107 protein-coding genes and 2 tRNA genes (2 of these 109 only partly in view) are annotated in these 112,987 nt (G+C 66.2%); 60 read left to right on the top strand and 49 right to left on the bottom strand.

Features of this window, described 5'->3' with window-relative positions:
• The 6 genes from EYR15_RS01335 to EYR15_RS16905 form a co-directional block, all read left to right on the top strand.
• Nucleotides 1-739: the 3' portion of a DNA topoisomerase IB gene (locus EYR15_RS01335; protein WP_131001085.1), read on the top strand. The gene continues 308 nt to the left of window position 1, outside the view; 739 of the gene's 1,047 nt are visible here — the last part of the coding sequence; its start codon lies beyond the left edge, outside the window; it ends in the stop codon at nt 737-739.
• 84 nt (nt 740-823) lie between these two features.
• A complete protein-coding gene (locus EYR15_RS01330; RefSeq protein WP_131001084.1) occupies nt 824-2,059 on the top strand; it encodes a lytic murein transglycosylase in 1,236 nt (411 codons plus the stop codon).
• 76 nt (nt 2,060-2,135) lie between these two features.
• Nucleotides 2,136-3,146, top strand: coding sequence for an ELM1/GtrOC1 family putative glycosyltransferase (locus EYR15_RS01325; RefSeq protein ID WP_131001083.1), 1,011 nt, complete (start codon nt 2,136-2,138; stop codon nt 3,144-3,146).
• Nucleotides 3,143-4,117 (top strand): thioredoxin-disulfide reductase, encoded by a 975-nt coding sequence (gene trxB, locus EYR15_RS01320; RefSeq protein WP_131001082.1) that lies wholly within the window; start codon nt 3,143-3,145, stop codon nt 4,115-4,117. The genes EYR15_RS01325 and trxB overlap by 4 nt, the downstream gene beginning before the upstream one ends.
• Nucleotides 4,118-4,166: 49 nt before the next feature.
• Complete coding sequence (locus EYR15_RS01315; RefSeq protein WP_131001081.1) at nt 4,167-5,042, top strand: LysR family transcriptional regulator; 876 nt, start codon at nt 4,167-4,169, stop codon at nt 5,040-5,042.
• Between the two features lie 121 nt (nt 5,043-5,163).
• On the top strand, nt 5,164-5,328 hold the full coding sequence (locus EYR15_RS16905) for a hypothetical protein (RefSeq protein ID WP_165455389.1): 165 nt from the start codon (nt 5,164-5,166) through the stop codon (nt 5,326-5,328).
• Nucleotides 5,329-5,413: 85 nt separating this feature from the next.
• Here EYR15_RS16905 and greA read toward each other — a convergent pair whose 3' ends face one another.
• Nucleotides 5,414-5,887, bottom strand: a complete 474-nt coding sequence (gene greA, locus EYR15_RS01310; RefSeq protein ID WP_131001080.1) for a transcription elongation factor GreA — start codon at nt 5,885-5,887, stop codon at nt 5,414-5,416.
• 116 nt (nt 5,888-6,003) lie between these two features.
• Nucleotides 6,004-9,327 (bottom strand): carbamoyl-phosphate synthase large subunit, encoded by a 3,324-nt coding sequence (carB, locus tag EYR15_RS01305; protein WP_131001079.1) that lies wholly within the window; start codon nt 9,325-9,327, stop codon nt 6,004-6,006.
• Between the two features lie 166 nt (nt 9,328-9,493).
• Between carB and EYR15_RS01300 the strand changes: the two genes are divergently transcribed.
• Nucleotides 9,494-10,279: an SDR family NAD(P)-dependent oxidoreductase gene (locus EYR15_RS01300; RefSeq protein ID WP_131001078.1), complete on the top strand. Its 786-nt coding sequence runs from the start codon at nt 9,494-9,496 to the stop codon at nt 10,277-10,279.
• Nucleotides 10,280-10,365: 86 nt separating this feature from the next.
• Here EYR15_RS01300 and EYR15_RS01295 read toward each other — a convergent pair whose 3' ends face one another.
• Nucleotides 10,366-10,569, bottom strand: coding sequence for a cold-shock protein (locus EYR15_RS01295; protein ID WP_131001077.1), 204 nt, complete (start codon nt 10,567-10,569; stop codon nt 10,366-10,368).
• A 307-nt stretch (nt 10,570-10,876) separates the two neighbouring features.
• Here EYR15_RS01295 and EYR15_RS01290 point away from each other — a divergent pair, with 307 nt between their 5' ends.
• On the top strand, nt 10,877-11,383 hold the full coding sequence (locus EYR15_RS01290) for a cupin (RefSeq protein WP_131001076.1): 507 nt from the start codon (nt 10,877-10,879) through the stop codon (nt 11,381-11,383).
• Nucleotides 11,384-11,394: 11 nt separating this feature from the next.
• Here EYR15_RS01290 and EYR15_RS01285 read toward each other — a convergent pair whose 3' ends face one another.
• From EYR15_RS01285 to carA, 3 genes are read right to left on the bottom strand one after another with little or no spacing between them, the layout of a single operon-like run.
• Nucleotides 11,395-11,940, bottom strand: a complete 546-nt coding sequence (locus EYR15_RS01285; RefSeq protein WP_280986905.1) for a GNAT family N-acetyltransferase — start codon at nt 11,938-11,940, stop codon at nt 11,395-11,397.
• Nucleotides 11,937-12,785, bottom strand: a complete 849-nt coding sequence (locus EYR15_RS01280) for a DUF3658 domain-containing protein (RefSeq protein ID WP_131001075.1) — start codon at nt 12,783-12,785, stop codon at nt 11,937-11,939. The genes EYR15_RS01285 and EYR15_RS01280 overlap by 4 nt, the downstream gene beginning before the upstream one ends.
• A 38-nt stretch (nt 12,786-12,823) precedes the next feature.
• Complete coding sequence (gene carA / locus EYR15_RS01275; RefSeq protein WP_131001074.1) at nt 12,824-14,026, bottom strand: glutamine-hydrolyzing carbamoyl-phosphate synthase small subunit; 1,203 nt, start codon at nt 14,024-14,026, stop codon at nt 12,824-12,826.
• Nucleotides 14,027-14,168: 142 nt separating this feature from the next.
• Here carA and EYR15_RS01270 point away from each other — a divergent pair, with 142 nt between their 5' ends.
• Nucleotides 14,169-14,621 (top strand): GatB/YqeY domain-containing protein, encoded by a 453-nt coding sequence (locus tag EYR15_RS01270; RefSeq protein WP_131001073.1) that lies wholly within the window; start codon nt 14,169-14,171, stop codon nt 14,619-14,621.
• An 8-nt stretch (nt 14,622-14,629) separates the two neighbouring features.
• Here EYR15_RS01270 and EYR15_RS01265 read toward each other — a convergent pair whose 3' ends face one another.
• Both EYR15_RS01265 and EYR15_RS01260 read right to left on the bottom strand, forming a co-directional pair.
• Complete coding sequence (locus tag EYR15_RS01265) at nt 14,630-14,932, bottom strand: hypothetical protein (protein ID WP_131001072.1); 303 nt, start codon at nt 14,930-14,932, stop codon at nt 14,630-14,632.
• The gene (locus EYR15_RS01260; RefSeq protein ID WP_131001071.1) at nt 14,932-17,226 is read right to left on the bottom strand and encodes an FdhF/YdeP family oxidoreductase; all 2,295 of its coding nucleotides are present in this window, start codon (nt 17,224-17,226) and stop codon (nt 14,932-14,934) included. Before EYR15_RS01260 ends, EYR15_RS01265 begins: the two co-directional genes overlap by 1 nt.
• A 411-nt stretch (nt 17,227-17,637) precedes the next feature.
• Between EYR15_RS01260 and EYR15_RS01255 the strand changes: the two genes are divergently transcribed.
• Nucleotides 17,638-18,384 (top strand): YebC/PmpR family DNA-binding transcriptional regulator, encoded by a 747-nt coding sequence (locus EYR15_RS01255; RefSeq protein ID WP_131001070.1) that lies wholly within the window; start codon nt 17,638-17,640, stop codon nt 18,382-18,384.
• Nucleotides 18,385-18,525: 141 nt separating this feature from the next.
• Here EYR15_RS01255 and EYR15_RS01250 read toward each other — a convergent pair whose 3' ends face one another.
• Nucleotides 18,526-20,019: a sensor histidine kinase gene (locus EYR15_RS01250; RefSeq protein WP_131001572.1), complete on the bottom strand. Its 1,494-nt coding sequence runs from the start codon at nt 20,017-20,019 to the stop codon at nt 18,526-18,528.
• 143 nt (nt 20,020-20,162) lie between these two features.
• Here EYR15_RS01250 and EYR15_RS01245 point away from each other — a divergent pair, with 143 nt between their 5' ends.
• The 5 genes from EYR15_RS01245 (at nt 20,163) to EYR15_RS01225 (ending at nt 22,917) form a co-directional block, all read left to right on the top strand.
• The gene (locus tag EYR15_RS01245; RefSeq protein ID WP_205741557.1) at nt 20,163-20,819 is read left to right on the top strand and encodes a uracil-DNA glycosylase family protein; all 657 of its coding nucleotides are present in this window, start codon (nt 20,163-20,165) and stop codon (nt 20,817-20,819) included.
• Between the two features lie 81 nt (nt 20,820-20,900).
• The gene (locus EYR15_RS01240; RefSeq protein ID WP_131001068.1) at nt 20,901-21,392 is read left to right on the top strand and encodes an EF-hand domain-containing protein; all 492 of its coding nucleotides are present in this window, start codon (nt 20,901-20,903) and stop codon (nt 21,390-21,392) included.
• Nucleotides 21,393-21,420: 28 nt separating this feature from the next.
• The gene (locus EYR15_RS01235; protein ID WP_131001067.1) at nt 21,421-22,056 is read left to right on the top strand and encodes a sigma-70 family RNA polymerase sigma factor; all 636 of its coding nucleotides are present in this window, start codon (nt 21,421-21,423) and stop codon (nt 22,054-22,056) included.
• 1 nt (nt 22,057) lies between these two features.
• Complete coding sequence (locus tag EYR15_RS01230; protein WP_205741556.1) at nt 22,058-22,489, top strand: hypothetical protein; 432 nt, start codon at nt 22,058-22,060, stop codon at nt 22,487-22,489.
• A 2-nt stretch (nt 22,490-22,491) separates the two neighbouring features.
• Nucleotides 22,492-22,917: a periplasmic heavy metal sensor gene (locus EYR15_RS01225; protein WP_165455388.1), complete on the top strand. Its 426-nt coding sequence runs from the start codon at nt 22,492-22,494 to the stop codon at nt 22,915-22,917.
• Nucleotides 22,918-22,940: 23 nt separating this feature from the next.
• On the opposite strand, the gene EYR15_RS01220 is transcribed toward EYR15_RS01225, so the two are convergent.
• From EYR15_RS01220 to mobA, 4 genes are all read right to left on the bottom strand, one after another.
• Entirely contained in the window at nt 22,941-23,642 is a 702-nt protein-coding gene (locus EYR15_RS01220) for an ABC transporter permease (RefSeq protein WP_131001065.1), read from the bottom strand.
• A complete protein-coding gene (locus EYR15_RS01215; RefSeq protein ID WP_131001064.1) occupies nt 23,642-24,325 on the bottom strand; it encodes an ABC transporter permease in 684 nt (227 codons plus the stop codon). Before EYR15_RS01215 ends, EYR15_RS01220 begins: the two co-directional genes overlap by 1 nt.
• Entirely contained in the window at nt 24,322-25,110 is a 789-nt protein-coding gene (locus tag EYR15_RS01210) for a lysine/arginine/ornithine ABC transporter substrate-binding protein (protein WP_205741555.1), read from the bottom strand. The genes EYR15_RS01215 and EYR15_RS01210 overlap by 4 nt, the downstream gene beginning before the upstream one ends.
• A gap of 91 nt (nt 25,111-25,201) precedes the next feature.
• The gene (gene mobA, locus EYR15_RS01205) at nt 25,202-25,792 is read right to left on the bottom strand and encodes a molybdenum cofactor guanylyltransferase (RefSeq protein ID WP_131001062.1); all 591 of its coding nucleotides are present in this window, start codon (nt 25,790-25,792) and stop codon (nt 25,202-25,204) included.
• A 239-nt stretch (nt 25,793-26,031) separates the two neighbouring features.
• On the opposite strand from mobA, the gene EYR15_RS01200 reads away from it, so the two are divergent.
• The 8 genes from EYR15_RS01200 (at nt 26,032) to otsB (ending at nt 35,688) form a co-directional block, all read left to right on the top strand.
• Nucleotides 26,032-27,204: an Mrp/NBP35 family ATP-binding protein gene (locus EYR15_RS01200; RefSeq protein ID WP_131001061.1), complete on the top strand. Its 1,173-nt coding sequence runs from the start codon at nt 26,032-26,034 to the stop codon at nt 27,202-27,204.
• A gap of 156 nt (nt 27,205-27,360) precedes the next feature.
• Nucleotides 27,361-28,638 carry an imelysin family protein gene (locus EYR15_RS01195; RefSeq protein ID WP_131001571.1) on the top strand — a complete coding sequence of 426 codons (1,278 nt, stop codon included), beginning with the start codon at nt 27,361-27,363 and terminating at the stop codon, nt 28,636-28,638.
• Nucleotides 28,639-28,769: 131 nt separating this feature from the next.
• On the top strand, nt 28,770-30,245 hold the full coding sequence (locus tag EYR15_RS01190) for a multicopper oxidase family protein (protein WP_245498087.1): 1,476 nt from the start codon (nt 28,770-28,772) through the stop codon (nt 30,243-30,245).
• Complete coding sequence (locus EYR15_RS01185; RefSeq protein WP_245498086.1) at nt 30,242-31,474, top strand: di-heme oxidoredictase family protein; 1,233 nt, start codon at nt 30,242-30,244, stop codon at nt 31,472-31,474. Before EYR15_RS01190 ends, EYR15_RS01185 begins: the two co-directional genes overlap by 4 nt.
• A gap of 14 nt (nt 31,475-31,488) precedes the next feature.
• Nucleotides 31,489-32,547 (top strand): imelysin family protein, encoded by a 1,059-nt coding sequence (locus EYR15_RS01180; protein WP_131001060.1) that lies wholly within the window; start codon nt 31,489-31,491, stop codon nt 32,545-32,547.
• Between the two features lie 4 nt (nt 32,548-32,551).
• Nucleotides 32,552-33,658, top strand: coding sequence for a DUF1513 domain-containing protein (locus tag EYR15_RS01175; RefSeq protein ID WP_131001059.1), 1,107 nt, complete (start codon nt 32,552-32,554; stop codon nt 33,656-33,658).
• 56 nt (nt 33,659-33,714) lie between these two features.
• Complete coding sequence (locus tag EYR15_RS01170; protein WP_245498085.1) at nt 33,715-34,806, top strand: TRAP transporter substrate-binding protein; 1,092 nt, start codon at nt 33,715-33,717, stop codon at nt 34,804-34,806.
• An 84-nt stretch (nt 34,807-34,890) separates the two neighbouring features.
• Entirely contained in the window at nt 34,891-35,688 is a 798-nt protein-coding gene (gene otsB / locus EYR15_RS01165; RefSeq protein WP_245498084.1) for a trehalose-phosphatase, read from the top strand.
• A 98-nt stretch (nt 35,689-35,786) separates the two neighbouring features.
• Here otsB and EYR15_RS01160 read toward each other — a convergent pair whose 3' ends face one another.
• Entirely contained in the window at nt 35,787-35,984 is a 198-nt protein-coding gene (locus EYR15_RS01160) for a hypothetical protein (RefSeq protein WP_131001057.1), read from the bottom strand.
• Between the two features lie 252 nt (nt 35,985-36,236).
• Here EYR15_RS01160 and EYR15_RS01155 point away from each other — a divergent pair, with 252 nt between their 5' ends.
• Entirely contained in the window at nt 36,237-37,103 is an 867-nt protein-coding gene (locus EYR15_RS01155) for a LicD family protein (protein ID WP_131001056.1), read from the top strand.
• 126 nt (nt 37,104-37,229) lie between these two features.
• Here EYR15_RS01155 and EYR15_RS01150 read toward each other — a convergent pair whose 3' ends face one another.
• Nucleotides 37,230-37,643: an adenylyltransferase/cytidyltransferase family protein gene (locus EYR15_RS01150; RefSeq protein WP_131001055.1), complete on the bottom strand. Its 414-nt coding sequence runs from the start codon at nt 37,641-37,643 to the stop codon at nt 37,230-37,232.
• A 188-nt stretch (nt 37,644-37,831) separates the two neighbouring features.
• On the opposite strand from EYR15_RS01150, the gene EYR15_RS01145 reads away from it, so the two are divergent.
• Nucleotides 37,832-38,059 (top strand): hypothetical protein, encoded by a 228-nt coding sequence (locus EYR15_RS01145; RefSeq protein ID WP_131001054.1) that lies wholly within the window; start codon nt 37,832-37,834, stop codon nt 38,057-38,059.
• 229 nt (nt 38,060-38,288) lie between these two features.
• Complete coding sequence (locus EYR15_RS01140; RefSeq protein ID WP_131001053.1) at nt 38,289-39,596, top strand: LicD family protein; 1,308 nt, start codon at nt 38,289-38,291, stop codon at nt 39,594-39,596.
• Here EYR15_RS01140 and EYR15_RS01135 read toward each other — a convergent pair.
• Entirely contained in the window at nt 39,593-42,283 is a 2,691-nt protein-coding gene (locus tag EYR15_RS01135; protein WP_131001052.1) for a molybdopterin-dependent oxidoreductase, read from the bottom strand. The genes EYR15_RS01140 and EYR15_RS01135 overlap by 4 nt on opposite strands.
• Nucleotides 42,280-43,095, bottom strand: a complete 816-nt coding sequence (locus EYR15_RS01130) for an FAD binding domain-containing protein (RefSeq protein WP_131001051.1) — start codon at nt 43,093-43,095, stop codon at nt 42,280-42,282. Before EYR15_RS01130 ends, EYR15_RS01135 begins: the two co-directional genes overlap by 4 nt.
• Nucleotides 43,096-43,300: 205 nt before the next feature.
• On the opposite strand from EYR15_RS01130, the gene EYR15_RS01125 reads away from it, so the two are divergent.
• A complete protein-coding gene (locus tag EYR15_RS01125; RefSeq protein ID WP_131001050.1) occupies nt 43,301-43,723 on the top strand; it encodes a PACE efflux transporter in 423 nt (140 codons plus the stop codon).
• Here the strand turns inward: EYR15_RS01125 and EYR15_RS01120 are convergent.
• The 3 genes from EYR15_RS01120 to uraD are packed head-to-tail and all read right to left on the bottom strand — an operon-like array spanning nt 43,720 to nt 45,797.
• The gene (locus tag EYR15_RS01120; protein WP_131001049.1) at nt 43,720-44,220 is read right to left on the bottom strand and encodes an ureidoglycolate lyase; all 501 of its coding nucleotides are present in this window, start codon (nt 44,218-44,220) and stop codon (nt 43,720-43,722) included. The two genes, EYR15_RS01125 and EYR15_RS01120, sit on opposite strands and share 4 nt — an antisense overlap.
• Complete coding sequence (alc, locus tag EYR15_RS01115) at nt 44,217-45,218, bottom strand: allantoicase (protein ID WP_428977142.1); 1,002 nt, start codon at nt 45,216-45,218, stop codon at nt 44,217-44,219. Before alc ends, EYR15_RS01120 begins: the two co-directional genes overlap by 4 nt.
• A 42-nt stretch (nt 45,219-45,260) precedes the next feature.
• The gene (uraD, locus tag EYR15_RS01110; RefSeq protein WP_245498083.1) at nt 45,261-45,797 is read right to left on the bottom strand and encodes a 2-oxo-4-hydroxy-4-carboxy-5-ureidoimidazoline decarboxylase; all 537 of its coding nucleotides are present in this window, start codon (nt 45,795-45,797) and stop codon (nt 45,261-45,263) included.
• Between the two features lie 280 nt (nt 45,798-46,077).
• Between uraD and uraH the strand changes: the two genes are divergently transcribed.
• From uraH to puuE, 8 genes are all read left to right on the top strand, one after another.
• The gene (gene uraH, locus EYR15_RS01105; RefSeq protein WP_131001048.1) at nt 46,078-46,425 is read left to right on the top strand and encodes a hydroxyisourate hydrolase; all 348 of its coding nucleotides are present in this window, start codon (nt 46,078-46,080) and stop codon (nt 46,423-46,425) included.
• Entirely contained in the window at nt 46,425-47,966 is a 1,542-nt protein-coding gene (locus EYR15_RS01100) for an ABC transporter ATP-binding protein (protein ID WP_131001047.1), read from the top strand. The genes uraH and EYR15_RS01100 overlap by 1 nt, the downstream gene beginning before the upstream one ends.
• The gene (locus tag EYR15_RS01095) at nt 47,959-49,071 is read left to right on the top strand and encodes an ABC transporter permease (RefSeq protein ID WP_131001046.1); all 1,113 of its coding nucleotides are present in this window, start codon (nt 47,959-47,961) and stop codon (nt 49,069-49,071) included. Before EYR15_RS01100 ends, EYR15_RS01095 begins: the two co-directional genes overlap by 8 nt.
• Nucleotides 49,072-49,080: 9 nt before the next feature.
• A complete protein-coding gene (locus tag EYR15_RS01090) occupies nt 49,081-50,001 on the top strand; it encodes an ABC transporter permease (protein WP_131001045.1) in 921 nt (306 codons plus the stop codon).
• Nucleotides 50,002-50,050: 49 nt separating this feature from the next.
• The gene (locus EYR15_RS01085) at nt 50,051-51,136 is read left to right on the top strand and encodes a BMP family ABC transporter substrate-binding protein (protein ID WP_131001044.1); all 1,086 of its coding nucleotides are present in this window, start codon (nt 50,051-50,053) and stop codon (nt 51,134-51,136) included.
• Nucleotides 51,137-51,319: 183 nt separating this feature from the next.
• Nucleotides 51,320-52,645: a guanine deaminase gene (gene guaD, locus EYR15_RS01080; protein WP_131001043.1), complete on the top strand. Its 1,326-nt coding sequence runs from the start codon at nt 51,320-51,322 to the stop codon at nt 52,643-52,645.
• Between the two features lie 41 nt (nt 52,646-52,686).
• Entirely contained in the window at nt 52,687-53,880 is a 1,194-nt protein-coding gene (locus tag EYR15_RS01075; protein WP_131001042.1) for a urate hydroxylase PuuD, read from the top strand.
• A gap of 35 nt (nt 53,881-53,915) precedes the next feature.
• On the top strand, nt 53,916-54,839 hold the full coding sequence (gene puuE / locus EYR15_RS01070) for an allantoinase PuuE (RefSeq protein ID WP_131001041.1): 924 nt from the start codon (nt 53,916-53,918) through the stop codon (nt 54,837-54,839).
• Nucleotides 54,840-54,866: 27 nt separating this feature from the next.
• Here puuE and EYR15_RS01065 read toward each other — a convergent pair whose 3' ends face one another.
• The 4 genes from EYR15_RS01065 to EYR15_RS01050 form a co-directional block, all read right to left on the bottom strand.
• The gene (locus tag EYR15_RS01065) at nt 54,867-55,532 is read right to left on the bottom strand and encodes a TetR/AcrR family transcriptional regulator (RefSeq protein WP_131001040.1); all 666 of its coding nucleotides are present in this window, start codon (nt 55,530-55,532) and stop codon (nt 54,867-54,869) included.
• Between the two features lie 155 nt (nt 55,533-55,687).
• On the bottom strand, nt 55,688-56,542 hold the full coding sequence (locus tag EYR15_RS01060; protein WP_205741554.1) for a hypothetical protein: 855 nt from the start codon (nt 56,540-56,542) through the stop codon (nt 55,688-55,690).
• A gap of 270 nt (nt 56,543-56,812) precedes the next feature.
• Nucleotides 56,813-58,165: an 8-oxoguanine deaminase gene (locus EYR15_RS01055; protein ID WP_131001039.1), complete on the bottom strand. Its 1,353-nt coding sequence runs from the start codon at nt 58,163-58,165 to the stop codon at nt 56,813-56,815.
• Between the two features lie 23 nt (nt 58,166-58,188).
• Entirely contained in the window at nt 58,189-59,586 is a 1,398-nt protein-coding gene (locus EYR15_RS01050) for a nucleobase:cation symporter-2 family protein (protein ID WP_131001038.1), read from the bottom strand.
• Nucleotides 59,587-59,716: 130 nt separating this feature from the next.
• On the opposite strand from EYR15_RS01050, the gene EYR15_RS16900 reads away from it, so the two are divergent.
• The 5 genes from EYR15_RS16900 to EYR15_RS01030 all read left to right on the top strand — a co-directional run bounded on the left by EYR15_RS16900 (nt 59,717) and on the right by EYR15_RS01030 (nt 63,516).
• A tRNA-Sec gene (locus EYR15_RS16900) sits at nt 59,717-59,814 on the top strand.
• A gap of 96 nt (nt 59,815-59,910) precedes the next feature.
• Nucleotides 59,911-61,587 (top strand): circadian clock protein KaiC, encoded by a 1,677-nt coding sequence (gene kaiC / locus EYR15_RS01045; RefSeq protein WP_131001037.1) that lies wholly within the window; start codon nt 59,911-59,913, stop codon nt 61,585-61,587.
• 40 nt (nt 61,588-61,627) lie between these two features.
• Nucleotides 61,628-61,912 (top strand): circadian clock KaiB family protein, encoded by a 285-nt coding sequence (locus EYR15_RS01040; protein WP_131001036.1) that lies wholly within the window; start codon nt 61,628-61,630, stop codon nt 61,910-61,912.
• A complete protein-coding gene (locus EYR15_RS01035) occupies nt 61,909-63,387 on the top strand; it encodes a sensor histidine kinase (protein ID WP_165455387.1) in 1,479 nt (492 codons plus the stop codon). Before EYR15_RS01040 ends, EYR15_RS01035 begins: the two co-directional genes overlap by 4 nt.
• A 54-nt stretch (nt 63,388-63,441) precedes the next feature.
• Nucleotides 63,442-63,516 (top strand) — tRNA-Gln (locus tag EYR15_RS01030).
• A gap of 72 nt (nt 63,517-63,588) precedes the next feature.
• Here EYR15_RS01030 and EYR15_RS01025 read toward each other — a convergent pair.
• Nucleotides 63,589-63,978, bottom strand: a complete 390-nt coding sequence (locus EYR15_RS01025; RefSeq protein WP_131001035.1) for a transposase — start codon at nt 63,976-63,978, stop codon at nt 63,589-63,591.
• 255 nt (nt 63,979-64,233) lie between these two features.
• Between EYR15_RS01025 and EYR15_RS01020 the strand changes: the two genes are divergently transcribed.
• The 6 genes from EYR15_RS01020 (at nt 64,234) to EYR15_RS00995 (ending at nt 70,584) form a co-directional block, all read left to right on the top strand.
• Nucleotides 64,234-65,484 (top strand): substrate-binding domain-containing protein, encoded by a 1,251-nt coding sequence (locus EYR15_RS01020; RefSeq protein WP_131001034.1) that lies wholly within the window; start codon nt 64,234-64,236, stop codon nt 65,482-65,484.
• A 140-nt stretch (nt 65,485-65,624) separates the two neighbouring features.
• Nucleotides 65,625-67,115, top strand: coding sequence for an urea ABC transporter permease subunit UrtB (gene urtB, locus EYR15_RS01015; RefSeq protein ID WP_245498082.1), 1,491 nt, complete (start codon nt 65,625-65,627; stop codon nt 67,113-67,115).
• Nucleotides 67,112-68,215, top strand: a complete 1,104-nt coding sequence (gene urtC / locus EYR15_RS01010) for an urea ABC transporter permease subunit UrtC (protein ID WP_205741553.1) — start codon at nt 67,112-67,114, stop codon at nt 68,213-68,215. The genes urtB (EYR15_RS01015) and urtC (EYR15_RS01010) overlap by 4 nt, the downstream gene beginning before the upstream one ends.
• Complete coding sequence (locus tag EYR15_RS01005; RefSeq protein WP_131001032.1) at nt 68,212-68,922, top strand: ABC transporter ATP-binding protein; 711 nt, start codon at nt 68,212-68,214, stop codon at nt 68,920-68,922. Before urtC (EYR15_RS01010) ends, EYR15_RS01005 begins: the two co-directional genes overlap by 4 nt.
• A gap of 4 nt (nt 68,923-68,926) precedes the next feature.
• The gene (gene urtE / locus EYR15_RS01000) at nt 68,927-69,619 is read left to right on the top strand and encodes an urea ABC transporter ATP-binding subunit UrtE (protein WP_131001031.1); all 693 of its coding nucleotides are present in this window, start codon (nt 68,927-68,929) and stop codon (nt 69,617-69,619) included.
• A gap of 26 nt (nt 69,620-69,645) precedes the next feature.
• A complete protein-coding gene (locus EYR15_RS00995; RefSeq protein ID WP_131001030.1) occupies nt 69,646-70,584 on the top strand; it encodes an acetamidase/formamidase family protein in 939 nt (312 codons plus the stop codon).
• 10 nt (nt 70,585-70,594) lie between these two features.
• Here EYR15_RS00995 and EYR15_RS00990 read toward each other — a convergent pair whose 3' ends face one another.
• The gene (locus EYR15_RS00990) at nt 70,595-71,512 is read right to left on the bottom strand and encodes a response regulator transcription factor (protein ID WP_131001029.1); all 918 of its coding nucleotides are present in this window, start codon (nt 71,510-71,512) and stop codon (nt 70,595-70,597) included.
• Nucleotides 71,505-74,882 (bottom strand): hybrid sensor histidine kinase/response regulator, encoded by a 3,378-nt coding sequence (locus EYR15_RS00985; RefSeq protein WP_131001028.1) that lies wholly within the window; start codon nt 74,880-74,882, stop codon nt 71,505-71,507. Before EYR15_RS00985 ends, EYR15_RS00990 begins: the two co-directional genes overlap by 8 nt.
• A gap of 281 nt (nt 74,883-75,163) precedes the next feature.
• Here EYR15_RS00985 and urtA point away from each other — a divergent pair, with 281 nt between their 5' ends.
• The 7 genes from urtA to EYR15_RS00950 all read left to right on the top strand — a co-directional run bounded on the left by urtA (nt 75,164) and on the right by EYR15_RS00950 (nt 81,752).
• On the top strand, nt 75,164-76,423 hold the full coding sequence (urtA, locus tag EYR15_RS00980) for an urea ABC transporter substrate-binding protein (protein ID WP_131001027.1): 1,260 nt from the start codon (nt 75,164-75,166) through the stop codon (nt 76,421-76,423).
• Nucleotides 76,424-76,514: 91 nt separating this feature from the next.
• Nucleotides 76,515-77,441: an urea ABC transporter permease subunit UrtB gene (gene urtB / locus EYR15_RS00975; RefSeq protein ID WP_131001026.1), complete on the top strand. Its 927-nt coding sequence runs from the start codon at nt 76,515-76,517 to the stop codon at nt 77,439-77,441.
• Nucleotides 77,442-77,452: 11 nt separating this feature from the next.
• Nucleotides 77,453-78,607, top strand: coding sequence for an urea ABC transporter permease subunit UrtC (gene urtC, locus EYR15_RS00970; protein WP_131001025.1), 1,155 nt, complete (start codon nt 77,453-77,455; stop codon nt 78,605-78,607).
• Between the two features lie 10 nt (nt 78,608-78,617).
• Nucleotides 78,618-79,376, top strand: coding sequence for an urea ABC transporter ATP-binding protein UrtD (gene urtD, locus EYR15_RS00965; protein ID WP_131001024.1), 759 nt, complete (start codon nt 78,618-78,620; stop codon nt 79,374-79,376).
• Between the two features lie 14 nt (nt 79,377-79,390).
• Nucleotides 79,391-80,080, top strand: a complete 690-nt coding sequence (gene urtE / locus EYR15_RS00960) for an urea ABC transporter ATP-binding subunit UrtE (protein ID WP_131001023.1) — start codon at nt 79,391-79,393, stop codon at nt 80,078-80,080.
• Nucleotides 80,081-80,134: 54 nt separating this feature from the next.
• Nucleotides 80,135-81,364, top strand: coding sequence for a formamidase (gene fmdA / locus EYR15_RS00955; RefSeq protein WP_131001022.1), 1,230 nt, complete (start codon nt 80,135-80,137; stop codon nt 81,362-81,364).
• Nucleotides 81,365-81,425: 61 nt separating this feature from the next.
• Nucleotides 81,426-81,752: an FmdB family zinc ribbon protein gene (locus EYR15_RS00950; RefSeq protein WP_131001021.1), complete on the top strand. Its 327-nt coding sequence runs from the start codon at nt 81,426-81,428 to the stop codon at nt 81,750-81,752.
• A 42-nt stretch (nt 81,753-81,794) separates the two neighbouring features.
• Here the strand turns inward: EYR15_RS00950 and EYR15_RS00945 are convergent, their stop codons facing one another.
• The 13 genes from EYR15_RS00945 to EYR15_RS00885 form a co-directional block, all read right to left on the bottom strand.
• A complete protein-coding gene (locus EYR15_RS00945) occupies nt 81,795-82,637 on the bottom strand; it encodes an MOSC domain-containing protein (protein ID WP_131001020.1) in 843 nt (280 codons plus the stop codon).
• Nucleotides 82,638-82,839: 202 nt separating this feature from the next.
• On the bottom strand, nt 82,840-83,484 hold the full coding sequence (locus tag EYR15_RS00940; RefSeq protein WP_131001019.1) for a helix-turn-helix domain-containing protein: 645 nt from the start codon (nt 83,482-83,484) through the stop codon (nt 82,840-82,842).
• Between the two features lie 93 nt (nt 83,485-83,577).
• Complete coding sequence (locus EYR15_RS00935; protein WP_131001018.1) at nt 83,578-84,399, bottom strand: TorF family putative porin; 822 nt, start codon at nt 84,397-84,399, stop codon at nt 83,578-83,580.
• 257 nt (nt 84,400-84,656) lie between these two features.
• Complete coding sequence (locus EYR15_RS00930) at nt 84,657-84,953, bottom strand: hypothetical protein (protein ID WP_131001017.1); 297 nt, start codon at nt 84,951-84,953, stop codon at nt 84,657-84,659.
• A gap of 6 nt (nt 84,954-84,959) precedes the next feature.
• Complete coding sequence (locus EYR15_RS00925; RefSeq protein ID WP_131001016.1) at nt 84,960-85,658, bottom strand: tetratricopeptide repeat protein; 699 nt, start codon at nt 85,656-85,658, stop codon at nt 84,960-84,962.
• 4 nt (nt 85,659-85,662) lie between these two features.
• The gene (locus tag EYR15_RS00920) at nt 85,663-86,763 is read right to left on the bottom strand and encodes a Rieske (2Fe-2S) protein (RefSeq protein WP_131001015.1); all 1,101 of its coding nucleotides are present in this window, start codon (nt 86,761-86,763) and stop codon (nt 85,663-85,665) included.
• A 70-nt stretch (nt 86,764-86,833) separates the two neighbouring features.
• Complete coding sequence (locus EYR15_RS00915) at nt 86,834-89,233, bottom strand: N,N-dimethylformamidase beta subunit family domain-containing protein (RefSeq protein ID WP_131001014.1); 2,400 nt, start codon at nt 89,231-89,233, stop codon at nt 86,834-86,836.
• A gap of 134 nt (nt 89,234-89,367) precedes the next feature.
• Nucleotides 89,368-89,808, bottom strand: a complete 441-nt coding sequence (locus EYR15_RS00910) for a N,N-dimethylformamidase alpha subunit family protein (RefSeq protein WP_131001013.1) — start codon at nt 89,806-89,808, stop codon at nt 89,368-89,370.
• Nucleotides 89,809-89,993: 185 nt separating this feature from the next.
• Nucleotides 89,994-90,698 carry an urea ABC transporter ATP-binding subunit UrtE gene (urtE, locus tag EYR15_RS00905; RefSeq protein ID WP_131001012.1) on the bottom strand — a complete coding sequence of 235 codons (705 nt, stop codon included), beginning with the start codon at nt 90,696-90,698 and terminating at the stop codon, nt 89,994-89,996.
• The gene (gene urtD / locus EYR15_RS00900; protein ID WP_131001011.1) at nt 90,695-91,441 is read right to left on the bottom strand and encodes an urea ABC transporter ATP-binding protein UrtD; all 747 of its coding nucleotides are present in this window, start codon (nt 91,439-91,441) and stop codon (nt 90,695-90,697) included. Before urtD (EYR15_RS00900) ends, urtE (EYR15_RS00905) begins: the two co-directional genes overlap by 4 nt.
• Nucleotides 91,442-91,448: 7 nt before the next feature.
• Nucleotides 91,449-92,552, bottom strand: coding sequence for an urea ABC transporter permease subunit UrtC (urtC, locus tag EYR15_RS00895; RefSeq protein WP_131001010.1), 1,104 nt, complete (start codon nt 92,550-92,552; stop codon nt 91,449-91,451).
• 45 nt (nt 92,553-92,597) lie between these two features.
• Entirely contained in the window at nt 92,598-93,473 is an 876-nt protein-coding gene (gene urtB / locus EYR15_RS00890) for an urea ABC transporter permease subunit UrtB (RefSeq protein WP_131001009.1), read from the bottom strand.
• A gap of 126 nt (nt 93,474-93,599) precedes the next feature.
• Nucleotides 93,600-94,907, bottom strand: a complete 1,308-nt coding sequence (locus tag EYR15_RS00885) for a transporter substrate-binding domain-containing protein (protein ID WP_131001008.1) — start codon at nt 94,905-94,907, stop codon at nt 93,600-93,602.
• Between the two features lie 771 nt (nt 94,908-95,678).
• On the opposite strand from EYR15_RS00885, the gene EYR15_RS00880 reads away from it, so the two are divergent.
• Genes EYR15_RS00880 through EYR15_RS00870 form a run of 3 tightly spaced genes read left to right on the top strand, consistent with a single transcriptional unit; the run spans nt 95,679 to nt 99,191 of the window.
• Nucleotides 95,679-96,356 (top strand): response regulator transcription factor, encoded by a 678-nt coding sequence (locus EYR15_RS00880; protein WP_131001007.1) that lies wholly within the window; start codon nt 95,679-95,681, stop codon nt 96,354-96,356.
• A gap of 16 nt (nt 96,357-96,372) precedes the next feature.
• Nucleotides 96,373-97,893: a hybrid sensor histidine kinase/response regulator gene (locus tag EYR15_RS00875; RefSeq protein WP_131001006.1), complete on the top strand. Its 1,521-nt coding sequence runs from the start codon at nt 96,373-96,375 to the stop codon at nt 97,891-97,893.
• A gap of 26 nt (nt 97,894-97,919) precedes the next feature.
• Nucleotides 97,920-99,191, top strand: a complete 1,272-nt coding sequence (locus EYR15_RS00870) for an ABC transporter substrate-binding protein (RefSeq protein ID WP_245498080.1) — start codon at nt 97,920-97,922, stop codon at nt 99,189-99,191.
• A gap of 29 nt (nt 99,192-99,220) precedes the next feature.
• Here the strand turns inward: EYR15_RS00870 and EYR15_RS00865 are convergent, their stop codons facing one another.
• The 7 genes from EYR15_RS00865 to ureE all read right to left on the bottom strand — a co-directional run bounded on the left by EYR15_RS00865 (nt 99,221) and on the right by ureE (nt 104,990).
• Nucleotides 99,221-99,808, bottom strand: coding sequence for a HupE/UreJ family protein (locus EYR15_RS00865; protein WP_131001005.1), 588 nt, complete (start codon nt 99,806-99,808; stop codon nt 99,221-99,223).
• 114 nt (nt 99,809-99,922) lie between these two features.
• Nucleotides 99,923-100,780, bottom strand: coding sequence for an urease accessory protein UreD (locus EYR15_RS00860; protein WP_131001004.1), 858 nt, complete (start codon nt 100,778-100,780; stop codon nt 99,923-99,925).
• Nucleotides 100,777-101,427 carry an urease accessory protein UreG gene (gene ureG, locus EYR15_RS00855; protein WP_131001003.1) on the bottom strand — a complete coding sequence of 217 codons (651 nt, stop codon included), beginning with the start codon at nt 101,425-101,427 and terminating at the stop codon, nt 100,777-100,779. Before ureG ends, EYR15_RS00860 begins: the two co-directional genes overlap by 4 nt.
• Nucleotides 101,428-101,432: 5 nt before the next feature.
• Nucleotides 101,433-103,145: an urease subunit alpha gene (ureC, locus tag EYR15_RS00850; protein WP_131001002.1), complete on the bottom strand. Its 1,713-nt coding sequence runs from the start codon at nt 103,143-103,145 to the stop codon at nt 101,433-101,435.
• A 3-nt stretch (nt 103,146-103,148) separates the two neighbouring features.
• On the bottom strand, nt 103,149-103,844 hold the full coding sequence (locus EYR15_RS00845) for an urease subunit gamma (protein WP_131001001.1): 696 nt from the start codon (nt 103,842-103,844) through the stop codon (nt 103,149-103,151).
• A 19-nt stretch (nt 103,845-103,863) separates the two neighbouring features.
• Nucleotides 103,864-104,529, bottom strand: a complete 666-nt coding sequence (locus EYR15_RS00840) for an urease accessory protein UreF (RefSeq protein ID WP_131001000.1) — start codon at nt 104,527-104,529, stop codon at nt 103,864-103,866.
• A complete protein-coding gene (gene ureE / locus EYR15_RS00835) occupies nt 104,526-104,990 on the bottom strand; it encodes an urease accessory protein UreE (protein WP_131000999.1) in 465 nt (154 codons plus the stop codon). The genes EYR15_RS00840 and ureE overlap by 4 nt, the downstream gene beginning before the upstream one ends.
• Before the next feature lie 334 nt (nt 104,991-105,324).
• Between ureE and EYR15_RS00830 the strand changes: the two genes are divergently transcribed.
• On the top strand, nt 105,325-106,842 hold the full coding sequence (locus EYR15_RS00830; protein WP_165455385.1) for an amidase: 1,518 nt from the start codon (nt 105,325-105,327) through the stop codon (nt 106,840-106,842).
• A gap of 148 nt (nt 106,843-106,990) precedes the next feature.
• On the opposite strand, the gene EYR15_RS00825 is transcribed toward EYR15_RS00830, so the two are convergent.
• Nucleotides 106,991-108,796, bottom strand: coding sequence for a methanol/ethanol family PQQ-dependent dehydrogenase (locus tag EYR15_RS00825; RefSeq protein WP_131000997.1), 1,806 nt, complete (start codon nt 108,794-108,796; stop codon nt 106,991-106,993).
• A gap of 224 nt (nt 108,797-109,020) precedes the next feature.
• Here EYR15_RS00825 and EYR15_RS00820 point away from each other — a divergent pair, with 224 nt between their 5' ends.
• From EYR15_RS00820 to EYR15_RS00810, 3 genes are all read left to right on the top strand, one after another.
• Nucleotides 109,021-110,421, top strand: coding sequence for a histidine kinase (locus EYR15_RS00820; protein WP_131000996.1), 1,401 nt, complete (start codon nt 109,021-109,023; stop codon nt 110,419-110,421).
• A gap of 3 nt (nt 110,422-110,424) precedes the next feature.
• Complete coding sequence (locus EYR15_RS00815) at nt 110,425-111,105, top strand: response regulator (RefSeq protein ID WP_131000995.1); 681 nt, start codon at nt 110,425-110,427, stop codon at nt 111,103-111,105.
• A gap of 177 nt (nt 111,106-111,282) precedes the next feature.
• Nucleotides 111,283-111,882: a TetR/AcrR family transcriptional regulator gene (locus tag EYR15_RS00810; RefSeq protein ID WP_131000994.1), complete on the top strand. Its 600-nt coding sequence runs from the start codon at nt 111,283-111,285 to the stop codon at nt 111,880-111,882.
• Between the two features lie 109 nt (nt 111,883-111,991).
• Here EYR15_RS00810 and EYR15_RS00805 read toward each other — a convergent pair whose 3' ends face one another.
• Nucleotides 111,992-112,987, bottom strand: partial view of an efflux RND transporter permease subunit gene (locus tag EYR15_RS00805; RefSeq protein WP_131000993.1) — the final stretch only. It continues 2,220 nt past the right edge of the window; the window shows 996 of its 3,216 coding nt (coding positions 2,221-3,216); the start codon falls outside the window, past its right edge; the stop codon is at nt 111,992-111,994.

Genomic DNA, 112,987 nt, shown 5'->3' with positions numbered 1-112,987 from the left:
CCGCAAGGTCGAGCGGCTGGACCGCGTGATCGAGGCGCTGCCGAAGCTCCGCCGCGCGGTCGCCCGCGACATGACAAGCCCGAAGCTCAGCAAGACCAAGGCGTTGGCGACGGCCGTGGCGCTGATCGACGAGACGCATATCCGCGTCGGATCCGAGTCCTACGTCCGCTCCAATAAGGCGCATGGCGCTTCGACGCTGCTCAAGCGCCACGTCAAGATCTCCGGCGAGACTGTCGCGCTCGGCTTTCGCGGTAAGGGCGGAAAGGACATCGCGGTGTCGATGCGCTCCGGCAGACTGGCGCGCGCGCTCGCCCGGGTCAGCTCCTTGCCGGGCAAACGTCTATTCCAGTATCGCGACGCGGACGGCCAGGTTCGCCGTATCACCTCGGTCGACGTCAATGCATACCTCCGCGAGGTCACTGGCCTCCCCGTGACGGCGAAGGATTTGCGCCAGCTCGGCGCGAGCGCCACGGCCGCCGAAGAGCTCGTCGGCATAGAGCCCGCTACAAGCGAACGGGGCCGCAAGCGGCAGCTCGCCAACGTCATGAAGGCAGTTTCCGAGAAGCTCTCGAACACGCCGGCCGTCGTGCGGAAGTCCTATGTCCACGCCGTCGTCGTCGAAGCCTTCGTCAGCGGCGCGCTGAAGAAAGCCTATGCCGGAGCCCGCGGGAAGCCTGGGATGCGCCGCGCGGAGAAGACGATCGAGAGCCTCGTTCTTCGGCTGAAACGAGGCGGTTGAAGACGGTCGCCATCTCTTCGCCTGCTTGACGCGCGAGAGAGCTTGACGTCAGTGGCGCTTCGACGCGGTTCCGGAACCTCAGCGATGACCTTCAGCCTTCGTGCAGCGCTCGTCGCCTGCGCCGTCGCCGCAGCGAGCGGGGCCTACGCCGCCCCTGTCGAGACGCCGCCCGAGTCGGCGCCGAAAGCCCCATGCGGCGGCGACTTCGACGCGTGGCTCGACGGCGTGCGCCAGGAGGCCCGGGCGGGCGGCGTTTCAGATCGCGCGATAGACGAGGGGCTGAGGGACGTCCGCATCGATCAGAAGGTGCTGGCGGCTGACCGTGCGCAATCCGTGTTCCAGCAAACCTTCCTGCAATTCGCCGGACGAATGGCCGGCCCGCCACGCCCGCAGAAGGGCGCCAAGCTGCTCAAGGAGCGCGCAGACTTGTTCGCGGCGATTGAGCGCGATTACGGCGTCCCAGGCTCGGTGATCACGGCGTTTTGGGGCCTCGAGACCGATTTCGGAGCCAATCTCGGTAAGTTCGACACGCGCAATGCGCTCGCGACGCTTTCTTACGACTGCCGCCGCCCGGACTTCTTCCGCCCGCAATTGATTGCGGCGCTCCAGATCGTCGACCGTGGTGATCTCGCGCCGACCGACATGCACGGGGCGTGGGCGGGCGAGCTCGGTCAGACCCAGATGATGCCGGTCGATTACATCCGCTCCGGCGTCGACGCCGACGGCGACGGCCGCCGCGACCTCATGCGCTCGACGCCTGACGCGCTGACGTCGGCCGGCAAATACGTCGCTGACCTCGGCTGGAAGCGCGGCGAGAAGTGGATCCAGGAGGTCGCGGTTCCGGCCGAGATGCCTTGGGAAGAGGCCGATGTGGAGATCAAGCACTCGGTCGCGGAATGGAGACGCTGGGGCGTGAAGCCGCGTTCGGGCGAACTGATGCCGGACGATGCGCCAGCGGCTCTTCTGCTGCCGATGGGTCGGAACGGGCCGGCCTTCCTCGCCTACCGCAACTTCGACGTCTACCGCACGTGGAACGCCTCGTTCGTCTACGCTCTGACGGCGGCCTACCTTGCGACCCGGCTCGATGGCGCGCCGGCGGTGTCTGAAGGCAATGCGCCGGTGCGCGCGCTCAGCGCCGACGAGCTGAAGAGCCTCCAGACCCTGCTCGCCCGTGACGGTCTCCTGCCGGCCGACGAGATCGACGGCAAGCTCGGCTTCGACACGCGCCGGGCGACCCGCAAGGCGCAGCAGAAATACCGGCTGCCCGCCGACGGCTACCCCAGCCTCGAGCTGACGCAGGCGATGACCTCCGGCGGCTGACGCCGCGGCGCCTCACGCCGGGGACAAAGCGTCCCGGACCCTTGCAACCAAGGCTCGCGCATCCGACAGTCATGTCATGCGCGCCTGGAGCCTGACCGACGGGACGTCGGATTTCGAGGACTCCTGCCTCGCCGTCGTCGAATCCGTCGCCGACCGCGTCGAACGTCGGCGTGTGTCGCCGCGCGCGCTCTGGCGCTTCCTGCCGCGTTGGGCGCCGATCGATCCGCGCGAGGCGCCGGAGCGCGGCGCGGGTCCGATCGCCCCGCGGTCCGGAGACCCCTGGCCCGAGTTGATCGTCGCTGCCGGCGCACGCTCGGCCCGTTATCTCGCCCGCGCCAAAAAGGCGTCTGAGGGACGGTCGCTGGCTGTGTTTCTGGGGTCCGGCGCGCCATCGAACGCCGATCTCGTCGTGACGCTGGATCATGAGGTTCCGGGACCGACCGGGTCGCTCTCGGTCGCTGTTCCGCCGCATCGCATCGATCCGGTCCGTCTGCTTGCTGCCCGTGGCGGTCCGCCGCCCGTGACGCGCGCCGGAACGGGGCCGCTGATCGGCGTGCTGATCGGGGAGGGGCCCGGCCGCCGCGGCATGACGGCTGAGGATCTTGCGCGTCTTGCGGCTGGTCTAGCCCGAGCTCGGAGCGATGGCGCAACCATTGCGATCCGCGCGCCCCGCACCGTCGGCAAGGACGCTCTTGTGGCGCTGCGCGCCGTCGCACACTACATCTGGGACGGCGAGGGACCCGATCCCAAGCTCGCGCTGATGGCGCATGCGGACGCTCTTGTGACCGCTGCGACTTCGGCGCGGATCGTCTCGGAATCGCTGGCCGCCGGAACCGTGGTCCACGCCTTCGTGCCAACGACCGCGCCGACGTCTGTCTGCTCGCTCGTCTCGAGCCTCGCCCGGCGCGGACATCTCCAGCCGTTCACGGGGATGGTTGAATGCGGGAGAGCGCCCGTCCTGGACTCGACGCGGGAAATCGCGCGGGCCATAGACGCCATGATCTCGACCCGCGCTGTGCTGCGGCCCGGCGCGGAGATGCGCGCGCCCCGGCGCCAGCGCGAAACAAACGGACCGACGTCACGATGAGCATCGAGCCAAACCACGTCCGCCTCGCCATCATCGGCTCGGGTCCCGCGGGTTGGACTGCGGCCGTCTACGCGGCGCGCGCCATGCTGGAGCCGGTTGTCATTTCCGGCCTTCAGCCCGGCGGCCAGCTGACGATCACGACCGATGTCGAGAACTATCCCGGCTTCGCCGACCCCATCCAGGGCCCCTGGCTGATGGAGCAGATGCAGCTTCAGGCCGAGCGCATGGGTTCCCGGACGATCTCCGACCACGTCTCCAAGGTCGACCTCTCGCGCCGTCCGTTCGTGATCGAGACAGAATCCTCCGGCCGCATCACGGCGGACGCGATCATCGTGTCGACCGGCGCGCAGGCGAGGTGGCTCGGCCTCGAGAGCGAGGAGAAGTTCAAGGGCTATGGCGTCTCGGCCTGTGCGACGTGCGACGGGTTCTTCTTCCGCAACAAGCAGGTCGTGGTCGTCGGCGGCGGCAACACCGCGCTTGAAGAGGCGCTGTTCCTGACGAATTTCGCCTCGAAGGTGACGCTCGTGCACCGCCGCGACGGGTTCCGCGGCGAGCGCATTCTCCAAGAGCGGGTCTACGCCAATCCAAAGATCGACGTGGTGTGGAACGCAACGATCGGCGAGGTGATGGGCTCGGGCGGATCGGGCGCGCCGCTGAAGGTCGAGGGCGTGAAACTCGTCGACACGCGCACCGGCCAGCCGACCGTCCTGCCCTGTGACGGCGTGTTCATCGCGATCGGCCACGCGCCCGCGACTGAGCTCTTCCGTGGCCAGCTTGACATGAAGCCGTCGGGCTATCTGTCGGTGAAGCCGGGAACGGCGCTCACCAACGTGCCCGGCGTGTTCGCCGCCGGCGACGTGGCCGACGAGCATTATCGCCAGGCCGTGACCGCGGCCGGCATGGGATGCATGGCGGCGCTCGATGCGGAGCGCTATCTCGCGAGAGAGGAGGCTGCGCGTAACGCGGCCTGACGGGGGTTTGGGCCGCGCCGGTTTGCCGGCGCCGCCTTCGGGGGAATGGATGGACTGGGACAAGCTGCGGATCTTCCATGCGGCCGCCGACGCCGGCAGCTTCACGCGCGCGGGCGACAGCTTGGCGCTTAGCCAGTCGGCGGTGAGCCGCCAGGTTTCGGCGCTCGAGCATGAGCTCAAGACGCCTTTGTTCCACCGCCACGCCCGCGGCCTGATCCTGACCGAGCAGGGCGAGCTTCTGTTCCGCACCACGCAGGAGGTGTTTTCTAAGCTGGAGCAGGCCCGTTCATTGCTGAGCGACAGCCGCGACCGGCCGCACGGCGTCCTGAAGCTGACCACCACGATCGGGCTCGGCACCGGCTGGCTGACGCCGCGCCTGAACGAGTTCCTCGAAGCCTATCCAGACATCCAGATCCAGCTCATCCTGACCGACGACGAACTCGACCTCGCGATGCGTGAGGCCGATGTCGCAATCCGGCTTCGCGCCCCGACGCAGCCGGATCTCATTCAGCGCCGGCTGTTCACCGTTCACTTCCATGCGTATGCAGCGCCAGAATATCTCAAGCGTCATGGTCGGCCCTCAAGCCTGACCGAGCTTGCCGGTCACCGGATCATCGAGTTCGGCGGGCCGATCCCGTCCTTCCTGCAGAGCGTGAACTGGCTGAAAACGGTGGCGAAGGCGCCGGCGGGACTCGTCATCAATTCTGTCGCGGCGATCAAGCGCGCGGCGGAGACCGGCGCGGGCCTTGCGGTGCTGCCGGACTATTTTGTGGAGGAGGATTCCACGCTGGTGCGGCTGTTCGACGACGCCGACATGCCGACCCTCGAGGCCTATTTCGTCTATGCTGAGGAAATGAAGAACGTCGCGCGGATCAACGCCTTCCGGGACTTTCTTATTGAGAAAGCGCAGCGCTGGAAGTTCTGAGCGGCCGGAGTGGGCATGCCCGCAGGGCCGCGCAAACCATCCCGTGATGGATCGGTTTCCGCCTTCAACCGTTGTCTCCCAAACACGTGCCCGAGACGGGGCCCGAGCACAGGAGATTGCCATGACCGCCCAGACCCAGATTCCGCCGAGCGATCAGGCCGCCAAGCTGGAGCCCGTCGAGGCCAAACAGGGCACCGACGCGCCGAAGGGCATGCCGATTGTGCTCATCGTCGGCATCGTCGGCGCGGCGGTCGGCATGTGGATCGTCTGGAGCATGTTCTTCTAAAGATCAGCTGTTCCGAAGACGCAAAAAGAAAAAACCCTCCGGCGTCCTGCGACGCGCGGAGGGTTTTTTATCGAAACGTCCAGCTTCAGGCGAAGCGGACCTGCAGAACCTCGTAGCTCTTGCCGCCGCCGGGCGTCACCACCTCGACGGTGTCGCCAACCTTTTTGCCGACCAGTGCGCGCGCGATCGGCGAGCCGATCGAGACCCGCCCCTGCTTCACGTCGGACTCGGCCTCACCTACGATCTGGTAGACCTTCTCCTCGTCAGTGTCCTCGTCGACCAGCTTCACCGTGGCGCCGAAGGTGATGGTGTCGCCCGTGAGCTTGGAGACGTCGATGATCTCCGCGCGCGCGATCTGGCTTTCCAGCTCAGCGATGCGGCCCTCGTTCAGGCTCTGCTGTTCTTTCGCGGCGTGATACTCGGCGTTCTCGGAGAGGTCGCCGTGAGAGCGCGCTTCGGAGATGGCGGCGATGATGCGCGGGCGCTCGTTCGACGCGCGCTGCTTCAGTTCCGCCTCGAGCGCCGCATGACCTGCGGCGGTCATCGGGATCTTGTCCATTTCCAGTCTCTCTAAACAAAATGACGACGCCCCGTCCGAAACGGCGGGGCGCGCATGCGAGACAATCAACGCCGGGAGGCCCGTCGTCGTTCCGGTCTACCTCGGCGAGCGGGATCTCAGCCGAAATAGGATTGCAGGGAGCGGACTTCGAGATCGCCGCCCAGATAGGCCTTGATCCCCTGCGCCGCCGCCACCGCACCCGCCAGCGTCGTATAGTAAGGCACTTTGTGCAAGAGGGCCGCTCGGCGGAGCGATCGGCTGTCGGCGAGCGCCTGCGCGCCCTCCGTCGTATTGAACACCAGCTGGACGCCGCCGTTCTTGATGGCGTCGACGACGTGGGGGCGGCCTTCGAGCACCTTGTTGATCGTCTGCGCGGCGATGCCGTTGGCGACCAGGTGCTTTTGCGTCCCGGAGGTGGCGATCACCTTGAAGCCCAGTTCTGCGAGCATCCTGATCGGCGCCAGGACGCGCTCCTTGTCAGCCGCTCGCACGGAGACGAACACGGTGCCCTCGCGGGGCACGCGTGTGCCGCCGCCGAGCTGGCTCTTCGCGAAGGCGACGCCGTAATCGACGTCGAGTCCCATGACCTCGCCGGTCGAGCGCATCTCCGGACCAAGCACGGTGTCGACGCCAGGGAAGCGGGCGAAGGGAAACACCGCCTCCTTCACGCCGATATGGCCGGGAATCGTCTTCGTGAGGCCGAAGGAGGCGAGGCTCTCGCCCGCCATGATCCGGGCGGCGATCTTGGCGAACGGCGTACCCATCACCTTCGCGACGAACGGCACGGTGCGCGAGGCCCGCGGATTGACCTCCAGGATGTGGATCACCCCATCCTTGATCGCGTATTGCACGTTCATCAGGCCGACGACGTCCAGCGCGAGCGCGAGCTTGCGCGTCTGTTCCTCGAGCGCGGCGATCGTCTCCTCATCGAGCGAATGGGGCGGCAGCGAGCAGGCGCTGTCGCCCGAATGCACGCCGGCCTCCTCGATATGCTCCATGATCCCGCAGACGTGGACGTCGCGGCCGTCGCAGAGCGCGTCGACGTCGACTTCGATCGCGTCCGAGAGGTAGCGGTCGAACAGCAGCGGGTTCTTCGACAGCACCGTGTTGATCTGGCCGGTCTTGTCATTGGGGTAGCGCTGCTTGACGTCCTCGGGAACGAGGTCGGGCAAGGTGCCGAGCAGGTAGTCCGAGAACATCCTGTCATCGTGCAGGATCGCCATCGCGCGGCCGCCGAGCACATAAGACGGGCGCACCACGAGCGGGAAGCCGAGGTCTCCTGCCACCACGCGGGACTGCTCGACCGAATAGGCGATGCCGTTCTCCGGCTGGACGAGGGCGAGCTTGTCGAGCAGGCGCTTGAAGCGGTCGCGGTCCTCGGCGAGGTCGATCGCGTCCGGCGTGGTGCCGAGGATCGGCACGCCCGCTTTCTCGAGCGCGGTCGCGAGCTTGAGCGGGGTCTGGCCGCCGAACTGCACGATGACGCCGTGGAGCGTTCCGGCCGCCTTCTCCGTCTCGATGATCTCGAGCACATCCTCGGCCGTCAGGGGCTCGAAATAGAGCCGGTCAGAGGTGTCGTAGTCAGTCGACACGGTCTCGGGGTTGCAGTTGACCATGATGGTCTCATAGCCGGCCGCCGAGAGGGCGTAGCAGGCGTGGCAGCAGCAATAGTCGAACTCGATGCCCTGGCCGATGCGGTTCGGACCACCGCCGAGGATGATGATCTTCTTCGCGTCTGTCGGCCGCGCCTCGTTGGAAGCCTGGCCCGCGAACAGCGGCGCATACGTCGAGTACATGTAGGCGGTTGGCGAGGCGAACTCGGCCGCGCAGGTGTCGATACGCTTGTAGACCGGGCGGACGCCGAGCGAACGGCGGCGCGCGGCGACCTGCTCCGGCGTCAGCTTGGCGAGCGTCGCAAGCCGCGCGTCGGAGAACCCCTGCGCCTTCAGCTTCCGGAACGCGGTCTCCGTCGCCGGGAGTCCATGGCGGCGCACCTTCTCCTCGGTCGCGACGAGGCCCTGGATCTGAGTCAGGAACCACGGGTCGATCTTGCAGGCCTCGTGCACCTCCTCGACGGAGAAGCCGAGCCGCATCGCCTGCGCGCATTTCACGAAGCGGTCGGGCGTCGGCCGCGCCAGCGCCGCGCGAATGGCGTTGCGGTCGTCGCCCTGGCCGAGGCCGGCGATCTCGATCTCGTCGAGGCCGGTCAGCCCGGTCTCCATCGAACGCAACGCCTTCTGCAGGCTTTCCGCGAAGGTGCGCCCGATCGCCATCGCCTCGCCGACGGACTTCATCGACGTCGTCAGCGTGGGCTCGGCGCCAGGGAACTTCTCGAAGGCGAAGCGCGGGATCTTGGTGACGACGTAGTCGATCGTCGGCTCGAACGAGGCCGGCGTCGCGCCGCCGGTGATGTCGTTGTCGATCTCGTCGAGCGTGTAGCCGACGGCGAGCTTGGCCGCGACCCTGGCGATCGGGAAGCCCGTTGCCTTGGAGGCGAGCGCAGAGGAGCGCGAGACCCGCGGGTTCATCTCGATCACGATCATGCGGCCGGTCGCGGGGTCGATCGCGAACTGGACGTTCGAGCCGCCGGTTTCGACGCCGATCTCGCGCAGAACGCGGAGCGAGGCGTCGCGCATGCGCTGATATTCCTTGTCGGTCAGCGTCAGCGCGGGGGCGACGGTGATCGAGTCGCCGGTGTGGATGCCCATCGGGTCGATGTTCTCGATGGAGCAGATGATGATGCAGTTGTCCGCCTTGTCGCGGACGACCTCCATCTCGAATTCCTTCCAGCCGAGCACGCTCTCCTCGATCAGGACCTCGTCCGTCGGGGAGGCGTCGACGCCGCGCTCGACGATCTCCAGAAACTCCTCGCGGTTGTAGGCGATGCCGCCGCCGGTGCCGCCCATCGTGAATGACGGGCGGATGATGGCTGGCAGGCCGATCGCCTCGAACGCGACCAAGGCCTCGGTCAGATTATGCGCGAGCATGGAGCGCGGAGTCTCCAGCCCGATCTTGGTCATGGCCTCGCGGAAGAGCTCGCGATCCTCCGCCTTGTCGATCGCTTCCGCGGTCGCGCCGATCATCTCGACGTCATAACGCTCGAGCGCGCCGATCTTGCGCAGCGAAAGGGCGCAGTTCAGCGCGGTCTGGCCGCCCATCGTGGGCAGCAGCGCAAGGCCGCCGGGAACGACGTTGCGCTCCTTGGCGATGATCTTCTCGACGATCTCCGGCGTGATCGGCTCAATATAGGTCGCGTCCGCCATGTCCGGGTCGGTCATGATGGTCGCGGGGTTCGAGTTGACCAGGACGATCCGGTAGCCTTCCTCCTTCAGCGCCTTCACGGCCTGAGTGCCGGAATAGTCGAACTCACAAGCCTGCCCGATGACGATCGGTCCCGCTCCAATGATCAGGATCGTCGAAATGTCGGTGCGTTTGGGCATGGCATGCTTTCAGTGCGACCGGCGCGCGGAGAAATATCCCGCGAAGAGGGCGCGCGGCTTGGCAGGGCGGTTGCGTGGCTGAAGCGGTTCCTTACACAGTCGCGTCGGCGCAGGGAAGCGTTGTCGCCTCTCTGAGGCGCTTATCGGCGCCATTTGGAGAGCAGAAATGACGACGTCAGGCCGGACCGTGCTCGTGACCGGCGCTTCCGCCGGGATTGGCGTTGAACTCGCCAAGCTGTTCGCCGCGAACGGCGATCGCGTGGTGCTGGCCGCACGGCGCGAGGACAGGCTGAAGACGCTTGCAGACGAGCTCAAGGCGAGCCACGGCGCCGAGGCGGATGCGGTGAAAGCCGACCTTTCGACGCCGGACGGCGTCAAGGCGCTCGCGATCGAAGTCGGGCGGCGCGGACATATCGTCGACGTTCTCGTCAACAATGCAGGCTTCGGCCTGCTCGGCCCGTTCGTGAAGCTATCCTTCGACAAGCAACTCGAGATGATCCAGGTGAACGTCGCCGCGCCGACCGCTCTCGCGGGGCTGTTCCTGCCGGGCATGCTGGCCCGGGGCAGAGGCGGTATCCTCAACGTCGCCTCGCTCGCAGCCTTTCAGGCCGGGCCGGAGATGGCGGTCTACTACGCCACGAAGGCTTTCCTGCTCTCGTTCTCGGAGGCGCTGTTCGAGGAGACCCGGCGCTCCGGCGTGACAGTGACGGCGCTCTGTCCCGGCCCGTCGCCGACCGAGTTCGGGGAGGTCGCTGGCGCCCAGAACGCCAATCTGTTCAAGCTCGGCGTCGTCTCTCCGGCCGATGTCGCGAAGGCCGGCTTCGAAGGATTTCAGGCGCGAAAGGCGATCGTTATTCCCGGCGCGATGCCGAAAATCGCGGCGCTGTCGACGCGGCTCGTCTCGCGCGGCCTCACCCGCAGGCTGGCGCACGAGCTGCAGCGGGGGAAATGACCCAGCGGCGCTTGGCTCCCTCAAACGAAAACGGGGCGTCCTGCGAAGGACGCCCCGTTCATTTCGCTTGAACCGGTTGGGTTCGATCACTCGGCGCGGAGGTTCGCAGCCTTGGTCTTGCCGCGGTCCATCACGACCTCGAAGCCGACCTTCTGGCCCTCGACGAGGGTGTGCAGGCCGGAGCGCTCGACGTCGGAGATGTGGACGAACACGTCCTTCTCGCCGTCGTTCGGCTGGATGAACCCGTAACCCTTCTGGGTGTTGAAGAACTTTACGACGCCGCTGGCCATTCTCGCGTTTCCTTTAGACAAGCGCATGTGCGCATTTGACCGGCCTCGAAAGGCCGGTCGGGCACAATCCGAACTTTGGTGCGTGTCTTGGAGGCGAGTGCTTCGGCGGGAGCCGTATGCGAGGCCAGACCGTGTACGTCCAAAATCTGATTGCAGGCACGACTATGGCGCACAGGGCCCCCCCTCCGTCAAGCGCCCGCAATACGCTCTGAAAGGAACCCGCCAAGCCTCCATCCGTTGATCGTGGGGCGCAGCGCCCTCGATTCAGGCGGAGGCGATCCCGTTGGCTTTTACGAGCGACAATCTGATGACGGACGCCCTCCTTCTTTCTGATGACGGCGAGACGCCGAACAATCCCAGGTTGCCGCTTCTGGTCCATCATCGCGCATTCAACGCGAGCGTCCCGCAGCCGGCTGTCATGGCGGAATCACTGTTTGGCGCAAATGGTTGGGGCGGCTTCTGGCGCAATGGAATCTACCCGTTTCACCACTATCACTCGACCTGCCACGAGGCGCTCGCGATCGGCCGCGGTTGGGTCGAGGTGCGCTTCGGCGGGGAGAGCGGCGAAACCGTGCGTCTGGAAGCCGGCGACGTCGCGGTGTTGCCGGCGGGGACCGGCCACAAACGGGTTGTCGCGAGCGACGATCTGCTGGTGATCGGCGCCTATCCGCCCGACCAGCCGCTCGACCTGATCCGTCCGGAAGAGGGCGGCCGCGAAGAGGCGATCGCGCGGATCGCCGAAGTGCCGACGCCCGCGACCGACCCGGTCTACGGGACGGAAGGCGGCCTCAAGCTGCGTTGGGCAAATGCCTGAGCCGGCGCCTGTCAGGCAGGCGGGCTTGCCGCGCCTTCGCGAAGCGGCCGCTGCATCAGAACAGAATCGAGCCACCGTCCGAGCTTGAAGCCGACGTTCTCGAAGGCGCCGACCGGGCGAAATCCCAGTCGCGCGTGAAGCGCGATGGAGCCGGCGTTCCGGCTGTCGCCGATTACGGCGATCATCTGCCGCCACGGCCCGGCCTCGCAGCGAGCGATGAGTTCGCCCAGCAGGCCTGAGCCCACGCCTTGGCCTTGGGCGTCCGGCGAAACGTAGACCGAATCCTCGACCGTCCAGCGATAGGCCGGCCGCGCCCGATAACTGCCGGCATAGGCGTAACCGAGAATCGCCCCGTCGCGTTCGGCCACCAGATAAGGGAGACCAAGCGCCAAAACGCCAATCCGCCGCCGCGCCATCTCGGCGACGTCGGGCGGAATCTCCTCAAAGCTCGCATAGCCCGAGCGGACCTCGGGCGCGTAGATGCGCTGGGCCGCGGCCATGTCGGCCTCGGTCGCGTCGCGGACAAGGAACTGAAGTTGGCCCGGCGCGTGGATCACGTTGGGGCGCCGTTTTGGCTGGACTGGTCGGGCAGGTTCTGCCGAGTCCTGCGGACCTCCCAGTAACGGATGCCGCGAGATATATCGCCTACCGCTTCAAGCCGCCCATCCTCGACGATCGCTGCGAGACGAGCCGCAAGAGCAAGGTCGCCCACGCACCAGCCTGCCGCTTCACCCATGTCCCATAGAACTGTCCCGACCACAAAAGCGGCCTTACGTAGCGTTGTCGAAGTCGCCGATATCAAGGCTTCGTCGAAGGCGGTTATCGGAAGTGACGTCAGCCGGCCATCGAATACAGCACGGAAGGCGCCATTCTCCGTTCCAATTCTGCGCCATTCCGCGGCGGCTTCCGTGCGTTCGTCCGCGCGGAGCGGTCTTGCCTGATCGAAGAGGTTGTAGAGAGAGAAATGGACAGGAGGAACCAGCGAGACGGAAAGCTTCTGTCGATGCTCGTTCCCTTCTCGATCCGTCCATTCGAAATCAATGTCTGAGATATCGCAGACTTGTCCCGGAAGCTCGCCCAAACGCGAGGCCCAGGCAAGAAACCCGAGGTGGTCCTGAGTAGCATAGCGGTTCGTCCAGGCGATCAGCCGGTAGTTTGGATCAAGCGATTGAGACCAGAATTCCTGATGCCATAGCGGTACCAAGCCCGCCTCGAAGTCCACGCCGAGCACATCCGAAAACCAGTTTCCGCGGAGAACCGGGTCTAACGGCTCAAGCGGGCCGCAGCGAAGATCGTCGAACAGCGCGACGACATCATCTTTTCGGCCCACGGCTTTTAGCGCCTGAAGCAGCGACGAACGAGCCGATGGGCTGAAGACGATGTGTCTTGTCGCCCTGGCCATTCATGTCTCCCAAACCAGCAGAGTGCTGGCCGGAATTTCTATCGCGCGCCCATCATCTCGACGAAGCGGTGGAACAGGTAGTGGCTGTCCTGCGGGCCGGGCGAGGCCTCGGGATGGTGCTGGACGGAGAAGGCCGGGCGGTCGGTAAGCTCGAGGCCGCAGTTCGAGCCGTCGAACAGCGAGACGTGCGTCTCGCGCGCATTGTCCGGCAGCGTCGCGCGGTCCACGGCGAAGCCGTGGTTCATCGAGGTGATCTCGACCTTGCCGGTGATCATGTCCTTCACCGGATGGTTCGCGCCATGATGGCCCTGATGCATCTTGGCGGTGGTCGCGCCGACGGCGAGCGCCAGCATCTGGTGACCGAGACAGATACCGAAGGTCGGCACCTTTTTCTCCAGCACGCCCTGGATCATCGGCACGGCGTAAACGCCGGTCGCGGCGGGATCGCCGGGGCCATTCGACAGGAACACGCCGTCTGGATCGAGCGCCAGAACCTCTTCTGCAGTCGCGGTCGGCGGCAGCACGGTGACCTCGCAGCCGGCTTCGGTCAGCATCCGGAGGATGTTGCGCTTCAAGCCGTAGTCGATCGCGACGACCCGCTTGGGCGATCCCTCGGGGCGCCTGCCATAGGCGCCGGGCACGTCGAGGCCGGGCCAGGCCCAGCCGCCTTCGTCCCAACCGTAGCGCTGCGTTGCCGCAACGAGCGGCACGAGATCCTGCCCCTCAAGGCCCGCGAACTGCGCGAGCTCCGACTTCAGCGCCGCCTCATCGATCTCGCCATCGGGCGCATGGCCGATGACGGCGTTTTGGGCGCCGTTCTCGCGGACCAGCGCGGTCAGCGCGCGGGTGTCGACGCCAGTGATCGCGACGATTCCCTTGGCCTTCAGCCACTGATCGAGGTCGCGCGTTGCGCGCCAGTTCGACGGTTCCGTGACATCGGCCGCGAACACCGCGCCGCGCACGCCAGACGAGGCCGCGATGTTGACGGTCTCGACGTCGTCGTCGTTCACGCCGACATTGCCGATGTGCGGGAAGGTGAAGGTGATAATCTGCCCGGCATAGGACGGGTCGGTGAGGATTTCCTCGTAGCCCGTCATCGCGGTGTTGAAGCAGATCTCTCCGGCGGCGACGCCCTCAGCGCCCAGCCCTTCGCCCTCGATCAGCGTTCCATCGGCGAGCAGCAGCTTCGCGGTCGGGCGCGTCTCGTCCCAGCCGCGCGAGGCGGCGTCTTGTCCCGTCATGATGATTGCCTTAACCCAGCGCGGAAGCCCCGCGCGTCGCGCCGTCAGGCGCCATCTTGCGGCGGAAACTAGGCGCCTGACGTGGGCGCGTCAACCGACGCGAGACGCGCGGCGGCCTTACGGAAATCAAGGAGCGAGACCCATGCGCGAGGCGATCAACGCCGCCCTCAAGGACTCTATGAAGGCGCGCGACGCGGACCGCACCGGCACGCTGCGCATGGTCTCGGCCGCCTTCAAGGATCGCGACATCGAGGCCCGCGGCGCAGGCAAAGGAGCCGCGTCCGACGACGAGCTCAAGCAGCTTCTCGCCAAGATGATCAAGCAGCGGCAGGAATCGGCCGGGATCTACGAGCAGAACGCCCGGCCCGAGCTCGCCGCCAAAGAGCGCGCCGAGATCGCGGTGATCCAGGAGTTTCTGCCGCAGCAGATGTCGGAAGCCGAGGTCGCCTCCGCGATCGACGCCGCGATCGCCGAAACCGGCGCCGCGTCGATCAAAGACATGGGCAAGGTGATGGGCGCGCTGAAGGCCAAGCACACCGGCGTCATGGACTTCAGCGCGGCGAACGGTGTGGTGAAGGCGAAGCTCGCCGGTTAATCGGCGGGTTAAGCCGGCAGCGCGTCCGACCGTCCGGCGAGCAGCCGGCGTCCGGCCTCCGTCAGCGCAAGCTTCGTGCGCTGCGTGCGGGCGTCCCTATCGGTCACCGCCACCAGCCCGAAGCCGTCCGCGAGTTCGCTGACGGCGCGGAGCACCAGCGCGTGCGCGACACCGAACACCTTGGCGAAAGAGCGCGAGTCGGCCGCGATCTCAGCGTCGAGCGAGGCGAGCACCGCGCCATCGAGGGGCGAGAGCTGCGGCGCGCGGGCGACGATCGCGTCCACGCGCTCGAGGAAGTCGTCGGCCTCCATCACGCGGCCTCGCGCTTGCGGAACGACACCATCACCGACTTCGACAGCGGCGTGTCGCTCATGTCGCCGGCCTTGGTGAAAGGCACGACGGAGTTAAGCTCGGGGTAATAGCCGGCGACGCAACCGCGCGGGATGTCGTAGGCGACGAGGCGGAAGTCTTCCGCCACCCGCGTCCGGCCGTCGTCGGACGAACCGATCACGTCGATCCGCGCGTTCGGCTCGGCGCCCATCGCTTCGATGTCGGCGGGGTTCGCGAACACGACGCGGCGCTCGCCGTAGACGCCGCGATAACGGTCGTCGAGGCCGTAGATCGTTGTGTTGTACTGGTCGTGGCTGCGGAAGGTCTGCAGCACGAAGGCCCCCGCTGTGCGGCGCGCCTGCTGGTGCTCGACTTCCGCCGGCAGCGGCGCTGCGGAGAACTCCGCCTTGCCCGACGCCGTGTTCCACTCGCGCTCGCTCGCCGCATTGCGGAGGTGGAAGCCGCGGGGCTGCCGGACGCGGGCGTTGTAGCCCTCGAAGCCGGGGATGACAGCTGCGATCTTGTCGCGGATGACGTCGTAATCCGCCGCCATCGCCGCCCAGTCGATCCGAGCCGAACCCACGGTCGCGGCCGCCATGCCGGCGATCACCCCAATCTCCGATTTCAGATGCGGCGAGGCCGGCTTGTTGATGCCGCCGGAGCCATGGACCATGCTCATCGAGTCCTCGACGGTCACGATCTGCTTGATGTCGCCGCTGCGGTCGATCTCGGTGCGGCCGAGGCAGGGCAGGAGATAGGCGATCTCGCCGACGGCCATGTGGCCGAGGTTCGGCTTGGTCGCGATCTGGACCGTCAGCTTGCAGCTCCGCAGGGCCTGCTCGACCACCGGCGTGTCGGGGGTCGCGCGCAGGAAGTTGCCGCCGAGGCCGATGAAGGCCTTGGAGCGGCCGTCGACCATCGCCTGGATCGCGTGCAGCACGTTGTGGCCGGGTCGCCGGGGCGACACGATCCCGAACTCACGATCGAGCCCATCGAGCAGCCAAGAGGGCGGGTTCTCGTTAATCCCGACCGTGCGGTCGCCCTGAACGTTCGAGTGGCCGCGCACGGGGCAGAGGCCGGCGCCCTCGCGGCCGATATGGCCGCCGAGCAGCAGCAGGTTCGTGATCTCGCGAACGGTCGCAACGGAATGCTTGTGCTGGGTGACGCCCATCGCCCAAGTGGCGATGAGGCGCTTCGCCCCGCAATAGACGTCGGCGAGCGAGGCGATCTCGTCGTAGGAAAGCCCCGACTGGTCCTCGATCGCGCCCCATGAGGTCGCCTCGACCTCGGCGCGCCAAGCGTCGAGACCAACAGTGTGCTCGGCCACGAAGGCGTTGTCGATGAAGCCAGGCCGGCCGGCCTCGCGCTCGGCCGCGTCCCGGGCGAACACGATCTTCGCGACGCCGCGGATCGCGGCCATGTCGCCGCCGAGCTTCGGCTGGAAATAATGCGTCGCGATCGAGGTCGAGCCGCCGCGCAGCATCTCGATCTTGTCCTGCGGGTCGGCGAAGCGCTCGAGCCCCCGCTCGCGCACGGGGTTCAGCACGGCGACCTTGGCGCCGCGCTTGGCCGCCCGACGGAGGTCGCCGAGCATGCGCGGGTGGTTGGTGCCCGGATTTTGGCCGATCACGATGATCGCGTCGGCGTGCTCGAAATCCTCCAGCAGGACCGTGCCCTTGCCGATGCCGATCGACTGGATGAGCCCGACGCCGGAGGCCTCGTGACACATGTTCGAGCAGTCCGGGAAGTTGTTGGTGCCGTAGGCGCGCGCGAACAGCTGGTAGAGGAAGGCTGCCTCGTTCGAGGCGCGGCCGGAAGTGTAGAACTCCGCCTCGTCGGGAGAATTAAGCGCGTTCAGGGCCTTGCCGATGCCGGCGAAAGCTTCGTCCCAGGAAACGGCGACATAGCGGTCGGTGGCGGCGTCATAGGCCATCGGCTCCGTCAGCCGTCCGACATTCTCCAAATCGTAGTCGGTCCAGCCGCGAAGCTCGTTCACCGTGTGCTTGGCGAAGAAGTCAGGCGTCGCGCGCCGGGCCGTGGCTTCCCAGGAGACCGCCTTTACGCCGTTCTCGCAGAACTCGAAGGACGACCCGTGCTCGGGGTCGCCCCAGGCGCAGCCCGGACAGTCGAAACCGTCGGACTGGTTCGCCTTCAGAAGAGTGATGGCGCCAGTGATCGCGGAGCCGCTCTTGATGAGGTGCTTCCCGCAGCTGCGAAGGGCTCCCCAGCCCCCGGCGGCATGTGATGTCTTCAATGGAGGAGCGACGTTCGTCATAGCCAAATCCGATAATAAGCCGGCGACAGCTTAAGCCCATCGACCCGCTCGGAGATAGCGGCGAAGCCGCTGCGTTTCAATATAAAAGCTAAAAATGTGAAGCGTTTGGAAACGCAATAATCCGATGATCCGATAGCTGTTTCCTATCGAGTTCGCGTGGCTGAACGATCGGTTATCTCTATCGTCCGATGCCGGTACTGCTTTTGGCCGAGGCCAAGCTGGCGCGCCCCGGCCGCTTCGGCTTATTGCGCTGCAAACGTAGTCCGCTCGTCGACCGGCGCGGCTTCTCTTTTCTTCCCGCGGCGGCGGTCCTATAAGGCGCGCTTTCCAAGAAGCGGCGGGACGTCGCATGGCGTTCGCCGGCCGCTCAGGAGGCGCACGCCGCGCCGCATTTTTTGTCGGAGGCGACCCGTGGCCGGGCATTCGCAGTTCAAGAACATCATGCACCGCAAGGGCCGGCAGGACGCCGTCCGGGCGAAGCTGTTCTCCAAGCTCGCGCGCGAGATCACGGTCGCGGCCAAGGCCGGCCTGCCGGACCCTGACATGAACGCCCGGCTGCGGCTCGCCATCCAGGCGGCCAAGGCGCAGTCCATGCCGAAGGACAACATCACCCGCGCGATCAGCAAGGGGCAGGGCGCCGACGGCGAGAATTACGAGGAGGTCCGCTACGAGGGCTATGGGCCCGGCGGCGTCGCCATCATCGTCGAGGCCCTGACCGACAACCGCAACCGGACGGCCTCGGCCGTGCGCTCCTACTTCACCAAGTCCGGGGGGGCGATGGGCGAGACCGGCTCGGTCGGTTTCATGTTCAACCGCGTCGGCGAGATCGTGTACCCCGTGAAGGCGGGCTCCGCCGACGACGTGCTGGAGGCCGCGATCGAGGCTGGCGCCGAGGACGTCGTCTCTGACGAGGAGAACCACGTCGTCACCTGCGCCTTCGAGGATCTGAACGAGGTCTCCAAGGGGCTGGAGGGGAAGCTCGGCGAGGCGGAGAGCGTGAAGGCGGTCTGGCGCCCCAATGTCACGACGGCGCTCGACGAGGAGAAGGCGATCTCGCTGATGAAGCTGATCGACACGCTCGACGAGGATGACGACGTCCAGAACGTCTACGGGAACTATGAGATTCCTGAAGAGGTGATGGCGAAGCTCGAGGCATGATGGACGGCTGAGCTTCCGCCAAGGCCCTCATCCGGCCGCTGCCGCTCTTGAGAGATCATAGAGCGCGACGTCTGCGACCCCGTCTCTCGCCCGGGAGAGGGTAAAGGTGAGGGGGCGCGCCAAGTTCAAGCGCCGGCGACCTCACCCCGCGCGGCGCAACGCCCCGCTCGGCGCTTCCGCTCTGTCGCGCGCCGGTTCCCCCTTTTCCGGCACGCGCGGCAGCGGGCTCATGACGCGGTTGGCGGGCAGCGCGACGATGGCCTCGGTGCCTTCCCGCAGGCGGCTGTTCAGCGAGAACACGCCGCCATGGAGGTCGACCAAGCCCTTTACGATCGGCAGGCCGAGGCCCGCGCCCTGTTCCGCGGTCTTCATGGCGAGCGAGCCCTGGCCGAACGAAGCGAGCACCGTCGGGATTTCGTTCTCGGGAATGCCGGGTCCGGTGTCCGTCACGGAAATGTACTGGCCGCCAGAGGCGGTCCACCCCACCTTGAGGCTGATCTCGCCGCCCTGAGGCGTGAACTTGATGGCGTTCGACAGCAGGTTCAGCGTGATCTGGCGCAGCGCCCGCTCGTCGGCCCATACCGGCGGCAGGCGCGGCTCGAAGCTCTCGCGGATCATGATGCCGCGGTTCTTCGCGCGGAGCTTCAGGAGATGGTGGCAGTCCTCGACGACGTAAGCGAGCCGCACGCTCTCCTCGTTGAGCTCGTAGCGCCCGGCCTCGATGCGGGAGAGGTCGAGGATCTCGTTGATGAGGTTGAGCAGGTGCTGACCGCTGTCGTGGATGTCGCCCGCATATTCCTTGTAGGTCGGGGTCGCGTGCGCGCCGAAAATCTCGGATTTCATCACCTCCGAGAAGCCGAGGATGGCGTTGAGCGGCGTCCGCAGTTCGTGGCTCATGGTGGCGAGGAAGCGGGATTTCGCCAGGTTCGCTTCTTCGGCCCGGCGACGGGCTTCGTCGGAATTGGCCTTGGCCTGCTCGAGTTCGCCGATCAGCGCGTCCTTTTCGGCGCGGGTCTGCAGCGTCTCGATGCCGTTTCGATGCAGGCGATGGGCGAGCAGCAGGAAGTAGATCTCGGCGCCGCCGGCCATCGCCGCGATCGCGCCGGCAGCCGAGCCTCCCTTCAGGGCGAACACCACCATAGTGACGACCGCGATGGGAGCTGTTCCTGCGAAGACCGCCGCGGGGATGCTCGACGCCATCATGGTCGTCAGCGCGATTCCGATGAGCGTGACGAACAGCGAGACGATTCCCGCGGTCTCGACGTCGACGGGCAAGGCGTTGAGCAGCGGCACCATCGATGCCCAGGCGACGCCATTGGCGAATTCCGCAATGGCGAACCGGCGCGTCCAGGGTCGGACGGTGGGCGCCTCCGCGCGAAGGAAGGAGCGGGCGACGAGCACCACGATTGCATGGCTCGCAAGCGCGCAGACGAGCCAGATAGCGGCTGCCGTCGAGGCCAGCCAGACGCTCACCGCCGTGGCGATGCCGGTGACGAGCACGGGGGTGAAGAGCGCGCCGGAAAGACGGTTCTGAGCGTAGATCCGGGCGAGTTCGCGATCGAAGGCCACGCGCGTGCCGCTGGTCGAGGTCAGCCGTTCGCGCGCGGTTCTCACCACGCGACGCCGCTCCGACATCTCGGTCGGCCGGCGGGCCGCTTCGCGGTCGGCCGGGAGATCGAACAGGTCCACTACGCCGCCGTCCTCGCCATGCGCGTCCTCGGGGGATCGATCATGGCGACCAAAGCCTTAAGAGCGTGCTGACGCGAATGATCGAATTGATGAGAAAGCGCCAGGATGTGGCGGACGGAACGCTTGAAGCGCAACGACTTGAGGCGCTCCTGACGAACATTCGCGCCTGCACGATCTGCCGCGTCGCGCCGCGGGGAAAACCGCTGCCGCATGAGCCTCGCCCCGTCCTCCGGGCTGAGGCCTCGGCGCGGATTGCGATCTGCGGGCAGGCGCCCGGCACGCGCGTCCATGCGAGCGGCATGCCGTTCACCGATCCGTCGGGCGTGAGGTTGAGACGCTGGCTGGGAGTGACCGACGAGGAGTTCTACGACGCCTCCCGGATCGCGATCGTGCCGATGGGGTTCTGCTTTCCGGGCCTGACCGCCGAGGGCTACGACCTGCCACCGCGGAAGGAATGCGCGCCTGCCTGGCGCGCTTCCGTCTTCGCTCTGCTGCCGAAGGTCGAACTCGTGCTCGCAGTCGGCCGGCCGGCGCAGCTTTGGCATCTCGGGAAGGACGCTGGCCCCACGCTCGGCGCCGCGGTCGCGGACTGGCGACGGCTGATCGCACGATCGGGCGTCCCCGTCGTCGCGCCCTTGCCGCATCCGTCCTGGCGCAACAATACCTGGCTCAAGAAGAATCCATGGTTCGAGGCCGAGGCGGCGCCGGCGATCGCGGGAATGGTCCGCAGCCTTCTCGACAGCTGAACGCAGGGCGGGGCCGTGGTCGGCGTGACAAGGGTTTGACAGTTCTTGGGCTTGAGGGTCCTTGCGAACAGGAGACACCACATGCTTCGCACAGCCGCAGCTTCGCTCGTCGCCATCCTTCTGGCCTCCACCGCCGGCGCAGCGCTGGCGCAGGACAACGCCTCCCGCAAGGAGCGCGTCATGAAGATGAACGAGCGCATTGAGAAGCGCTTCACAGCGCTCGACAAGAACCGCGACGGCGCCGTCGATAAGGTCGAGGCCGAAGCGGGCTTCGCGAAGGCCTTCGACCGCTTCGACGCCAATGGAGACGGCACGGTCGACAAGGCCGAGATCGCCGCCAAGGTCGCCAAGGGAGGCAAGAGGGGCGAAGCCGTCGAACGCCGGATGAACAAGGCGGACGGCGACAAGAACGGCTCGGTCACGCGCGACGAATTTTCGAAGAACCTGCCGCGCTGGTTCGATCGCGCCGACGCAGACAAGGACGGCAAGGTCACCAAGGCCGAGCTTGACCGGTTCCTCGATCGTCGCGAGAAGCGGGCCGAGATGAAGACCGACAAGGCCAAGGCGAACTGATGATGCGGTCGGGGGGCGGGAGTGCGGCATGAGCGCAGTCCTCAGGCTTGTCGCCGATTCGTCAGGCGGAAGCTCCGTGGCGGCCGCTGAGCTGATGCGGCCTGACAGAGCCGCGGCCGACGAGGACGACGCGCTGATGGCGCGCGTCGCGGAGGGCGACCAGCGCGCCTTCGCGCGGCTTGTCGCCCGCCACTCTCCGCGCGCTCAGGCGCTCGCCCATCGTTTCACCGGCTCGGCGAGCGAGGCCGAAGAGATCGTGCAGGAGGCGTTCTGGCGCGTCTGGCGTTCGGCCGGGCGCTGGGCGGCCGGCGGCGCGATGTTCTCGACCTGGCTGCATCGCGTGGTCGTCAATCTCTGCGTCGACCATGACCGCAGGCGCCGCATCCGCCGCCTGCTGCCCTTCGCCGACGCCTTCGATCCGCCGTCTGACGAGGTCGGCGCCGAGCGCGTTGCGGCCGGTCGCGACGAGATGGCCGCCGTGCGCGCCGACATCGCCCGCCTGCCGGCCCGCCAGCGCGCGGCGCTGCTGCTCTCAGCCGAGGGCGAGCGATCGAATGCGGAGATCGCACGGGTCTTGCAGACGAGCGAAAAAGCTGTCGAATCCATGCTGGTGCGGGCGCGCAGGACCTTGCGCGACAAGCTCAGCCGACGTGGGGAGATCTGAGATGAGTGATCGATCTGTCCTCGAAACCTTCGCCGCCCGGCTTGGCGCCCGCGGCGCCGATTTCTCCCGCTGGTCCCCGGAGCACGCCGCCGAGGCGCGCGCTCTGCTCGTCCGATCCGCCGAGGCGCGGGCGCTCGAAGCGCAAACGCGGGCGCTGGACGACCTGATCGCCCGCGCGGCCACGGCCGACGTTCCGAACGGCTTGGCTTTCCGCATCGTCGCTGACGTCGCGTCGCGTCGCTCGGAACGGTTCGAATGGCTGCTCGGCTCCCCCCGGCGTTTCGGGCTTGCGGGCGCCAGCTTTGGCGCGGCGGCGGTTGCGGCCGGCGTCCTGATCGGGGCCTTCGCCACGCCGCAGACAAGCGACTACGCCAGCGCTGGCGTCGATTTCGGGCCGGCTCTCGTCGTCGCCGTTGCGGACGAAGACATCTGACCATGGCTCTCCGTCGTCCGCGCGCGCTCGTCTACGGCCTGCTCGCGGCCTCGCTCGCGATCAATCTGATCGGCGCCGGTTATTTCGGTTTCGTCGGCTTCCGGCCGAAGCCGCCACGCACCGCCGAAAGCACGATAGATTTCGTTACGAGGCGGTTTCCCGCGCCGGTCGCCGAAGCCGTACGAGCGAAGCTCGAGGAGCGCCGCGATGAGCTCCGGGAGGCGATGAAGGAAATGAGAGCGGCGCGGCGCGAGACCCGCGACGCGATGAGCGACGCTCCCTTCGACGCCGACCGCGCCGACAAGGCCTTCGCCGACGCTCGTGCAAAGTCCTCGGACTTCCAGAAGGTCATCCACTCCGCGATCATTTCTGCTCTGCCGGGCGTGCCCGAAGCGGACCGCGCGAAGATCGACCGTAACGACGACTGACGGCAGGTGGGGGCGTCTTCCCCTCACGCGATCCGCCATCTCCGCTCCAGCGCGTTCCACACCCGGCGGACGATCTCGACCAGCGCGAGATAGATCAGCGCCGCCCAGAGGTAGAGCTCGAACGAGAGCGAGCCGGAGAAGGCGCGCTTGGTCGCGCCCATGAGGTCGACGACGGTGATGACGCTCGCGATCGAGCTCGCCTTGATCATCAGGATCAGCTCGTTGCCGAGCGGCCTCAGCGCCAGCCTCATCGCCTGCGGCCAGACGATCAGCCGGTTGATCATCGCCCGCCCGAGACCGAGAGCCATGCCGGCCTCCGTCTGGCCGGCAGGCACGGCCGCCATCGCGCCTCGGAGGATCTCGGCCTGATAGGCGGCGGTGTTGAGGGTGAAGACGAGGGCGGCGCAGGTGAAGGCGTCGCGAAAGAGCCACCAGAGGCCGACGGACTTCAGAGCGCCGTTGAACTCCGCCGCGCCGTAATAGAGCAGGAAGAGCTGCGCCAGCAGCGGGGTCCCGCGGAAGAAGCCGGTGAAGCCCACCGCTAGCGCGTTCGTCGTCGCCCCTCCCTGATAGCGCGCGAGTGCGATGGGGATCCCAAGCGCAAAGCCGAGCGGCGTCGAAATCGCGACGAGCGACAGCGTGGTCCAGAGACCGCTCAGCAAAGCGGGGGCGTAGCGCGCAAACAGTTCAGGATCGAAGCCGATGAAGGCGAAGACCTCGCCCATCAGGCGCGGCCTGCTGTGGGGATCCCACGTCCCGCCCGGCGCTCCAGCCATGCCGCGATGAAGGATGAGACGATCGACAACGCGAGATAGAGCAGGCAGGCGACGAGATAGAACAGGAAGGGCTCCCGCGTCGCTCTGGCAGCGACGTCCGAAGCGCGCATCAACTCAGTCAGCGCGACAACTGAGACCAGGGAGGTGTCCTTCAGCATCACCAGCCAGTTGTTCGTGAGGCCGGGGAGGGCGAGCCGCCAGACCTGCGGCAGCATGACGTGCCGGAAGGCAGCGCCCGTCGAGAACCCCAGCGCCTCGGCGGCCTCCCGCTGGCCGTCCGGCACCCCGCGCATGGCGCCGAGTAGGACCTCGCTCGAAAACGCGCCGAACACGAGCGCGAGCGCGATCAGGCCGGCGGCGAAGCCCGATATGTCGCCAACGAGCCTCGGCGCGCCGAAATAGACGAGGAAGATCGTCAGCAGCTCCGGCAGGCCGCGGAACACCGTAGTGTAGAGCTCGCCGAGGCCCGAGACGACGCGCAGCCGGGACTGTTTCATCAGGGCGACGCCGAAGCCGATCGCGAGTCCAACGGGAAGCGTCGCGAGCGCGAGGCGGACCGTCAGCCAGAGGCCGGCCGCGATCTCGTCGCCCCAGCCCGAAGCGCCCCAGGCGAGAGGGCCCAGCGGGCTCAATACAGGCTGAAGGGGAAGTACTTAGCGTTGATCTTGTCGTAGGTGCCGTCGGCGCGAATGTCGGCGATGCCCTTGTCGATCAGCGCCTTGAGCTCGGGATCGGACTTGCGCATCCCGGCGCCGATGCCGTCACCGAAATATTTGGGGTCGCTGACATCCTGGCCGATCACCTGGCAGCAGCCGCCGTCCTGCGACTTCTCAAGCCACGGCAGCATCACGACCTTGTCGGCGAGCATCGCGTCGAGCCGTCCGGAGGACAGGTCGAGATTGGCCTCGTCTTGCGTCGCGTAGAGCTTCACGTCGACGCCCGCGGGCGCGTACACCGCCTGGAGATAGGTGGCGCTCACCGTCCCGCTTTGGGCGCCGACCGTCTTGCCGGCCAAGCCTTTTGGGGTCGACGCGAGGCTCGCATTCCCCTTCGACGCCACGAACAAAGCGGGCGAGCGGTAATACCGTTCCGAGAACGCGATGGTCTTGGCGCGCTCCTCGGTGATCGACATCGAGGCGAAGATCGCGTCGTACTTGCCCGCGAGCAACGCCGGGATCAGCCCGTCCCAGTCCTGCGCTACGATCTCGCAGGCCACCTTCTCCTTCTCGCAGATCGCCTTGGCGATATCGATGTCGAAGCCCTGCAGTTGTTGGTTGGAGTCCATGAAGTTGAAGGGCGGATAGGCGCCCTCCGTGCCGATGCGGACGGTCGTCCATTCCTTGGCGTGAGCCCCCGGCGCAAAAGTAAGGACGACGGCGGCGATAGCCGCTGAAACCGATCCGGCGCGAGACCACATGCGACGCTCTCCAGAATAGGTGGCGCCCAAACGTTGAGCGCGCCTCGATCCGAGCATTTCATCCAAAGAACACGGCCGCAACGCGGCGTGTTCACCCGCCGAGCAGCTTTTTTGCGGCTGCAAGATCGTCCGGCGTGTCGACGTCGAGGAAGGCGTCGCGGGCGTCGAAGAAAGCAGGCGCAGCCTCGATGCGTTCGAGCGCGCGCTTCGGCGAACTGACGCCCCCCGCAATCAGCGCGTCGAGGGCTTCTGCGCAGGCGATCGGCCAGAGTGCGTGCAGCGGCTCGATCCCGTCCGGACCAATCGCGACCGCCGCGCTGTCGCCGGCCGCCTTGGCGAGCTGCGCGACAAGGTCGAGGGGCGGGGAGGGAGCGTCGGCGGGAACCGTGGCGAGATGGGTGACGCCCTTCAGCGACGTCGCCCAGGCGAGCCCGGCGCGCACGCCGCCGAGCGGGCCTTTCGGCTCGTCTGCCGGATCAGGCAGGACAGGCAGGCGGAAGCGCGCCAGACGGGCCGGATCGCCGTTCGCCGAGATCGCGAGAGCGCTGACCTGCGGCTCGAACCGGGCGATGGCGGCATCAAGGATGGTCGCCCCGGCGAACGGCAGCAGCGCCTTGTCGCCGCCGCCCATGCGACTGCTACTGCCGCCCATGAGGATCAGGCCGGCGATGGTTTGGATCATGGCTCCGCCTCGTGTTCCGGCCGCAGCACAACGGAAAGCCGGGACCCAGATCCGCACAGGTCTCCGAGGCGAGGCGGGCTCGCCAGATGAGGCGGCGTCAGTGGTTCTGGGTCCCGGCTCAAGGCCCGGACGCCGTGTGGAGTTTCACGACATCACTCTAGGCGAAGGTGACCGTACGGGCCATTTGACCTCGGCGCACGGGAAGGTCCATAGCCCGTTCCCTCAAGCTGGAGGCAGGCATGGCGGTCACCGAGGACGACATCAGGCGCGCGCTCGCCGCTGTTCCTGCGCCCGACGGCGCGCCGAGCCTGGCTGCGTCTTCCTCCCTGTCCAAGATCGCGGTGATGGGCTCCCGCGTGATCTTCTCCATCGATGTCGCCCCCGAACAGGCAGCCGGCGCCGAAACCATCCGCCGCGCGGCGGAGGCGGCCGTGAAGGCGGTGCCGGGCGTCTCCGACGTGCTGGTCGCGCTTACCGCTGAACGTGCGCCGGGCTCCGCGCCGTCCACGCCGCCGCCTGCGAAGCCAGCCTCCCCGATGATGGCGCGCGGCTCGCGCGAGGCCCCGCAGGGCGCGGCCCCGCAGGCGCGGCCGCAAGGGTCGAGCGGCGCCGGCGTCCCCGGCGTCAAGCACATTGTGGCCGTCGCTTCCGGAAAGGGCGGCGTCGGCAAGTCGACGACTGCCGCAAACCTCGCGCTCTCGCTGCAACGTCAGGGCTTGCGGGTCGGCCTGATGGATGCCGACGTCTACGGGCCTTCGGTGCCGACCCTATTCGCGCTGCATTCGAAGCCCGAGGTCGAGGGGCGGATGATGAAGCCGCTAGAGGCGCACGGGCTGAAGATCATGTCGATCGGCTTCCTCGTCGACGCCGGCACGGCGATGATCTGGCGCGGTCCGATGGTGATGTCCGCGCTGACCCAGATGCTCAACGAGGTGTCGTGGGGCGAACTGGACATCCTCATCGTCGACATGCCGCCGGGCACCGGCGACGCGCAGCTCACTATGGCGCAGCGCGTGAAGCTGTCGGGAGCGGTGATCGTATCGACGCCGCAGGACCTCGCGCTCGCCGACGCCCGCCGCGGCGTCGCGATGTTCCGCAAAGTGGACGTGCCGATCCTCGGGATCGTCGAGAACATGAGTTATTACGACTGCCCGAACTGCGGCCACCACGCTCACCTCTTCGGCCATGGCGGCGCCAAGGCCGAAGCGCAGGCGATGGGCGCGCCGTTTCTCGGCGAGATCCCGCTCGCGCTCGACATCCGCTCGACCTCCGACGCCGGCGCGCCGATCGTCGCCTCCGCGCCGGACTCGTCCTATGCGCAGGCCTATGGCCGCATTGCGGAGTCGCTGTGGAAGCGGCTGTCGACCGGCGCTCCCGGCCGCACGGCGCCGCGCATCGTCATCGAACGCTAGCCAGCGAAACCTCACTCTCTGTATTTATTCCAAGTCGAGCCTGACGGCAAAAAAGCCTCGCATTCAAAGACCTTTAGAGGGCGTTTGACAACTTCGTGAGCCGGGCGTTCCGTCCCGCCGCGCGTGAGACGCGCGAGCTGGTGGAGACGGGACGTGATGAAGAGTGGATGGATCGCAGCGCTCGCCGGCGTCGGTTTTGGAGCGATCGTCGCCGGGGGCGCGTTCGCAGCCGACGCGCCCGCCCCGAAGGACATCGCGAAGACCTATAGCGACATCGCGCAGGCGATGTATGGCGACGCGGTCACCAGCGCCAAGGCGCTCGACGCCAAGGTCGACGCCTTCCTCGCGGATCCCACGGACGCGACGCTGTCCGACGCGCGCAAGGCCTGGATCGACGCGCGCCCCTCCTACCAGCAAACCGAGGGCTTCCGCTTCGGCAACAAGTCGGTCGACGATCTCGAAGGCACGGTCAACGCATGGCCCCTCGACGAGGGGCTGATCGACTATGTCGACGAGAAGTACGGCAAGACCTCGGACGAAAACCCGTATTACGCGCTGAACGTCATCGCGAACCCCAAGATCAAGATCGGCCGCAAGTCGGTCGACGCCACGAAGATCGACAAGAAGCTGCTCGAGTCGCTGAACGAGGCTGGCGAAGTCGAGGCCAACGTCGCCATCGGCTACCACGCCGTCGAGTTCCTGCTCTGGGGCCAGGACCTGAACGGCACGGGCCCCGGCGCCGGCAATCGTCCCGCGTCCGACTACGTCCAGGGCGCCGGCTGCACCCACGATCATTGCGACCGCCGCGCGGCCTATCTCAGGGTTGTGACGGACCTGCTGGTCGAGGATCTCGAGGCCATGGAGGCGCTTTGGGGTTCGAAGGGCAAGGCGCGCGTCGCGCTCGCCAAGAAGAAGGGGCCGGCCGCGCTTGCGCCGATCTTCACCGGCCTTGGCAGCCTGGCTTACGGCGAACTCGCCGGCGAGCGGATGAAGCTCGGCCTCATCCTCCATGACCCCGAGGAGGAGCACGACTGCTTCTCCGACAACACCTACAACTCGCATTATTACGACATCGTCGGCATGAAGGAGATCTGGGAAGGCTCCTACAAGACGATCGACGGCAAGGTGGTCGAGGGACCCTCGGTCAAGGCCTACGCCGAGGCCAAGGCCCCGGACGAGGCGAAGAAGCTCGACGCGCTGTTCGACGACACGCTCGCCAAGGCCCAGGCCATGAAGGACAAGGGCGACGGCGGCATGGCCTACGACCAGATGATCGGCGAGGGCAATTCCGAAGGAAACAAGCTGGTGCAGGACGTCATCGACGCGCTCGTCGCTCAGACCCACGGCGTCGAGGCGGTGGTCGCCAAGCTCGGCGTGAAGATCACGGTCGAAGGGTCGGACAGCCTCGACAACCCCGACAAGGTAACGCAGTAAGCGCCTCGCTCGTCCCCGCGTTAGCCCGGACGCAACTGACGCGACGATGGCCCTGCAGGCGCCATCGTCGCTTACTTCGAAGCCATAGCGGTTCTGGGTCCCGGCTCTTCGGCCAGGATGCGGCGTCGCGGATGATGTCGATGCCGTCGAACGCGCTCTCTCGCAGAACCCTCCTCGGCGGCGGCCTCGCTGTCGCGGGCGCTGCGTTGCTCTCCGCCCGCGGCTTTGCACGGACGCCAGCGAAGCTGCCGAAGCGAACTCGTGCGCCGGCTTCCGGCGAGAAGGCGATCTCCCTCGCAGCGCAGGAGCGGCCGTTCCGGCTCCTCGGGGCGGAGGCTCCGGAGACGGCCATCTGGACCTACGGGCCTGAGCCGTTCCACCTCGTGCGCCTCGCCCGCGGCGAGACGCTCAGCGTCGATTTTGAGAACCGGCTACCCGAGCACACGTCCATCCACTGGCATGGCCTGCGCATTCCGAACGATCAGGACGGCGTGCCTTACGTAACCCAGGCGCCCGTAAAGCCTGGCGAGCGACATTCCTACCGATTTACCCCGCCCGACACCGGCACCTTCTGGTTCCACCCGCATTGCGACACCGCCGCTCAGTTGGGTCGCGGGCTCGCGGGGGTGATGATCGTCGAGGGCGACGAAAGCCGGCCTTACGACGAGGACATCGTCGTGGTCCTAAAGGACTGGCGGCTCGACGAGAAGACGGGCGGCTACCTGCCGTTCTCGACGCCGCGCGGCGAATTGCGGGCCGGCACCTTCGGCACGGTGCGGACGGCGAACGCCGCGATCGCGCCGCGGATCGCGCTGCCGGCGGGCGGCGACTGCCGACTGCGCCTGCTGAACCTCGATTCGACCCGGATCGGCAGCCTCGGCTTCGAGGGCATGGAAGCGGCGATCGTCGCGATCGACGGCAATCCGATCGCCCCATTCCCGCTGCACGAGTGGCGGCTCGGGCCTGCCATGCGGCTCGATGTCGTCGTGCGTGCGCCGGCGTCGGGCGCCGAAGGCCGGCTGATGGATTTCTTCGCGGCCGAGCCGGTGACGCTCGCGACCTTTGTCGGCGAAGGCGAGGCGCTGAAAACAGGCTCCTTCGATCCAGCGCCGCTCACCGCGTCCGACATCCCGGAGCCGAAGACCAAGGGCGCGGAGCGCCTACGCCTCGCCTTCGCCACCGCGTCCGGCGGCAAGGCGGCGCTTGCGATCGACGACGATCGCGATCCGCTCGCGAACGCGCTGCTCGACAGTCTTTGCTCGGCGTCGAAGACCAACTGGAGCATGAACGGCCAGTCCTGGCCGGGCGGCGATCATTCCAACGTCCCGGCGCCGCTCTTCACGCTGAAGGAGGGCCGCTCTTACGTCGTCGAGCTGTCGAACGAGACCCCCCACGTTCACCCGATCCACCTGCACGGCTTCACCTTCAAGGTGCTGAACTCGACGCGCGCGGAGCTGCCCGTCCACTACGCCGACACCGTGCTGCTGACCCCGAACGACCGCGTCACGATCGGCTTCGTCGCCGACCGGGTCGGCGCCTGGATGGTCCACTGCCACCTGATCGAGCATCAGGAGACGGGCATGATGGGCTATGTGAGGGTGGTTTGAGGAGGCGGAGCGCATTCTGCCGTCCGCGCAAGGGGAAAGGGCGCCGCCGGTTCCTGCTCATCGCGGCGCTCGCTCTCTGCGCGTGTCCCGCCGCGGCCGACCCGCTCGACCTCGCCATCGGCAAGGCAGTGTTCGATCGCATGTGGGCGCATGCGCCGGCCTCCACCCAGCACGCGGACGGGCTCGGCCCGTTGTTCGTCGCGCGGTCCTGCGCGAGCTGCCACGCCGGAAGCGGCGGGCGCACCACCTTCCGGCTCGGACGCGACGATCCCGGCGAGCATCCGGGGCTCGTGGTGAAGCTCGCCGACGACGAAGGGCGGCCGGACCCGTTCTATGGCGCGGAGCTCCAGACGCAGGGGCTGCTGGGCGCGGTCGCGGAGGGCAAGGCGGGCGTCGTTCTCGGCGACGACGGGCGGCCGCGATGGCGCATCGACGGGCGAGGCTACGGGCCTCTTGCGCCTGGAACCCGGATGTCCCCGCGCGTAGCGCCGTCGCTGTTCGGCGTCGGCCTGCTCGAACGCGTCGACGAAGCCGCAATCCTGGCGCGCGAAGATCCCGACGACCGGAACGGTGACGGCGTATCCGGCCGCGCGCACCGGCTCGCCGACAGATCGATCGGGCGTTTCGGCTGGAAGGCCAGCGAGCCGACGCTCGAGCGCCAGGCAGCCTCCGCCTTCGCTCTCGACCTCGGCCTGTCGACCGTCATCAGGCCGGATGGCGCCGGCGATTGCACGGAATGGCAGGTCGCATGCCTAGCCTCCCCACAAGGCGCGCCTCCGGGCGAAGCGGAAGTGGCCGAACCCCTGATGACGCGCCTCGTCGCCTTTCTCGACAGCCGCCCGGCGCCGGTCACGGAGCCCGCCGCCGGCAAGGGACCGCGCCTATTCGCGACCGCGGGTTGCGGAGCCTGCCATGCGCCCTCGCTGCCGCTGAAGGGCGGCGGCGAAGCGAAAGCCTTCACCGATCTGCTGCTGCACGATCTCGGACCGGACCTCGATGACGGCGCGGGGGAGGCTGGCGCCGCCTCCGCGGAATGGCGAACCGCGCCGCTCTGGGGCGTCGCCCGCGCGCTGGCGCAGGGGTCGGGTTTGCTGCATGACGGGCGGGCCGCGACGGTGGCCGAGGCGATCCGCTGGCACGGCGGCGAGGCGGAAGGCGCGAAGAGACGTTTCGAGCGTCTGTCATCGAAAGACCGCGACGCGCTGACGGCTTACGTCGAAGGCCTTTGAGAGGAAACGCGTCCATGAGATTGGCGAAGCTCAAGCTTCCCGCGATCGCGCTTCTGCTGGCCGGGAGCGTCGCGTCCGCTGCAGCCGCGCCGCCAGCGCCAGGAGTCATCGCCGTCGGCGTGATCGAGAGCTATCTCATACCGCGCTACGAGACCTTGGCGAAAGCTGCGGGCGAGCAGTCGGAGGCCTGGAAGGCGGCCTGCGCCGATGGTGACTTCGCGCCAGATCTCGAGAGCTTGCGCGCGGCCTACGGCAAGGCGGCCGACAGCTGGGCGACTGTCGAGCACGTCACGACCGGGCCGATGAGCGTCGCCTTGCGCGCCGATCGCCTGTTCTTCGGGCCGGACCGTCGCAACGTCGTCGCCAAGGCGCTGACCGAGATAGAAGAACGCGCGAAGGACGGCGACGTCCCGCCCGAAACGATCCGCGGCGTTAGCGTCGCGGGCCAGGGGTTTCCGGCGCTCGAAAGGCTGCTCTACGAGACCAGCGAGGCGAGCCCCGCCGCTCGGTGCCGGTCCGGCGTCGCGATCGCCGCCAACATCGCCTCGATCGTGAACGACGTCGTGACCGAATGGGGCGCGCCGGACGGCCCGCTGGCGCGGCTGAAGCGCGGGGAGGGTGATCCCGTGCACTTCGCCGATCCCGCCCAGGGCGCCGCCCGGCTGATGACGGACCTCGCCGGCGGGGTGCAGCGCGCGAACGATCTCAAGATCTTCCCCGTGCTCGGCGCCGGGCCGGACATGGCGCGACCGAAAGCGGCGGAAGGCTGGCGCTCCAGCCGCTCCGCGCGCGCCCTTCAGGTTTTGACGGGCAGCCTCGCGGCCATGGCGAAGACGTTCGGGACTTATGCGCCGAAGGATGTCGCAGCGGCGAACGCCAAGACCTTCGCCGCGGCGGAGGCTGCGGCGGCGAAGCTGCCAACCGACTTCGGGCAGGCGGCGACCGATCCGAAGCGGCGCAAGACGCTTGAGGCGGCGGTCGCCGCGTTGAAGGTCGCGCAGAACGATCTCGTGAAGAACCTTGCCCCGGCGCTCGGCCTGCCACTGGGCTTCAACGCACTCGACGGGGACTGAGGCGATGCATCTCAGCCGCCGCGGAGCCCTGCAGGCGCTTGGCGGGGCCGCTCTCGGAGCAGCGTTCCCGCCGGTCGCCGCCCGTGCGGAGGAGGCGCCGCGGTTTGTCGGCTCGGCGCTCGACGCCGACGGCCGCTACCACGTCGGGCTGCTCGACGACGCGCTGGAAGCGACGCCCGGCGCCGCGACGCCCGTGCGGCTTCATGCGCTGAGCGCGCGTCCGGACGGGCGCGAGGCGGTGGCGGTGGCTCGTCGTCCGGGAGACCTCGCCTTCGTGCTCGACGGCGAGGCGCGCACCGTGCGTGGCGCGTTCCAGGCGAGCGCCAGGCGCCGTTTCTCCGGCCACGGCGCCTATTCGCCGGACGGATCGATCTTTTATTCCGCGGAGATCGACGCCGCGACGGGCGAGGGGACGGTCGTCGTCCGTTCCGCCGCGGACGGCTATCGCGTCGGCGCCGAATGCGCCTCGGCCGGGATAGGCCCGCACGAGCTGATCTCCGCGGGCGGCCTGATCGCGGTGGCGAACGGCGCCAAGGAGCCGAAGACCGATCCCGGCATCAAGGCGCTCGGGACGACGCGCGCCCGATCGAACCTCGCGCTGGTCGACCCCGTAACAGGCGCGATCGACCGCGTGGCGGAGGTTGAGGCCGACGCGTCCTCGCTCTCGCTCCGCCATCTCGCGCAGGGGCGCGACGGGTCGCTGTTCGTCGCCGCGCAGGACACGGAGCCCGGCGCGCACGATCATCCGCTCGTCGCCCGCCTCGACGGGACCCGCCTGCGCTGGCTCGACGCCGGATACGACGTCAACGCCCGCATCGGCGGCTCGGTCGGCACGCTGGCCATCGACGCCTCCGGACGATTTCTCGCAGCTTCGGGTCCCAAAGGCGGCGTCGTGGCGGTCTTCGACGCCGCTCGCGAGGAGCTCGTCGGCGTCGTCTCCATCCCGGATTGCTGCGGGCTCGTGGCGGAAGCCGCCCCCGGCCGGTTCGTGGCGAGCAACGGGCTCGGCGAGATCATCCGGATCGCGGCGAGTGAAGACGGCGCGGCGGTCGTCGGTCGGCGCATGGGGCGGCTACGCTGGGACAATCACTTGGCGCTTCTCCCGGTCTAAGCCGCCCTTGCCCTCCGCGTCGGGTGGCTTAGGTCGGCGAGGAGCGGGAGCGAGCGATGCCAGACGGAATGGAGCGACGCAGGTTTTTGGGCGTAGCCGGGCTCGCAGCCGGCGTGACGGTCGCGGCGCCCGCAGTGGCGCGCGCGGCGCCGCGGGTAAAGTGGCGCATCGCGTCCGGCTTTCCGCAATCGCTCGATGTGCTTCGCGGCGCCGGAACGCTGTTCTGCGAAACGATCGCCGAGATGAGCGACGGCGCCTTCACGGCCACGCTCGCGGGGCCGGGCGAGGGGGCCGCGCCGAGCGACGCAGCGGACGCCGTGACCCGCGGCGCGGTCGAGGCTGCGCACACCGCCTCCTGTTATTCGACGAGTAAAGACCCCGCTTTCGCGCTTGGCACGGCGACGCCGTTCGGCCCTAACACGCGGCAGATGGCCGGATGGCTGCGTTCCGGCGGGACGGAACTGCTCGACGCCTTCTACGCGCGCTTCGGCTTCGCCGGGCTCCCCTGCGGGGCTACCGGCGCCCAGATGGGCGGCTGGTTCTCACGCGACGTTTCCGGCCTCGGAGACCTCAAGGGGCTGAGGATCACGACCGCGGGGCTCTCTGGCGAGGTGTACCGGAAGCTTGGCGCCGAGCCGCGCGAACTTGCGGGGGCTGAGGTCTACGCATCGCTCGAGAAACACGACATCGACGCCGCCGAATGGGCGGGCCCGTACGACGACCAGAAGCTCGGCCTCCAACAGGTCGCGAAGAATTATCTCTATCCCGGCTGGCGGGGCGGGGCGGTCGCACACCTTTTCGTAGGCCGGGCGGCGTGGGACGAGCTTCCGCGGGCCTACAAGGCGATGGCCCGCGCGGCGGCGGCGCTCGTGACCGAGACGACGCTCGCCCGCTACGACGCCGGCAATCCGAAGGCGCTGCGCGAGATCGTCGCCGCTGGGGCCAGACTGAAGCCCTTTCCGCGGGATGTGATGGAGGCCGCCTACAAGGCCTCTCAGGACGTCTTCGCCGATTTGTACGAGAAGAGCCCGGACTTCAGAAAGATCCATGAGTCTCAGGCGGCGTTCCGCAACGAGGATCTCTTGTGGTTCCGCGTCGCGGAATTGCCCTTCGACGTGTTCATAGCGCAGATGCAAGCACGAGGTTAAGGCTTGGCTGCTAAGCCTTGCCCAACAAGCGCGGCGCTTCTATTTAAAGCGCGCCACGTGACGGCCTTTTTTGAGAGCATGCCTATGCGTTCCAATGCCGCCGCGGCGAAGAACGCGGAGACGCCACACACCGGCCGCCCGACGCTACCCCCGGCGCCTGAGGGCTTTCCTGACGCGGTGGCTCTGTTTCTCGACCTCGACGGCACCGTCCTTGACCTGATGCCCACGCCGGACGCCGTTTGGATTCCGAAAGATACGATCGAGGCCATTGGCGCCGTAGCCGACAAGCTGGACGGCGCCTTGGCGATCCTGTCCGGGCGGAGCCTCGAAGACATTGATCGCATCCTCGCGCCGCTGCGGCTACCGGCCGCCGCGCTGCACGGCGCCGAGCTTCGGCGCCGTGGCGGAGGGCGCGTCGCCGATGGCGGCTCCCCGCCGCCGGAACGGCTCGTCGCTGCTCTCGGCGCCTTTGTGGACGCGCGCCCCGGCCTTTCGATCGAGGACAAAGGCGCGAGCGTTGCTATCCACTACCGTTCGACGCCGCAGCGGGAAAGCGAGGTGCGAGAGCGCGTCGCCGGTCTAGTGGCGCAGTTCGCCCCGACCCATGAACTTCAGCCCGGCAAGATGGTTGTCGAGGTTCGCCCGCGCGGTTGCCATAAAGGCGGCGCGCTCGACCTTCTCATGGAAGAGCCGCCTTTTGCCGGACGTCGGCCGGTCGTGCTCGGCGACGATCTGACGGATGAGTTCGCCTTCGAGTCCGCGGTGGCGCGCGGCGGCGACGCGATTTTGATCGGCGAGATCAACCGCGCCTCCGCCGCGACCTACGCTTTGCCGGATCCGGAAGGCGTCCGCGCGTGGATCCAGGCTCTTGCGGTAAGCTGAGCTTGCGTTACGGCGTCGACAGACTGCTCCGGTTCCCATAGGCGTTAGGGGACAGGTCCGCGCCTCCGCGCGGCACGGAGCGACGCGCCTTCATGCCCTTAGGTCCGATGCTCGGTCGTCTGTATCTGCGCCTTGGCGGAGAACGTCGGCGGGAGAGGCTGAGGACGGCGATGCGCGAGGGCCGCGAGGCGGAAAGCGTGGCTCTTGCCGACCGGGGCGCGCTCTCCCGTATCGACGGCGGTTGGCACAGGCTGCGCCGGGCGGAGATCGCTCTCGAAGTCGGCGATCAGGCGCATGTCCGCTCTCAGGCTAACGCCGACCGGCGCCGGCTGCGCAACCCGCACTGGCGCGCCCTCTACGCCCGCGCGCTGATACAGGACGGCGACCTGACGGACGCGGAGTCCGTCGCGCTTGAATTGGTGGCGGGTGGCGATACGCCGGAAGGCTTGCGCCTGATGCGCGCTCTCCCGCCAAGCGCACGGCTGCTCGATGCGGCCTGCGCCGCCTTCGGCCGCAGCCCGCGGACGCCTTACCGCAAGGCGACCCAGGTGTCCCACCTGATCGAGATCGCCGTCGCCGCCGGAGAGATCGACCGCGCTTTCGCGCTGATCGATCAGGCTGTCGTCTGGCTTGATGGCGCTCAAGCGCCGCGGCCTACTTTCGAGCGCCGGGACATTTCGACCGATCTTGACCGCGCCCTCGCCGATTTCCACGCGATGATGGCGGGCCTCGGGGAATTCTTCCTGATCAGCGGCACGTTGCTCGGCGTGATGCGCGATGGCAGGCTGCTTGGCTACGACAAGGATATTGACGTCGGCGTGTTCGATCCGTCGGTAGCTGCGCGGGCGAGGGAAGCGGCGTTGCGCTCCTTCAGCTTCTCGACCGATTTCTCGAGCAACATCGAGGGTGTAAAGGTCAGGCACCGCAACGGCGTGGTGATCGACGTCTTCACCCACCACGTCGAGGGCGGTTCGATGTGGCACGGCGGCCGGGCGCACATCTGGGTGAACTCCGTTTGGTGGCGACCCGACGAACCGCTGTTTGAGCCCGTGGACTATCAGGGGCGCCGCTATCTCGCGCCGTCGGACTGGCGGCTCTACCTCGCCGAGAACTATGGCGACTGGCAAAAGCCCAAGAAGGACTACAACGCCTCGTTGGAAGCGCCCAACAGGCGGATCCGCGATCCGCGGCTGGCACAGCTTTATGTGAGGCAGAACCTGATCAAGTGGTTCCACCGCGCGAATTTCCGCATGCTAACGGATGCCTTCGCGCGGTACGAAAGCGAATACGGCTGCGACGGTTTTCTGCGCGAGGCGCGACGTGTGATGTTGGCTGATCCCACCGCCGGGAGGACATCCGTCTCACCCGAGGCCAATTCTTTGAACGCAGCGCAGCACTTCGACGCCGCGCTTTAAAACAGGTTATTTCGACGGTCTCGGCCTTCTCAAGCTGATCAACTCCAGACGTTCGGTCCACTGCTCGACGGTGTCGTGTCGAGGAAGCTTAAGTGGACGCCGGCTTTAATCGGCTCTCTGAATAGCTCACGACACGAGCGACGGCACGCGCTCGCGACGGGAAATTTCTTTACGGAGGTGAGTGGTGCTGATCCCCTCCGTGCGCGGCAGATAGATGACCTTGCAATACAGGCTGAGGGAATCGAACTTCCCTTCCCAGTCGCTGCCCATGCCGAATACGTCGACGCCAAGGCGACGGATGTCGTTCGGTTTCTGCGACCAGTGCGTCTCCGGAATGACGGCGCTCACGCATTTCAGAGCGGAGATGAGCCGGCAGCGGTCCTCGTAGGACACGACGCAGCGCTTGCCTTTTTCGGCGTTGAACTCATCGGTGGACACCGCGACGATCAGTTCGTCGCCAAGCGCGCTCAGCCGCTCAAGCAGGTTGAGATGGCCGATATGAAGAAGGTCGAACGTTCCGTAGGTCAGAACCCTGGTCAAGCATGGCTCCTACTCTCGCTGCGGCGACACGGTGGAGGATAAGTTACAAACGCGTCACATTCAATCGAAAGAGGCCTGAGCTTTGAGGCGTTTAGGAGCCCGCCGTCTCGATCCCGTGAGCCGTGCAAAAACTGTCACGATGACCGCCTAGAGTGCGCGCGTCGGCTCATGGAGGAAAAGCTCTCGCCATGAAAAATATCGCGAGCATTGAAGCGTATCGGGACGCCGATTTCGGCTTCTCGTCGGAGACGGCACAGATCGCCGCGGCCATGTCCGAGCCCGCAGGCGATCTGGACACGCTCGATGCGCTGGTGAAAGCGCTCAAGGCTTCCGGCATCTGGGGCCGCCTGGGCGAGATCTCGTGGGCGCGCGATACGCGCGAGGGTTTGCTGATCGAGTGGATCCCCGCAGCCTAAAGCGGAAATCGCGTAGTTCCCAAGTCCTCAAGGAACTTCGTCCCGACTATCCCGAGTGGAGAAAGAGCGCCCGCATTAGCCACGAGACGGAAATCGGCGCACCTACAGTTGCGGCTCGTGCCGAGGTGTGGCTTCTCGTGCCGGACGTATTGTGGATCCGCGCCGAAGCTTGATTGGGTAAGTATGATCCACGCCGTCAGCAATATGGGCGCGGGGATCGATGCAAGCTTTGATCGACCGACTTGCCATCGCTATGCGGCCGGGCGCAGTGCTCGGAAAGGCAAAAAAGGACGAGTTCACCGCTCTCTTAGACGCCGGTAGGCAAAATGATGCCGAGAATCTTGCGTTAGGCCACATCGCCAGGGGCGTCCATCGCGGCTTCTATCTCGGCCAGTTGATCGACCACTACGCAAAAACTGGACGCAACGGCGAGGTCGTCCGTCTTATCGACGACTATGCGGGCGACAAGGCGCTTACGAGCTATCCTTGGCGAATCGCGCTTGCCGCAGCGCTGGTGGACGTGGGCAATTTCGACCGCGCCCGTCCGCTCCTGTTAGACCTGATCATGGGACATAATTTTGCGGCCCCGCTGCAACTTTATCGTCGGCTGCCCGCGACCCCGGATAGCGTCAGCATGGCCGTCGCCGCTTTCAACCGCAGTACGCGTTCGGCGAACGCGCGGATGTCCCACACGATCCACCTCGTCGATATCGCGATTGCTGCGAGGGAGCTCGGCCGCGCGGCGTTCATGATGGAGTCGTTGCTGGACGTCGTGGGCTCGACGCGATTCGCCTCCTTGCCCAAGCCCAAGGCGGCCATGAAGCCTTCGGCCGGCAATACGGCGCTCGTGGATCTTTACGACCTGCTGATGCCCGCCATCCCCTTCTTCCTGATCAGCGGCACGCTGCTCGGCGTGATCCGGGAAGGCAAATTGCTGGGCGGCGACAAAGATGTCGACGTCGGGATCATGGGCGCCGAGCATGCCGGCGCCCTTCAGACGAAGATCGCCGCCAGCCCCAAATTCAAGGAACAATTCGTCCCTTCGGTCGATCTGATCAAGCTGACGCATCAGAATGGCGTGAAGATCGACGTGTTCCTTCACCATCGCGAAGGTGAGGTGCTTTGGCACGGCAGTCATCTGCACGCCTGGGACAATAAGGTATGGTGGCAGGAGGGCGAGCCGCCTCTCGTAGAGCACGAATACGCCGGCCGGCCATTCCTGATCCCCTCCGATCCGGACATGTACCTGACCGACAATTACGGCGATTGGCGCACGCCCCGATCGGACTACGACGCTTCGCTCGAAGCGCCCAATCGTCGGGTGAGAGCTCCCCAACTGACACGGCTGCACTGGCAGAAGCTCATCGTCCGCTACTACATGGACGCCGAGCTGACATTGCTGTCGAAGGCTTTTCGCTATTATGAGCGGGAGTTCGGCGCCGACGCTTTCCTGAGGAAGGCGGGCGATCTGCTGATCCTGAAGCCATACCAGGTTGAGCGTCCGGAGGCCGTCATGCCGACGACGGAAGTCGTCTAGGTCAGCGGGGCTTCTGGCGCTTCCAGGCGGTCGTAGATGCGGTCTGGCGTAAGCGGGAGGGCGGCGAACCGCTGCCCGGTCGCGTCTCGCAGAGCGTTCGCGAGCGCTGCGCCGACCGGATTGAAAGGGCTTTCGCTCATCGATTTGGCGCCGAGCGGCCCGAGCGCGTCGGATGTCTTGGCGAACAGGACTTCGGTGCGCGGCACGTCCGCAAACGCGGGAACGTGATAGCTGCGGAACGTGCGGGTCGTGACCGCGCCCGCGGCGTCTACGTCCACATGCTCGTAGAGGGCGGCGCCGATCGCCTGGGCGACCCCGCCTTCGATCTGGCCGCGGCACTGGTTGGGATTCATCACGGTTCCGGCGTCCGCGGCGTGGACGCTCCGTAGGATCCGGATCGCGCCGGTGACGCGGTGGACTGCTACGCGGAACGCCTGGACGTTGAAGGCGACCGAGCGTGGCGTGCCGGCCGCCTCGCCAATTGCGGAAAGCGCGCCGATCTCGGCAAGCGTCAGGCGGCGGTTTCCGAAGGCGACGCCGTTCTCGTCTAGCGCACATTCAGCGATATCGGCGCCGAGCAGGGCCGCGCCCGCGGCGACCAGCTTGTCTCGCAGAGCGATCGCCGCCGCGAAGACGGCCTTGCCGGCCACCACGGTTCCCGTCGAGCCGAAGGCGCCGGTGTCATAGCCAGTCAGGTCGGTGTCGGATTGGACAATGCGCACCCGCTCCGGACGCGTAGCGAGCGCCTGCGCCGCAAGCTGAACATGGACCGTGGTCGAGCCGTTGCCGAACTCGGCCGTGCCAATCGCGACCTCGTAAGTCCCGTCTGAGGTCAGTCGGCATTCGGCGCTGGCGTGGTGACCACGCGGAGGGATCGTGTCGAGCATGCCGACCGCCATTCCTTCCCCGACCAGCCAGTCGGCGCCGAGCGTCGGCGAACCGTCGCGGGCGATCGCCTGCTCGGCGAGGTCGAGGCACTGGTCGAGCCCGTAGCTGCCATACTCGACGTCATGCGGATCGGCGCTGAAGGCGTGCATCGCGTCGCCCGGACGGATGACGTTGATGCGCCGCATCGCGAAGGGGTCGATCTGTAGCCTGCGCGCAAGATCATCGAGCGCGCTTTCGATCGCGAAGTTGGTCTGGCTCAGGCCATAGCCGCGGAAGGCGCCCGAAGGGACAGTGTTTGTATAGACCGACCACCCGTCGACCTTCTTGTTCGGGCAACGATAGAGCGCGATCGATTCATTGCAGCCATGGAACAGCACGCCCGGCCCGTGATTGCCGTAGGCGCCGGTGTTCGACAGGACCTCGATCTTGATTGCGGTCAGCCGCCCGTCGGCCTTTGCGCCGAGCCGGACCTTCACCTTCATCGGATGGCGCGTGGTCGCGCCGACGAACTGTTCTTCGCGCGTGAACTCGAGCTTCACGGGCACCTTGAGCCGGAGGGCGGCGAGAGCCGTGACGTCCTCGGTCAGGAGCTCCTGCTTTCCTCCGAAGCCGCCTCCGACGCGGGCGCACAGCACACGCACCTCCTCTCGCTCCAGCCCGAAGAGCTTCGCGAGCCTCCGCTGCGCGAGGAACGGCACCTGCGAACTGGTGCGCACGTTCAGCCGGCCGGCTTCGTCGATCCAGGCGAGCGACCCATGCGTCTCGAGATGGGCGTGCTGGACGCGGTGAGACTCATAGGTCCCCTCATGGACCGTGTCGGCCTCGCCGAAGCCCGCCTCGACATCGCCGACGCCGCCATGCACCTCCGCGCAGACATTGGCCTCAGGACGCCAGGGCAGCTTCTTGTCGCCATGGAGCAGCGGCGCGCCGGGCTGCATCGCGTCTTCCGCGTCGAACACCGCTGGAAGGATCTCGTAGTCGACGGCGAGCCTGCGACAGCCTTCTTCCGCCGCCGCTTCGCTGTCCGCGACGACCGCCGCGACGCGCTGGCCGATGAAGCGCACGACGTCGTCGAGCATGCGCGTGTCGTCGGGATCGTCGGCGTCGAGCTCGTGCAGGCCGGTTGAGCTCAGAATCGCGGGCGCGTCCTCATGCGTCAGCACTAGCTTCACGCCGGGCACGGCGAGCGCCGCAGAAGCGTCGATCGCGCGGACGCGCGCATGGGCGTGAGGCGAGCGCAGCAGCTTCATGTGCAGCAGGCCCGCTGGCGCAACGTCGAACGTGTAGGGCTCGGTCCCGGTCACGATCCGCCGCGTGGCGGGCGCGGGGGCGCTGACGCAGGCGGCCTGACCCGGCGCCGCCGCCTCCACGTTGGCGACGCCGCGGATCGCGTCCTCGATCGTGCGATAGCCGGTGCAGCGGCAAAGATTGCCCTTCAGCGAGCGCGGCAGGTCGTCGAGCTGGTCCGATGTCATTCCGGAAACGGTCGCGATCATCCCGGCCGTGCAGAAGCCGCACTGGAATCCTTGCGCGTCTGCGAAGCGCTGCTGGACAGGGGACAGCGTGTCTCCGTCGGCGAAACCTTCGATGGTCGTCACGCTGCGCCCGTCCGCGCGGAACGCCGGATAGATGCAGCTGTGCACGGGCTTGCCGTCGACATGGACGGTGCAGGCCCCGCAATCGCCTGCGTCGCAGCCCTTCTTCACGCCGAACCAGCCCCGCTCGCGGAGGTAGGTGCGCAGGCACTGGCCGGCGCGCGGACGCTCGTCGAACCGCCGACCGTTGATCTGGAGGTTCATGCGGAAAGCTCGCCGAGGATGTCTTCGGCCATGTGGCGCGTCACATGCCGCCGCCAGTCGGGTCTGCCGTGGATGTCGTCGTGATAGAGCGCGGCCGGGATGGCGGCTTCAATCGCGACCTCAAGCTGCGGCCAGTCCGGCAGGGCAGGAAAGGTCAGTCGCACCGGGCGGACGGTCGAGGCGGTGACGGTCAGCGCGAACCCGCCGTCGTTGGCGAGGAGGCCGATCAACAGCGCCGCGGATCGGCCGCGTGGCGTGAGCGAAATCTGGCGGAATGCAGCGCGGCTGCGGAGCGCTTCGAGCGGAAGCTCGACCGCCCGCAGCAGTTCGCCCGGCAGCAAAACGTTGGAGCGGTCGCCCGTCACGAAATCTGCGGCGGCCACCCGCCGTTCGCCGCCTGACCGCTCCCAGACGACGCATGTCCCGCCAAGAGCGGAGGCGAGCGAGGTCATCGGGCCGGCTGGCAGGGACAGGCAGATGTTGCCGCCAACGGTCGCCATGTTCCAGATTTTGAATGAGCCGAGCAGCGCGTCGCAGCATTGCCGGATTAGGCCGCCGGCGGTCCAGTCCTCCGGAAGCCGATAAGCGTTGAGCTCTGCGATCTCGGCGGTCGCGGCGACCACCAGGACGTCGTGACGAAGTTCGATCGGCGTCCAGCCGAAGCCGTCGAGGTCAATCAGCCGGCGGAGCGCCGGCTGCGGCTCCGAAAAGATCCAGGTGCCGCCGCCGAGCCAGCTGTCGCCCTCCCGCCAGTCGAAGGCCGAGGGTCGCTCGGGCCGCGTGACGATCTCTTCGATCGTGTTGATGTCCAAATGCAGAGATCCCAAGGCATGTCGTGGACAACAGGTGGCAAGCGACATGCCAGATTTGAACGATCATTAAAATCAGCCACGGCCCCTGAAGTCGAAGGATCGGCCCGCGTACGAGAGCGCCCTTGCGCCTGGCGGCTCCCGGCGCCAGAACGCGGGCGTCGGGCGCCATCCTGCGCCCACGCCCTCATTTCGATCTCGAACGACCATGCCGCCCGCGCTTCGCCGCCTGTTCTACGTGTTGTCCTATGAAGCGCTCGGCCTTTGCGTCGCTACCGTCGGGCTTACCCTGCTCTCGGGGCAGGAGGCCGGCGGCGTTAGTCTCGTGGCAGTCGTCACGTCGACGATCGCGATGGCGTGGAACTATGTGTTCAACGCCGGTTTCGAGGCGTGGGAGAGGAAGCAGACCGTGAAAGGCCGCAGCTTCGTCCGTCGCGCCGTTCATGCGCTTTGCTTCGAGGCGGGTCTGGTGTTGATGATCACGCCGACGCTGTCCTGGCTGCTCGGCGTGAGTCTGCTCGAGGCCTTCATTTATAACGGCGCGCTGATCGGGGTGTTTCTCGCCTACACGTTCCTGTTCAACCTGAGCTTCGATCGCCTGTTCGGCTTGCCGCGATCAGCGCGGGCCTAGAGCGCGATCGTCGTTACCGCGTCTTCGGGAAAGAAAAACTCGCGAAGGTTCTCGCCAGGACCTTCGCGGTCGACGATCAGGAAGTCCTGCGCGTCAGCCAGGATCAGCACCGGAAAATGCCAGACTCCTAAGGCGTAGTTCACGCCCTGGTCGCCGCGCGCGTAGAAGCAGCGGAGCGTCGCGAGGTCGGGCTCCGCACCGGCGTCCTCGGCGACCACGATCAGCCAATCGTGCGGCTGGATGGGCGCGAAGGCCTGAGAGCCGAGCGGATGGCGCTCCAGCATATCGATACGGATGGGTGACGGTCGGCGCGTAGCGCGAAAGATCGAAATGATCGCCTCCGCGCCATGACCGATCTCGGCGCGAGCAAGCCCGTGGAAGCGCTTGGCGAACCCCTGATTGATGATCCGGACTTCAGCGTCTTCGGTCTCGATCACCTCGCCGAAGGGCGCGAAAGCGGCCTTGGTTAAAGGCTCCGGGACCAGCGGGCTCGTCACGCTAGCTTGCCGAACAGCCGCAGCCGCGAGACGCCGCCGTCGGGATAGATGTTGAAGCGGACGTGGGTGATCGGTCCAAGATCGGTGATCGTCTCGGGGCCGAAATCGTGAATGTGGTCGGCTTGCAGCGTCTGCTTCGACAGAAGCTCGGGCCAGAACATCGACTGGGTGATCAGCGACTGCTGCGTGCTCTGCTCGACGCGCGCCGCCTGAATGGAGCAGCTGTCCGGAAAATTGCCCTTGAAATGCGCGGTGTCGACCTCGACGCGGCCGACCGTTCCCGCATGAGCGAGCGCGACGATCACCCAGTCATTGCCGGGCTCACGGCGCCGTCGCGTCTCCCAGCCGTCGCCCATGTTCTTGCCGCGCCCCTCGGAGATCAGCGGCAGGATGCCGTAATGGGCGTCGTTATAGGCGATGATCCGGCCGCCGTTCTTCGCCGCCGAAAGCTCAATCTCGCCGTGGCGCTCTTCTTCGGTCCACTCGCGGAACGGCGTGCCATAGACCCGTAGCCGCGCCACGCCGCCGTCGGGGAAGATCTGCAGGCGGATCCAGTTCACCGGCTCGGTCTCGGAGACCGCGGCGTAATGATGCGCGCCGGGCCCGAGCGGCATGGTCCGCACGAGCGGCCGCCATCTCGCGCTCGGGGCAGGGGGCTGTTCGCCGTAAAACCCCTCAATGGAGGCGGCGGGCGGGAAATTGCCGGTGAAGTGCGAGGTGTCGATGTCTACGCCCTTGATCACGCCCGGCACGCCGAGACGGATCAGCAGCCAGTCATTGCCGCCGTTTCGCCGCCGGCGGGTCTCCCAGCCGTCCATCCACTTGCCGTGCTCATCGAACGCGTCGGGCAGGAAGACGGCCGGCGCGTCCTGCAGAATGCGCTCCTTCGCCGCGAAGAACTCATCGGACGCGACCTCGGCCGTCGCCCCCAGCAAAGGCGATGCTAGGTTCACGTAATCGTCGACGAAGGCGGGGGCGTCGGGGTCGCGATAGATCAACGGGAGCGGCCTCGCTCGAGGTTAGGGCTTGTGCGTCTCGCCCTAGCGCCGTGCGGCAAGGCTGTCGAGCCTGATGCGGGCGATGCGATGGACCTGCGCGAGCGCGGTCGCGAACTCCTCCTCTGGCGCATTGCCGACGCGGCGTTCGAAGGCCGCAAGGACGTCCTCCCGCGTCATGCCTGTGACGGCGACGATGAAGGGGAAGCCGAAGCGGGCATTGTAGGCCTCGTTCAGGGCCTGGAATCGGGCGAGTTGTTCGGGCGTGCACTGGTCGAGCCGGGCCGAGGCCTGCTCGCCCTTGGATGCTTCCGTGAGCGCCTCGCCGACCTTGAGCCTGCCGACGAGTTCAGGATGCAGGCGCAGCAGTTCAAGCTGGGCGTCGCGGCCGGAATCATCCACCACCCGCGCCATGCGGGGCGCGAGGTGAGACGGCTCCTCGTCGGCCGCCGACAGCCCCTCCGCCGCGACCACCTCGGCGACCCATGGCGAATGCTCGTAGACGCCGCCGTAAGTCGCGACGAAATCGGCCTCGCTCATTATGGGAAGCGCTGTCGGCTGGCTGGTGATGTCGTCCATCATGCCTAGGTTCCTTAAGCGGCGGGGGAGCCGTGAGCCAGAGCGATAGGCGCCGCTTTGGTCGGCGCCTATCAGCACGCGGCGCCGTAATTTTGCTCTGGCTCATGGATTGCGCAGTGAATGCCTTTCGGCTCAGTTTAATCACAGAGGCTCCGGGGGGAGCTCTGTTTTTATCATCCGGAGCCGTTCGCCGCGTGGACCGCCGACCGCACAGCCGGGACTCGATTTTAACGTTCGGTCCAACGCCGCGCCATCTGCCGACGACCGCCGATGGGACGTGCTGATGGGGCGGCTGACGACCCATATTCTCGACGTCGAGCGCGGCCGGCCAGCGGCGAAGGTCGCGATCGAGGCCTTCGCAATCGAAGGCGAGACCGCGCGGAAGGTTGGCGCTGCGGCCACCAATACCGATGGCCGCACCGACGCTCCGCTTATCGAGGGGGCGGCGTTCGCGGCCGGCGTCTACGAACTGCGTTTCGACGTCGGTCCTTATCTTGCGGCGACCGGACGAGCCCAGCCGGGCTTCCTCGACATCGTGGTGCTCCGCTTCTCCGTCGCCGACCCCTCGGAGCACTATCACGTGCCGCTGCTGCTCCAGGCGCATGGCTACGCGACCTACCGGGGCAGCTGATGAGCGACGCCCCGATCCTCCAGCTGAAGAATATCACCAAGACCTATCCCGGCGTCATCGCGAACGAGAACGTGTCGTTTTCGATCGCGCGGGGAGAGATCCACGCGCTGCTCGGCGAGAACGGCGCCGGCAAGTCGACGCTCGTGAAGATGATCTACGGCGTCGTGAAGCCGGATGGCGGCGAGATGCTATTCAACGGCGAACCCTACGCGCCGGCCAAGCCCTTCGAGGCCCGCGCCAAGGGCGTCGGCATGGTGTTCCAGCACTTCAGCCTGTTCGAGGCGCTGTCGGTGCGGGACAACATCGCGCTCGGCTTGAGCGCCGCGGAAGCCAAGAAAGGCGATCTCAAGAAGCGCATCGTCGAGGTGTCGACCACCTACGGCCTCAAGGTCGACCCCGACCGTCTGGTCGGCACCCTCTCGGTCGGCGAGCGCCAGCGGGTCGAGATCGTGCGCTGCCTGCTGACCGAGCCGAAGCTGCTGATCATGGACGAACCGACCTCGGTGCTGACGCCGCAGGAGGTCAAGGTGTTGTTCGAGACGCTCCGGCGGCTCGCCTCCGAAGGCGTCTCGATCCTCTACATCTCCCACAAGCTCGATGAGATCCGCACGCTCTGCAGCCGCGCCACCGTTTTGCGCGGCGGCAAGGTGGTCGGCAGTTGCGACCCTCGCCAGGAGACCGCGCGCGGCCTCGCCGAGATGATGATCGGCCAGACGCTTTCGACGCCGACTCGCGAGACGGGCGAGCCCGGCGAAATCCGCCTGAAGGTTCAGGAGCTCTTCATGGAGAGCGACGAGCAGTTCGGCGTCGATCTCGAGAACATCACGTTCGCCGTCAGGGCCGGCGAGATCCTCGGCATCGCCGGCGTCGCCGGCAACGGTCAGACCGAGCTGATGGAGGCGCTGATCGGCGAGCGCCGCAGCCGGCACGCGCGCCACATCCAGATCGACGGGATCGACATCGGCCATGAGGGGCCGCGCCAGCGCCGGGCGCGCGGCATGTGCTTCGCACCGGAGGAGCGGCTCGGCCACGCCGCCGTGCCCGGCATGTCGTTGTGGGAGAACGCGATTCTCTGCTCCGGCCCGGGCGCAGACTTTGCTCGCGGTGGCTTCGTCCGCCACCGCGCAGCGACGCGCTATGCCGACAAGGTGGTGGCGGACCTGAACGTCAAGACCGCAAGCGTCCGCAGCGCCGCTCGCTCGCTGTCCGGCGGCAACCTCCAAAAGTTCATCATGGGCCGCGAGATCCTGCAGCAGCCCAAGGTGCTGATCGCCTCGCAGCCCACCTGGGGCGTCGACGCCGGCGCGGCGGCCGCGATCCACCGCGTCTTGCTCGATCTCGCGAAGTCGGGCGCTGCGGTGCTGATCATCAGCCAGGACCTCGACGAGCTGTTCACGATCTCGACGCGGATCTCGGTGATCGCCGGCGGCTACCTGTTCCCGAGCCAGCCAACCGAGGAGCTGACGGTCGAGAAGCTCGGCCTCGCCATGGGCGGCCGGGTGAAGGAGATCGCATCCGCGAAGGAGGCGACGCATGTTTAAGCTCGTCCCGCGCAAGGAGCCGCTCAACGCGATGCTCTACGCGACGCCGTTCATCGCGCTGCTGCTGACGATCGTCGCCGGCTTCGCGCTGTTTAGCGCGCTCGGCAAGGATCCGGCGCAAGCGATGTACCTGATCTTCATCAAGCCGCTGACCTCCTACAACAGCCTGGCGGAGCTGTTGGTGAAGGGCGCGCCGCTGATCCTGATCGCGACCGGGCTCGCGATCGGCTTCCGCGCGGGCGTCTGGAACATCGGGGCCGAAGGTCAGTTCACGATCGGCGCGATTACGGGCGGCTCGGTGGCGCTCGCCTTCTATCCCGACGGCGGTTTCTGGCTGCTGCCGCTGATGGCGCTCGCCGGCGCGCTCGGCGGCATGGCCTGGGCGGCGATCCCGGCGCTGCTTCGGACCAGGTTCAACGCGAGCGAAATCCTCGTCTCGCTGATGCTGGTCTATGTCGCGACGCTGCTGCTCAGCCTGCTCGTCCACGGTCCCTTGCGCGACCCGGAGGGCTTCAACTTCCCGGAAAGCCGGCTGTTCCAGGACAGCGCGCTGCTGCCAAACCTGCTCGACGGGACGCGCGCCAATGTCGGTTTCCTCGTCGCGCTCGTCGCAGTAGGGGCAGCCTACATCTATATCGAACGGCTGATCTTCGGCTTTCAGGTCAAGGTCATGGGGCAGGCGCCGCGCGCCGCGCGCTACGCCGGCTTCTCTGAGCGCCGCATCGTCTGGTCGAGCTTCATGATCTCGGGCGGGCTCGCCGGCATGGCGGGGCTATTCGAGGCCGCCGGACCCGTGGGCCAGCTCGTGCCGTCTTTGCCGGTGGGCTACGGCTTCACGGCGATCATCGTCGCCTTCCTCGGGCGACTGCACCCGGTCGGCATCCTGTTCGCCGGGATGCTGATGGCGCTCACCTATATCGGCGGCGAGACCGCTCAGATCGAGATGAGCCTGCCGAGCGCGACCACCAGCGTCTTCCAAGGGATGCTGCTGTTCTTCCTGCTCGGCGCCGACGTGCTCGTGAATTTCCGTCTGGCGCGCGCTGGCAAGCCGCTCGTCGCCACCAAGCCTGCGGCGCAATCGCCTGCCCTCGAGCCGGCCGAATAGGGGGAGCCGATGGACCTTGTCCTCAACATCCTGCTCGGCGTGGCGGTGGCCGCGACCCCGCTGGTGTTCGCCTCGATCGGCGAGCTGATCACCGAGCGCTCGGGCGTCCTCAATCTCGGCGTCGAGGGGATGATGGTCATGGGCGCGATCGCGGCCTTCGCCGCGACGCTAGCCTCCGGCAGCTACGTCGTCGGCATTGTCGCGGGAGCCGCCGCCGGAGCCGCGATGGGCGCGCTGTTCGGGCTGCTGACGCTGTCGCTGATGTCGAACCAGGTCGCGACTGGCTTGGCGTTGACGCTGTTCGGGCTCGGTCTCTCCGCGCTCATCGGGCAGCAATTCGCCGGCGCCTCTCTGCCGCAGTTTCCGCGGGTGAATATCCCCGTTCTCACCGCCATTCCCTTCATCGGCCCGCTGATCTTTGGACAGGACGCGCTGGTCTATCTCTCGATCGCGCTCGTCCTCGGCGTGGGTTGGTTCCTGACGAAGACGCGGGCCGGCCTTATCCTGCGCGCAACGGGCGAGAACCACGACGCGGCTCACGCCATCGGCTACCCCGTCATCGGCATCCGCTATCTCGCGGTGACGTTCGGCGGCGCCTGCGCAGGGCTCGGCGGGGCGTATCTCTCTCTCGTCCAGACGCCGCTCTGGGTCGAGCGCATGACGGCCGGCCGCGGCTGGATCGCGCTCGCGCTCGTCGTCTTCGCTTCGTGGAAGCCGCTCCGCGTGCTCGGCGGCGCCTACCTTTTCGGCGGCATCACCATCCTGCAGCTTCACAGCCAAGCGCTCGGCCTGAAGATCGACGCGCAGATCCTGTCGATGCTGCCGTATCTCGCGACCATCGTCGTGCTCGTCGTGATCTCCCGCGACGCCACGAGGATGAAGCTCAACGCCCCCTCCTGTCTCGGCAAGGTCTTCTACGCGACCAGCTGAGCGGATCGCCGCAACCCTTCCTGCAAGACGTTCACGAACGGAGACTGCGATGAACCGCGCTACACGATTGTTCGCAGGCCTTGGCGCCGCGCTTGGGCTGGCGCTCGCCGTCGTAGGCGGGGCAGGGGCGGCGGAGCCGCTGAAGGTGGCGTTCGTCTACACCGGCCCGATCGGCGACCATGGCTACTCCTACCAGCATGACGTCGGCCGCAAGGCGGTCGAAAAGGAATTCGGCGACAAGGTGAAGGTCTCCTACGTGGAGAACGTCTCCGAGGGGCCGGACGCCGAGCGGGTGATCGAGCAGCTTGCGGCAAGCGGCAACAAGCTGATCTTCACAACCTCGTTCGGCTTCATGAACCCGACCATCAAGGTCGCGGCGCGTCATCCCGACGTGAAGTTCGAGCACGCCACGGGCTTCAAGACGGCCAAGAACGTGGGCATCTACAACGCGCGCTTCTACGAAGGCCGCTACATCATCGGCCAGATGGCGGCGAAGATGAGCAAGTCGGGCACGATCGGCTACATCGCCTCGTTCCCGATCCCCGAAGTCGTGATGGGCATCAACGCCGCCTATCTCGGCGCAAAGACCGTCAATCCCAACATCAAGTTCAAGATCATCTGGGTCTCGAGCTGGTTCGACCCGGGCAAGGAATCCGACGCCGCCAAGGCGCTGGTCGACCAGGGCGCCGACATCCTGATGCAGCACACCGATAGCCCGGCGGCGATGAAGCTCGCCGAGGAGCGCGGCATCCTCGCTTTTGGACAGTCCTCCGACATGGCCGATTTCGGCCCCAAGGCGCAGCTGACCTCGATCGTCGACGACTGGAACTACTATTACATCTCCCGCGTGAAGGCGGTGATGGACGGCAGCTGGAAGCCGGACAACGTTTGGGACGGCCTGAAGGAGAAGATGGTCGAGCTCGCGCCCTACGGGCCGGCCGTGCCTGATGACGTCAAGAAGATGGCCGACGAGACGAAGGCCAAGATCATCTCCGGCGAATTGCACCCTTTCATCGGCCCGATCGCCAAGCAGGACGGGACCCCCTGGCTGAAGGACGGCGAAAAGGCGCAGGACAAGGACCTGCTCTCGATGAACTTCTTCGTCCAGGGCGTGGAAGGCTCGCTGCCGAAGTGAGGCAGGCGGAGGCGGGGCCCTTATGCGTGCTTCGAGACGCGGCCCCTCGGGGCCGCTCCTCAGCATGAGGTCCGTGAGCGTGATGGCAGACGCAAACGTTCCTCATGCTGAGCAGCCCGCTTCGGCGGGCGTCTCGAAGCACGCAGGTGGTTTGTCCAGCGCACGGCTTCCTCGCGCCACGCGATGACCGTTTCCCGCATCATCCGCGGACGGACGCTCGCCTTCCGCGACGATCCGTTCCGTGTTTCGCCCGACGAGTCCGTCGACCAGTGCGATGACGGCGCCGTGGTCGTCGCCGAGGGTAGGATCGTCGAAGTCGGCCCGGCGCAGGAGGTGCTGCCGCGCCATCCCGGCGCTGCGGTCGACGCCTATGCCGACGCGCTCGTCATGGCGGGTTTTGTCGACACCCACGCGCACTATCCGCAGATGGAGCTCATGGGGGCCTATGGCGCGCAGCTCCTTGAATGGCTGGTGAAATACACCTTTCCCGCCGAGACCAAATATTCCGATCTGCAATACGCCCGCGCCGGCGCCGACGCCTATCTCGACGCCTGCCTTGCGAACGGCACAACCACGGCGTCGGTGTTCTGCGCGACCTATCCGGCGTCGGTCGATGCTTTGTTCGACGCCGCGCTCGGCCGCAACATGCGGATCGCGGCAGGCAAGGTGATGATGGACCGCAACGCGCCGGCGCCGTTGTGTGACACGGCGGAGACCGGCTACCGCGACAGCAAGGCGCTGATCGAGAAGTGGCACGGACGCGGCCGGCTGACCTACGCTGTCACTCCGCGCTTCTCCCCGACGTCGACCCCGGAACAGCTCGACGCCTCGGGCGCGCTGTGGCGCGAACACCCGACCACGCTGATGCAGACGCACCTCTCTGAAAACCTCGCTGAGATCGAGTGGGTGAGGGGGCTTTATCCGCAAGCGCCGGACTATCTCGGAACCTACGAGGCGGCCGGGCTTTTGGGCGAAGGCGCCAATTTCGGCCACGCCATTCACCTGACCGAGCGCGAGATCGCGCTGCTCCGCGAGAGCGGCTCGGCGGTGTCGCATTGCCCGACCTCGAACGCCTTCATCGGCTCAGGGCTCTTCGACATGAAGGGGCTCCGCGACTGCGCCGATGCGATCAGGGTGGGGATCGCGACCGACATCGGCGGCGGCTCGTCCATGTCGATGTTCGACACGATGAAGGCCGCCTACGAAATCGCGCAGCTCCGCGGCTACAGCCTGCATCCCGCGCGCGCGTTCTGGCTCGCGACGGTCGGCGGGGCGGAGGTCCTGCGCATGGGCGACCGCGTCGGCAATCTCGTCGCCGGTTACGACGCGGATGTCATGGTGATCGACCTCAAGTCTACCCCGGTGATCGAGCGCCGCATGCGCCGCGCCGATGACATCTGGGATGCGCTGTTCACGCAGATGATCCTCGCCGACGACCGCGCCATCCGCGCGGTCTATGTGGCGGGCGAGAAGCTGCACGACCGGGACGAAGCACGTGCGGACGCCTGACGCGCGCGCCGCGCCGCGGATTTGAACGAGGAGCCGAGGCCTTGGACGCGATCCTCTGGGAGTGGCTGAGCTTCTTCGTGCGCTGGACGCATGTGATCGCGGGCATCGCCTGGATCGGCAGCTCGTTCTACTTCGTCCACCTCGACCAAAGCCTGAAACCCCGCGAGAGCCTGCCCAAGGGCGCCTACGGCGACGAGTGGCAGGTTCACGGCGGCGGCTTCTATCACATGGTCAAATACCTGGTGGCGCCGCCTGCGCTCCCCGAGCACGTCACCTGGTTCAAGTGGGAGGCCTACGCCACCTGGCTGTCGGGCTTCGCGCTGCTCGCGATCGTCTATTACTGCGGCGCCAGGCTCTACATGATCGACGCCCAGGTGCTCGACATACCCCCGGCGACCGCGATCGCGGCGAGCCTCGCTGGGCTGTTCCTCGGCTGGATGATCTACGATGCGCTCTGCCGCTCGACGCTGAACAAGAGCGACCTCAAGCTCGCTCTGTCGGTCTTCGCGATGGTGCTCGCCTTCACCATCCTCTACGGGCACGTCTATAGCGGCCGCGGCGCCTTCATGCAGATCGGCGCGATCATGGGCACGATCATGGCGGCCAACGTCTTCATGATCATCATCCCGAACCAGCGCATCGTGGTGGCTGAGCTCAAGGCTGGCCGCGCGCCGGACCCCGCGTTGGGCGCCACCGGCAAGCAGCGCTCGCTACACAACAACTATTTTACGCTGCCGGTCGTGTTCATCATGATCGCGAACCACTATCCGCTGGCCTACGCCACGCGGTTCTCCTGGGCGATCATCGTGCTCGTCATCGTCATGGGCGTGTCCATCCGGCACTTCTACAACACCAGCCACCGCGGGCTGCCGCCGCCGTGGTGGACATGGGGGATCACGGCGGCGGCCGGCGTCGCGATCGTCTTCCTCTCAAGCTTCCCGTCGGTCGCGCGGCCGGAGGAGAAAGCCGCCGCTGCGCCGAGCGCACTGGCGGAGGAAGCGGAGATCGTGGTGCAGAGTCGCTGCGCGATGTGCCACGCCTCCGAACCGCTTTGGCCTGGCATGGGCCATGCGCCCAAGGGCGTGACGCTCGAGACCCTCACCGACATGGACCGCCATTCCGACGAGATCCGCGCCTTCGCGGTGCTAAGCCGCGCCATGCCCCCTGGCAACATCACCAAGATGACGGCGGACGACCGCGATACGCTGGCCCGCTGGCTGGACGAGAAGCGGTGAGGGCGGTTATCGCCCCCTGACGCCTGAGGACCATCATGGCTTCTTCCGACTATCCTCGCGACATGCTGGGCTACGGCCCCAATTCGCCGCGCGTTCGCTGGCCCGGCGACGCACGAGTCGCGGTGCAGTTCGTGCTGAACTACGAGGAGGGTGGCGAGAACGCCGTGCTGCACGGCGATGCAGCCTCGGAGACCTTCCTGTCCGAGATCGTCGGCGCGCTGCCTTATCCCGGCGCGCGTCACATGAGCATGGAGTCTCTTTACGAGTACGGCTCCCGGGTCGGAGTCTGGCGTGTGCTCGACGCGTTTCGCGAGCGCGGCATGCCGCTGACGATCTTCGCCGTCGCTATGGCGCTCGAGCGCAACCCGCTGGTCGCCGAAATCGCGCTGAAGGACGGTCACGAGATCGCCTGCCACGGCCTGCGCTGGATCAACTATCACGGCATGGCGGAGGATCTGGAGCGCGAGCACATGACGCGAGCGATCGAAATCCAGACGCGGATCGCCGGCTCCAGGCCGCTCGGTTGGTATACCGGCCGCACCAGCGAGAGCACGCGCAGGCTGGTCTGCGAGGAAGGCGGCTTCGTCTACGACGCAGACGACTACTCCGACGAGCTGCCGTTCTGGAGCCGGATGACGGCGAGGCCGCACCTTGTCGTGCCCTACACGCTCGACGCAAACGACATGCGCTTCGCAACGCCGCAGGGCTTCAACACCGGCGGCGATTTCTTCTCTTACCTCAAGGACTCGTTCGACACGCTTTATGCGGAGGGCGAGACATGCCCACGCATGATGTCGGTCGGGCTGCACTGCCGGCTGGTCGGCCGCCCAGGCCGCATCGCGGCGCTGAAGCGCTTCCTCGATTATGTCGGCGGCCACGACAGGGTCTGGGTTGCGCGGCGCATCGATATCGCGAACGCGTTCATCGAGCAGTTTCCGTGGACGCCGAAGCAGGGCTGAGATTGGCCCTTTGCCGTGCGCCTGTTTTCAGCGCTTCAGCGCGCCCGACAGCACCACGGTCGTGATCGTGTCGAGCGCGGCGGAATAATCCGCCTTGTCGAGGCGGCGCTGGCCCAGCAGGATCTCGATCTGCGCCGCAAAGTCGGCGTAGGCCTGCGTCGACGCCCACATCAGGAAGATCAGGAACACTGGGTCGATCGACGGATCGAGCTTGCCCGCCGCCTGCCAGCCCCTGATGACCGCCGTCTTCTCCTCTAGCAGCGGGCGTGTGGCCTTGGCGATCTGATCGGCGATGTAGGGCGCGCCGCTGATGATCTCGTTGGCGAAGATGCGCGAGAGCTGCGGCTTGCTCCGTGAGAACTCCATCTTCCTCTGCAGATAGAGGCGGATGCACGCCTCCGGCTCTTGGGCCGCGTCGATCACGTGGAGCGTGTCGGCCCATTGCTTGAGGATGCCGCGCAGCAGCGTGCGGTAAAGCGCTTCCTTGCTGCGGAAGTAATAATAGATGTTGGGCTTGGTGACGCCGGCCTTGGCCGCGATCAGCGCCGTGGTCGCGCCTCGGAAGCCGTAGGTCGCGAAGACCTCTTCCGCCGCGTCGAGGATGCGCGCTTCGTTGTTGCCGCCGAGCGTGCGGGGAGTGTCGGTCCGAGCGATCCGCTCCGCCGCGTCCCGCACGATGCCGTCCTGCTCCACCGGCGCCTCGCCTCCCGCTTTCGGCCCAGGCGCGTCAATGCGGCCTCACGGGTCTAGGCGCAAGCGCGACGGGCGCATGAAGAGACTTGCGACCGTCGATAATGCAGGTCGGGACGCGAGGCGAACGCCGCTCGCGTCCCAACCGGTTCGTCAGATCAGAAGCGGACGACCGCCAGACCCTGGAAGCGGCTCTCGTCCACGTTGGTGCCGAGCTTGTTCATCCAGAACTGGTACTCGGTGCCGAGGAAGAACACGTCCTTCTTGCCGGTGAGGGCGTAGCCCGCGTCCCAACGAAGCTGCGGCTGGGCGAGAATCCAGTCCTTCATCTTCGAGTTGTAGGTCTTGTTCCGGGAGTTCTCGGTGTATTCGATGTGACCTTCGAAGCTGAAGTACTGCCCGGCGAGCTCGAACGGCGCCGCGAACGAGGCGTCGGCCTGCCAGCCGTCCTTCTGCGAACCATTCCCGCCGTTCTTCTTGCTGTCGTCGATCAGCGCGGTGAACTGCGTGCGGAAGAACGCGAAGCCCGGCACGTTCCAGTCGAGGTAGACGCCCGGCAGGTAGCCGCGATAGTCCGGATCGGCGCCGGCGTTGACGCCGGCGACAATGCCGACGTCCTTCAGCGCGCCGCCATATTTCATGCCGAGCAGCTTGGCGGACGAGAAGTACAGGTAAAGTTCGCCGTAGGCGTCCTCGTCGTTGAAGCCGTCTCTATGCTTGTCATCGAGAAAGTCGATAAAGAAGAACACGTCGCCGAACACCCAGCTCGAAGCGTGCTGCAGCGTGACGATCGGCGTCCAGGCCTTCGTGGCGCCGCTGGCGGCGAACGGATTCTTCAGGCGGCCCATCTGGAACTGAATTTCAGTGGTGGAGAAGGTGAAGGCTTCGGCGACCGACGGCACGGAAGCGGGCATGTCAGCCGCGGAGGCGGCGCCGGCGCCGGCGAATGTGCAGGCAGCGGTCAGCGCGGCGGCCGCCAAGGTCTTGAGCGGCTTGCGGCAGGTCTTCGTCATGTAGTCCCCCTGATTGACGTGCGCGTCATCGGTCTCGGAGCAAGCGCGCTCCGAGTTCAGTCCCCCGAATTCATCGACGAGCGATGTCCGCCAAGGTCTCAGCGTTTGAACGACCGGTCAATATGTTCGCCCGCGTCATCAATATGTTGCAAGCATGTGTAGCGAGCGGAACACAATGATCGAGAAACAGGCGTACTTTGCGGAGATCTGATTCAATTCTATGCAGATGGCCTAGAGGGCTTCCTGGATTCCAGCGTAGCTGCCTCGAAATTATCCATTCGCCAGTTCAGCCGCGAGCGAGCGGTGGCGGGCGAGCGTCGCCTGACGGTCAATCGTGACGCAGAGACCGTTCTCAACCACCGTCCTGCCCGCGACGACCACCGTCTCCGCTTTGGTCGGACCGCACAGAACCAGAGCGGCCACGGGGTCCCATCCCGCGCCTGAGAACGCGATGTCGGCGATGTCGAAGGCCGCGAAATCCGCGGCCTTGCCCGCCGCGAGCGAGCCGATATCCGGCCGGTTCAGCGTTCGGGCGCCGCCGACCGTAGCGAGCTCCAGCGCCTGCCGTGCAGTCATGGCGCCCGCTCCCTTGGCGACACGCTGCAGGAGCATCGCCTGTCGCGCCTCGTTCAGCATGTGCCCGCTGTCATTCGAGGCCGATCCGTCGACGCCAAGACCCACGCGCACGCCGGCGGCGACCATCTCCCTAACGCGCGCGACACCGCTGCCTAGCCTCATATTCGAGCAGGGGCAGTGGGCGACGCCGGACCCGGTGCGTGCGAGCAGAGCCACTTCGTCCGCGTCAAGCTGAACGCAGTGCGCATGCCAGACATCGGGGCCGCACCAGTCATGATCTTCGGCGAATTGGCCCGGCCTGACGCCGAACTTCTGCAGGGAATAGGTGACGTCGTCCGGATCCTCGGCGAGGTGGGTGTGCAGCCCCACGCCATAGGACCGCGCCAGCGCCGCGGAGTCGCGCATGAGGCCCTGGCTCACCGTGAAGGGCGAGCAGGGCGCGACGCCGATCCTCATCATCGAAAAGGGTTCTGGATCGTCATAGGCTTCGATCACCCGCCGCGTATCAATGAGGATCGCGGCTTCGTCCTCGACGATCGAATCCGGAGGCAGGCCGCCCTTGCTCTCGCCGATGCTCATGGAGCCGCGGGTCGGGTGAAAGCGGAGCCCGATCTCGACTGCAGCCTCGATGGAATCGTCGAGCCGCGAGCCGTTCGGAAACATGTAGAGGTGGTCGGAGCTCGTGGTGCAGCCGGTCTCCGCCATCTCCATCAGCCCGACGGAGGTCGAAACGCGGATGTGCTCCGGCCCCATGCGCCCCCAGATCGGATAGAGCGTCTTCAGCCAGCCGAAGAGCGAGAGATCCTGCGCCCCGGGCACGGCCCGCGTCAGATTTTGGTAAAGGTGATGGTGGGTGTTGACGAAGCCCGGCGTCACGATGCGGCCCGACATGTCGAGCACGGCGTCGGCGGTGGTGGGCAGGGCGTCGCTCGGGCCGACCTGCTCGATGACGCCGTCACGCGCGAACAGCCCTCCGCCCGCGATTTCGCGGCGATCCTCGTCCATGGTGACGAGGATCTCGGCGTTCTTCAGCAGCAGGGTCGGCATAATCTACTCCGTCGCGATCCGCATCAGGCGTGGTCGCTGGCGGCTGCGGCCGCGGCGAGGTCGGCCCTAGCGACCTCGGCGGCTGTCAGCCCGTTGAAGAAGAGGTTGAGCGCGACCGAGACCACGGCCGCGAGCAGGATGCCCGATTCGAGCAGCGGGTGGAGCGCGTCGGGGAAGTTCTTGAAAAAAGCCGGCGAGACCAGCGGGATCATGCCGAAACCGATCGAGATCGCGACCACGTAAAGGTTGTTGCGGTTCGATCTGAAGTCGACGGCGCTGAGGATGCGCGCGCCGGTGGCGGCCACCATGCCGAACATCACGATCCCGGCTCCGCCGAGCACCGGTTGCGGCACGGCTTCGATCAGCGCCGCCATCTTCGGAACGAGCCCGAGCGCGAGCATGATGAGGCCGCCGGCGACCGTCACGTAACGCGACTTGACGCCCGTTACGCCGACGAGGCCGACGTTCTGCGAGAACGACGTGTAGGGGAAGGTATTGAACACGCCGCCGAGCAGCGTGCCCACCCCGTCAGCCCTCAGGCCGCGGGTCAGGTCCTTCTGGAGGATCGGTTTCCCCGTGATGTCTCCGAGCGCGAGGAACATGCCGAGCGACTCGATCATGACCACCAGCATGACGACGCACATCGTCGCCACCGGTCCGGCATGGAACTGCGGCGCGCCAAAATGGAACGGCAGGATGAGCGCCAACCAGGCGGCGTCCGCGACCTTCTCGAAATGCATCAGTCCCATGGCGGCCGTGGCGGCCGCGCCGATTGCGATGCCGAGGAGGACCGCGATGCTCGAGATGAAGCCGCCGCCGAAGCGGATGAGACACAGGATCACCGCGAGCACGAAGACGGCGAGGCCGATGCCCTGAAGCCCGCCATAGGCGGGGTTCGGGAAGGCGCCCGCGACGCCGTCCACCATCTTCATGATCGTAGGCTGGCCTCCGGCCGCCCAGTTGATCGCGACTCGCATCAGCGAGACGCCGATGACGAGGATGATCGTTCCGGTCACGACAGGCGGGAACAGCGGCAGCAGGCGGCTGACGAAGGGCGCCGCGATGATCCCGAACACGCCCGCCGCGATCACCGCGCCATAGATGCCGAGGATGCCGACGTCAGGCGCCGCCGCCATCGACAGCATGGGCCCGACAGACGCGAAGGTCACGCCCATCATGACAGGCAGGCGGATGCCGACGCCGGGGAAGCCCAGGCATTGTACGAGCGTCGCCAGTCCGCACGCGAACAGATCGGCGCTGATGAGAAAAGCGACATCCTCCGGCGGCAGCTTCAGCGCGCGCCCGATGATCAGCGGCACGGCGACCGCGCCGGCGTACATCACCAGCACGTGCTGGATTCCGAGCGCGAACAGCCGCGGCGCGGGGAAGATCTCGTCAACGCCGTGAGCGACGGAAGACATGCGGGACGCCTCGCGAAGCGGGAAGGGGAGGAACATGGTCCTCGACCTATTCAAGCGACATGCCATCACCTGACGCTGGCGCAGGAGGGCTTGCGTCTTCGCGCCGGCGCAGGCTGATGTGGCCGGCGTTGGAGGAGAAGCGTTCCCCGGTGGGGCGGCTGGTCTTCAAAACCAGAAGGGGCTGCGGATGCGGTCTCTGGTGGGTTCGACTCCCACTCTCTTCCACCAAATTCCCGTATTTCCGGCGCGAAGGGCGTGAAATCGCTGTCGCGTATCACGTCGTGAGGAGGTACATGGGTCCGGGGGCGCAAGCGCGGACGACGAATGAGCACGCAGACGGGCATCAGCAAGTCGCCGACAGGAATTGGCGGCTTCGACGACCTCACGCTCGGCGGCGTCCCTTCGGGACGCCCGACGCTCATCTGCGGCTCAGCCGGGTGCGGCAAGACGTTGTTCGCCTCGACCTTTCTGATCAACGGCGCCCGCGATCACGACGAGCCCGGCGTCTTCGTGACGTTTGAGGAACGGCCGAACGACATCGTCGACAATGTCGCCTCGCTCGGCTTCGCGGTCGACGACATGATCGCAAACAAGAAAATCCACATCGAGCACATCGCGATCGAGGCGTCCGAGATCGCGGAAGTCGGCGACTACGACCTCGAGGCTCTGTTTCTCCGGCTCGAACTCGCGGTCGACGAGATCGGCGCGAAGCGCATCGTGCTGGACACGATCGAGAGCCTGTTCTCCGCCTTCAACAATCCGGCCGTGCTGCGCGCAGAGATCCGCCGGCTGTTCGATTGGCTGAAGGACAAGGGCCTCACCGCCGTCATCACCGGCGAACGGGGCGACGGGACGCTGACCCGGCAGGGGCTCGAGGAATACGTCTCCGACTGCGTGATCCTGCTCGACCATCGCGTCGACAACCAGGTCTCGACCCGGCGTCTTAGGATCGTGAAGTATCGCGGCACCGCGCACGGCACCAACGAATATCCCTTCCTGATCGACGAGGATGGGTTCAGCGTCCTGCCGGTCTCCTCGCTCGGCCTCGCGCACAAGGTCTTCGACGAGCGGATCTCGAGCGGCGTGCCGGACCTCGACGCCATGCTGGCGGGCGGCGGATTTCACCGGGGCAGCTCGATTTTGCTGACCGGCGTCGCGGGCTCCGGTAAATCCTCGCTGGCGGCCTGCTTTGCGAACGCGGCCTGCGCGCGCGGCGAACGAGCGCTTTATCTCTCCTTCGAGGAGTCCGAAAGGCAGACCGTCCGCAACATGCGCTCTATCGGCGTCGACCTGAAGCCGTGGCTGGACAAGGGCCTGCTCCGGCACATCGCAGCGCGGCCGACATTCTACAGCCTCGAGATGCACCTCGCGGTGATGCTGCGCGAGGTTGGACGATTCAAGCCGGACCTCGTCATCCTCGACCCGATCTCCGCCTTCACCGGCTCGGCCAACGCGCTCGAAGTGCAATCGATGCTGCTGCGGGTCGTCGACTACCTGAAATCCGACGGGATAACCGGCATCTTCACCCATCTGTTGCATTCGCAGAGCGCGATCGAAACCGACGCGGGGCTGTCCTCCCTGATGGACGCCTGGGTCCTGCTGCTGAACCGCGAGGCGAGCGGCGAGTTCAACCGTGAGCTCTATCTGCTGAAAGCCCGCGGCACAGCGCATTCGAATCAGGTGCGTGAATTCGTCATGTCCTCGGAGGGCATCGCGCTGAAGCCGCCTTACATCGGCGTCGGCGTGGCGCTGACGGGGGCGGCCCGGCGCGCCGAGGAGGCGCGGGTGCGGCGCGACGAGGTCGCCCGTCTCGCGGAGGTCGAGCGCCTTAAGGCGGAGGTGGTCGCGAAGAAGGCGCGCGCCAAGGCCCAGATCGAACTTCTGCAAGCGGAGGTGGCGGCCGACGAAGCGGAGCTCTCGCGCATGAGCCGGGTCGAAGACGACTACTTCCGGCAAGCTGAAATCGACGTCGCCGACATGGCGCGGACGCGCCGTACCTGATCCCCCTTATGCTGGCGCGAGCCGTACGCCTGGACCCCCGATGCCCTCGTCCGATCCTGTCAAACTCACTCTTTACGTGGCCGGCCAGACGCCGAAGTCGCTCGCCGCGATCGAAAATCTGGAAGCGATCTGCCGGACGCATCTCGCCGGCCGCTACTCGATCGAGGTGATCGACCTGCGAAAGTCGCCCCAGCTCGCCCGCGAGCACAACATCGTCGCGATTCCGACGCTTGTGCGCGAACTCCCGATTCCGATCCGCAAGATCATCGGCGATCTCTCCGACAGCCAGAAGGTTCTCGTGCATCTCGCCGTGGGGACCGAGTGACCGCCGCTTACCCGGGCGTCGGCATCGAAGAGCTCCGGCGCCGGCTGGAGGAGGCGGAGGACACGCTGCGCGCGATCCGCGAAGGCGAGGTCGACGCGCTGGTCATCGGCGGCGACATGGCGGAGGAAGTGTTCACCCTCGAGGGGGGCGTCGAAGCCTACCGCGCCTTCATGGAGGCGATGGAGTTCGGCGCGGCCGCCCTCGACGGCCACGGGCGGCTCGTCTACGCCAACCATGCGCTGGGCGAGCTCCTCGGCCGTACTGCGGCGGAGCTGAACGCTGTCGGCCTGTTCGCGGCGCTCGAACCTGCGGCCGCCTCCGCCGTGCGCCGCATCGCCGCAAAGGCCGCCCATGGCGGACGCAGAACCGTCGAGATCAGCATCAAGGCGGGCGACGAGGACCGGCATCTGCTGGTTTCCGCGGCGCCGCTGCGGCTCGGGCCAAGCGAAGGCGTGGCGGTGACCTTCGCCGACCTCACGGCGCGCGTCCGCGCCGCGGCCGCGGAAGAGTCTGAGCGGATGGCGCGCGCGGTCATCACCTCGGCCAACGAGGCGGTCGTGGTCTGCGATGGCGACGGCGTGGTGACGCATGTCAACGCAGCCGCCTTGGCGCTTGTGACCGTGTCCCCGGTCGGCCAGCCGTTCCGCGACGCCTTCGCGCTCGAATTTGCTGCCAACGGATTGATGGAGCAGGAGGACCTCATCGCCGTCGCGATCGCTGGCGCGCCGGTGCAGGGCATCGAGGCGAGTGTGCCGAACGCGGTTCGGCACCAGGATCTCCTGGTGTCCGCCGCGCCGCTTGTGGTTGCCGGCCAGCAGACGCGCGGCTGCGTGGTCACGCTCGTCGATCTCACCCCGCGCAAGGCCGCCGAACGGCAGCAGCTTCTGCTGATGCACGAGCTCGATCACCGCGTGCGCAATACCTTGACGCTCGTCACCGCGATTTGCGCTCGGACGGCCTCGAGCGCCGACACGATCGAGGCCTTCCAGACGGCGTTCCTCGGCCGCATCCAGGCGCTTGCGGCCACCCATAAGCTGCTTTCGGAGAAGTCATGGGCGGACCTGACGATCCAGGAGATCGTTCAGGCGGAGCTCGCGCCTTATGTCGGCGCCGCAAGCATGCGGGTGCGGCTCGCCGGCCTCGGCGTGCCGGTGACCGCGCGAACTGCGACGGCGCTCGGCCTGATCTTTCACGAGCTGACGACAAATGCCGTGAAACACGGCGCGCTTTCAGTGAATGACGGCGTCATCGACGTGCGCGCGATCGAGGACGACGAGTCGTTCGTCATCGAATGGCGCGAGCGCGAAGGTCCCGTCGTGAGCGAGCCGACCCGCAGCGGCTTCGGTCGCACCGTCATCGCCCGCAGCCTCGCCTTCGCGCCGGATGGTGGCGCCGACATGCGCTTCGAGCCCGAAGGCGTGGTCTGCACGATGCGCATTCCAGCGCAGGAGGTGCGGCCCTCGACGGGCGTCTAAGCAAGGCGTGTTGCGGCGCGCGCCTGCGGCGGCTATCCATCCGCCGTCTGTCGATGGGGCGTCGCCAAGCGGTAAGGCAGGGGATTTTGATTCCCCCATGCGGAGGTTCGAATCCTCCCGCCCCAGCCAGACGGTTTTCCGTCGCGAGAGATGCGCGTCTGGGCACGACGCTCCGCGCTCACGACGAGCATGGCCGCAGACTCAAGATCCGCTCAGCCGCACCGCCGCAAATCGGCCTAGGCTTACGTCACGGCTTTCTCTTAGCCGGATGGGGTCGCGAGTTGGCCGCATAGCATGGGCCGTCGGTGGAGTGGCGTCGAGGCGGCGGCCGGATCGTTCGGCGAGGAGGCGCTTCAGCTCGCTGTTTTCGCGGCGGAGCGCCTTGAGCTGCCGCACGCCGGATGGCGTCAGCCCGTCGAACTTGCGCTTCCAGCGATAGAAGGTGCGAACCGATACATGCGCGCCGGCGCAGACCGCCTCGATCGAGGCGCCGGCCGCGACCTCGCCGACGAGGCTCGCGATCTCTTCGTCCGTCAAACGCGACGCGGCCATGTCGCGAACCTCACGCCGTTCGGCCCATGATGTGGCCATGCTGATAGTTGAGGCAGAGTGATCCCGCGACGGGGTTGTAGCAAGCCGTCAAACCCCACGGCGACAGAGCGACCGAAGACGAGCCGTATGGACGCCAACTCCGGGCTGGGCCGCGCATGTCAATTTTGACACTGGCGGAACGATGGCCCTCCGAATGCCCATTTGGAGCGCGCCGCCTGCTGATATTTGGCCTTGCGAGGGATGACTTGGCGCGGGCAGCGTCAAGACGACGAAATCCTTTGAAGGCCTAAGGCGATGAGCAAGTTCGACCGCAGAACCTTCCTCAGGACCACGGGCGCCGCGGCGGCGAGCGCGATCCTGCCGCTCGCCGCGCCGCCGCTGATCCGGTCATCGCGCGCGGCGGGAACGGTGAAGCTCGGCTGCCTGTTCTCGTCCTCCGGCACCATGGCGAACCTCGAAGGCCGCATGAATTTCGTGGCCAAGATGGCGGCCGAGGAGATTAACGCGGCGGGCGGCGTCAACGGCTCGACGATCGAGGTGGTCACGTCGGACCCGGCCTCGGACTGGCCGCTCTATGCGCAGGTCGGCCGCCAGATGCTCTCGGAGACCAAGGTCGCGGCGCTGTTCGGCTGCTGGACCTCGGTGTCCCGCAAATCCGTGCTGCCGGTGGTGGAGCAGAACAATGGGCTGCTGTTCTATCCCCTTCACTTCGAGGGCGATGAGAACTCGAAGAACGTCGTCTACGTGAACTCCCCGCCCGCGAGCTCCGTGCTGCCGGCGGTCGATTACCTGATGAGCCCCGACGGCGTGGAGGCGAAGCGCTTCTTCATGGTTGGATCGGACTACGTCTGGCCGCGCACCATCAACAAGCAGCTCAAGGGCTACTGGAAGACAAAGGGCATCGAAGAGAGCGCCTGGAAGGAGGAGTACGTGCCGTTCTCCTTCTCCAACTTCCAGACCATCGTGAACCAGATCCGCGCCTTTGCGGACGCGCCGGGCGGCAAGCTCGTGGTCGTGCTGACGGTCGTGGGTTCGTCGATCCCGGACTTCATGCGCGAGTTCGCGAACCAAGGCATTTCGTCGTCCGACGTGCCGGTGCTCGGCCTCGACATGGTGGAGGCTGATCTCGAGGGCCTCGACACCCAGAAGCTCGTCGGCCACCTCAACTGCTGGGCCTATCTCCAGCAGGCCAAGGGCGAGGCCAACCAGAAGTTCCTCAAATCCTGGGCGGACTATGTCGGCAAGACGAAGGCGCCGTTCCGTCCCGACGTCGCAATCGACCCGATGGTCTCGACCTACGACGCTGTTCATCTCTGGGCGATGGCCGCCAAGAAGGCTGGTTCCTTCGACGTGCCGGAGGTGCGACAAGCGTTTGCGGGCCTGAGTTTCGATTGCCCGTCCGGCTACAAGATCGGCATGACGGCCGAGAACAATTACGTCTCGCGCGGCGTGTTCATCGGCTCGGTCAACGCCTCCCAAGGCTTCGACGTGCTCTGGCAGTCGGAGGGGACGCCGAAGCCTGTGCCGATGAGCCAGTACGGCTGATCTCCACCCGGAGGGTGGCGGGGGTGTGGCGGCGTAGCCTGCTTGCGGGCTTGTTAGGCGCGGTTGTTGCGTGCGGACCGGCTGCGGCGGCGTTCGATCGCGCGGCCATTGCGGCGCAGGCCTGCGGCGGCGCGGCGGGCATGACGGACGCGGCCAACGCCATGGCTGCAGGACTGGTCGACGCCTCGGCCGACGACGCGAAATGGACCGTGGCGCTCGCCGGCGCTGCGATCGACCGAGGTCTGAAATGTGGTCCCGGCGGCGCGATGATCGTGCGTTCCGAGGGCGCGGTGAACGCCGTGACCCTCAGCCCCGTTGACGGCGGGGGCGGAACGTCTCCGCTGCTCAGCCTGAAGAACCGGCCGCTGTTCGAGACTGTCCGCGCCGCGGCCACGCTTCGGAGCGGCGCGACGGCGGATGAGCGCGGCGCAGCTCTTGCGGCGCTCGAGCGCCGCGCCGGATCGCTGCCGCCGGAGTTCTTCGAAAAGGCGGCGGAGACCGAAGCCGACGCGGGGCTGAAGGCCCGCATCCTCGGCGTCGGCCAGGCGGCGCTGCTCAACTCGCCGGACATGCCCAAGCGCATCGCGGCGATCGAACACATCGCCGCAACGTCGGACCGTCGGGCGCTCACCCGGGTCGACGGGCTGAAGAGCGATCCGGCCTATCGGACCGACCCCGCCTTCCGCGGCGCGGTCGACGAAGGCGTCGCCTCAATCGGGCGCTGGCTCGCGCTCTCGAACGCCCTCAACGTGTTCTACAACGGCCTGTCATTCGCCTCGATCCTGTTCATGGCCTCGGCCGGCCTCGCGATCATCTTCGGGCTGATGGGCGTGATCAATCTCGCCCAGGGCGAGTTCATCATGATTGGCGCCTATGTCGCCTACGCCGTGCAGGAGACGCTGCGCGCCGTCGCGCCGTCGTTGATCGACTGGTACCTGATCGCCGCGATCCCTGTCGTGTTCGTCGTGACGGCGGGAATCGGCGTCGCCGTCGAGGCGACGATCGTGCGCCGTCTCTATACCCGCCCGCTGATGACGTTGCTCGCGACCTGGGCGGTCAGCCTGCTGCTCGTGAACCTGATGCGGGTCGCGGTCGGCACTCAGAACCTCCAGTTCGTCACCCCCTGGTACATCTCGGGCGGCCGGCTCCTGATGGGCGACTTCATCGTCACCTGGAACCGCCTGTTCGCGATTGTGTTTGCGGCCGTCACGCTCGCGCTGACCTGGTTTGTGCTGAAGCGCACGCCGCTTGGCCTCAATATTCGCGCCGTCACCCAGAACCGTGCGATGGCGGGCTGCGTGGGCATAGCTACCCGCCGCGTCGATATGATGGCGTTCGGGCTGGGCTCGGGGCTCGCCGGCCTTGCGGGGCTTGCGCTCTGCCCGATCTACAATGTGAATCCGCAGATGGGCTCGAACTTCATCGTCGACAGTTTCATGGTCGTGGTGCTGGGCGGTGTGGGGACGCTAGCCGGCACGGCGATCGCGTCGCTCGGCGTCGGCCAGATCAACGTGCTCATCGAACCGCTCTACGGCGCGGTCGCCGCCAAGGTGATCGTGCTGCTGATGATCATAGCGTTCCTGCAGTGGCGTCCCGAGGGCCTCTACGCCGTGAAGGGACGCCGCAAGTGATCGCTCCGAAAAAGGCGTATCTCGCCCGCGCGCTGGACGACCGCGTCTTTTCAGGCGTCGCGGCGGCGACGTTGCTCGCTTTTGCGGCCGTGGCCCTGTGGCCCGGCCTGTCCGGCTATCGCGTCAACATCGTCGGGCAACTCGCCTGCTTCGCTCTACTCGCGGTCGCGCTGGACCTGATCTGGGGATATGCCGGCATCCTCAGTCTTGGGCACGGACTGTTCTTCGCGATCGGCGGCTACGTCGCCGGCATGCACCTGCTTGAGCAGTCGGTTGCGACCACCGGGATCACGCCTGATATCGTTCAGTTCATGGGCTGGACGGCGCTTCCCAATTGGTGGGGGCCGCTCGGGAGCTTTTCGATAGCGCTGCTCGCTGCGGTCGCGGTCTCGTTCGCGGCGTCCTTCGCTTTCGGCTGGGTGTCGTTCCGCTCGCGGGTCGGCGGCGTCTACTTCGCGATCATCACCCAGGCGCTCGTCTATGTCGCGATGCTGCTGATGTTCCGAAACGACACCGGCTTCGGCGGCAACAACGGCATGACCGGCTTTCAGACGATCTTCGGCGTCCCGTTCCAGACGCCGGGGGTCGCGGAGGGGCTGGCGCTCGCGTCGCTTGGAGCGCTTGGCCTCACGTTGGTTGGCTGCCGCCTGCTGATGATCGGGCGGTTCGGCCGCCTGCTGGTCGCCACGCGCGACGACGAGACCCGGCTGCGCTCTCTCGGCTACGAGACGCTGCGGCTCAAGCTCGCGGTCTGGTGCCTGTCGGCGGTGATCGCAGCGATCGCTGGACTGCTCTACGTGCCGCAGGTCGGCATCATCAATCCGCGCGTGCTGTCGCCTGAGCTCTCGCTCGAGATCGCCGTCTGGTGCGCGATCGGCGGACGCGGGCGGCTCGCCGGCGCCGTGATCGGGGCGGTCGTCGTCAACGCCATCAAGTTCTCGCTCTCGGCGACGCTCCCCGAACTCTGGCCGTTCGTGCTGTCGGCTCTCGTCATTCTAGTCGCGCTGATCTTCCCGAACGGGCTGCTCGACATCGGCCGCTGGCGGCCCGCGATGCTCACGCGGCCGGGCGCGCTTCAGCCGAAGGATGCACCCTCATGACGGTTGCGGTGCTGGTCGAAGGGCTGACCGTCGAGTTCGGGCGCTTCCGCGCGATCGACGATCTGTCGCTCGCGATCGACTATGGCGAGGTGCGCGCCGTCATCGGCCCAAACGGCGCCGGCAAGACCACGCTGCTCGACGTCGTTTCCGGCGTCAGCCGCGCGAAGTCCGGCCGCATCCTGTTCGACGAGCGGCTGGAGCTCACGCGCCGCAGCGAGGCCGCGATCGCGCGGTCCGGCGTCAGGCGGAAATTCCAGAAGCCTAGCGTGTTCGAGGCGCTCTCCGTCCGCGACAATGTCGAGATCGGGCTCGGCGGCGCCAACGACGCGGGTTCAAAGGAGAAGGTCGCGGCGATCCTCGAGACGGTCGGGCTTTCGGACCATGCGGACCGGCTCGCGAGCGAGCTCGCGCACGGCCAGAAGCAGTGGCTTGAGATCGCCATGGTGGTCGTGTCGGAGCCCAAGGTGCTGATGCTGGACGAGCCGGTCGCGGGGCTGACAGACGAGGAGACGGAGCGCACCGCGGCGCTGGTGCGACGGCTCAGGACGCCCGGCCGCGCAATCGTCGTGGTCGAGCACGACATGGACTTCGTCGAGGCGATCGCGGATCGCGTCACGGTGCTGCATGAGGGCCGTACGCTGTTCGAAGGCTCGATGGCGAGAGCCCGCGCGGACGCCCGCGTCGTCGACGTCTATCTCGGCCGGTGACGCGATGAAACTCATGGTCCGCGACCTCGACCAGCATTACGGCGGCGCTCAGGTTCTGAGGATGGTCTCGTTCGAGGTCGAGCCCGGCCAGTGCCTCGCGGTGCTCGGCCGCAACGGCGCCGGCAAGTCGACTTTGCTGAGGTGCCTCGTCGGGCTGCTGCCTGTCACGCGCGGGTCGATCACATTCGATGGCGCGGATGTCACGCTGAGCCAGAACCATCGCCGATCCCGCGCGGGGATCGCCTATGTGCCCCAAGGCCGGGAGATCTTCGCGGAGCTGACGGTCAGGGAGAACCTTCTCGTGGCCGCCCGCGCGCATGGCGACCCAGCGGGGGAAGGGATCTCCGAGGCGGTCCGGCTGTTCCCAATCCTTGGCGAGATGGCGGGCCGGCGCGGGGGCGCTCTCTCCGGAGGACAGCAACAGCAGCTCGCGATCGCGCGAGCCCTCATCACGAAGCCGAAACTGCTCATCCTCGACGAGCCGACGGAAGGGGTCCAACCCTCGATCGTCCAGTTGATCGAGACCGTGCTGAGCGGCCTCAAGGGCCGGATCTCGATCCTGCTGGTCGAACAATATCTCGATTTCGCGACCGCGGTCGCGGACGGCTTCGTGGTGCTCTCGCGCGGCCAGATCGTCGATCGGGGCGCCCGCGGCGAGATGAGCCGCGAGCGCCTGTCCCGTTTCATGTCCGTCTAAAGCAAACGCAGGAAAGCGAGGCTCCCATGGCCCGTCACCACACGATCTCCTCCGCGCCCGAGAACATGGTCTGGGGCTATCTCGACAGCGCGCTCAAGCCGGTCGTGCGCATCGCCTCCGGCGACACCGTGACGCTCACCTCGTTCCCCGCTGGCGGCAAGGAGTGCCTGCCGCCGGACTCCTCGAAGGCGCCAGCGGACTATCTGGCCGCGCTCGACACGCTGCAGCAGGGCGGGGGGCCGCACTTCATCACCGGGCCGATCTTCGTGGAGGGCGCGGAGCCGGGTGACGCGCTTCAGATCGACATCCTCGAAGCCAAGCCCACGATGGACTGGGGCTTCGTCGCGATTCTGCCGCTGCTCGGCACGCTGCCGGACGAGTTCACCGACTATGAAACGATCCACCCCGCGATCGACACGGCGGCCGGCGTCTGCAGGCTTCCCTGGGGCGTGGAGGTGCCGCTCGACCCGTTCTTCGGCATTATGGGCGTTGCGCCGCCTCCCGCATGGGGCCGCTGCGGCTCGCCCGTCCCACGCGCCTTCGGCGGCAACATGGACAATAAGGAGCTGAAGCCGGGGGCGACGCTCTATCTGCCGGTCTTCAACGAAGGCGCGCTGTTCTTCGCGGGCGACGGCCATGGCGTGCAGGGCGACGGCGAGGTCTGCATCACCGCGCTCGAGACCGGCCTCGAGGGCACATTCCGCCTTACCGTCCGCAAGGACCTCGCGATCGACTTCCCCTTCGCGGAGAACGAAACGCACCTGATGTCGATCGGCCTCGACGAAGACCTCGACGACGCCGCCAAGCAGGCGGTGCGCGAGATGGTCCGTCACGTCTGCTTGCGCTCCAACCTCACCCGCAACGAGGCTTACATGCTGTGCTCGCTCGCCGGGAACCTGCGGGTGACGCAGCTCGTCGACGGCAACAAAGGCATCCACATGATGTTGCCGAAGGCGTTGATCTGAGCGGGGCGCGCTACTGCAGGACGCGGACGGCGGCGGCGGCCGCCGCCGCACGGTTTTCGACGCCGAGCTTCACGTAGATCTGCTCCAGATGTTTGTTCACGGTCCGCGGGCTCATGCCCAGGATCTCGCCGATGTCGCGGTTCGACTTCCCGCGGGCGATCCATAGCAGGACGTCGGCCTCGCGCGTGGTGACGCCCAGGCGATCCTTGAACAGGGCGGCGTAGTCCGAGCCGCCTTCCTGCGTGACGCGGAGCAGCAACTCGTCCCGGTCGGACTGCCCAACGAAGGCGACCACCAGCGAGGCGCCCTCGGCGCCGGCCTGAAGGCTCACCGAAGGCTGGTCGCTGCGGCCCTCGCTGCGGGCGACGAGCCATTTGGCGACGATCTCCGGCAATGCGAGATCTTCCGCGCTGAAGTTTGGTGATGCGGTCGCGAGCAGCCGGGTCGCCTGCGGCGTCGACCAGAGCAGACGACCGTTCCTGTCGGCCGCGAACAGGAAGCGCCCCGTGGTGTCGAGCGCCGCGCGGGCGCTCCGCGACAGGCGGGCGTTGTCGATATGGACCCGGATGCGCGCCAGCAACTCGTCGATCACAATGGGCTTAGTGACGTAGTCGACGCCGCCGGCCTCAAGTCCCTCGACGATGCGGTCGGTCTCCTTGAGGCCCGTCATGAAGATCACCGGCACGTGCGTCAGCGCCGAGAGCTTCTTCAGTCGGCGACAGGTCTCGAAGCCATCGAGGCCGGGCATAACCGCGTCGAGCAGGATGAGGTCCGGCGCCACGCGTTCAACCGCGGCGAGCGCGCGCTCGCCGTCCGTGGCGACTAGGACGACCGCCCCGGTCCGCTCCAGCGCCTCCGTCAGCATCGCGAGCGTCTCGGGGCTGTCGTCGACCACGAGCACGACTGTGCGTGGCGCAGGCTCAGTCATCGGCGGTCTCGGGCACATTCCGGCGCTCGAGCAGCGCCATGTAGCCGCGGAGATCGAACGCGCGGATGCGCTCGCGCGCCGCCGTGACGAATGCGCCGGTCCCGAGATCGGCGGCTTCCAGCTCGGCGAGCTTGGACTCGATGCCGCTGACGTAGCCGATTTCCCCCAGCCGAGCGAGTTCCTCGACATGGCGCGCCGCCGGCCGGGCGTGCTCTTCCGGCGAATTGGCGTGCGCGGGACCCCCGCTCTCGCTCTCCGTCACGTAGCTCAGGCCGAGAAGGGCCTCGACGCGAGTCATCAGCGCCTGGAGATCGACCGGCTTGGAGATCGCTCCGTTATGATCCGGCGCCCGGGCCGGCTGCGAGGCGGTGTCGCCGATGCTCGCGGACATCATCACGATCGGGGCGTCGTGACCGGTCTCGCGCAGCCTGCGCGCCACGTCCCAGCCGGACATTCCGGGCATCGAGATGTCGAGCAGCACCAAGTCCGGCCTGCACTCCTCGGCGATCGTCATCGCAGCGACGCCGTCGGTCGCTGTCACGACCATGAAGCCGATCGGCTCCAGGGCCTCGCGCATCAGGTTGCGCTGGTCATCGTCGTCGTCGGCCACGAGCACGACCCGACGCCGGCCGGTATAGCCAAGGACGCGCGCCCTGGCGGCCGCCGGGGGGCGCGCGTCCGCGACATGGGCGAGCATCAGCCTGACGCGGAATGTCGAGCCCTGGCCGGGCGTGCTCGTGAGCAGAATCTCGCCGCCCATGATCTCGACCAGCAGCTTGGTGATGGTGAGGCCGAGCCCCATGCCGGGCTGGAGCTGAGCGCGGCTCATCGCGCCGCGTTCGAACGGCTCGAACACGCGCTCGGCGTCTTCGGGACGGATGCCGACGCCGGTGTCGGCGATCTCGAACTCGGCAACCTGACTGCGGTAAGTGACCTGGAGCGAGACGCGGCCGGAATCGGTGAATTTCACCGCATTGGACAGCAGGTTGATCAGCACCTGCCTGAGCCGCTTCTCGTCGGCGCGCACCACGGGCGGCAGCGACCCCGCGCCACTGAACGCAAAGTCGATGCCCTTCGCGGTCGCCTGCAGGCGGAACATGTCTGCGAGCTGATCGAGGAAAGCCCCCGTCCAGACCTCATCGCGCGACAGCTTCAGCCGTCCGGCCTCGACCTTGGCGATATCGAGCAGGCCGTCGATCAGCCCGGACAGATGCTCGGCGCTGCGGCGGATGACCCGAACGCCCTTTTGGGTCTTGGGAGACAACCCGGCGTCTGCGTCGAGCAACTGCGCATAGCCGAGCACGGCGTTGAGCGGCGTGCGGAGTTCGTGATTGATGCCGACGACGTAGCGGCTCTTCGCGAGGTTTGCGGCCTCCGCCACCTCTTTGGCGCGCTGGAGGGCCGCGTCGGTCTTCTTGTGCGCCCCGATCTCGCGCATCAGCAGCGAGGTCTGGCGCGAGCTTTCGTCCTGCGCGATCTCCCGGCTCTCCTGGGCGAGCACGAACAGCCATGCCGCGACGCCGGCTATGATCACAAGGATCAGGAACACCGCCCAAAGCGCGCCCGCGACCGCGGCCGCCTCTTTCGGCGCCGCCTGGACGGCGAGGAAATGGACGAGCGACAGAACGAGGCCGAGGATGCCGCACAGGGTCACGAACACGCCGAAGAAGTGGCCGGTGCGCGTGTTCAGGCGGCTGATGGACCAGTCTGGCAGGATGGCCGCGAGCAGACCCACCACCTGCGCCTGATAGCGAGCGTGCGGCTTGCAGCCGTCCCGGCAGCGCGCGTCGATCGAACAGCACAGCGAACAGATCGGCCCGGAATAGACCGGACAATGCGCCATGTCCTCGGGCTCGAACGCGTTCTCGCAAACCGCGCAGGCGAGCGAAGGCCTAAGTCGCCATTCGGCCCGAGGCTTGCGCGCGAGATAGAAGCGCCCGCCCGTCGCAAGCGCGATCACGGGCGCCGCGAGAAACGCCACCACGAGCGCGATGAAGGGCGCCAGCGCCTGCGCGTAGATCCCGAAGACGCCGGCATATGAGGTGATCGCGGCCACGGTCGCTAGCACCATGGCGCCGACGCCCACCGGATTGACGTCGTAGAGATGGGCTCGCTTGAACTCGATGCGGCGCGGGCTGAGGCCGAGCGGCTTGTTGATGGTGAGGTCCGCGACGAGCGCTCCGACCCAGGCGACGGCGACCACCGAATAGAGCCCGAGCGTCTGTTCCAGCGTCTTGTAGATGCCGGCCTCCATCAGGAGCACCGCGATCGCGACGTTGAAGAACAGCCACACGATCCGCCCGGGATGGGCGTGGGTCAGCCGCGAGAAGAAGTTCGACCAGGCGATCGAGCCGGCGTAGGCGTTGGTGACGTTGATCTTCAGCTGCGAGACCACGACGAACGCCCCGGTCAGAGCAAGCGCCACCTGCGGCGACGATGACACGTAGCCGAAGGCGACGAGGTACATCTGGGTCGGCTCGCCGGCATGAGACGCCGGGACGCCGTGCGACATCGCGAGCACAGCGAGGAAGGAGCCGATCGCCATCTTCACCGCGCCGGGCACGATCCAGCCCGGCCCGGAGGCGATCAGCGCGGCCCACCAGCCGAGCCGTCCGGAGACCTTCCGTTCCGGCATGAAGCGCAGGATGTCGACCTGCTCTCCGATCTGCGCGACGAGCGCAAACACCACCGCGCCGGCGGCCCCCGCGCCCAGCAGGTTGAGGTCTCCGCCGTGAACCGTTGCGCCGGAATAGCCGGTCCATTCCGCAAAGCTCGCGTCGTCCTGAAGCGCGATGAAGGTCAGCGGCGCGAGATGAAGGGCGATCCAGAGCGGCTGGGTCCAGACTTGGAACCGGCTAATCCACGCGATGCCGTGGGTCACGATCGGGATCACCGCGATCGCCGATACCACATAGCCGATCGCGAGCGGCAGCCCGAAGCAGAGCTGCAGCGCGAGCGCCATGATGACCGCCTCGATGGCGAAGAAGATGAAGGTGAAAGAGGCATAGATCAGCGATGTGATCGTCGATCCGATGTAGCCGAAGCCGGCGCCGCGGGTCAGCAGGTCGATGTCGACGCCGTCGCGCGCCGCGTAATAGGCGATCGGCAGGCCGGTAAGGAAGATCAGCGCCGATACGACGGCAATCGCGGCGACCGCGTTCTCGAAGCCGTAGCTCAGGGTGATCGCACCGCCGATCGCTTCCAGCGCCAGGAACGAGACTGCCCCGAGCGCTGTGTTGCCCACCCGAACCGCGGACCACCGCCTGGCGCTCTTGGCGGTGAAGCGAAGCGCGTAATCCTCAAGCGTCTCGTCAGCGACCCACTGATTATAGCGACGGCGCACGGGAATGATGCGGAGGCGGTCGGTCATGGCTCGACCTGCAATCCGCAGTCCAAACCGCCGCTCGCCCCGCCGCAGCGCAAAATAGACCCCTCCAACAATCCTGACGCCCAAGACGACAAGCAAGACGCTTGCCTGTTCGGCGGAGCCACTCAGATCATTTCGAAAATTCGTCCTCGCGCGCTGTCCGCACGATAGGCGGCCTCGGTCTCAGGCCGATATACGTCAACCGACGTATATGCTGCATCGCAAAACCCGGATCAGCCTAGCCACAGTCGCCTCGATTGAGGCTGGGGGATGCGGAGAGATCGATGGCCGGACCGGACGACCAGCTCCAATCGCGGCTGCGCCGCCAGCTACTGATGGGCATAGCGGCCGCGCCGCTGGCAGGCCTGTTTCCGAAGGTGGCCTTTGCCGACACGCCCGCGACCTCGGCGGTCAACACCACCGGGCTTGCGGTCACGGATACCGAAGTGACGGTCGGCATCCTGCATTCCGTCACCGGCACGATGGCGATCTCGGAGACGGGGTCAATCCAGGCCGAGAAGCTCGCGATCTCGCAGATCAACGAAATGGGCGGCGTGCTCGGCCGCAAGATCAAGTTCGTCCAGGAGGACGGCGCGTCCGACTGGCCGACCTTCGCCGAGAAGGCGAAGAAGCTGCTGGTCCAGGACAAGGTGGCGGCGATCATGGGCTGCTGGACCTCGGCGTCGCGCAAGGCCGTGCTGCCGGTGATCGAGCAGTACAACGGCATGCTGTACTATCCGACCTTCTACGAAGGTCTGGAGCAGTCCAAAAACGTGATCTACACCGGCCAGGAAGCAACCCAGCAGATCCTCGCCGGCCTCAACTGGGTCGTGAAAGAGAAGGGGGCAAAGACCTTCTTCTTCATCGGCTCGGATTACATCTGGCCGCGCACGTCCAACAAGATCGCGCGCAAGCACATCGAAAACTTCATGAAGGGGACGAAGGTCGTCGGCGAAGAGTACTTCCCGCTCGGCCATACCCAGTTCAACTCGGTGATCAACAAGCTGAAGCTGACCAAGCCGGACGTGATCTTCACGGACGTGGTCGGCGGCTCGAACGTCGCGTTCTACAAGCAGCTGAAGGCGGCCGGCATCAATCTCGAGAAGCAGACCCTGATGACTATCTCGGTCACCGAGGATGAGATCGACGGCATCGGCGGCGACAACATCGCGGGCGCTTACGCCTGCATGAAGTACTTCCAGTCGCTCGACAATCCGAACAACAAGGAATTCGTCGCCGCCTTCAAGAAGATGTGGGGCGAGAAGACCGTGATCGGCGACGTCACCCAAGCCGCCTATCTCGGGCCTTGGCTCTGGAAAATGACTGTCGAGAAGGCCGGCTCCTTCGACATCGACAAGATTGCCGCAGCCTCGCCCGGCATCGAGTTCACCAAGGCGCCGGAAGGCTACGTCAAGATCCACGAGAACCATCATCTCTGGTCCAGGACCCGCGTCGGGCTCGCCCAGAAGGACGGTCAGTTCAAGGTGGTCTACGAGAGCCCGGACCTCATCGAGCCGAACCCCTTCCCAAAGGGCTACCAGTGATCGTCTGACGATCCTGCGGCCGGGGCGCCTCGCTCGCCCCGGCCATTCTTCTTTGTGACGAAAAGGCCGGCGGCGCGGCTGGGGGAAGAAGATGTTCGGCGACTATTCGCTTGGAGACCTCGGCTCCATTTTCGCGATGCAGGGCTTCGCAGGCCTGATCCTGTTCTCCGTCTACGTTCTGATGGCGCTGGGACTCGCGATCATTTTCGGGCAGATGGGCGTCATCAACATGGCCCACGGGGAGTTCATGATCCTCGGCGCCTACGTCACCTATTTCTGCTCCGAGTTTTTCTCCGCCTATCTGCCTTCCCTGTTCCCCGGCTACTTCTTCGTGGCGATGGCGTTGGCGTTCCTGGCGTCCGGATCGCTCGGGATGCTGGTGGAATGGGCGCTGATCAAGCGCCTCTACAAGCGGCCGCTCGACACCCTGCTCGCCACCTGGGGGCTGAGCCTTATCCTGCAGCAGACCTACCGCTCGGTGTTCGGCCCTCGCGAAGTCGGCGTTGTGTTGCCGGACTGGCTGCTCGGGTCGCTCCCTGTGACCGACACGATCGAAGTGCCGATCAACGGCGTCTTCGTGATGTGCCTGACTGCGCTGATCACCATCGCGGTCGGGTTGCTCATGTATAAGGCGCGCTGGGGCCGTCAGGTCCGCGCGGTGGTGCAGAACCGGGTGATGGCGGGCGCTGTCGGCATCGACACCGAGAGGGTCGACCGCATGACGTTCGGCCTCGGCTGCGGCATCGCCGGCGTCGCGGGCTCGGCCTTCACGATGATCGGCTCTACGGGGCCGACGTCCGGCCAGCTCTACATCGTCGACACCTTCCTCATCGTCGTCTTCGGCGGCGCCGCCAGCCTGTTCGGCACGATCGCGTCCGCCTTCTCGATCTCTCAGACCCAGTCGACGCTCGAGTTCTTCCTGTCGGGCTCGATGGCGAAGGTGATCACGCTGCTGACGGTCGTGGCGATCCTGATGCTGCGGCCCCAGGGCCTGTTCACTCTCAAAGTGCGGCGCTGAGGAGCACCCCGATGAAGCGCGCCCCATCCTTCATGGATCTCAAGGACCTGATCGCGGTCGGCTTGCTCGCAATCATCCTGATCGTCGTCTTCCCGGCTCTGCTCGACGGGTTCCGCCTCAATCTGGTGGCGAAGTACCTGACTTACGCCTTTGTCGCCGTCGGGCTGGTGCTCTGTTGGGGCCTCGGCGGGATCCTGTCCCTGGGGCAGGGCGTCTTCTTCGCCCTCGGCGGCTACGGCATGGCGATGTACCTCAAGCTCGAGGCGTCGTCGGTCGAGAACACCAAGATCCAGTCGACGCCCGGCATCCCCGACTTCATGGACTGGAACCAGATCACCGAGCTGCCGTACTTCTGGCAGCCGTTCCATTCGCTGCCGCTGACGATCCTGCTGATCATCCTGATCCCGGCGCTGTTCGGCTTCGTGATCGGCTCGGCGATGTTCAAGCGCCGCGTCTCGGGCGTCTATTTCGCGATCATCACCCAGGCTCTCGCCGCCATCGCGACCATCCTGATCATCGGTCAGCAGGGCTACACCGGCGGCGTGAATGGCATCACGGATCTTCGGACGCTGCACGGCTGGGATATCCGGACCGACAGCGCCAAATTCATCCTCTATTTCGTCAACGCGATCCTGCTGCTCTGCATCGTGGGTTTCGCGATGTATGTGCGGGACTCCAAGCTCGGCCGCATCCTGGTCGCGATGCGCGACAAGGAGGACCGGGTGCGGTTCTCCGGCTACTCGGTCGCGAACTTCCAGATCTTCGTGTTCTGCCTCGCCGGCGTGTTCGCCGCGATCGGCGGAGCGATGTTCACCTTGAACGTCGGCTTCATGTCGCCTTCGTTGGTAGGCATCGTTCCCTCGATCGAGATGGTGATCTTCACCGCGGTTGGGGGTCGCCTCTCGATCCTCGGCGCCGTCTACGGGACGCTTGCGGTCAACTTCGCCAAGACGAGCCTGTCGGAAAGCTTTCCGGAGCTTTGGCTGCTGGGTCTCGGCGGGCTGTTCATCGCCGTGGTGCTGGTCTTCCCCAACGGATTGGCGGGCATCTGGCGCGATTACGTCCAGCCCCACATCGACCGCGCGCTCAAGCTGAACAGCAAGGATCCGACCGACCCCGCAGCCAACGTCGCCAAGCAGGCCGCAGCCGCGTCCCCGGCCGAGTGAGGAGGGCAAGATGACGACGATTGGTACGCCGCCAAAAGAGTATCTGCTCGCGGTCGAGGGCCTCACCGTCTCCTTCGACGGCTTTAAGGCCGTGAATGACCTGTCATTCTACGTCGATGAGAACGAGATCCGGGTGATCATCGGTCCCAACGGCGCCGGCAAGACGACCGTGCTCGACCTCATCTGCGGCAAGACGAAATCCAGCGCCGGCTCCATCCGCTTTCGCGAGAAGGAGCTGACGAAGATGAGCGAGAGCCAGATCGTGCTCGCCGGCGTTGGGCGGAAGTTCCAGACGCCTTCGATCTACGACGACCTTACCGTCTTCGAGAATCTCGAGATTTCCTACCCGAGAGGCCGCTCGGTCCTCGGCGCGCTGACGTTCAAGCGCGACGCGGCGGTGCGCGAGCGGGTTGCCGAGGTCGCCGAGGCCATCTTCCTCAAGGACCGCCTGCACGACAACGCCGCCTTCCTCAGCCACGGCCAAAAGCAGTGGCTCGAGATCGGCATGCTGCTGATCCAGGACCCCGAACTGCTGATGCTCGACGAGCCGGTCGCCGGCATGAGCGTGAGCGAGCGGATCAAGACCGCGGAGCTCCTCAACACGATCATCAAGAACCGCTCGGTGCTGGTGATCGAGCACGACATGAAATTCGTCGAGGACATCGCCCACAAGGTCACCGTGCTCCACCAGGGCAAAATCTTGTCGGAGGGCTCGATGGAGAAGGTCAAAAACGACCCCAAGGTCGTCGAAGTCTATCTCGGTCACTGAGGGAGCGCGCGGCAATGCTCGACGTCGAGAACCTGCACGTCTCCTACGGCCAGAGCGAAGTCCTTCACGGGATGAACTTCAAGGTCGCGCCCAACGAGATCGTCGCGATCATGGGTCGCAACGGCATGGGCAAGACCACGCTGATGAAGACCATGATGGGCGTCCTGCCCACGACCGCCGGCGCCATCCGTCTCGGCGGGGAGGACATCGGCGCGCTGAAGAGCCACCAGCGCGTCAGGAAGGGGGTCGCCTACGTGCCGCAGGGGCGGATGGTGTTCTCCACGATGACGGTGAAGGAGAACATCGAGACCGGACTGGTCGCCACCGGCGAGCGCAACGTCCCGTCCGACATCTACGAACTCTTTCCCGTGCTGCTGGAGATGAAGAGCCGTCGCGCCGGCAACCTGTCCGGCGGCCAGCAGCAGCAGCTCGCGATCGCCCGCGCGCTCGCGACCAAGCCCAAGGTGCTGCTTCTCGACGAGCCGACCGAGGGCATCCAGCCTTCGATCATCCGCGAGATGGCCCGAACGCTGCGCCGCATCCGCGACGAGCGGGGCCTCTCGATCGTGGTCTCCGAGCAGGTGCTCAGCTTCGCGCTCGACGTCGCGGACCGCGTGCTGGTCGTCGAGAACGGCGAGATCGTCCAGGACGAGCCGCGCTCGGCCGTCGATGAGGCCAAGGTCTCGCGATACCTGTCCGTCTGAAGATTTCCGTCCCTAAGCGAACGTCCAAGAAATTCCGAGAAACGGGGAGCTGAGATGACTGAAACGCTGATCAAGGTCGACCTGTCGCAGTCCGCATACGACAACGACATGGTGCACAATCGTTGGCACCCGGACATTCCGATGGTGGCCTGGACCAAGCCAGGCGACGACTTCATCATCGAGACCTATGACTGGACCGGCGGGTTCATCAAGAACAACGACGACGCGTCCGACGTCCGCGACATCGACCTCACCATCGTCCACTTCCTGTCGGGCCCGATCGGCGTCGAGGGCGCGGAGCCCGGCGATCTCTTGGTCGTCGACATTCTCGACATCGGCGCAAAGCCCGACAGCCAGTGGGGCTTCAACGGCTTCTTCTCCAAGCAGAATGGGGGCGGCTTCCTCACCGAACACTTCCCGTCGGCCCAGAAGTCGATCTGGGACTTCGAGGGCATGTTCACGAAGTCGCGCCATATCCCTGGCGTCCGGTTCCCCGGTTTGATCCATCCCGGCCTGATCGGCTGCCTTCCCGATCCGAACCTGCTCAAGACCTGGAACGACCGAGAGATCCCGTTCGTCGAGGCGCACAAGGACCGCGTGCCGCCTGTCGGCACCGTGCCGTTCGCGCCGACGGCGCATATGGGCCGGCTCAAGGGCGAGGCGAAGGACAAGGCGGCTGCGGAAGCCGTACGCACCGTGCCGCCGCGCGAGCATGGCGGCAATTGCGACATCAAGGATCTGTCGCGCGGCGCCAAGGTCTACTTCCCGGTCTACGTGCCGGGCGGCGGGCTCTCGATGGGCGACCTGCATTTCAGCCAGGGCGACGGCGAGATCACCTTCTGCGGCGCGATCGAGATGGCCGGCTGGCTGCATCTCAAGGTCGACGTCATCAAAGACGGCATCGCGAAATACGGGATCAAGAACCCGATCTTCAAGCCGTCCGTCATCACGCCAAAATATGACGACTACCTCATCTTCGAGGGCATCTCGGTCGACGAGGCCGGCAAGCAGCATTACCTCGACGTCCACGTCGCCTACCGCCAGGCCTGCCTGAACGCGATCGAGTATCTCAAGAAGTTCGGTTATTCCGGCGCGCAGGCCTACTCGATCCTCGGCACCGCGCCCGTTCAGGGGCACATCTCGGGCGTCGTCGATATCCCCAACGCTTGCGCGACCTTGTGGCTGCCGACCAAGATCTTCGAGTTCGACATCAACCCAAGCGCCGCGGGTCCGACGAAGTTCCTGGACGGCTCGATCGATATGCCGCTCGCGGCCGATCTCTGATCCATCGACGCAATCTGCCGCGGCTAAGCAGCCGCGGCGGACGCGAATTGGGAAACGCTTCATGCCCGTCTACGACTATTCCTGCGCCGATTGCGGCCCGTTCACCGCGCTGATGCCGATGTCCGCCTACGACGCGCCGCTCGGCTGCCCGGATTGCGGGACACCGGCTCCCCGCGTGCTGCTGACAGCGCCCGCGCTTGCCGGCATGGACCCAGCGCGCCGCAGAGCCGCCGCCACGAACGAGCGCTCCTCGAACGAACCGAGGAGCTCGAAGAGCCACGCGCCGGGATGCGGCTGCTGTTCGGGCCGCAGCCTCAAGACCCCCGCGACGGCCGCCGGAGCAGCCAAGAGTTTCCCGAAAGCGCGGCCCTGGATGATCAGCCACTGAAAAGCGGCCGATCCCTGGGCGCGCGCGGCGCCGGCATGGGCCTCAGGAGACGAGTTCGACCGTCTCGTCGATCGAAACCACGCCCGGGCGTTTCAGCGTCGCGAACGCCCCGAGGCACGGATAGACTCCGGGGCCGAACTCCGGGAGCTCGATCCGGTTTAGTTCGACCAGCTTGGTGAGTGCGCCCGGCGCCTTCGGAAGATGTCCGTGCGAAAGCATCGGCACCGCGCAGCGCGGCGTCGCGCCGGTGATGGTCAGGACGGCGTCGGGCCCGATCCTGAGCTCCGATCCGGTCCAGCTGTTTTCCGCAAAGGGCGCGATCCCGGGGCAGTCGATCACGATGTTGGCGCGGTAGCGCTCGACCAGGATGCTGTCGTCTCCAAGCGCGTCGCGGACGGAGTCGAGACTCGCGCGCGTCATGACGTGATACGGCGCGTAGTCGAAGAAGCCGCCTTCGGGCGAGCCCTGGGCGAGGACCAGATGGGTCGAGTCCACCTGGGCGCCCTCTCCGAGCGCCAGCACTTCTTCGGGCACGGCTCGGTCGAGGGAGTCCGTGTCGGCGGCTTGCGCCGACATTCTGACGGCTCGGCCGAGGAACGCGCTGAGCTTGTCGTCGATCGCCGCGTCGGCGACGCCGACGACGTCGCCGTCCGGAAAACGGATCGCGAAACTGTCGCCCGCCTCGCTGACCGTCGACAGCTCGAGCATCTTGCGCCAGAGCTGCGGGCGTTTGGCGCTCGCAACCTTCCCGCTTTCGATGTCGATGATGGCGTAAGCGCGGTCTTTGTGCAGCCCCGCTGCTGTGAGCGACGCCGATCGGATGGCCTCGCCGAGCACCGATTTCACCGGGTAGCGCCAGAGCGCGGAGACGACGCCAGCAGCCATGCTCAACTCCTTCGAAGCACGAGAATTGCCGGGAAAAAGGGCGTGTTGCACGCTCGCCGGCGTGGAGGCGCGGCGCCATGTGCGCCCACGTTGAGCGCCACCCGCGTCAGCGACCTGACCACGTGTGAAGCGATCGATCGTATAAGTCGATTGACGTAGAGAGCCCGCGGCTCGCCGGCTTCACCTGATCGTGCAGGGACGATCATTCGACGAGCGCGAAGCTGAGCAGCGTCGCGTCGCCGGAGATGGCGCGCACCGGCAGGATGGCGGGAACTGAGATGTCGAGCGCGTCGCCCGCGCCCATCACGACCGCGACGCCGTCGACTGTGAGTTCGGCCTGACCGCTGAGCAGATAGATCAGGCCTCGGCCGGCGCAGTCGAGTTTTGCGGGCGCGCGCGCATCGGCTGCGACCGTGACGCGTAGCGCTTCCATCGAGACGGCGCCGAGGGTGGTCTGTGCGATCCGTCGTATTTCGGCGGCGCGCAGCGAGCGCCTCGACTTAACGAGAGGCATGTCGCTCAGGCGGATGACCCTTATGCCGCGCCGCGCAACCTCGACCTCGCGGAACATGCCGGCTAGGTCCGCGCCCAGGGAGACGCAGATGCGATCGAGGAGGCTGAGGCTGGCCGCGGTGCGACCGTTCTCCACACGGCTCAACATGCCGGGAGAGATGTCGCTCGCCCGGGCGAGGTCCGTGAGCGTCAATCCCCGGCGGATGCGGATTTGTTTAATGGTCTCGCCGACGCTGCGGCCGAGCGAAGCTTGGTCGGCGGCGTGCTGCTCCTGATCGGCAGGAGCCTCATCTTTAGCGCGGCTATTTCCGGACGGTGACAGCGGTTGCTGCACGGATCTCTTCGCCTTGGCGTTGCGCCCAGCCGAAGGATGAGCCGCGCCGCGCTCTCCGAAGAAAAGCGCGGCGCGGCCTGGCTAGGACGATGGTTACTTCAGCTTGTTGATCGAGGTGTCGAACGCGAGGGTCACGAGGTAGCGATCGCCGCAGGCGTTGCGGTGACCGATCTCAAGCCCGCATTCCCTCTTCGACAGGTTGCTGTCGTTGTACCGGACGTCGAGCGTAAGTCCCTTGTAAGTAAGGGCGGCGCCCGCGTCCCAGTAGCTGTAGTCCGGCACGAAGTTCTTGCTGGTCCACATGTGGGAGAACGAACCGGAGATATAAGCGCCGATATCTGGATTTGCGGCGAACGGCGTGAACTTGTACTTCGCGAAGGCGGTCGCGTGCGTGATCTCGGCGCCGAGATTGATGTAGTCGCTACCGTAGTAGACGTTGCCGCCGATATCGAAGCTCTCGGTCACGGCGTATTTCACGACGCCGTACACCTTGCCGTAGGCGAGGGTGCGGGAGCCCTTGTCCTCACCGGTAAAGTCGACCCAGACATAGCCCGCGTCGAGCGTGACCGGCCCGAAGCTGTGACGGACGCCGCCGTAGTAGTCGACCTCGGCCGACGGGTCCTGAGCGCCGCCGAAGCTGACGTTCGACGCCCAGACGCCGGCGTAGACCCAGTCGAAAGCCTGCAGCTCGGCATAACCCTGAAGCGCGGGATCGCCGTTCGTCTGCGAAATGCCACGCACGAGGTAATCGCTCGTAGCCTTGAAGCCGAAAGCGATGTCGAATGACGAGATGGCTTCCGCGACCATCGGCTCGGGAGCCGCGAGGTCGGCCGCCGAAGCGACGGTGGCCGCCGGGAGACTTGCGGCGGCAGCAAGCACCGCTCCATACGCGATTTTCTTAAGCGACAACGACATTCTGGAAGTCCCCCTACTAATCCAAAAGATGCATGATCTAAATGTCATCTAGACGTTTTTACTAGGGCTATCTCGCAGATGCGAAAAAGTTTCGAGAAAGTGTTGTGAATTTACGTCACAGCCTAAGGCAAGAACGACTCGTCGTGGCGCTGTCGTAAATGAGGCATCAACACCAAGTCTGTGGCGGCGATCGTCCAATACGCTTGTCGCAAGAGCCGCTCTCGCGTTTCATCAGCTGCAAGAACGTTGACGATGCGTCAATCCGCTGCGGATTCGGATCTTTTGAAGAGAAAGATGCTGGATCCGGGTACCGAAATACTTGCCGGCGTAACGTGAAGCTGATCTGTCATGTAGCGGAAGACAATCCCGGCGGCGGCCGGTGAAAGCGCAGGTTTCCAGAGCCAAACGTCTAGCTCCGAGTCCACCTTGTTCTCTTCAAACATCGCTTTCGGCGCATCTACCGCGCAACCTACGCGCCAGTCCTCGGTTTTGCCGCCGAACTCCTTGATGTAACTGAGAAACTCGAATTTTATCTGCTGCGGGCTGAACACCATCTCGGCTTAACCCGGAACCGGGTTTAGCCGGGCATGGCGAGACGTCTCCGCCGTTCGCGAGCGCCAGCGATCGACGCCGGCCGCGCCTGCGCGCTTCTCGTCCGCCGACATCTGCGACGCGACCGCCTCGAGCGCGTTCAACGCGTTGCCGATGCCGTGCTGCGCCGCGAGCGAGAGCCAGACAAAGGCCTCGACCCGGTCCTTCTCGACGCCGATGCCGTTTGCGTAGAGAAAACCCAAACGCGCCTGGGACGGATAGTGCCCGGCCTCAGCGGCCGTACGATACCAGTGAGCCGCGGCCGCCAAATCCACCTCGACTCCTTGTCCTTTGGAGTAGAGGGTCGCCAGGTTGTACTGGGCGAACAGGTCGCCTTGGGTGGCGGCCTTGGTCAGCCACTTCACGCCCTCGGCGTCGTTCTGTTCGACGCCCTGGCCCATCGCAAGCATCGCCCCGACATTCGTTTGGGCGAGCGGGTTTCCCGCCTCCGCGCCCTCGAGATAGAGGTCGAAGGCCTTGCTGAGCGAGGCGACGACGCCTTCGCCATGCGCGTACATCGAACCGAGCCAGGTCTTGGCCTCCGCGTCGCCCGCTGCGGCGAGCTCGGAGAAGCACAGGAAGGCCAGCCCGAACTCGCCGCGCTTGTAGGCCGCGACGCCGCTCGCCAGGAGGGAGCCGTCGCCGGTCGGGATCTCAAGAGCGAGCATGAGGTCAGCCTCTCGGGTTCTGGAACAGCGGTTGCGGGATGTCGTTACGGGGGCTTCGCGCAACCCGCGCCGCCAGCACGCGTTGCATCCACAGACCGTGCGAATCGCGCTGGACGGGAAGCGGGGCGCTGAGCGTTTCGGGCCGGAACTGGGTGCCCCACCGGGAAAGAGCGAGATGCTCCTGGGCGGCGGCCGATGCGCGCCCGTTGATCTCGGCGATCCAGAAATCGGCGCGCTCGGCCGCGGCGGCGCCATAGATCCTGACGCGGCAGAGCGTCTGCCCGATCGCGGTCTGCTGAAGGATAGCCACGCAGGTCTCGCTGTCGGTCGCGATCAGAACGAGGTTCGGGAACAGCCAGGCGAACCGCGCCGGCTCGCCGTTCGAGAGCGCGCCCGTCGCGAGGATCCACCCGCCGTCCATGTCCTCGAGCGCCGGCTCGCCGGAGGCGAGATGCTGCCCAACGAGTTTCCAGTTGGCAGGGAATTCGAGCCAGGTCTCGGCCGAACATCCCCGCTTGTCATTGCCGAAGAAGCCTCCGAGCCTGTTCAGCTCCGAAAGGCTCGCTTCCGGCGCTTCCGGGCGGACGTCGAGATTGACGAAGATCAAAGGTCCCCAGCTGCGGACATCGGCCGTCAGCAGTCGTTCCGGGCGCAGGCCGAGATATTGATGCATCTCGGGAGTGCCGTCGCCGAGCTCGCCCGCCGGGATCGCCATGCGATCGCGGCTGTAGCCGCAGGACGTGAACGAGCACTTGGTCTTCGCGCCGGTCTGGCACTGCAGCGGCACCACTCGGCAGCCGCCATGCTGCGCCTTGTTGAAGCGCGCCTTTAGCCCTTCTTCCGCACGCTGCACGTGAAGGCCATGCGTCCCGATCGTGAAGGGCAGCAGGTCGCCGACGTCGGGGATCGCCTCGTGGGAGCCGACGCAGATCCAGTCGCGCGTCCAGACCGCCTCGTCCTCGAGCAGCGTGTAGCTCAGCGAGCGGAACGCCGCCGGCGGCAGGACGCGCGCGCCGCCTGCCGGCCCAATGGCGTCGGCGTAGAAGGCCGCGTCCGCAAGATCCTGGCCTTCGTCGTAATAGCCGAGGTCGGGTCGGTGCGACATGGAACCGCCTTACGAAAATGAAGAATGCCGGCGCCCGCAATCGGGTCTGCGGACGCCGGCGATTGGCGCCTCAGGAGGGTTTCGACGCCAAAGCGGGGGACTCATAGTCCGCTCGGCCGCGATGCTTGATCGCGTCGGCCGGCGGCGGCGGCAGGGGGCCGTCCGCCATGAAGCGGTTCAGCACGTTGCCGACCAGCGTTGATATGTTGTTCTTGCCCTCGTTCCACGGCAGCGAGCCGCAGAAGGCGATCGAGGAGAACGAGAAGGCGCCGCCGCCGTTCGGAGTCTCGTGGAAGGCGATGTCGCCGCGAACTCGGGGATGCGTCGTGCCGTCGAGGCCCTGCTGGTTGAAGCCGAAATCCTCCATGACGAGGAGATAGGCCTCGGTGTGCCGGCCGGCGGACGTCGCGACCGCCAGAGTGTGAGGGGGCGAGCCCAGCATCGTGTCGACGATGTCGAGCTCGAGACCCGCGGCGCCGCCGCCGACGAGACCGAAATTGCCGAGCTTCTCGTCGTACTCGATGCCTTCGAAGGCCCACGCGACACGCGGATCAAGGCTGTCCGGCGTGCGGCTGAAGTAGGTCGAGATGTCGAACCCTTCGTTCGTCATGCCGACGCCGGCGACCGAATAGAGCTGGCGGCCGCGGAAGCGCCACATGCCGCCGAGTTCGCCGGTGCCCTGGTGATAGTATTCGCCGGGATCGGCGCGCCAGGTGCGGATGCCGGACTCACAGCGCCGCATCTCCGTGATGACGCCGCGGCCCTTGTCGTCATAGGCCGGGTGGTAGGAGTGCACCCAGTACCAACCGTCGGCGCCCATATACATCAGGCGACCGCCGCGCTGGGTGTAGTTGTGCAGCGCGTCGAGCTGGGTTCCGGAATTGTGCTCGGGATGCGAGCCGGTGATGACGACGTTGTAGCCTTCGAGCCGGGCCACGCCGTCATACGTCACGTCTTCGTCCGTGATGATGTCGTACTGGTAGCCCATCGTCTCCAACCAGTAGATCAGGTGGAGATCGGCCGGGTACTGCCACGGCGCCTGTGCGAGGAAGTGGTCGTATTTCGGCCGGATCGACAGGATCGGGCGCAGCCGCGACGACATGCAGATGCCCGAGCCGTCGGTGTGCGTGTCGTAGATCGAGCCGCCGTATTCGCGATGCTCCGCCAGGAACATGTTCTGGTGCTGCATGATCGGCACGCGGTAGACGAACAGCTCCGCGCCGCCGGCGTTACAGGCCACGTGTTCGTTGGCGTAGGCCATGTAGCTGATCGTCGGGATCATGACGGCGATCTTCGACTGCTCCTGGCCGATCTTCGGGACGACCCAGAACGGGATGTAGTCCTCGTCGCCTTCGCTCGTGGTCAGCTTGATCGCGTAGGACGTGCTCCTGAAGCCCTCCGGCACGGTCCATTCCATGTCGAACTCCCAGCGGGCGTCGTCGACATCGTCGTCGTGGAAGTGGATCGCGCCGTATTCCTTCTTCGCGTACTTCCAGTCGAAGTTCTGGCCGGCCCAGTTGTAGCCGGTGAGCGCGCGGGTCGGGCAGTTCACCAGGGTGGCGTCGAAGCGGTAAGGACCGTTGTCCTTGGCGACGATGGTGTCGATGCCGTCCCAGAAGTCCCAGGCCGCAACGATGACCTCCGAGAGTGCGCCGGTCGGACCTGAGTTGCGCCGCTCGGTGAGGCCGGGCTGTGCGCCGCCCTTCATCTGCTCGATCTCCAGGCGGCTCAACGCCTTTTTGCAGAGGCGCGGGCTGTCGATCTTGCCGTTGTACTTGCCGGTGAACCAGACCCCCGCGGGCAGCGAAGACTTCGCCAGCGCGCTGTCGTCGACCTTGTCGACATAGGCGGCGATCGCGAGCGGGGCGGGGATGGCGATCGGTTTCGCCGCGATGGCGGCCGTGACCGGCTCGATCACCGGGTCGAGCGCGTAGACGATCTGCGGCTCGTGGTAGAGCGTGGCCTCGCCGGTTTCGGCGTCGTAGCTCGCGGCGACGAAGTGCCAGGCGTGGTCGCGGATAGGCGCGCCGGTGGTGACTTTCTGGTCGTTGATGCGCAGCTCGACCTGGCCCTCTTCGTTGATGAAGAGGCCGTAGCCCTTGCCGTCGGACCACTTGGTCACGAGGCCTTGCGCGCCATGCTTCCAGTAACGCGGGTGGGTCTTCGGCGTCGTCGGCCAGATCCAGCACTGCAGCGTGAAGCTTTCGACGTTGAGCTGCGGCTTGTCTTCGACGAAACCGTACGATCCGCCGTGTATGATCTGCTTGCGGCCCTGGTACGACCCGTTGACGTCGGCCGAAAGCGGCTTCTCGATGAAGCCCGGGCCACGGGGATTGGTGTCGCCATGGATCATATGGACGAGTTCGGCCTTATACTCGGCCGGACCGTCGCAATTGACGTAGAACTTGATCTTGTCGCCGGGGTGGACGCCGAACTTGTCGGCGTATCCAGTCAACCGCATGGCGCACATGGTCGTCTCCAGAATGAAAGTCGCGCGTCTGGCAAGCCGCTCTCGTTCGCGGAAGCCGAGGCGTCAGCGGAGATGGCGTTTGGGGATGGAAGATCCTGACGGGGCTTGAGGTCAGGAGGCCGGCGTCGGGCCGGTCAGGTGACCGGCCAGTTGTCGTCCTTGCGCTTCCAGCCTTCGTCGAAATGTTCCGGCATGCCGGCGGTCTCCGGCAGCTCGTCCAGCCGCATCAGAAAGATGTCGTGCTGGATTTCCTGCTCGTCCGTGTAGATCTTGTCGCCGACGAACTCCGGCGGCACGCCACGAATGCCTGACAGCCGGCCGATGCGCCACTCGGCGTCGACCTTTGTGCAGATCACGATCAGCTTGCCCTTCGGCGATTCTCCGCGCATGCGCAGCAGGACGCGCTTGAGGTCCGGGTGCTCGTGCACGCCGCCGGTGACGACCGTCGTGTCGCCAGGCGTCTCGCACTTCAGCACGGAGAAGCCCGCCACTCCCTTCATGGAGTCGACGCACTCCCGATGCTCCTTGATCATGGCCTCGCGCTCCGGCGTGCCCTTCTTCGGAATTGGGATCATCTCAGGCCTCTCTGAAGCAACGCCGCCTATCGGGAGGCGTAAGTGTCCATAGACCGCAAGCATGCGGACGTCATGAGACAGAAAAGGCAGGGCCTTTTCTTTATTTTTGCAAGTTCAAATCTAGCTCAGACTTGATCGAAACGTCAATGGCGCGAAACATTTTTTCTAGACGAGAACTCTAGACGCTAGATCGTCATATGTTTCTCGACCAGGGCGTCGGTCATGTCGGCGATCGGACCGCGGGCGACCACGCGCCCGTTGTCGACCATGATGAAGGCGTCGCCCAGCTTGCGCGCGACTTTGATGTGCTGCTCGGTCAGGATCAGGCTGATGCCAAGCTCCTTGTTGAGCATCTTCAGGATCTCGCCGATCTCGTTGACGATGTTGGGCTGAATGCCCTCCGTCGGCTCGTCGAGCAGCAGGATCTCCGGTCCGACCGCGAGCGCCCTGGCGATCGCGAGCTGCTGCTTCTGACCGCCGGAGAGCAGGCCGGCGCGGCGGTCCAGGTTCTCCTTGAGGTAGGGGAAGATCCTCAGGCAGATCTCCGGAATCTCCTGCGCGTTGTCGGAACGCGCGAAGGTGCCGAGCAGGATGTTCTCGCGGACCGTGAAATCCGAGAGAATGCCGCGGCCCTGCGGCACATAGCCGAGCCCATATTTGGCGCGGACATGCGGCGCCTTGCCGGTCAGGTCGGTCCCGTTGATGCGGATCGTCCCGGTCGACCTGTCGGTCAGGCCCATGATGGTACGCATCAGCGTGGTCTTGCCGACGCCGTTGCGCCCGAGCACGCACAGGCACTGGCCCTTCTGCATGTCGAAGGAGAAGTCCTTCAGGATGCGGGTCGCACCGTAGAAGGACGTGACGTTTTCGAAGTCGAGCAGCGTGGTCATGCCGCCTCCTGCTCGCCGAGATAGACGTCGCGGACGCGCGGGTCGGCCTCGACCTGCCGGATCGTGCCCTGCGCCAGCAGCGAGCCCATGTGCATGACGGTGACGACGTCGGCGATCTCGCGCACGAAGCCCATGTCGTGCTCGACCACGATCAGCGTCGCGGTCTTGCGCAGATCCTTGAAGATCCGGGCGGTCTTCTCGATCTCGACCTCTGTCATCCCCGCGATCGGCTCGTCCATCAGCAGAAGCCGCGGCTCCTGCATCAGCACCATGCCGATCTCGAGCCACTGAGTCTCGCCGTGGCTGAGGATGCCGGCGCGCTCGTTCAGGCGCCCGGTCAGGCCGGCGAGCGTCGCGATCTCGTCCAGTTTGGTCTTGAGGCCGGCCGGGCGGAACTTGAACAGGTTCCAGAACGGGTTGGTCTGCCGGCTATAGGAGACCTCGAGGTTCTGCCGCACCGTCAGGTCGCGCAGCACGGCGGGCACCTGGAACTTCCGCCCGATGCCGGCGCGCGCGATGACGTGTTCGTGCTTGGCCGTGATGTCTTCGTTGGCGAACAGGATCTTCCCGCCGGTCGGCTTGATGCGGCCGGTGATGAGATCGAGCGTCGTGGTCTTGCCGGCGCCGTTGGGGCCGACGAGGCAGCAAAGCGTCCCTTCGACGACTTCGAGGCTGAAGTTGTCGATGACCTTGGTGGCGTCGAAGCTCTTCGACAGATTGTGGATCTCGAGAAGGCCAGGCATCGCCGTCCTACTCCGCTGGCATGGGTTTGGCGTCGCCGTTCGATTGGGCGGCCGGGGAGGGGCGTTTCGTCGCCAGCAGCCCGAGCCCGGATTCGAGCAGGCTCGCGAGGCCGTTCGGCAGGAAGCGCACCACCAGGATAAAGAAGCCGCCGAGGATCAGCAGCCATGTCGCGAGGAAGGTGTCGCCGAGATAGCTCTGGGCGCCCTGGATGAGGAACGCGCCGAAGATCGAGCCCAGCAGCGACAGCCTTCCGCCGATCGCCGCCCAGATCACCATCGAGAGGCTGAAGCTGACGTCGAGCTGCGCGGGCGAGACATACTGGACCAGCATGACCCAGCAGCAGCCCGCGATCGCCGCGATCAGGCCCGAGATCGTGTAGATCACCGTCTCATAGCCCGCGACGCTGTAGCCGAGGAAGCGCACGCGCTCGGCGTCGTTGCGGATCGCCTGGGTGACGAGGCCGAAGGAGCTCTGGGTGATGAGCTTCGCCACGACGGTCGCGCCCATGAGGAAGCAGAACACCACCCAATAAGCGGTCGGGCTGTAAGGATCGATCTCGACTCCCGCGAACTGGAAGGCGGAGGGCGGCGTCAGGCCGTTCACGCCGCCCGTATAGGCCTGGCGGTCGAGGATGATGGTGTAGAACGCCGACAGCATCGCGAGCGTCATGATCGCGAAGAACGGCCCCGACACGCGCGCGCGGAACATGATGCCGCCGAACACCGCGCAGAATAGCGTCGGCGCCGCGATCGCGAGGACCATGCCCGTGCCCGTGCTCTGGAACGGCTGCCAAAGCATCGGCAGGTGATCGAGGCTGTTGTTCAGCATGAAAGGCGGGATCGGGTTCGATTCCGTCTGGCTCTGCATCTGCATGGTCATGGCCATGCCGTAAGCGCCGAGACCGAACGCGATGCCCTGGCCGAGGTTCAGGATGCCGCCGAAGCCCCAGCAGAGGCTGATCGACAACGCCAGCATGCCGTAGACGCCATAGGTGGCGAACTGGTTCAGCAGGAAGCTGTCGTCGACGGTGAGCGGGATGATCGCAAGGACGGCGAAGAACACACCGTAGGCGATCCATTGCGCGGTCTTGTTGTGGTAGAGGTTTCCCATCGTCTCAACGCGCTCTGTACATGTCGATCCTGGCGAAGCGGGCGTTCATCGCCGCGCGCCCGCCTGGGCGAACAGGCCCTGCGGCCGGAACCTCAGGAACACCACGATCAGGACGAAGATGATGAAGCGGGCGAAGGTGTCGTTGGTGAAGGAGGCGAAGACTGACTGAAGCTCGCCGGTCACGCCGCTCGCGGCCACGCTGCCGGCGAGCGAGCCGCCGCCCACCACAACCATGAGGAAGGCCTGCACGACATAGCTCGCGCCCATCGTCGGCAGCACGATGGCGAGAACCCCGAACAACGAGCCGGCGACGCCAGCGAGACCGGCCCCGAGCGCGAAGGTCAGCATGTAGACGCGGCCGGCGTTGATGCCGAAGGACGCGGCCATCTCCTTGTTCTGCATCACCGCGCGAACCTGGACGCCGAACCTGGTTTTGTAGAACAGCAGCCAGAGCGCGAACACGAGCAGCGCCGTCACGGCCAGGATGACGAGCCGGAACGTCGAGATGGACGCGAAACCGAGCGAGACGTTGCTGGAGAAGATCTCCGGAACGGCGAGATATTTCGGGTCGCTGCCGAAGATCAGGCGGACGCCTTGCATCAGCACCAGCGAGACGCCGTAGGTCGCGAGCAGCGTATCGAGTGGTCGATGGTAGAGGTAGCGGATGAGCCCGCGCTCAAGCGCCAGCCCGACCAGCGCCACGATGACGAAGGACGCCGGGATGCAGAGCAGATACGGCACGCCGAGATAGAACTGCAGCATGTAGGAGCTGTAGGCGCCGAGCATGATCAGCTCGCCATGCGCCATGTTGATCACGCCGGCGGCGCCGTAGATGATCGTCAATCCAAGCGCCGCGATCAGCCAGATGCTGGCGATGCTGACGCCTAAAATGAGCGCGTTCAGGAACGAGCTGACATCCATTTCGAGTCTTCCCTCGCGCTGCGCCGGGCGCGGACAAGCGCCTCCCAGCGGTGGCGCTTGTTTCGCAGTGCAATAAAGGCGCCTCGCGACGCATGAGCGCCGCGAGGCCGACCATGTGGCGTAGCGTCAGATGACGCTCTTGCGCAGCTTGCCGTCGGCGGCCTTCAGGCCGTCCTTCGTGCAGACGCCGGCGTCCGGGTAGATCGAGTAGGGGTCCGGAGCGACGTGCTTCTCGGCGGCCTTCACGATCTTGAACGTGCCGTCGCCCTGGCACTGGCCGATCTTCGGCTTCAGCCAGGTGTTGAAGTTGTTTTCGTCGATCCAGATCAGGCCTTCCGGCGAGACGGCGTCCTCGATGCGAATGCCGCCGGAATGGTCGCGGATCGCCCGCGGCGTGACGTTCTCGATGCCCATCGCGGCCGCGGCCTTCTCCAGGCCCGCCTTGAACACGTAGGCGGAGAGGTAGGTCTCCTCCATGTTGTAATGGGTCGTGCCGTTCTTGCCGTACTTGCTTTTCAGGAAGCCCTCGACGAACTTCTGGTTCGTCGGATTGTCGAGCGACTGGAAGTACGGCGCCGAAAGGAAGTGGCCGGCGCCGAAATCGGCGCCCATAGCGCGGGTCTCGATCTCGCCCGTGGTGAGCGAGGCGATCGGCATCGAGTCGACCTTGAAGCCCTCCTGCTTGAACTGCTTGTGGAAGGCGATGTCGGAAGCGCCGACCACGGTTGAGAAGATGAAGGACGGCTTGGCGTCGCGAATCTTGCCGAGCACAGGCCCGAACTCGGAGCTGCCGAGCGGGATGTACTCCTCGCCGACCAGCTCGCCGCCGGCCTTCTCGAGCCAGACCTTGGCGTTCTTGTTCGACTCTTTCGGCCAGACGTAGTTCGAGCCGACGAAGAAAACCTTCTTGCCGAACTTCTCGACCATGAAGGGGATCAGGTCCTGCGAGTGCTGGTTGGCGAGCGGGCCGGTGCAGATCGTGTTCTGCGTGCACTCCGCGCCTTCGTAGCAGGTCGGGTAGTAAAGCAGATGGTCGCGCTGCATCACGGTCGGCAGGATCGCCTTGCGGCTCGCGGAGGTGTAGCAGCCGAACAGCGCGGTGACCTTCTCGCGCAGGATGAGCTCCTTGGTCTTTTCGGAATAGACCGCGAAGTCGGATTTCGCGTCGACGATCACCGGCTGCACCGGCACGCCGTTGATGCCGCCCGCCTTGTTGATCTCGTCGAAAGCGTATTGCAGGACGAGGGTCGAATCCTCCTCGGGCACTGCGAGGGCGCCGGTGAGGGAGAATAGCAGGCCGACCTTGATCGGCTCACCCTTCTTCATCGTCGCGCCCCAGGCTTCGCTGGAGCCCGGAAGCCAAAGGTGAGGGGTGGCGAGCGCGGCAGTGGCCGCGGCGGTCGTCCTGAGCAGGTTGCGGCGGGTGAACTGCATGGTTCGGCCTCTCGTTGGTGGGGCGCAGCGAAGCGAAGGCCATCCGGTCCGGACAGCGGCGTCTTGTGCTAGATTGAACATCTAGATGTTAGGTTGCGGTGCAAAACGCCGTCAAGACGTTTCTCCTCAGGCATCGTAATTTCTTGCGAAGGCCGTTCTTGGCGCCGTCGCGGTGTGCGGAAGCCGTTCGCAATTTATGCAATTGGCCCACAAAACGGGCGATTGCGCTTCAATTGGAGCGCCGTCTTTGGCTTGGTGCTCTTGGGAATTGATAGTGCCCGCGGCAGGCCGACGCCGGATCGCTGTAAGGTGCCGTCCGCAAACGATCGCGAAACATGCCCTCGCCGGGTGCGAGCTATTTTCGCTTTCGTGGCATCGAAAAAGCGCCCAGCCGGCAGCGCCATTCTCTAGTGGGGCGGCACGCCTAGCAGAATAGACGTTTCATCTAACTAAGCTGGGGATTGCCTCCGGGATAGATCGTCAGCCGCCGCCCGGAGGAACGCGGCCGGGCTGCATCACCGTGAGATCACTCTGGAGCGATGCGCATCCAGGACGGTTGTCTTGGACCTGCCGCTGGCATGGTTGCCGATCGCCTTCGGCGTCTAGACGATCGTTCATGAGTGGTGAATATGGCTGCGCGGATGGCGCGGCGCTCTTTCAAACCCTTAATGGGCATGACACAAATAGACCATGAACATGGGCGCCAGCCGCAGCGCGCCCTGTCGGGACTAGACGAAAGCGGCGCTTGGGAAGAAACGGTCGCGTGATCCGATGAAGGTGCTGATCGCAGACGATCACTGGGTGGTCCGCCAATCCCTGAAGCAGGTCATGCGTCGCCTGCACCAGTCGCTCGAAACCTTCGAAGCGGAAACGTTCGACGAGGCCGAAGCGCTGCTGCGTGAGCATTCCGACATCGATTTGATGCTCGTCGATCTCGTGATGCCGGGGTTCGACGAGTTCAGTGGCCTGCGCCGCCTGCGGTCGACATTTCCCGATGTGCCGGTGGTCGTCGTGTCGGTGCACGAGGATGTCGACCACGTTCTGAAGTCGCTCGAACAAGGCGTCATCGGCTACATTCCAAAGTCATCGGGAGGACTCGAGATCGAACGCGCGCTCGAGCGGGTTCTTGCGGGCGAGGTGTCGTTCCCGCGCAAGATCATCGAGCGCTCGAACGCTCAACCGTCCGCGAAGCCCGCTCCGGCGGAACCTACGCTGCAAGAGCCCGAGCGCGATCTCGACGTCCTTACGGCGCGGGAGCGCGACGTCTTCGGCTTGCTCGGACGGGGCTATTCCGTGAAGCGCATCGCCGAGGAATTCGACCTCAGCAGTCAGACGGTCCGCGTCCATCTCGGCAACGCCATGCGCAAGCTGAACATCCGTGACCGCTCGACCGCCGTGCACTACGCGATCAGCCGGTTCGGCGAGGCCGCGACCTCCGAGCGTGGCTGACGGCGCGCCGCCGCCTATGGCGGACCCGCTCTTGCCGATCTGGGCGGGGCTCGACGTCGTTCCGAGCGGTCTTCTGGTGTGGGCGGCGGACCGCAAGCTCGCTTACGTCAATGATACGTTTCGGCGCATTTGCGACCTGCCGGTCTCGGTCGGCTTGTCGTTCGATGAGTTCACCTTCGCGCTCGCCCGCTCCCACGAAGTCATCTTCGCCGACGAGGCGGACGAGTGGGCGATGGGAGAGATCGCCAATTTCGGGGTCGAGAAGCAGAGCGATTATCTGTTTGCGGCCGGAGCCGTTGTGCAGGTCACCCAAGCTCCGACGCGCGAGGGCGGCATGGCGGTGACGTTCACGGACGTTACCGCGGTCAAGCGAAACGAGCTGGCGTTGCGGGAGGCGAAAGAGGCGGCGGAGGCGACCGACGAGGCCAAGTCACGCTTCCTGCGCGCGGCGAACCACGACCTCCGGCAGCCGCTCGCCTCGCTCAAGATCCTGATCTACAACTGCATTCGCGAAGAGGATGCGCACCATCGCGCGGACATGCTTCACGCCATGGGCGTCGCCGCGTCGATCATGGAGGATCTGCTCGGCGCCCTTCTTCAGATCGGTCAGCTCGACGCCGGACGCATTCAGCCGCGCATCACGTCGTTCCAGATATCGCAGTTGTTCGAGCGCCTCGACATCCAGTTCCGCCATCAGGCGGAGGAGAAGGGGCTGAAGCTGCGCTTCGTCACGCCGCGCGGGACCGTCGCGACCGATCGCGCGTTACTCGAACGGATCCTGAGCAATTTCGTTGCGAATGCGATCCGCTTCACCGAGGTGGGTGGGGTGCTGGTCGGCTGCCGCAGGGAGGGCAAGGGGCTTCGTATCGAGGTCGTCGATACCGGCCGGGGGATCAGAGAGAACGAGCGCGAACGGGTATTTGAGGAATTCTACCGCGTCGCCGAGGAGCGACGCGGCCAAAAGAGCGGGCTCGGCCTCGGCCTCAATATCGTCAAACGCCTCGCGGATCTTCTCGAGCATCCCGTCGGCCTGAAGTCGAGCTTCGGACGCGGCTCGACGTTCTCCATATCGGTTCCGTTCGGCAACATCTGGCATAGCGACGTCGGCGAAACGGACATCAGCGAAGCGATCGCCGGCGAATTCGCAAACACGCCGGTACTGCTCGTCGAGGACGACGACATCTTGCGCGGAACCATGACCCAACTGCTGCGACGCTGGGGCATCGAAGTGCACGCGGCGGCGGATGAGGCGGAGGCGATCCGCCTTGCCGAAACCGGCGTTTCGCCGCAGCTCATCGTCGCCGATTACAATCTGAAGACGCGAACCGGAGTGGACGTGATCAGGGCTTTGCGTGCTGTGTTCGGCGTCGACACGCCGGCTATGATCGTTACCGCCGACGCCGAGCCCAGAGTGCTGGAGAGCATCCGCGAGGCGGGCCTGCCCGTGCTAATCAAGCCTGTTAGCCCGCCCCGGCTGCGCGTGTTGATGCACAATCTGCTGTTCGAACCCAGTCTCGTGAAAGCGCCAGGGCGCTGATCTCCGCATCGAGAGAAGGTTCAAAGGTGTCCACCAGCTCCAAGCCCGTCCCGATCGGCAGCATGATCCCGCTGACCGGGCCTTCCGCCGCCGACGGCGCGGAGTTCCGCAAAGGCATGATCCTCGCCGTTGAGGAGCTGAACGCGCGCGGAGGCCTGCTGGGGCGTCCGATCGAGCCGATTTTCGCCGACACCTGCCGGCAGACGGCTGAGGAGGTCGTCGGCGCCGCGCGATGGCTGATCGAAAAGCATCAGGTCCACGCGATCGTCAACGGCTACAACATCGGCCCGCAAAACTCGGAATACGAGCCGATCGCTGACGCCGGCATCATCTACGTCCACGCCAACACGCTGCTGCAGCACCACGATACGGTGATGAGCGACCCGGAGCGCTACTTCGGATGCTTCATGGCCGACCCGGCGGACTATTGGTACGGGCCCGGCTTCATCAAGTTCATCTCCTGGCTCCGGGATTCCGGGCAGTGGAGACCGAATTCTGATCGACTTGCGATCATTTCGGGTTCGAAGCCGTACAGCATCGTCATCGCCAACGCGATGGCGGCGACTGCGGCGGATTTCGGATGGCGGGTCTGCTTCGGGCCGAAGATCGTGCAAACCCCGACCAACCAGTGGCGCGACATCCTCGAAGAGGTCAGAGAGACGAATCCGGCGGTCGTCGCCAACACGCATTTCTATGCCGCCGATCTCGCGCATTTCCAGCGGCAGTTCATGGAGAAGCCCATGGATTGCATCGTCTATCTGCAATACGGCGCGATGCATCGCTCATTCACGGACATCGCTCAGGAAGCGAGCGTCGGCGTCATCGTGTCGTCGGTCATCGGCCTGCTGCGCGATGAAATGGGGAAGCGCTTCGAGGCGCGCTACAATGCCCGCTTCGGTGAGGGCTCGACCGCGACGATCGGCTGCCAGTCCTACAGCAACATGCACCATTACGCAGTCGCCGCAGCCATGGCCGGCGGCTCGGGCGCTCCGGGCGATTTCGAGCAGAACCGCAAGGTGGCGTTCGCGCTGAAGGGCATGATCTACCGCAGCGTTCACGGCACGATCCGGTATCATCCCGACTGGCAGGCCGTGGTTCCTTATCCCGTCGTCACGCACGACCCGTCGCTCGGGATGCCGCACATCTTCTACCAGATCCAGGATCACAAGAAGCCGCTGTCGATGATCGCGCCCGAGCCCTACAACACCGAGCGCTTCATCTATCCGCCCTGGATGAGCGGCCGGACGGCTTCGCCGAAGGCGACTTCCATGAATCCCCGCGGACTGACCGGCCTCTGACGTCGAGCCGGTAGAACAACCAACGAAGGCTAAAGAACGCCGCCGAGGATGGCGACGCCCGCGACCGTCATGGCGCCTCCCGCGACTTGCGTGATCCGGGGACCGTAGGTCGTTCCGCCTTTGCCGACAGCCAGCCCTAAGCCGATGCCGCCCATGTGCAGCATGGCCGTCGCGACCACGAATCCTGCGCCGTAACCCAGTCCGGAGGCCGTGTCGGGCATCTCGACGCCGTGGGCATGGCCGTGGAAGATCGCGAAGAAGCCGACGAGCGCTGTCGCCGCAGTCACTGGGACGCTGAGGCCGAAAGCTACGGCAAGACCCAAGGCGACGACCGAGAGGCCGATGCCGCTCTCGACGAACGGGATCTCCACCCCGGACATCCCGAGAGCGCCACCAGCGATCATCATTCCGACGAAAGCGCTGGGGACCGCCCAGATTGCGCGGCCTCCAAGCTGGGCTGCGAATACGCCGACTGCGACCATGGTCAGGATGTGGTCGATGCCGCTCACAGGATGAAGGACGCCGTGAGCGAAGCCGTTCGTAGCGCCGACCCCAACGTGCGCGTAGGCGGCGGTGGGGACCAGCAGGACGCTGAGTGCAAGCAAGGCGCGACGCATCTTAAAACCTTTCCGTGTTGGAGACTTCACTCGTTTGCCCGGCTGCGAGCGAAACGACTCGAACGCCGATCCCGTCGCGAGCCGGAGAGTAGCTGGTGTGGCTCTGGATCGCGCTCATTTCGGCCGCCGCGCCGGCGCAAAACCCAGCATCGCTTCGACACCGAGCGCAAACAGCGCCTCGACGGCGCGCGTGACCGCGCCGCCATTTGCAGCGATCATCCGCACTCCGAGGCCTGCCCCATGCGGCAGGGCGCTCGCGCCGGCCCAACAGGCAAGACCGTCCAGAGTCGTCTCGATCGCGCTGGCTGATGGCAGGCGATCGGCGGGGCCGAGCAGCATCGCCGAGCCATAGGCCGCGGCGACCGGCCCGAGCAGCGAGCGCGGGCCGAGCAGCTCTTCGCCCGCCACCGTCGAACGGTCGCAGACCAGCAGGCCGCCGTCCGGGCCATGCACCAGCGTCTCGGCCTTGAGCGACGCGAACGGCCGACCAAGCGCCTTGAAGTCATGCCAGGCGACGCCGTCCGCCACGATCGCGAGCGCGCCGCGAGCGAGCCTGACGACGGTCGGAACCTCGAGGGCTGAGCCCGGGAACATCACCAGCGGATCGAGCGTCAGCGCCGCGAATGCGTTCTCGCCGACGTCGAGCGCGGTCGTCTGGCGGGCGGGATAAGCGCCGGTGTCGTGCACCACAGTGGCGGCCTGGCTGGTGACGTGAACCGCCGCGCCGGCCTTTACGGCAAGCGACAGATCCAGCTTGTCGCCGCGATAGATCCCGCCGGACGCCGACTGCAGATAGAGCGTCGCCAGGTCCGGCCGGTCACGGTCCAGCGCGAAGGGCTTCGTGACGTGGAAAGGGTAGGGAACGGTCTGGCGGATCAGCGCCGAGCGCCCGCCGCCACGTGCGAACACCAGATCGGCCCGACGGGAACGACCGATCGCGGCTTCGCCGGAAGCGTAGTCGCCGGGCTTCATGCGTGGAACAGCACCGCGCGGCAGATCATGTCGGCAACCGCCTCCACGCCCTCGCCGCGACGGGCGTTGGTGGCGAGCACGGGCTTGCCCGCGCGAACGGCGTTCGCCTCGGTCAGCATGCCTTCGAGATCGACCCCGACATACGGCGCGAGGTCGGTCTTGTTTACGACCAGCAGGTCGCTCTTGAGCACGCCCGGCCCCTTCTTGCGCGGGATGTCGTCGCCGCCGGCGACGTCGATCACGAACATCCACCAGTCCACGAGGTCGAGCGAGAAGGTCGAAGCGAGATTGTCGCCGCCGGACTCGAAGATGATCAACTCCAGCCCCGGAAACGACGCTTCAAGATCGTCGCCGGCCGCCATGTTCAGCGTCGGGTCCTCGCGGATCACGGTGTGGGGGCAGGCGCCCGCCTCGACGGCGAGGACGCGCGCCGGATCAATCAAACCGGAGCGGCGCAGGCGCTCGGCGTCCTCCTTGGTGACGAGGTCGTTGGTGACGACCGCAAGGTCGACGCCGCGGCCGCGCAGCACGGGGATCAGCCGCTCAATCAGGGCGGTCTTGCCGGATCCGACCGGCCCGCCGACGCCGATTCGCGCGGCGGAAGCCTGCGAGGCGCCGGAGACCTTGCGAGACGAGAGTTCGAGCACCGGCGTCACCTCAGCATGTAGCGCTGCGCGAGCGGCAGCTCGGTCGCGGGCTCGCAGGTCGCGAGCTCGCCGTCGACGAATACGTCGAAGGTCTGCGGGTCGACGCGGATGTTCGGCAGAGCGTCGTTATGCAGCATGTCGGACTTCTTGAGCCCGCGCGTGCCGCTCGCCGGCAGGAGCATCTTGGAGATGCCGAGCTCCTCGCGTAGGCCGCGCGCGATCGCGAGCGGGTGGACGAAGCAAGCTGAGAGGGCAGGGGCCGCCTTGCCGAACGCGCCCCATTGCGGGCGCAGCAGCATCGGCTCGCAGGTCATCAGCGAAGCCGCGCTGTCGCCCATCGCGCCCCAGGCGATGAAGCCGCCCTTGATCACCAGCTCCGGCTTGATGCCGAAGAAGGCCGGCCGCCAGATCACGATGTCGGCCATCTTGCCGTCTTCTAGCGAGCCGATGTGCTGGGCGATCCCGAACGTGCGCGCCGCGTTGATCGTGTATTTCGCGATGTACCGCTTGATGCGCGCGTTGTCGCCGAAGCCCGTCTTCTCCTCCGGCAGCAGGCCGCGCTGATCCTTCATCTTGGAGGCGAGCTGCCATGTCCGGCAGATGACTTCGTGAATGCGCCCCATGCCCTGACTGTCGGAGCCCAGCATCGAGATCGCGCCGATGTCGTGCAGCACGTCCTCGGCCGCAATGGTCTGCGCGCGGATCCGGCTCTCCGCGAAGGCCACGTCCTCCGGGATTGCCGGATTGAGGTGGTGGCACGTCATGGTCATGTCGAGATGTTCGTCGAACGTGTTGACCGTGTAGGGATTGGTCGGGTTCGTCGACGACGGCAGGCAGTACATCTCGCCCGCCACCCGGATGATGTCCGGCGCGTGGCCGCCGCCGGCGCCTTCGGTGTGGTACATGTGGATCGTGCGGCCGCCGATCGCGGCCAGCGTGTCCTCCAGGAAGCCGCTCTCGTTCAGCGTGTCGGTGTGCAGCTGAACCTGATAGTCGAGCTCGTCGGCGGAGCGCAGGCAGGCGTCGATCGTCGCCGGCATTGCGCCCCAGTCCTCGTGGATCTTCAGCCCGCAACACCCGGTCTCCAACTGCTCCTTGAGCGAGCCCGGAATGTGGCTGTTGCCGCGGCCGAGGAAGCCGAAGTTCATCGGCCAGGCCTCTGAGGCCTGCAGCATCTTGCCGGTGTTGAACGGGCCGCCGCTGTCGATGCCGACGGTGATCGGCCCGAGCGAGCCGCCGAGCATGGTCGTGAGGCCGCTCGCGAGCGCGTGGTCGACGAGACCTGCGGAATCGAAATGAACGTGAACGTCGATGCCGCCCGCGGTTGCAATCAGGCCTTCGCAGTCCCTGACCGTAGTGCCGGCGCCCACGATCAGCCGCGGGTCGACGCCGTCCATGATGGCGGGATTACCGGCCTTGCCGACGCCCACGATCTTGCCGTCCTTGATGCCGAGATCGCCTTTGACGATCCCGAGCACGGCATCGATGACCGTGACGTTGCAGAGCAGGAAGTCGAGCGCGCCTTGAGCGTTGGTGATCCCGGCCGCCAGTCCCAGCCCGTCGCGCAGCGTCTTGCCGCCGCCGTGCAGGCATTCATCGCCGTAGGTGGCGTAGTCCTTCTCCACGACTGCGACGAGCGAGGTGTCGCCGAGCCTCAGGCCGTCTCCGACCGTCGGGCCGTACATCGCGGCGTAGTCCCCGCGGGTGATGCTGACCATGTCTCAGGCTCCCCGGAAACCGGCCGCTCGGGCCTTGGCCAGCGCGGCCTCCTTGGCCGCAGGCGTGGTGGTGTCGCCGTCCGACAGCGCGTTCAAACCGCCGACGAAGCGCTCGCCCCCGAACGTCACCAGCTGGACCTCCTTGGTCTGGCCCGGTTCGAACCGGACCGCGGTGCCTGCCGGCACGTCAAGGCGCATGCCGAAGGCCGCCGCGCGGTCGAACTCCATGGCTCTGTTGACCTCGAAGAAATGGAAGTGCGAGCCGATCTGCACCGGCCGGTCGCCGCTGTTGGTCGCGGTCAGAGTGACGCGCGCGCGTCCCTCGTTGAGCTCGATCGCGCCTTCGAGCGCCAGCGTCTCGCCCGGACGGACGGGATCTTCGGCTGATCCCTCCGTAGGGCGGATCGGCTCATGCACGGTGACGAGCTTGGTGCCGTCCGGAAAGGTGCATTCGACCTGCAAAATGTGGAGCATGGCGGGCACGCCCTGCATCACGTCGTCGCTCGTCAGAACCGTCGCGCCGAAGCCGATCAGGTCTGCCACCGAACGGCCGTCGCGGGCGCCTTCCAGGATGTCGTCGGTGATGATCGCGACCGCTTCGGGATAGTTGAGCTTCAACCCGCGGGCGCGCCGCTTTCGCGCGAGCTCGGCTGCGGTGAAGATCGTGAGGCGTTCGAGTTCCGTCGGCGTGAGCAGCATGCGGGGATCTGGTCCGGAGTCAGTTCGAGAACAGGCGGAGGTCGGCGCGGGCATGGCGCGCGGCCGCGACGTCGAGGCGCGGCGAGAAACTTTCGATCCGGTCGGGGAGGGGCGAGGCCGCAAGCTCGGCGAGAACCGGCAGCAGGTGGCGCACGATCGTCTGCGCCGCGACCGCGCCCACGACGCCAAGCCTGACTGCGGCCGTCGTGTAATTCGAGATCGTCATGTAGCCGGAGGCGAGCACCGCGCCGGTGAGGTCTAGCCCTGCGCCGCGCCAGACCACGCCTTGCGTCACCGCGAGATGGCCGAAGGCGCGGCCGGCGCGGACGAGCGCCTGCCATTCGCCGGCGCCGGGGGTTCCGATCCTGACATGCGAGGCCAGCAGGCTGGCGCCGTTACGGCGGGAGCCTGCTCGGAACGGCTCCGAAACGATCGTCGTCTCGACCTCGTGGTCGACGCGCGCGACCGCGTCGAGATCCATGGCCCTGTCGAACGCCCTGACCATCGCGAGGCGGTCGGCGCTCGCCCAGCGGCGGCGGAGCGCACCCTCGATGACGGCCTCGAGGTCGTCGGCTGAAAATGCGCCCTCGGCGGCCGCCAGACCCTCGAGCCCGTTCGAGAAGGCGAAGCCGCCGCTCGGAAAGGCCGTGTCGGCTTGCCAGATCGCGAGCAGCGCGCCGATCACGCCGCGAGGTCTCCTGTGACGATCGTGGTCTCGATCGTGCGATCGGCCAGCAGCCCTTCCAACCGAGCGTAATACGCGTCGGCCGGGCCCTCCAGTGCGACCAGAAGGCATTCGCCGTCGAAGCGCACGCGCCAGTGCAGGTTCCCGGCGTGGTAGCCGAGCTCGATTGCGTCCGCGATCGTGGCGGGCTGCAGCCGCAGCCAGCGCTCGACCTCCGCCCGCACGACGATGGCTCGCGCGTCGTCGATCAGCAGAACCGCCCCGTCGAACAGCTTCTCGTCGCGCGGCAGGGCGATCGCGAGATCTTCGCCTGCCGGCGTGACGATCCTCAGCCGATGCCGCGCCATGTCCGCAAGCGGGATGGTGACGACGTCGACGGTCCCATGATGCTCGAGATGATGCAGGCGCTTGTGCATCGCGGGTTCGGATCGATCGCCGATCACGTGGTCGATGTGCAGCATGAATTTCGATTCCGCTGTCGCGCCTGTCGTCGCAGGCCGTTGGTGAGCTTGGACAGGTCCACGTCACGTCGGTCCCGATCTAAGCCCGGCGAGGCAAGCAAAATCCGATGCGAGTGGCGCACGGGCTGAACCTATCGATCGCCAGAGCCGAGCATTGACGTGGATACAAGCCTTCATGTTTCATTGCGCTAGATCGATCGTCTAGCTGTCTAGAACCCACGTCAAGCCACAACGGCGAATGACGGCAGGATTGGTCTACGAAACGACCTCACGCCCGGGAGCGCGGCGTGCGTGGACATGTCTTGAGCAATGCTCATCCAATTCGGAGACGAACATGACGTTGAGGCGGCCCTCGCGTGAAGATCTCACGGACATATCACAACGCCATCATCTGCGACTGACCGAGGCGGAGGTCGATGATTACTTCGATATCGTCAAAGACGTCATGGATGGGTACGATGAACTTGATCAGTATCCGGATCCCATCCGAGAGGTGACGCCCGCGGTTCGCGTGCCCGGCGCCCGACCCAGCCGCGAAGATGACCCTCTCAACGCCGTCGTCCGATATTGCAGCGTCCAGGCCGTGGAGCCCGTCGGGCCGCTGGCCGGCAAACGGATCGGCATCAAGGACACTGTCTGCGTCGCCGGCATTCCGACGACCTGCGGCTCCCGGCTATTGTATGACTATGTTCCGGACATCGACGCCACCATCGTGCGGCGCATCCTGGAGGCCGGCGGTCACATCACCGCCATGCTCAACACCTGCGACTTCGCCTTTTCCGGCGGGGGCCACACCAGCGCCTATGGCGCCGGTCTCAATCCGGCCAACCCCGAACACGTCGCGGGCGGCTCGTCCTGCGGTTCCGCGATCGCTCCGGCGACGGGGCTGGTGGATATCGCAATCGGCGGCGACCAGGGCGGGTCTATCCGCATGCCATCGTCCTGGTGCGGCACCGTCGGGCTGAAGCCGACCCATGGACTGGTGCCATACACCGGCATCGTGGGCTTCGACCAGACGATCGACCATATCGGCCCGATGGCGACGACGGTCGAGGACTGCGCCCTGATGCTCCAGGTGATCGCAGGCAAGGACGACACCGCGATTGACCCCCGCCAGCCCAGCACGATCGACGTTCCTGACTATCGCAGCGCCCTCGAAGGGGGACTGCGCGGGCTCAAGATCGCGGTCGTGAAGGAGGGCTTCGGCATGCCGGAGTCGATGCCCGAGGTCGACGAAGCCGTGCGCGCCGCGGCCGAGCAGCTCGCCAGCCTGGGAGCGGAGGTTCGCGAAGTTTCCGTTCCTCAGCATCGCTGGGTCGTGCCGATCTGGAACGCCATCGCCATCGAGGGCGGCGTCGACAGCTTCTATCACGGCCATGCCGCCTACCAGACGAAGGGCTATTTCAACACGCGTCTGATGTCGGCTATGTCCCGCGCCATCGTCACGAACGGGGGAGACTTCTCGGCGACGGCGAAGATGGGCGTGATCATGGCCCACTACATGCGCGAGAATTATCAGGGCGTGTTCTATGGTCGCGCTCAAAATCAGTCGCGCGCTTTGACGGCGGCCTATAACCGGATTTTGGCCGAGGCCGACCTCGTCCTGATGCCGACCACCCCGCAGACGGCGCACGTGCTGCCGGAATCGGTGGAGAAGGACCGCAAGACCTATGTCGGTCAGGCGCTTAATATGGTCCAGAACACGGCTGCCTTCGACTTGACGGGCCATCCGTCGATCTCGGTGCCGGTCCACGGCGTCAAGGGAATGCCGATCGGCCTGATGCTGACCGGTCGGCATTTCGACGACGCCACCGTGCTGCGCGCCGCGCACGCCTATCAGCGCGCCGGCTGAGCCCCTAGCCAGATAAAAAAACGGCGGCGCACTTGGGCGCCGCCGTGTCCATAAGTTTCGCGTCGGTCAGAGGGAGGAGGAGAGCCCGACGCGCATAGGCTATGGAAAGTTCGTCGAGGCGCCGCGCGGAGCGGCGCCTCAGACCTCGTCAATCCCGAAGGGTGAAGACGGTGAGCTGACCGCCGAGCGCGGTGTAGTTCGCGAGCGCTGCATAGCCGCCGACGGCTCCAAGGCCTTCGCTGCTGCCGCTCAGACCGGCCGCGAGGCCGATGCCCGCCCAACCGCCGACGCCCGAGAGCACCGCGACGTACTGCTTGCCCTTGTGCTCGTAGGTGATGACGTTGCCGATGATGCCCGACGGGGTCTTGAACTTGTAGAGCTCCTTGCCCGTCTTGGCGTCGACAGCCTTCAGGTAGCCTTCGAGCGTGCCGTAGAACACGACGCCGCCGGCCGTGGCGAGCGCGCCGGACCACACGGAGAACTGCTCCTTGTTGGACCAGACGATCTTACCCTTGACGTTGTCCCAGGCGATGAAGTTGCCCATGCCGCCATGGCTGTTCGGCGCGGGGTACATCGAGAGGGTTGCGCCGACATAGGGCTGACCGGCTGTGTACGAGACGCGGAACGGCTCGTAATCCATGCAGACGTGGTTGGTCGGGATGTAGAACAGCTCGGTCTTTGGCGAATAGGCCGATGGCTGCTGATCCTTGGTGCCGAGAGCCGTCGGGCAAATGCCCTGCGAATTCTCGTCTTCGCCGTTCTGCTCGGTCGAGTACTTGGCGACGACCAGCGGACGACCATAGGTCTTGGACGACTTGTCCATGTCGACCTTGGTGGCCCAGTTCACCACCGGATCGTACTTCTCGGCGACGAGAAGTTCGCCGGTTTCGCGGTCGAGCGTATAGGCGAAGCCGTTGCGATCGGGATGAGTCAGAAGCTTTCGCTCCTTTCCGCCGATCTTCTGATCCGTGAGGATCATCTCGTTGACGGCGTCGTAATCCCATTCGTCATGCGGCGTCAGCTGGTAGACCCACTTGGCGATGCCGGTGTCGGGATCGCGGGCCCAGACGGTCATTGACCACTTGTTGTCGCCGGGACGCTGCTTGGGGTTCCAGGTCGAGGGGTTGCCTGAGCCGTAATAGATCAGGTTCAGCTTCGGGTCGTAGGAGTACCAGCCCCAGGTCGAGCCGCCGCCCTGCTTCCACTGGTCGCCTTCCCAGGTCTTGAGCGACGAATCCTTGCCGATCGGCTTGCCGAGCTCGGTGGTCTTCTCGGGATCGACGAGCATCTCTTCGTCGGGGCCCATGGAATAGGCGCGCCAGGCGAGCTTGCCGGTCTTGAGGTCGTAGGCGGTGAGATGGCCGCGGACGCCGAATTCGCCGCCCGAGATGCCGACGATCAGCTTGTCCTTCACCGGCATGACCGTCGCGGTGTTCGTCTCGCCCTTCTTCGGGTCGCCGTTCACGACCGACCACTTCACCTGGCCTGTCTTGGCGTCGAGCGCCACCACGGTGGTGTCCGCCTGCTCGAAATAGATCATGCCGTCGGCATAGGCGACGCCGCGGTTGACCGTGTCGCAGCACATCACCGGAACGACGTTGTTCGCCTGACGCGGCTCGTACCGCCAGAGGATCTTGCCTTCCTCGTTGAGGTCGAGCGCGTAGACGACGTTCGGGAACGGCGTGTGGACATACATCACGTCACCGACGACGAGCGGGCCGCCTTCGTGGCCGCGCAGCACGCCGGTCGAGAACGACCACGCGACCTGCAGGTTCTTGACGTTGTCTTTGGTGATGTCGCCGAGCTTCGAGTAGCGGGTGTTGGCGTAATCGCCGGTCTGGATGCCCCACTGCTTGGGGTCCTTGACGATCGCCTCGACGCTGTCGTTCGCCGAGGCGGGCACGATTCCGGCGAGCAATGCCGCTCCCAGGCCGATAATCATCGCGCGTTTCATGGACGTCCTCCGGAGGAGCGGGAAAACAAGGACGCGATCTGCCGCGCCCGCGGTTGGCCCGAAGGCGTTCCGTCCCGCTGAGAACCCACAAACTGCGAAAAAGCCCGGAAATCCGTAGAGCGATCTTCCCAGGGTTGGCTGGGAGAATCTCCCGATTTTGGCGGAGGCGCTTGATTCCGGATCGTCAGTCCGGGACACAAGGCATTGAAACGAAAGTCGAAGCCATGTCCCTGCTGGCGAAACTCATTCTGCGCGTCCTTGCCGTCGTCGCGCTCTGCCTGGCCTGCGCGGGGGCGTGGACAATGGTTGAGGCGAACAACGCGATAAAACGCGAGGTCGTAGCGACAGCCGACCGGATGGAGCGCGAGTCCCGCAATCTCGCTTGGCGCGAAGTCATGTTCCCCGGGAACGAAGGCTCGCACGCCAAGCTGGCCTTTCCAGAATGGCGCAGCTCCGACACCCTGCGGATTGTTGGCCCGGGCTATTGCGTCCGGCTTGAGTGGACTGGCGACGTGCCGGCGAGCATCTGCGGCGGCGGCCCTGAGTCCGGAACTGCGCCGGCCTGGTTCGTGAAGCTCAACGACCTGCTGTTCGGCGCATTCGAGCCTGTCGAGCGAAGGGTGATGGTCGGCCGCCACGAGGTTGGTTCGATCGCTGCGCAAGCTGACGCCGGCGCTGCCGCTCAGCAGGCTTGGCGGCAGGTCAGCGTCGTCGTCGGGGTCGCCTCGGCGATGGCGGCGGCGATCGGATTGCTGACGGTGGCCTTGATCGGACACGCGCTGCGTCCAATCGAGATCATCATCCGCGGGTTGAAGCTGCTGGAGCGGGGCGACCTGTCGGTCCGGCTGCCGGACTTCGCCGCGCGCGAGTTCGCGCATGTGGCCAGAGCCTTCAACGAGCTGACGGAGCGCCTTGCGCTGTCGACGGAGCAGCGCGCGGCCGTCACGCGCAGGTTGTTCGAGGTCCAGGAGGACGAGCGACGCTCGCTCGCCCGCGACCTGCACGATGAGTTCGGCCAGTGTCTGACCGCCACGCGCGCGCTCGCCGCGGCGGTCGCTAGCGCAAGCCTCAAGGATCGGCCGGACCTCTCAGAGAGCGCGCGAGAGATCGGCGTCATCAGTGAAGGCATGGCCGCAACATTGAAAAGCACGCTGTCGCGCTTGAGGCCGCCCGAGCTCGAGGACATCGGGCTAGAGCAAAGTCTCGAACATCTGGTGGGCAGCTGGAACGCCCGTATCGGGCCGGGGTCGGGGCCGCGCTTCCAACTGAAGGTTCATGGGGGACTCCAAGACGCGCCGGCCGAGATCGCGCTGACGATCTACCGTCTGGCCCAGGAGGGGCTGACCAACGCGGTGAAGCACGGCGCCCCGCAGGCGATCGCGATCACTGTCGAACGACGAAACGCGCCTGAGCCGCAGATCACTGTGACGGTCGAGGACGACGGCGGCGGCGCTTCTGTCGAGCCTGTGGGCAATCAGGGGCAGGGTCTGCTCGGCCTGCGCGAACGCGTCGAGGCGCTCGGAGGTCAGTTCCTTGCCGAAGCTCGCGGCCGAGGCGTTCGTCTTGCCGCGGCGCTCCCGCTCAAGTCGGTCGGTGCGGCTCGCGCTACGTCTGAAGCAGCTTGATCGATGGGCGAACGCACCATTCTGCTCGCCGATGACCACCCGGTCGTTCGCGCTGGCTACCGCAAGCTGATCGAGCAACAGCCGGGTTTCTGCGTCGCAGCGGAGGCCGACACGGCGTCCGCGGCCTACCTCGCATACCGCCGCTCGCCGACGGACATCGTCATCGTCGACCTCAGCATGCCCGGCTCAAGCGGCCTCGAAGCGATCCGCCGAATAAGGGCCTTCGACCACAAAGCGCGCATCCTCGTATTCACCATGCATGACGGCCTCTCTTATGCGCTTAAGGCCTTCGAAGCCGGCGCCGCCGGATACGTCACCAAGAGCAGCCCGCCGGAAGCGTTGATCTCGGCGATGTCCGTGATCGCGCAGGGCGGTAAGTCGGTCAGCGACGACATCGCCCGGCAGATCGCGGCCGAGCGGCTCTCTGGCCGAAGTTCGCCGATCAACGGGCTCGCGCCGCGGGAGGTGGAAATTCTGCAACTGATCGCTTCCGGCATGACCACCGACGAGATCGCCGACGCGCTGTCGCTCAGCCAGAAGACGATCCAGAACTATCATTCGGGCATCAAGGCGAAGCTCGACATACGCACCGACGCCAATCTGGTCTGGGTGGCGATCGCCGCAGGCCTGATTGAGATGAAGTCGGCAACGCCTGTTGCAGAAGTCGATGCGTCAAGCAGCTAGCGGGCGCGTGTGCTACCTGCGCTATCCGCGCCTAAGATCTCGGAGCGCGGGCCGTCTCGAGGGCGCCTAGCGTTGCGAGACAAGGCTGATGGGCGAAAGGAGAATGCCCGGTCGCCTCGACGCATCTCGGCGCCGACACTATATCGGTCGGTATGAAATCGCAGGATGCGACCAGTCATGGGTAGGCCGAAGGAGTTCGACGTCGACGAGGCGCTTTGCGCCGCGCTGCAGGTCTTCTGGCGGCACGGCTTCGAGGGCGCGTCGCTGACAGAGCTGACGGAGGCCATGGGCATCACGCGGCCGAGCCTCTACGCGACCTACGGGAACAAGGAAGAGCTGTTCCGCAAGGTGCTCGACCGCTACGAGCAGAACCATTTCTGCTTCGTCGCCGAGGCGCTCAACGAGCCGACGGCGCGCAGGACGATCGACAAGCTGCTGAAGGGTTACGCCGACGTGCTGACCGACCCGATGCATCCCCCGGGATGCCTCGGCGTGAACAGCGCCGTCTGTGGCGGCGGGGAAGGCGACGCCATCCGGAGCGAGCTGATCGCGCGGCGGTCGCTCAGCGAGGAGACCCTGCGCAAGCGCCTCGACCGCGCCGCCGCCGAGGGCGAACTGGACGCGGGCGAGGATCCGGCCGACTGGGCGCGCTACGTCATGTCGGTCGGTCTGGGCATGGCGGTGAAGGCGTCATCGGGCGCGACGCGCGCCGAGCTCTACAAGGTGGCGGAGCTTGCGCTTCGCGCTTTGCCCGCCTGCGAGCGCCAGCCGGCTTAAAGTTTGTTTCTGCCCTTGGCCTGAAAAACAGCGGAGGCCGCCGTGGGTTGCACGGCGACCTCCTGCTCAAGACCATCGGAGGAATGGGACACATTTTCCTCCGACGATCTTAACCGACGGACGTTCCTGAATTCGGCAGCGCATGAGGCGCGGCATGGTGGCCGGCGGGCTCGACCGTGCCGGCGCCCTTGAGCTTGCGCCCGCCCGCGAGCGCACGGATCACGACGTAGAACACCGGCGTCAGGAACAGGCCGAAAGCGGTCACGCCGATCATCCCCGAGAACACCGCCACGCCCATCGCCGAACGCATCTCGGATCCCGCGCCCGTCGAGGTGACGAGCGGCAGCACGCCCATGATGAAGGCGAGCGACGTCATCAGGATCGGCCGCAGCCGCAGGCGGCTCGCTTCGATGGCTGCCTCAAACGGCGTACGTCCCGCGATCTCCAGCTCGCGCGCGAACTCGACGATCAGGATGGCGTTCTTGGCCGACAGGCCGACCAGCACGATCAACCCAATCTGGGTGAAGACGTTGTTGTCTCCCCCGGACAGCCAGACCCCGGTGAGCGCCGCCAGGATGCCCATCGGAACGATCAGGATGATCGCGATCGGCAACGTCAGGCTCTCATACTGGGCGGCGAGAACCAGAAAGACGAGCAGGATCGCGACAGGGAAGACGATCAACCCCGAATTGCCGGCGATGAACTCCTGGTAGGTGAGCTCGGTCCATTCGAAGGAAAAGCCCTTTGGCAGGGTTTCGGACGCGATCCGCGCGACCGCCTCCTGCGCCTGGCCGGTCGAAAAGCCGGGCGCCGCGCCGCCGTTGACGTCGGCGGAGAGGAAACCGTTGTACCGCATGGCGCGCTCGGGACCTGCGCTCGGCTTCACCGTCAGCAGGGCGGAGAGCGGGATCATGTCGCCCGAAGCCGACTTCACCTTGAGGAAGCCGACATTCTCCGCTCGAGCGCGATAGGCAGAGTCCGCCTGCACGCGCACCGAATAGGTCCGGCCGAACTTGTTGAAATCGTTGACGTAGAGCGAGCCGAAATAGATCTGCAGCGTGTTGAACACGTCCGAGATCGGCACGCCGAGCTGGCGCGCCTTCGT

Origin of the sequence: Hansschlegelia quercus (assembly GCF_004310425.1) — a bacterium.
GTDB classification, from domain to species: Bacteria; Pseudomonadota; Alphaproteobacteria; order Rhizobiales; family Methylopilaceae; genus Methylopila; species Methylopila quercus.
The sequence above is the reverse complement of the archived record's forward strand: the minus strand, read 5'-3'. Positions and strand labels throughout refer to the sequence as shown.

Coding starts and splice junctions, on each gene's coding strand:
- EYR15_RS01330 (WP_131001084.1), top strand. CDS start 824: ATGACCTTCAGCCTTCGTGCAGCGCTCGTCGCCTGCGCCGTCGCCGCA.
- EYR15_RS01325 (WP_131001083.1), top strand. CDS start 2,136: ATGCGCGCCTGGAGCCTGACCGACGGGACGTCGGATTTCGAGGACTCC.
- trxB (WP_131001082.1), top strand. CDS start 3,143: ATGAGCATCGAGCCAAACCACGTCCGCCTCGCCATCATCGGCTCGGGT.
- EYR15_RS01315 (WP_131001081.1), top strand. CDS start 4,167: ATGGACTGGGACAAGCTGCGGATCTTCCATGCGGCCGCCGACGCCGGC.
- EYR15_RS16905 (WP_165455389.1), top strand. CDS start 5,164: ATGACCGCCCAGACCCAGATTCCGCCGAGCGATCAGGCCGCCAAGCTG.
- greA (WP_131001080.1), bottom strand. CDS start 5,887: ATGGACAAGATCCCGATGACCGCCGCAGGTCATGCGGCGCTCGAGGCG.
- carB (WP_131001079.1), bottom strand. CDS start 9,327: ATGCCCAAACGCACCGACATTTCGACGATCCTGATCATTGGAGCGGGA.
- EYR15_RS01300 (WP_131001078.1), top strand. CDS start 9,494: ATGACGACGTCAGGCCGGACCGTGCTCGTGACCGGCGCTTCCGCCGGG.
- EYR15_RS01295 (WP_131001077.1), bottom strand. CDS start 10,569: ATGGCCAGCGGCGTCGTAAAGTTCTTCAACACCCAGAAGGGTTACGGG.
- EYR15_RS01290 (WP_131001076.1), top strand. CDS start 10,877: ATGACGGACGCCCTCCTTCTTTCTGATGACGGCGAGACGCCGAACAAT.
- EYR15_RS01280 (WP_131001075.1), bottom strand. CDS start 12,785: ATGGCCAGGGCGACAAGACACATCGTCTTCAGCCCATCGGCTCGTTCG.
- carA (WP_131001074.1), bottom strand. CDS start 14,026: ATGACGGGACAAGACGCCGCCTCGCGCGGCTGGGACGAGACGCGCCCG.
- EYR15_RS01270 (WP_131001073.1), top strand. CDS start 14,169: ATGCGCGAGGCGATCAACGCCGCCCTCAAGGACTCTATGAAGGCGCGC.
- EYR15_RS01265 (WP_131001072.1), bottom strand. CDS start 14,932: ATGGAGGCCGACGACTTCCTCGAGCGCGTGGACGCGATCGTCGCCCGC.
- EYR15_RS01260 (WP_131001071.1), bottom strand. CDS start 17,226: ATGACGAACGTCGCTCCTCCATTGAAGACATCACATGCCGCCGGGGGC.
- EYR15_RS01250 (WP_131001572.1), bottom strand. CDS start 20,019: ATGTCGGAGCGGCGTCGCGTGGTGAGAACCGCGCGCGAACGGCTGACC.
- EYR15_RS01245 (WP_205741557.1), top strand. CDS start 20,163: ATGAGAAAGCGCCAGGATGTGGCGGACGGAACGCTTGAAGCGCAACGA.
- EYR15_RS01240 (WP_131001068.1), top strand. CDS start 20,901: ATGCTTCGCACAGCCGCAGCTTCGCTCGTCGCCATCCTTCTGGCCTCC.
- EYR15_RS01235 (WP_131001067.1), top strand. CDS start 21,421: ATGAGCGCAGTCCTCAGGCTTGTCGCCGATTCGTCAGGCGGAAGCTCC.
- EYR15_RS01230 (WP_205741556.1), top strand. CDS start 22,058: ATGAGTGATCGATCTGTCCTCGAAACCTTCGCCGCCCGGCTTGGCGCC.
- EYR15_RS01225 (WP_165455388.1), top strand. CDS start 22,492: ATGGCTCTCCGTCGTCCGCGCGCGCTCGTCTACGGCCTGCTCGCGGCC.
- EYR15_RS01220 (WP_131001065.1), bottom strand. CDS start 23,642: ATGGGCGAGGTCTTCGCCTTCATCGGCTTCGATCCTGAACTGTTTGCG.
- EYR15_RS01210 (WP_205741555.1), bottom strand. CDS start 25,110: ATGTGGTCTCGCGCCGGATCGGTTTCAGCGGCTATCGCCGCCGTCGTC.
- mobA (WP_131001062.1), bottom strand. CDS start 25,792: ATGATCCAAACCATCGCCGGCCTGATCCTCATGGGCGGCAGTAGCAGT.
- EYR15_RS01200 (WP_131001061.1), top strand. CDS start 26,032: ATGGCGGTCACCGAGGACGACATCAGGCGCGCGCTCGCCGCTGTTCCT.
- EYR15_RS01195 (WP_131001571.1), top strand. CDS start 27,361: ATGAAGAGTGGATGGATCGCAGCGCTCGCCGGCGTCGGTTTTGGAGCG.
- EYR15_RS01190 (WP_245498087.1), top strand. CDS start 28,770: ATGATGTCGATGCCGTCGAACGCGCTCTCTCGCAGAACCCTCCTCGGC.
- EYR15_RS01180 (WP_131001060.1), top strand. CDS start 31,489: ATGAGATTGGCGAAGCTCAAGCTTCCCGCGATCGCGCTTCTGCTGGCC.
- EYR15_RS01175 (WP_131001059.1), top strand. CDS start 32,552: ATGCATCTCAGCCGCCGCGGAGCCCTGCAGGCGCTTGGCGGGGCCGCT.
- EYR15_RS01170 (WP_245498085.1), top strand. CDS start 33,715: ATGCCAGACGGAATGGAGCGACGCAGGTTTTTGGGCGTAGCCGGGCTC.
- otsB (WP_245498084.1), top strand. CDS start 34,891: ATGCGTTCCAATGCCGCCGCGGCGAAGAACGCGGAGACGCCACACACC.
- EYR15_RS01160 (WP_131001057.1), bottom strand. CDS start 35,984: ATGCGCCTGATCGCCGACTTCGAGAGCGATCTCCGCCCGGCGCAGCCT.
- EYR15_RS01145 (WP_131001054.1), top strand. CDS start 37,832: ATGAAAAATATCGCGAGCATTGAAGCGTATCGGGACGCCGATTTCGGC.
- EYR15_RS01135 (WP_131001052.1), bottom strand. CDS start 42,283: ATGAACCTCCAGATCAACGGTCGGCGGTTCGACGAGCGTCCGCGCGCC.
- EYR15_RS01125 (WP_131001050.1), top strand. CDS start 43,301: ATGCCGCCCGCGCTTCGCCGCCTGTTCTACGTGTTGTCCTATGAAGCG.
- uraD (WP_245498083.1), bottom strand. CDS start 45,797: ATGATGGACGACATCACCAGCCAGCCGACAGCGCTTCCCATAATGAGC.
- uraH (WP_131001048.1), top strand. CDS start 46,078: ATGGGGCGGCTGACGACCCATATTCTCGACGTCGAGCGCGGCCGGCCA.
- EYR15_RS01100 (WP_131001047.1), top strand. CDS start 46,425: ATGAGCGACGCCCCGATCCTCCAGCTGAAGAATATCACCAAGACCTAT.
- EYR15_RS01095 (WP_131001046.1), top strand. CDS start 47,959: ATGTTTAAGCTCGTCCCGCGCAAGGAGCCGCTCAACGCGATGCTCTAC.
- EYR15_RS01090 (WP_131001045.1), top strand. CDS start 49,081: ATGGACCTTGTCCTCAACATCCTGCTCGGCGTGGCGGTGGCCGCGACC.
- EYR15_RS01085 (WP_131001044.1), top strand. CDS start 50,051: ATGAACCGCGCTACACGATTGTTCGCAGGCCTTGGCGCCGCGCTTGGG.
- guaD (WP_131001043.1), top strand. CDS start 51,320: ATGACCGTTTCCCGCATCATCCGCGGACGGACGCTCGCCTTCCGCGAC.
- puuE (WP_131001041.1), top strand. CDS start 53,916: ATGGCTTCTTCCGACTATCCTCGCGACATGCTGGGCTACGGCCCCAAT.
- EYR15_RS01060 (WP_205741554.1), bottom strand. CDS start 56,542: ATGACGAAGACCTGCCGCAAGCCGCTCAAGACCTTGGCGGCCGCCGCG.
- EYR15_RS01055 (WP_131001039.1), bottom strand. CDS start 58,165: ATGCCGACCCTGCTGCTGAAGAACGCCGAGATCCTCGTCACCATGGAC.
- EYR15_RS01050 (WP_131001038.1), bottom strand. CDS start 59,586: ATGTCTTCCGTCGCTCACGGCGTTGACGAGATCTTCCCCGCGCCGCGG.
- kaiC (WP_131001037.1), top strand. CDS start 59,911: ATGAGCACGCAGACGGGCATCAGCAAGTCGCCGACAGGAATTGGCGGC.
- EYR15_RS01040 (WP_131001036.1), top strand. CDS start 61,628: ATGCCCTCGTCCGATCCTGTCAAACTCACTCTTTACGTGGCCGGCCAG.
- EYR15_RS01025 (WP_131001035.1), bottom strand. CDS start 63,978: ATGGCCACATCATGGGCCGAACGGCGTGAGGTTCGCGACATGGCCGCG.
- EYR15_RS01020 (WP_131001034.1), top strand. CDS start 64,234: ATGAGCAAGTTCGACCGCAGAACCTTCCTCAGGACCACGGGCGCCGCG.
- urtB (WP_245498082.1), top strand. CDS start 65,625: ATGACGGACGCGGCCAACGCCATGGCTGCAGGACTGGTCGACGCCTCG.
- EYR15_RS01005 (WP_131001032.1), top strand. CDS start 68,212: ATGACGGTTGCGGTGCTGGTCGAAGGGCTGACCGTCGAGTTCGGGCGC.
- urtE (WP_131001031.1), top strand. CDS start 68,927: ATGAAACTCATGGTCCGCGACCTCGACCAGCATTACGGCGGCGCTCAG.
- EYR15_RS00995 (WP_131001030.1), top strand. CDS start 69,646: ATGGCCCGTCACCACACGATCTCCTCCGCGCCCGAGAACATGGTCTGG.
- EYR15_RS00990 (WP_131001029.1), bottom strand. CDS start 71,512: ATGACTGAGCCTGCGCCACGCACAGTCGTGCTCGTGGTCGACGACAGC.
- EYR15_RS00985 (WP_131001028.1), bottom strand. CDS start 74,882: ATGACCGACCGCCTCCGCATCATTCCCGTGCGCCGTCGCTATAATCAG.
- urtA (WP_131001027.1), top strand. CDS start 75,164: ATGGCCGGACCGGACGACCAGCTCCAATCGCGGCTGCGCCGCCAGCTA.
- urtB (WP_131001026.1), top strand. CDS start 76,515: ATGTTCGGCGACTATTCGCTTGGAGACCTCGGCTCCATTTTCGCGATG.
- urtC (WP_131001025.1), top strand. CDS start 77,453: ATGAAGCGCGCCCCATCCTTCATGGATCTCAAGGACCTGATCGCGGTC.
- urtD (WP_131001024.1), top strand. CDS start 78,618: ATGACGACGATTGGTACGCCGCCAAAAGAGTATCTGCTCGCGGTCGAG.
- urtE (WP_131001023.1), top strand. CDS start 79,391: ATGCTCGACGTCGAGAACCTGCACGTCTCCTACGGCCAGAGCGAAGTC.
- fmdA (WP_131001022.1), top strand. CDS start 80,135: ATGACTGAAACGCTGATCAAGGTCGACCTGTCGCAGTCCGCATACGAC.
- EYR15_RS00950 (WP_131001021.1), top strand. CDS start 81,426: ATGCCCGTCTACGACTATTCCTGCGCCGATTGCGGCCCGTTCACCGCG.
- EYR15_RS00945 (WP_131001020.1), bottom strand. CDS start 82,637: ATGGCTGCTGGCGTCGTCTCCGCGCTCTGGCGCTACCCGGTGAAATCG.
- EYR15_RS00935 (WP_131001018.1), bottom strand. CDS start 84,399: ATGTCGTTGTCGCTTAAGAAAATCGCGTATGGAGCGGTGCTTGCTGCC.
- EYR15_RS00930 (WP_131001017.1), bottom strand. CDS start 84,953: ATGGTGTTCAGCCCGCAGCAGATAAAATTCGAGTTTCTCAGTTACATC.
- EYR15_RS00925 (WP_131001016.1), bottom strand. CDS start 85,658: ATGCTCGCTCTTGAGATCCCGACCGGCGACGGCTCCCTCCTGGCGAGC.
- EYR15_RS00920 (WP_131001015.1), bottom strand. CDS start 86,763: ATGTCGCACCGACCCGACCTCGGCTATTACGACGAAGGCCAGGATCTT.
- EYR15_RS00915 (WP_131001014.1), bottom strand. CDS start 89,233: ATGTGCGCCATGCGGTTGACTGGATACGCCGACAAGTTCGGCGTCCAC.
- EYR15_RS00910 (WP_131001013.1), bottom strand. CDS start 89,808: ATGATCCCAATTCCGAAGAAGGGCACGCCGGAGCGCGAGGCCATGATC.
- urtE (WP_131001012.1), bottom strand. CDS start 90,698: ATGACCACGCTGCTCGACTTCGAAAACGTCACGTCCTTCTACGGTGCG.
- urtD (WP_131001011.1), bottom strand. CDS start 91,441: ATGCCTGGCCTTCTCGAGATCCACAATCTGTCGAAGAGCTTCGACGCC.
- urtC (WP_131001010.1), bottom strand. CDS start 92,552: ATGGGAAACCTCTACCACAACAAGACCGCGCAATGGATCGCCTACGGT.
- urtB (WP_131001009.1), bottom strand. CDS start 93,473: ATGGATGTCAGCTCGTTCCTGAACGCGCTCATTTTAGGCGTCAGCATC.
- EYR15_RS00885 (WP_131001008.1), bottom strand. CDS start 94,907: ATGCAGTTCACCCGCCGCAACCTGCTCAGGACGACCGCCGCGGCCACT.
- EYR15_RS00880 (WP_131001007.1), top strand. CDS start 95,679: ATGAAGGTGCTGATCGCAGACGATCACTGGGTGGTCCGCCAATCCCTG.
- EYR15_RS00875 (WP_131001006.1), top strand. CDS start 96,373: ATGGCGGACCCGCTCTTGCCGATCTGGGCGGGGCTCGACGTCGTTCCG.
- EYR15_RS00865 (WP_131001005.1), bottom strand. CDS start 99,808: ATGCGTCGCGCCTTGCTTGCACTCAGCGTCCTGCTGGTCCCCACCGCC.
- EYR15_RS00860 (WP_131001004.1), bottom strand. CDS start 100,780: ATGAAGCCCGGCGACTACGCTTCCGGCGAAGCCGCGATCGGTCGTTCC.
- ureC (WP_131001002.1), bottom strand. CDS start 103,145: ATGGTCAGCATCACCCGCGGGGACTACGCCGCGATGTACGGCCCGACG.
- EYR15_RS00845 (WP_131001001.1), bottom strand. CDS start 103,844: ATGCTGCTCACGCCGACGGAACTCGAACGCCTCACGATCTTCACCGCA.
- ureE (WP_131000999.1), bottom strand. CDS start 104,990: ATGCTGCACATCGACCACGTGATCGGCGATCGATCCGAACCCGCGATG.
- EYR15_RS00830 (WP_165455385.1), top strand. CDS start 105,325: ATGACGTTGAGGCGGCCCTCGCGTGAAGATCTCACGGACATATCACAA.
- EYR15_RS00825 (WP_131000997.1), bottom strand. CDS start 108,796: ATGAAACGCGCGATGATTATCGGCCTGGGAGCGGCATTGCTCGCCGGA.
- EYR15_RS00820 (WP_131000996.1), top strand. CDS start 109,021: ATGTCCCTGCTGGCGAAACTCATTCTGCGCGTCCTTGCCGTCGTCGCG.
- EYR15_RS00815 (WP_131000995.1), top strand. CDS start 110,425: ATGGGCGAACGCACCATTCTGCTCGCCGATGACCACCCGGTCGTTCGC.
- EYR15_RS00810 (WP_131000994.1), top strand. CDS start 111,283: ATGGGTAGGCCGAAGGAGTTCGACGTCGACGAGGCGCTTTGCGCCGCG.